The sequence below is a fragment of the Exiguobacterium sp. EF_C8 genome (assembly GCF_054956715.1).
Window position 1 is genome coordinate 371,157 of the sequence record NZ_CM143264.1, and the last position, 108,844, is coordinate 480,000.

General features: G+C 47.8%; 106 protein-coding genes and 6 riboswitches (2 of these 112 only partly in view). Of the genes, 71 read left to right on the forward strand and 35 right to left on the reverse strand.

Annotated features, from left to right (window positions below; translation table 11 throughout):
- The 7 genes from ACY2IG_RS02070 to ACY2IG_RS02100 all read left to right on the forward strand — a co-directional run.
- Nucleotides 1-18 carry the final stretch of a carbohydrate ABC transporter permease gene (locus ACY2IG_RS02070; RefSeq protein ID WP_081780419.1) on the forward strand. It extends 906 nt beyond the left edge of the window, so only the last 18 of its 924 coding nucleotides appear in the window; its start codon lies beyond the left edge, outside the window; it ends in the stop codon at nucleotides 16-18.
- A gap of 22 nt (nucleotides 19-40) precedes the next feature.
- A complete protein-coding gene (locus ACY2IG_RS02075) occupies nucleotides 41-1,387 on the forward strand; it encodes a GH1 family beta-glucosidase (RefSeq protein ID WP_290774494.1) in 1,347 nt (448 codons plus the stop codon).
- Between the two features lie 167 nt (nucleotides 1,388-1,554).
- On the forward strand, nucleotides 1,555-1,692 hold the full coding sequence (locus tag ACY2IG_RS02080; protein ID WP_462618305.1) for a hypothetical protein: 138 nt from the start codon (nucleotides 1,555-1,557) through the stop codon (nucleotides 1,690-1,692).
- Nucleotides 1,693-1,749: 57 nt separating this feature from the next.
- Complete coding sequence (locus tag ACY2IG_RS02085; RefSeq protein ID WP_462618306.1) at nucleotides 1,750-2,028, forward strand: hypothetical protein; 279 nt, start codon at nucleotides 1,750-1,752, stop codon at nucleotides 2,026-2,028.
- Between the two features lie 114 nt (nucleotides 2,029-2,142).
- Nucleotides 2,143-2,661 carry an RNA polymerase sigma factor gene (locus ACY2IG_RS02090; RefSeq protein WP_462618307.1) on the forward strand — a complete coding sequence of 173 codons (519 nt, stop codon included), beginning with the start codon at nucleotides 2,143-2,145 and terminating at the stop codon, nucleotides 2,659-2,661.
- Entirely contained in the window at nucleotides 2,645-3,499 is an 855-nt protein-coding gene (gene rsiV / locus ACY2IG_RS02095; protein ID WP_462618308.1) for an anti-sigma-V factor RsiV, read from the forward strand. The genes ACY2IG_RS02090 and rsiV overlap by 17 nt, the downstream gene beginning before the upstream one ends.
- A gap of 114 nt (nucleotides 3,500-3,613) precedes the next feature.
- A complete protein-coding gene (locus tag ACY2IG_RS02100; RefSeq protein ID WP_029343294.1) occupies nucleotides 3,614-3,910 on the forward strand; it encodes an excalibur calcium-binding domain-containing protein in 297 nt (98 codons plus the stop codon).
- Nucleotides 3,911-3,948: 38 nt separating this feature from the next.
- On the opposite strand, the gene ACY2IG_RS02105 is transcribed toward ACY2IG_RS02100, so the two are convergent.
- Nucleotides 3,949-4,272 (reverse strand): thioredoxin family protein, encoded by a 324-nt coding sequence (locus ACY2IG_RS02105; protein ID WP_023466923.1) that lies wholly within the window; start codon nucleotides 4,270-4,272, stop codon nucleotides 3,949-3,951.
- 299 nt (nucleotides 4,273-4,571) lie between these two features.
- Here ACY2IG_RS02105 and ACY2IG_RS02110 point away from each other — a divergent pair, with 299 nt between their 5' ends.
- The gene (locus ACY2IG_RS02110; protein ID WP_053452503.1) at nucleotides 4,572-5,441 is read left to right on the forward strand and encodes a cation diffusion facilitator family transporter; all 870 of its coding nucleotides are present in this window, start codon (nucleotides 4,572-4,574) and stop codon (nucleotides 5,439-5,441) included.
- 44 nt (nucleotides 5,442-5,485) lie between these two features.
- On the opposite strand, the gene ACY2IG_RS02115 is transcribed toward ACY2IG_RS02110, so the two are convergent.
- Entirely contained in the window at nucleotides 5,486-5,827 is a 342-nt protein-coding gene (locus ACY2IG_RS02115) for an ASCH domain-containing protein (RefSeq protein ID WP_329469955.1), read from the reverse strand.
- Between the two features lie 155 nt (nucleotides 5,828-5,982).
- Between ACY2IG_RS02115 and ACY2IG_RS02120 the strand changes: the two genes are divergently transcribed.
- From ACY2IG_RS02120 to ACY2IG_RS02145, 6 genes are all read left to right on the forward strand, one after another.
- Nucleotides 5,983-6,468 carry a MarR family winged helix-turn-helix transcriptional regulator gene (locus ACY2IG_RS02120; protein WP_329469956.1) on the forward strand — a complete coding sequence of 162 codons (486 nt, stop codon included), beginning with the start codon at nucleotides 5,983-5,985 and terminating at the stop codon, nucleotides 6,466-6,468.
- On the forward strand, nucleotides 6,461-8,185 hold the full coding sequence (locus tag ACY2IG_RS02125) for an ABC transporter ATP-binding protein (protein WP_329469957.1): 1,725 nt from the start codon (nucleotides 6,461-6,463) through the stop codon (nucleotides 8,183-8,185). The genes ACY2IG_RS02120 and ACY2IG_RS02125 overlap by 8 nt, the downstream gene beginning before the upstream one ends.
- Nucleotides 8,182-10,038, forward strand: coding sequence for an ABC transporter ATP-binding protein (locus tag ACY2IG_RS02130; RefSeq protein ID WP_035411164.1), 1,857 nt, complete (start codon nucleotides 8,182-8,184; stop codon nucleotides 10,036-10,038). Before ACY2IG_RS02125 ends, ACY2IG_RS02130 begins: the two co-directional genes overlap by 4 nt.
- Before the next feature lie 217 nt (nucleotides 10,039-10,255).
- Complete coding sequence (locus ACY2IG_RS02135) at nucleotides 10,256-12,079, forward strand: mechanosensitive ion channel (RefSeq protein WP_035411161.1); 1,824 nt, start codon at nucleotides 10,256-10,258, stop codon at nucleotides 12,077-12,079.
- 217 nt (nucleotides 12,080-12,296) lie between these two features.
- Nucleotides 12,297-13,682, forward strand: coding sequence for an amino acid permease (locus tag ACY2IG_RS02140; protein WP_035411158.1), 1,386 nt, complete (start codon nucleotides 12,297-12,299; stop codon nucleotides 13,680-13,682).
- Between the two features lie 90 nt (nucleotides 13,683-13,772).
- Nucleotides 13,773-14,552 (forward strand): GNAT family N-acetyltransferase, encoded by a 780-nt coding sequence (locus ACY2IG_RS02145; RefSeq protein ID WP_462618309.1) that lies wholly within the window; start codon nucleotides 13,773-13,775, stop codon nucleotides 14,550-14,552.
- 18 nt (nucleotides 14,553-14,570) lie between these two features.
- Here the strand turns inward: ACY2IG_RS02145 and ACY2IG_RS02150 are convergent, their stop codons facing one another.
- Together ACY2IG_RS02150 and ACY2IG_RS02155 are read right to left on the reverse strand one after the other, a co-directional pair.
- A complete protein-coding gene (locus tag ACY2IG_RS02150) occupies nucleotides 14,571-15,017 on the reverse strand; it encodes an NUDIX hydrolase (RefSeq protein WP_290755854.1) in 447 nt (148 codons plus the stop codon).
- Nucleotides 15,014-16,042, reverse strand: a complete 1,029-nt coding sequence (locus ACY2IG_RS02155; protein WP_462618710.1) for a nitric oxide synthase oxygenase — start codon at nucleotides 16,040-16,042, stop codon at nucleotides 15,014-15,016. The genes ACY2IG_RS02150 and ACY2IG_RS02155 overlap by 4 nt, the downstream gene beginning before the upstream one ends.
- Before the next feature lie 253 nt (nucleotides 16,043-16,295).
- Between ACY2IG_RS02155 and ACY2IG_RS02160 the strand changes: the two genes are divergently transcribed.
- From ACY2IG_RS02160 to ACY2IG_RS02180, 5 genes are all read left to right on the forward strand, one after another.
- Nucleotides 16,296-17,153 (forward strand): YihY/virulence factor BrkB family protein, encoded by an 858-nt coding sequence (locus ACY2IG_RS02160; protein ID WP_035411153.1) that lies wholly within the window; start codon nucleotides 16,296-16,298, stop codon nucleotides 17,151-17,153.
- Nucleotides 17,154-17,360: 207 nt separating this feature from the next.
- Nucleotides 17,361-18,461 carry a peptide-methionine (R)-S-oxide reductase MsrB gene (gene msrB, locus ACY2IG_RS02165; RefSeq protein WP_329469962.1) on the forward strand — a complete coding sequence of 367 codons (1,101 nt, stop codon included), beginning with the start codon at nucleotides 17,361-17,363 and terminating at the stop codon, nucleotides 18,459-18,461.
- 143 nt (nucleotides 18,462-18,604) lie between these two features.
- Nucleotides 18,605-21,505: a S8 family peptidase gene (locus ACY2IG_RS02170; protein WP_462618310.1), complete on the forward strand. Its 2,901-nt coding sequence runs from the start codon at nucleotides 18,605-18,607 to the stop codon at nucleotides 21,503-21,505.
- A 145-nt stretch (nucleotides 21,506-21,650) separates the two neighbouring features.
- Nucleotides 21,651-24,221 carry a HAMP domain-containing sensor histidine kinase gene (locus ACY2IG_RS02175; RefSeq protein ID WP_462618311.1) on the forward strand — a complete coding sequence of 857 codons (2,571 nt, stop codon included), beginning with the start codon at nucleotides 21,651-21,653 and terminating at the stop codon, nucleotides 24,219-24,221.
- Between the two features lie 199 nt (nucleotides 24,222-24,420).
- Nucleotides 24,421-25,959 carry a diguanylate cyclase domain-containing protein gene (locus tag ACY2IG_RS02180; protein ID WP_462618312.1) on the forward strand — a complete coding sequence of 513 codons (1,539 nt, stop codon included), beginning with the start codon at nucleotides 24,421-24,423 and terminating at the stop codon, nucleotides 25,957-25,959.
- 76 nt (nucleotides 25,960-26,035) lie between these two features.
- Here ACY2IG_RS02180 and ACY2IG_RS02185 read toward each other — a convergent pair whose 3' ends face one another.
- Nucleotides 26,036-26,674 carry a FusB/FusC family EF-G-binding protein gene (locus ACY2IG_RS02185; protein ID WP_035411141.1) on the reverse strand — a complete coding sequence of 213 codons (639 nt, stop codon included), beginning with the start codon at nucleotides 26,672-26,674 and terminating at the stop codon, nucleotides 26,036-26,038.
- A 123-nt stretch (nucleotides 26,675-26,797) separates the two neighbouring features.
- Between ACY2IG_RS02185 and ACY2IG_RS02190 the strand changes: the two genes are divergently transcribed.
- From ACY2IG_RS02190 to ACY2IG_RS02200, 3 genes are all read left to right on the forward strand, one after another.
- Nucleotides 26,798-27,532: a hypothetical protein gene (locus ACY2IG_RS02190; protein ID WP_035411138.1), complete on the forward strand. Its 735-nt coding sequence runs from the start codon at nucleotides 26,798-26,800 to the stop codon at nucleotides 27,530-27,532.
- 64 nt (nucleotides 27,533-27,596) lie between these two features.
- Nucleotides 27,597-28,046 carry a general stress protein gene (locus ACY2IG_RS02195; protein WP_035411135.1) on the forward strand — a complete coding sequence of 150 codons (450 nt, stop codon included), beginning with the start codon at nucleotides 27,597-27,599 and terminating at the stop codon, nucleotides 28,044-28,046.
- A gap of 28 nt (nucleotides 28,047-28,074) precedes the next feature.
- Complete coding sequence (locus tag ACY2IG_RS02200) at nucleotides 28,075-28,524, forward strand: universal stress protein (RefSeq protein ID WP_462618313.1); 450 nt, start codon at nucleotides 28,075-28,077, stop codon at nucleotides 28,522-28,524.
- 40 nt (nucleotides 28,525-28,564) lie between these two features.
- Here the strand turns inward: ACY2IG_RS02200 and ACY2IG_RS02205 are convergent, their stop codons facing one another.
- The gene (locus tag ACY2IG_RS02205) at nucleotides 28,565-28,756 is read right to left on the reverse strand and encodes a hypothetical protein (RefSeq protein ID WP_035411129.1); all 192 of its coding nucleotides are present in this window, start codon (nucleotides 28,754-28,756) and stop codon (nucleotides 28,565-28,567) included.
- 134 nt (nucleotides 28,757-28,890) lie between these two features.
- Here ACY2IG_RS02205 and ACY2IG_RS02210 point away from each other — a divergent pair, with 134 nt between their 5' ends.
- The 15 genes from ACY2IG_RS02210 (at nucleotide 28,891) to ACY2IG_RS02280 (ending at nucleotide 47,987) form a co-directional block, all read left to right on the forward strand.
- The gene (locus ACY2IG_RS02210; RefSeq protein ID WP_035411126.1) at nucleotides 28,891-29,334 is read left to right on the forward strand and encodes a MarR family winged helix-turn-helix transcriptional regulator; all 444 of its coding nucleotides are present in this window, start codon (nucleotides 28,891-28,893) and stop codon (nucleotides 29,332-29,334) included.
- Between the two features lie 31 nt (nucleotides 29,335-29,365).
- Nucleotides 29,366-32,032: an MMPL family transporter gene (locus ACY2IG_RS02215; protein ID WP_462618314.1), complete on the forward strand. Its 2,667-nt coding sequence runs from the start codon at nucleotides 29,366-29,368 to the stop codon at nucleotides 32,030-32,032.
- 84 nt (nucleotides 32,033-32,116) lie between these two features.
- Nucleotides 32,117-32,965: an MBL fold metallo-hydrolase gene (locus tag ACY2IG_RS02220; protein WP_462618315.1), complete on the forward strand. Its 849-nt coding sequence runs from the start codon at nucleotides 32,117-32,119 to the stop codon at nucleotides 32,963-32,965.
- 313 nt (nucleotides 32,966-33,278) lie between these two features.
- Nucleotides 33,279-33,983: a hypothetical protein gene (locus ACY2IG_RS02225; protein WP_035411117.1), complete on the forward strand. Its 705-nt coding sequence runs from the start codon at nucleotides 33,279-33,281 to the stop codon at nucleotides 33,981-33,983.
- 110 nt (nucleotides 33,984-34,093) lie between these two features.
- Nucleotides 34,094-35,254 (forward strand): ROK family transcriptional regulator, encoded by a 1,161-nt coding sequence (locus tag ACY2IG_RS02230; RefSeq protein ID WP_056063838.1) that lies wholly within the window; start codon nucleotides 34,094-34,096, stop codon nucleotides 35,252-35,254.
- A 222-nt stretch (nucleotides 35,255-35,476) separates the two neighbouring features.
- Nucleotides 35,477-35,959 (forward strand): hypothetical protein, encoded by a 483-nt coding sequence (locus ACY2IG_RS02235; RefSeq protein WP_035411111.1) that lies wholly within the window; start codon nucleotides 35,477-35,479, stop codon nucleotides 35,957-35,959.
- A 29-nt stretch (nucleotides 35,960-35,988) separates the two neighbouring features.
- Nucleotides 35,989-37,299 carry an ABC transporter substrate-binding protein gene (locus tag ACY2IG_RS02240; RefSeq protein ID WP_056063835.1) on the forward strand — a complete coding sequence of 437 codons (1,311 nt, stop codon included), beginning with the start codon at nucleotides 35,989-35,991 and terminating at the stop codon, nucleotides 37,297-37,299.
- Nucleotides 37,300-37,371: 72 nt separating this feature from the next.
- Nucleotides 37,372-38,334 carry a carbohydrate ABC transporter permease gene (locus ACY2IG_RS02245; protein WP_035411105.1) on the forward strand — a complete coding sequence of 321 codons (963 nt, stop codon included), beginning with the start codon at nucleotides 37,372-37,374 and terminating at the stop codon, nucleotides 38,332-38,334.
- Between the two features lie 13 nt (nucleotides 38,335-38,347).
- A complete protein-coding gene (locus ACY2IG_RS02250) occupies nucleotides 38,348-39,133 on the forward strand; it encodes a carbohydrate ABC transporter permease (protein WP_035411101.1) in 786 nt (261 codons plus the stop codon).
- Between the two features lie 25 nt (nucleotides 39,134-39,158).
- A complete protein-coding gene (locus ACY2IG_RS02255) occupies nucleotides 39,159-41,153 on the forward strand; it encodes a beta-galactosidase (RefSeq protein WP_035411097.1) in 1,995 nt (664 codons plus the stop codon).
- A gap of 14 nt (nucleotides 41,154-41,167) precedes the next feature.
- Nucleotides 41,168-43,291 carry an alpha-galactosidase gene (locus ACY2IG_RS02260; protein WP_462618316.1) on the forward strand — a complete coding sequence of 708 codons (2,124 nt, stop codon included), beginning with the start codon at nucleotides 41,168-41,170 and terminating at the stop codon, nucleotides 43,289-43,291.
- Nucleotides 43,288-44,460, forward strand: a complete 1,173-nt coding sequence (locus tag ACY2IG_RS02265) for a galactokinase (protein ID WP_462618317.1) — start codon at nucleotides 43,288-43,290, stop codon at nucleotides 44,458-44,460. The genes ACY2IG_RS02260 and ACY2IG_RS02265 overlap by 4 nt, the downstream gene beginning before the upstream one ends.
- Nucleotides 44,461-45,459 carry a UDP-glucose 4-epimerase GalE gene (galE, locus tag ACY2IG_RS02270; protein ID WP_462618318.1) on the forward strand — a complete coding sequence of 333 codons (999 nt, stop codon included), beginning with the start codon at nucleotides 44,461-44,463 and terminating at the stop codon, nucleotides 45,457-45,459.
- A 30-nt stretch (nucleotides 45,460-45,489) separates the two neighbouring features.
- Nucleotides 45,490-46,986, forward strand: coding sequence for a UDP-glucose--hexose-1-phosphate uridylyltransferase (locus ACY2IG_RS02275; RefSeq protein ID WP_290774451.1), 1,497 nt, complete (start codon nucleotides 45,490-45,492; stop codon nucleotides 46,984-46,986).
- Nucleotides 46,983-47,987 (forward strand): aldose epimerase family protein, encoded by a 1,005-nt coding sequence (locus ACY2IG_RS02280; protein WP_462618319.1) that lies wholly within the window; start codon nucleotides 46,983-46,985, stop codon nucleotides 47,985-47,987. The genes ACY2IG_RS02275 and ACY2IG_RS02280 overlap by 4 nt, the downstream gene beginning before the upstream one ends.
- A gap of 80 nt (nucleotides 47,988-48,067) precedes the next feature.
- Here ACY2IG_RS02280 and ACY2IG_RS02285 read toward each other — a convergent pair whose 3' ends face one another.
- The 7 genes from ACY2IG_RS02285 to ACY2IG_RS02315 form a co-directional block, all read right to left on the reverse strand.
- On the reverse strand, nucleotides 48,068-48,547 hold the full coding sequence (locus tag ACY2IG_RS02285) for a methylated-DNA--[protein]-cysteine S-methyltransferase (protein ID WP_462618320.1): 480 nt from the start codon (nucleotides 48,545-48,547) through the stop codon (nucleotides 48,068-48,070).
- Nucleotides 48,548-48,650: 103 nt separating this feature from the next.
- Nucleotides 48,651-50,048, reverse strand: coding sequence for a dihydrolipoyl dehydrogenase family protein (locus tag ACY2IG_RS02290; protein ID WP_308102155.1), 1,398 nt, complete (start codon nucleotides 50,046-50,048; stop codon nucleotides 48,651-48,653).
- A gap of 1 nt (nucleotide 50,049) precedes the next feature.
- A complete protein-coding gene (locus ACY2IG_RS02295; protein ID WP_308102154.1) occupies nucleotides 50,050-51,270 on the reverse strand; it encodes a dihydrolipoamide acetyltransferase family protein in 1,221 nt (406 codons plus the stop codon).
- Nucleotides 51,271-51,283: 13 nt separating this feature from the next.
- Nucleotides 51,284-52,282, reverse strand: coding sequence for an alpha-ketoacid dehydrogenase subunit beta (locus tag ACY2IG_RS02300; protein WP_056063806.1), 999 nt, complete (start codon nucleotides 52,280-52,282; stop codon nucleotides 51,284-51,286).
- Between the two features lies 1 nt (nucleotide 52,283).
- Nucleotides 52,284-53,333 carry a pyruvate dehydrogenase (acetyl-transferring) E1 component subunit alpha gene (pdhA, locus tag ACY2IG_RS02305; protein WP_308102153.1) on the reverse strand — a complete coding sequence of 350 codons (1,050 nt, stop codon included), beginning with the start codon at nucleotides 53,331-53,333 and terminating at the stop codon, nucleotides 52,284-52,286.
- A 13-nt stretch (nucleotides 53,334-53,346) separates the two neighbouring features.
- A complete protein-coding gene (locus ACY2IG_RS02310) occupies nucleotides 53,347-54,489 on the reverse strand; it encodes a Glu/Leu/Phe/Val family dehydrogenase (protein WP_035411065.1) in 1,143 nt (380 codons plus the stop codon).
- Between the two features lie 37 nt (nucleotides 54,490-54,526).
- Complete coding sequence (locus tag ACY2IG_RS02315) at nucleotides 54,527-54,928, reverse strand: thioesterase family protein (RefSeq protein WP_462618321.1); 402 nt, start codon at nucleotides 54,926-54,928, stop codon at nucleotides 54,527-54,529.
- A 376-nt stretch (nucleotides 54,929-55,304) separates the two neighbouring features.
- Here ACY2IG_RS02315 and ACY2IG_RS02320 point away from each other — a divergent pair, with 376 nt between their 5' ends.
- The 12 genes from ACY2IG_RS02320 (at nucleotide 55,305) to paaX (ending at nucleotide 65,700) form a co-directional block, all read left to right on the forward strand.
- The gene (locus tag ACY2IG_RS02320) at nucleotides 55,305-56,582 is read left to right on the forward strand and encodes a phenylacetate--CoA ligase family protein (protein WP_462618322.1); all 1,278 of its coding nucleotides are present in this window, start codon (nucleotides 55,305-55,307) and stop codon (nucleotides 56,580-56,582) included.
- An 18-nt stretch (nucleotides 56,583-56,600) separates the two neighbouring features.
- Nucleotides 56,601-57,572: a 1,2-phenylacetyl-CoA epoxidase subunit PaaA gene (paaA, locus tag ACY2IG_RS02325; protein ID WP_035411059.1), complete on the forward strand. Its 972-nt coding sequence runs from the start codon at nucleotides 56,601-56,603 to the stop codon at nucleotides 57,570-57,572.
- Between the two features lie 14 nt (nucleotides 57,573-57,586).
- Nucleotides 57,587-57,931 carry a 1,2-phenylacetyl-CoA epoxidase subunit PaaB gene (paaB, locus tag ACY2IG_RS02330; RefSeq protein WP_023466991.1) on the forward strand — a complete coding sequence of 115 codons (345 nt, stop codon included), beginning with the start codon at nucleotides 57,587-57,589 and terminating at the stop codon, nucleotides 57,929-57,931.
- The gene (gene paaC, locus ACY2IG_RS02335; protein ID WP_056063799.1) at nucleotides 57,928-58,713 is read left to right on the forward strand and encodes a 1,2-phenylacetyl-CoA epoxidase subunit PaaC; all 786 of its coding nucleotides are present in this window, start codon (nucleotides 57,928-57,930) and stop codon (nucleotides 58,711-58,713) included. The genes paaB and paaC overlap by 4 nt, the downstream gene beginning before the upstream one ends.
- A 14-nt stretch (nucleotides 58,714-58,727) precedes the next feature.
- Nucleotides 58,728-59,222, forward strand: a complete 495-nt coding sequence (gene paaD, locus ACY2IG_RS02340) for a 1,2-phenylacetyl-CoA epoxidase subunit PaaD (protein WP_462618323.1) — start codon at nucleotides 58,728-58,730, stop codon at nucleotides 59,220-59,222.
- 15 nt (nucleotides 59,223-59,237) lie between these two features.
- Nucleotides 59,238-59,561 carry an EthD family reductase gene (locus ACY2IG_RS02345; RefSeq protein ID WP_308102149.1) on the forward strand — a complete coding sequence of 108 codons (324 nt, stop codon included), beginning with the start codon at nucleotides 59,238-59,240 and terminating at the stop codon, nucleotides 59,559-59,561.
- Nucleotides 59,539-60,318, forward strand: a complete 780-nt coding sequence (locus tag ACY2IG_RS02350; protein WP_290782616.1) for an enoyl-CoA hydratase/isomerase family protein — start codon at nucleotides 59,539-59,541, stop codon at nucleotides 60,316-60,318. The genes ACY2IG_RS02345 and ACY2IG_RS02350 overlap by 23 nt, the downstream gene beginning before the upstream one ends.
- Before the next feature lie 5 nt (nucleotides 60,319-60,323).
- A complete protein-coding gene (locus ACY2IG_RS02355; protein ID WP_058703594.1) occupies nucleotides 60,324-61,832 on the forward strand; it encodes an aldehyde dehydrogenase family protein in 1,509 nt (502 codons plus the stop codon).
- 74 nt (nucleotides 61,833-61,906) lie between these two features.
- Nucleotides 61,907-62,773 carry a 3-hydroxyacyl-CoA dehydrogenase gene (locus tag ACY2IG_RS02360; RefSeq protein ID WP_462618324.1) on the forward strand — a complete coding sequence of 289 codons (867 nt, stop codon included), beginning with the start codon at nucleotides 61,907-61,909 and terminating at the stop codon, nucleotides 62,771-62,773.
- On the forward strand, nucleotides 62,770-63,978 hold the full coding sequence (locus tag ACY2IG_RS02365) for an acetyl-CoA C-acyltransferase (protein WP_462618325.1): 1,209 nt from the start codon (nucleotides 62,770-62,772) through the stop codon (nucleotides 63,976-63,978). Before ACY2IG_RS02360 ends, ACY2IG_RS02365 begins: the two co-directional genes overlap by 4 nt.
- A complete protein-coding gene (locus ACY2IG_RS02370) occupies nucleotides 63,975-64,742 on the forward strand; it encodes an enoyl-CoA hydratase-related protein (RefSeq protein WP_462618326.1) in 768 nt (255 codons plus the stop codon). The genes ACY2IG_RS02365 and ACY2IG_RS02370 overlap by 4 nt, the downstream gene beginning before the upstream one ends.
- Before the next feature lie 73 nt (nucleotides 64,743-64,815).
- A complete protein-coding gene (gene paaX, locus ACY2IG_RS02375) occupies nucleotides 64,816-65,700 on the forward strand; it encodes a phenylacetic acid degradation operon negative regulatory protein PaaX (RefSeq protein ID WP_462618327.1) in 885 nt (294 codons plus the stop codon).
- A 46-nt stretch (nucleotides 65,701-65,746) separates the two neighbouring features.
- On the opposite strand, the gene ACY2IG_RS02380 is transcribed toward paaX, so the two are convergent.
- On the reverse strand, nucleotides 65,747-66,286 hold the full coding sequence (locus ACY2IG_RS02380; protein ID WP_308102143.1) for a gamma carbonic anhydrase family protein: 540 nt from the start codon (nucleotides 66,284-66,286) through the stop codon (nucleotides 65,747-65,749).
- A gap of 91 nt (nucleotides 66,287-66,377) precedes the next feature.
- Here ACY2IG_RS02380 and ACY2IG_RS02385 point away from each other — a divergent pair, with 91 nt between their 5' ends.
- The 4 genes from ACY2IG_RS02385 to ACY2IG_RS02400 all read left to right on the forward strand — a co-directional run bounded on the left by ACY2IG_RS02385 (nucleotide 66,378) and on the right by ACY2IG_RS02400 (nucleotide 69,060).
- Nucleotides 66,378-67,316, forward strand: a complete 939-nt coding sequence (locus ACY2IG_RS02385) for an NAD(P)H-dependent flavin oxidoreductase (protein WP_462618328.1) — start codon at nucleotides 66,378-66,380, stop codon at nucleotides 67,314-67,316.
- A 136-nt stretch (nucleotides 67,317-67,452) separates the two neighbouring features.
- Entirely contained in the window at nucleotides 67,453-67,881 is a 429-nt protein-coding gene (locus tag ACY2IG_RS02390; protein WP_035411027.1) for a DMT family transporter, read from the forward strand.
- Between the two features lie 15 nt (nucleotides 67,882-67,896).
- Nucleotides 67,897-68,565, forward strand: a complete 669-nt coding sequence (locus tag ACY2IG_RS02395) for a Crp/Fnr family transcriptional regulator (RefSeq protein ID WP_462618329.1) — start codon at nucleotides 67,897-67,899, stop codon at nucleotides 68,563-68,565.
- Nucleotides 68,566-68,577: 12 nt separating this feature from the next.
- Entirely contained in the window at nucleotides 68,578-69,060 is a 483-nt protein-coding gene (locus ACY2IG_RS02400; protein ID WP_023467007.1) for a DMT family transporter, read from the forward strand.
- A gap of 55 nt (nucleotides 69,061-69,115) precedes the next feature.
- Here the strand turns inward: ACY2IG_RS02400 and ACY2IG_RS02405 are convergent, their stop codons facing one another.
- The 4 genes from ACY2IG_RS02405 to ACY2IG_RS02420 form a co-directional block, all read right to left on the reverse strand.
- Entirely contained in the window at nucleotides 69,116-70,336 is a 1,221-nt protein-coding gene (locus tag ACY2IG_RS02405; RefSeq protein ID WP_462618330.1) for an MFS transporter, read from the reverse strand.
- A gap of 14 nt (nucleotides 70,337-70,350) precedes the next feature.
- Nucleotides 70,351-70,950 (reverse strand): ArsR family transcriptional regulator, encoded by a 600-nt coding sequence (locus tag ACY2IG_RS02410; protein ID WP_462618331.1) that lies wholly within the window; start codon nucleotides 70,948-70,950, stop codon nucleotides 70,351-70,353.
- A 228-nt stretch (nucleotides 70,951-71,178) separates the two neighbouring features.
- Nucleotides 71,179-71,709 carry a peptide-methionine (S)-S-oxide reductase MsrA gene (gene msrA, locus ACY2IG_RS02415; protein WP_462618332.1) on the reverse strand — a complete coding sequence of 177 codons (531 nt, stop codon included), beginning with the start codon at nucleotides 71,707-71,709 and terminating at the stop codon, nucleotides 71,179-71,181.
- Between the two features lie 94 nt (nucleotides 71,710-71,803).
- A riboswitch (SAM riboswitch) is annotated at nucleotides 71,804-71,907 on the reverse strand.
- 62 nt (nucleotides 71,908-71,969) lie between these two features.
- Nucleotides 71,970-73,148 carry a M20 metallopeptidase family protein gene (locus ACY2IG_RS02420; protein WP_462618333.1) on the reverse strand — a complete coding sequence of 393 codons (1,179 nt, stop codon included), beginning with the start codon at nucleotides 73,146-73,148 and terminating at the stop codon, nucleotides 71,970-71,972.
- Between the two features lie 77 nt (nucleotides 73,149-73,225).
- On the opposite strand from ACY2IG_RS02420, the gene ACY2IG_RS02425 reads away from it, so the two are divergent.
- Nucleotides 73,226-73,519, forward strand: a complete 294-nt coding sequence (locus tag ACY2IG_RS02425; protein WP_035411012.1) for a putative quinol monooxygenase — start codon at nucleotides 73,226-73,228, stop codon at nucleotides 73,517-73,519.
- A 55-nt stretch (nucleotides 73,520-73,574) separates the two neighbouring features.
- On the opposite strand, the gene ACY2IG_RS02430 is transcribed toward ACY2IG_RS02425, so the two are convergent.
- Both ACY2IG_RS02430 and ACY2IG_RS02435 read right to left on the reverse strand, forming a co-directional pair.
- Nucleotides 73,575-76,130 (reverse strand): SH3 domain-containing protein, encoded by a 2,556-nt coding sequence (locus tag ACY2IG_RS02430; protein ID WP_462618334.1) that lies wholly within the window; start codon nucleotides 76,128-76,130, stop codon nucleotides 73,575-73,577.
- A gap of 141 nt (nucleotides 76,131-76,271) precedes the next feature.
- Nucleotides 76,272-76,826, reverse strand: coding sequence for a GNAT family N-acetyltransferase (locus ACY2IG_RS02435; RefSeq protein WP_035411009.1), 555 nt, complete (start codon nucleotides 76,824-76,826; stop codon nucleotides 76,272-76,274).
- A gap of 269 nt (nucleotides 76,827-77,095) precedes the next feature.
- Between ACY2IG_RS02435 and ACY2IG_RS02440 the strand changes: the two genes are divergently transcribed.
- The 3 genes from ACY2IG_RS02440 to ACY2IG_RS02450 all read left to right on the forward strand — a co-directional run bounded on the left by ACY2IG_RS02440 (nucleotide 77,096) and on the right by ACY2IG_RS02450 (nucleotide 78,611).
- Complete coding sequence (locus ACY2IG_RS02440; protein WP_035411006.1) at nucleotides 77,096-77,425, forward strand: DMT family transporter; 330 nt, start codon at nucleotides 77,096-77,098, stop codon at nucleotides 77,423-77,425.
- A complete protein-coding gene (locus tag ACY2IG_RS02445) occupies nucleotides 77,422-77,739 on the forward strand; it encodes a DMT family transporter (RefSeq protein WP_035411003.1) in 318 nt (105 codons plus the stop codon). The genes ACY2IG_RS02440 and ACY2IG_RS02445 overlap by 4 nt, the downstream gene beginning before the upstream one ends.
- 128 nt (nucleotides 77,740-77,867) lie before the next feature.
- Entirely contained in the window at nucleotides 77,868-78,611 is a 744-nt protein-coding gene (locus tag ACY2IG_RS02450) for a general stress protein (protein WP_056063752.1), read from the forward strand.
- Between the two features lie 111 nt (nucleotides 78,612-78,722).
- Here ACY2IG_RS02450 and ACY2IG_RS02455 read toward each other — a convergent pair whose 3' ends face one another.
- Nucleotides 78,723-79,538: an aldo/keto reductase gene (locus ACY2IG_RS02455; protein ID WP_056063749.1), complete on the reverse strand. Its 816-nt coding sequence runs from the start codon at nucleotides 79,536-79,538 to the stop codon at nucleotides 78,723-78,725.
- A 132-nt stretch (nucleotides 79,539-79,670) separates the two neighbouring features.
- Between ACY2IG_RS02455 and ACY2IG_RS02460 the strand changes: the two genes are divergently transcribed.
- Nucleotides 79,671-80,696, forward strand: coding sequence for an iron-containing alcohol dehydrogenase family protein (locus tag ACY2IG_RS02460; RefSeq protein ID WP_308102135.1), 1,026 nt, complete (start codon nucleotides 79,671-79,673; stop codon nucleotides 80,694-80,696).
- A 46-nt stretch (nucleotides 80,697-80,742) separates the two neighbouring features.
- Here the strand turns inward: ACY2IG_RS02460 and ACY2IG_RS02465 are convergent, their stop codons facing one another.
- From ACY2IG_RS02465 to ACY2IG_RS02500, 8 genes are all read right to left on the reverse strand, one after another.
- Nucleotides 80,743-81,705 carry an EAL domain-containing protein gene (locus tag ACY2IG_RS02465; protein ID WP_290747937.1) on the reverse strand — a complete coding sequence of 321 codons (963 nt, stop codon included), beginning with the start codon at nucleotides 81,703-81,705 and terminating at the stop codon, nucleotides 80,743-80,745.
- 176 nt (nucleotides 81,706-81,881) lie between these two features.
- On the reverse strand, nucleotides 81,882-82,145 hold the full coding sequence (locus tag ACY2IG_RS02470; protein WP_035410989.1) for a DUF1294 domain-containing protein: 264 nt from the start codon (nucleotides 82,143-82,145) through the stop codon (nucleotides 81,882-81,884).
- 17 nt (nucleotides 82,146-82,162) lie between these two features.
- A complete protein-coding gene (locus ACY2IG_RS02475) occupies nucleotides 82,163-82,903 on the reverse strand; it encodes a TPM domain-containing protein (RefSeq protein ID WP_035410986.1) in 741 nt (246 codons plus the stop codon).
- A complete protein-coding gene (locus ACY2IG_RS02480) occupies nucleotides 82,900-83,493 on the reverse strand; it encodes a LemA family protein (protein ID WP_029340715.1) in 594 nt (197 codons plus the stop codon). The genes ACY2IG_RS02475 and ACY2IG_RS02480 overlap by 4 nt, the downstream gene beginning before the upstream one ends.
- Nucleotides 83,494-83,601: 108 nt before the next feature.
- Nucleotides 83,602-84,438 carry an undecaprenyl-diphosphate phosphatase gene (locus ACY2IG_RS02485; RefSeq protein ID WP_035410984.1) on the reverse strand — a complete coding sequence of 279 codons (837 nt, stop codon included), beginning with the start codon at nucleotides 84,436-84,438 and terminating at the stop codon, nucleotides 83,602-83,604.
- A gap of 331 nt (nucleotides 84,439-84,769) precedes the next feature.
- Nucleotides 84,770-85,582 carry a ZIP family metal transporter gene (locus tag ACY2IG_RS02490; RefSeq protein WP_023467025.1) on the reverse strand — a complete coding sequence of 271 codons (813 nt, stop codon included), beginning with the start codon at nucleotides 85,580-85,582 and terminating at the stop codon, nucleotides 84,770-84,772.
- Nucleotides 85,583-85,633: 51 nt separating this feature from the next.
- On the reverse strand, nucleotides 85,634-85,963 hold the full coding sequence (locus ACY2IG_RS02495; protein ID WP_035410981.1) for a YolD-like family protein: 330 nt from the start codon (nucleotides 85,961-85,963) through the stop codon (nucleotides 85,634-85,636).
- Nucleotides 85,947-87,269 (reverse strand): Y-family DNA polymerase, encoded by a 1,323-nt coding sequence (locus ACY2IG_RS02500; RefSeq protein WP_035410978.1) that lies wholly within the window; start codon nucleotides 87,267-87,269, stop codon nucleotides 85,947-85,949. Before ACY2IG_RS02500 ends, ACY2IG_RS02495 begins: the two co-directional genes overlap by 17 nt.
- 176 nt (nucleotides 87,270-87,445) lie before the next feature.
- Between ACY2IG_RS02500 and ACY2IG_RS02505 the strand changes: the two genes are divergently transcribed.
- Nucleotides 87,446-88,084: a pentapeptide repeat-containing protein gene (locus ACY2IG_RS02505; RefSeq protein ID WP_035410976.1), complete on the forward strand. Its 639-nt coding sequence runs from the start codon at nucleotides 87,446-87,448 to the stop codon at nucleotides 88,082-88,084.
- A gap of 48 nt (nucleotides 88,085-88,132) precedes the next feature.
- Here ACY2IG_RS02505 and ACY2IG_RS02510 read toward each other — a convergent pair whose 3' ends face one another.
- The 6 genes from ACY2IG_RS02510 to ACY2IG_RS02535 all read right to left on the reverse strand — a co-directional run bounded on the left by ACY2IG_RS02510 (nucleotide 88,133) and on the right by ACY2IG_RS02535 (nucleotide 92,579).
- The gene (locus ACY2IG_RS02510; protein WP_056063727.1) at nucleotides 88,133-88,888 is read right to left on the reverse strand and encodes an MBL fold metallo-hydrolase; all 756 of its coding nucleotides are present in this window, start codon (nucleotides 88,886-88,888) and stop codon (nucleotides 88,133-88,135) included.
- Nucleotides 88,889-88,948: 60 nt separating this feature from the next.
- On the reverse strand, nucleotides 88,949-89,437 hold the full coding sequence (locus ACY2IG_RS02515; protein ID WP_035410971.1) for an arsinothricin resistance N-acetyltransferase ArsN1 family A: 489 nt from the start codon (nucleotides 89,435-89,437) through the stop codon (nucleotides 88,949-88,951).
- Between the two features lie 125 nt (nucleotides 89,438-89,562).
- Complete coding sequence (locus tag ACY2IG_RS02520; protein ID WP_035410968.1) at nucleotides 89,563-90,099, reverse strand: 1,2-dihydroxy-3-keto-5-methylthiopentene dioxygenase; 537 nt, start codon at nucleotides 90,097-90,099, stop codon at nucleotides 89,563-89,565.
- 16 nt (nucleotides 90,100-90,115) lie between these two features.
- A complete protein-coding gene (locus ACY2IG_RS02525) occupies nucleotides 90,116-90,736 on the reverse strand; it encodes a methylthioribulose 1-phosphate dehydratase (RefSeq protein ID WP_290747921.1) in 621 nt (206 codons plus the stop codon).
- Complete coding sequence (locus ACY2IG_RS02530) at nucleotides 90,733-91,392, reverse strand: 2-hydroxy-3-keto-5-methylthiopentenyl-1-phosphate phosphatase (RefSeq protein ID WP_462618335.1); 660 nt, start codon at nucleotides 91,390-91,392, stop codon at nucleotides 90,733-90,735. The genes ACY2IG_RS02525 and ACY2IG_RS02530 overlap by 4 nt, the downstream gene beginning before the upstream one ends.
- Complete coding sequence (locus tag ACY2IG_RS02535; protein ID WP_462618336.1) at nucleotides 91,389-92,579, reverse strand: 2,3-diketo-5-methylthiopentyl-1-phosphate enolase; 1,191 nt, start codon at nucleotides 92,577-92,579, stop codon at nucleotides 91,389-91,391. Before ACY2IG_RS02535 ends, ACY2IG_RS02530 begins: the two co-directional genes overlap by 4 nt.
- Nucleotides 92,580-92,649: 70 nt before the next feature.
- A riboswitch (SAM riboswitch) is annotated at nucleotides 92,650-92,751 on the reverse strand.
- 205 nt (nucleotides 92,752-92,956) lie between these two features.
- A riboswitch (SAM riboswitch) is annotated at nucleotides 92,957-93,060 on the forward strand.
- A gap of 77 nt (nucleotides 93,061-93,137) precedes the next feature.
- On the opposite strand from ACY2IG_RS02535, the gene mtnK reads away from it, so the two are divergent.
- From mtnK to ACY2IG_RS02595, 12 genes are all read left to right on the forward strand, one after another.
- Nucleotides 93,138-94,304: an S-methyl-5-thioribose kinase gene (gene mtnK, locus ACY2IG_RS02540; protein WP_056063714.1), complete on the forward strand. Its 1,167-nt coding sequence runs from the start codon at nucleotides 93,138-93,140 to the stop codon at nucleotides 94,302-94,304.
- Complete coding sequence (mtnA, locus tag ACY2IG_RS02545) at nucleotides 94,301-95,350, forward strand: S-methyl-5-thioribose-1-phosphate isomerase (RefSeq protein ID WP_462618337.1); 1,050 nt, start codon at nucleotides 94,301-94,303, stop codon at nucleotides 95,348-95,350. Before mtnK ends, mtnA begins: the two co-directional genes overlap by 4 nt.
- Nucleotides 95,351-95,361: 11 nt before the next feature.
- Nucleotides 95,362-96,441, forward strand: coding sequence for a sugar ABC transporter substrate-binding protein (locus tag ACY2IG_RS02550; protein ID WP_290747905.1), 1,080 nt, complete (start codon nucleotides 95,362-95,364; stop codon nucleotides 96,439-96,441).
- Nucleotides 96,438-97,946 carry a sugar ABC transporter ATP-binding protein gene (locus ACY2IG_RS02555; protein ID WP_462618338.1) on the forward strand — a complete coding sequence of 503 codons (1,509 nt, stop codon included), beginning with the start codon at nucleotides 96,438-96,440 and terminating at the stop codon, nucleotides 97,944-97,946. The genes ACY2IG_RS02550 and ACY2IG_RS02555 overlap by 4 nt, the downstream gene beginning before the upstream one ends.
- The gene (locus ACY2IG_RS02560; protein ID WP_462618339.1) at nucleotides 97,943-98,947 is read left to right on the forward strand and encodes an ABC transporter permease; all 1,005 of its coding nucleotides are present in this window, start codon (nucleotides 97,943-97,945) and stop codon (nucleotides 98,945-98,947) included. Before ACY2IG_RS02555 ends, ACY2IG_RS02560 begins: the two co-directional genes overlap by 4 nt.
- A gap of 364 nt (nucleotides 98,948-99,311) precedes the next feature.
- A complete protein-coding gene (locus ACY2IG_RS02565) occupies nucleotides 99,312-100,268 on the forward strand; it encodes an AAA family ATPase (RefSeq protein WP_035410946.1) in 957 nt (318 codons plus the stop codon).
- Nucleotides 100,265-101,347 carry a DUF58 domain-containing protein gene (locus ACY2IG_RS02570; protein ID WP_035410944.1) on the forward strand — a complete coding sequence of 361 codons (1,083 nt, stop codon included), beginning with the start codon at nucleotides 100,265-100,267 and terminating at the stop codon, nucleotides 101,345-101,347. Before ACY2IG_RS02565 ends, ACY2IG_RS02570 begins: the two co-directional genes overlap by 4 nt.
- Nucleotides 101,344-103,416: a transglutaminase TgpA family protein gene (locus ACY2IG_RS02575; protein WP_462618340.1), complete on the forward strand. Its 2,073-nt coding sequence runs from the start codon at nucleotides 101,344-101,346 to the stop codon at nucleotides 103,414-103,416. The genes ACY2IG_RS02570 and ACY2IG_RS02575 overlap by 4 nt, the downstream gene beginning before the upstream one ends.
- Before the next feature lie 40 nt (nucleotides 103,417-103,456).
- Nucleotides 103,457-103,558: riboswitch (purine riboswitch) on the forward strand.
- Between the two features lie 129 nt (nucleotides 103,559-103,687).
- Nucleotides 103,688-105,208 (forward strand): glutamine-hydrolyzing GMP synthase, encoded by a 1,521-nt coding sequence (guaA, locus tag ACY2IG_RS02580; protein WP_051353615.1) that lies wholly within the window; start codon nucleotides 103,688-103,690, stop codon nucleotides 105,206-105,208.
- 390 nt (nucleotides 105,209-105,598) lie between these two features.
- Nucleotides 105,599-105,700, forward strand: a riboswitch (purine riboswitch).
- A gap of 279 nt (nucleotides 105,701-105,979) precedes the next feature.
- Entirely contained in the window at nucleotides 105,980-106,969 is a 990-nt protein-coding gene (locus ACY2IG_RS02585; RefSeq protein ID WP_056063694.1) for a DUF2382 domain-containing protein, read from the forward strand.
- A 183-nt stretch (nucleotides 106,970-107,152) separates the two neighbouring features.
- Nucleotides 107,153-107,254, forward strand: a riboswitch (purine riboswitch).
- Nucleotides 107,255-107,389: 135 nt separating this feature from the next.
- Nucleotides 107,390-108,694: an NCS2 family permease gene (locus ACY2IG_RS02590; protein ID WP_035411623.1), complete on the forward strand. Its 1,305-nt coding sequence runs from the start codon at nucleotides 107,390-107,392 to the stop codon at nucleotides 108,692-108,694.
- An 84-nt stretch (nucleotides 108,695-108,778) separates the two neighbouring features.
- A protein-coding gene (locus ACY2IG_RS02595; protein ID WP_056063692.1) for a proline dehydrogenase family protein crosses the window boundary here: on the forward strand, nucleotides 108,779-108,844 show its 5' portion. Its footprint extends 846 nt past the window's final position; only the first 66 of its 912 coding nucleotides appear in the window; it begins with the start codon at nucleotides 108,779-108,781; its stop codon lies off the right edge, out of view.

The window sequence follows — 108,844 nt, forward strand, 5'->3', positions numbered from 1 at the left end:
GGTGCCGTCAAAGAATAATTCGTCAAAGGAGATGACATACATGAAATTTGCACCAAACTTTGTATTCGGAACAGCCACATCGTCGTATCAAATCGAGGGCGCTTACAACGAAGACGGACGGACGCCTTCCATCTGGGATGCGTTTTGCGCAGAAGATGGCAAGGTCTTCAACTGGCAAAACGGTAACGTCGCTTGTGATCATTACCATCGTTATGAAGAGGACATCGCCCATATTAAGAAGCTTGGCGTCGATACGTATCGCTTCTCGATTGCCTGGCCACGGATTTTTCCGCAAAAAGGAATTTATAATCCTGAAGGCATGGCGTTTTATAAGCAGCTTGCAACACGCTTGCGCGAAGAGGGCATTAAGCCGGCTGTCACACTGTATCATTGGGATTTGCCACTCTGGGCATACGAAGAAGGCGGCTGGGTCAACCGAGAATCGGTCGACTGGTTCCTTGATTTTGCACGGGCATGTTTTACGGAGCTTGACGAAGTCGTCGACTCTTGGATTACGCACAATGAGCCGTGGTGTGCTGGGTTCCTCAGCTATCACATCGGGGAACATGCACCCGGTCATACTGATCTGAACGAAGCCGTTCATGCGGTGCATCATTTGCTCTTATCTCACGGAAAAGCAGTCGAGATGCTGAAGGAAGAGATGAAATCGACGACACCGATCGGCATTACACTCAATCTGGCGCCTAAATATGCAAAGACAAATTCGGTCAATGATCGGTTGGCGATGAATAATGCAGATGGTTATGCGAATCGTTGGTTCCTTGATCCGGTCTTTAAGGGACATTATCCGGTCGACATGATGAATCTTTTCTCAAAATATGTCCATTCGTTTGCTTTCATCCAGGAAGGGGACATGGAAACGATTGCTGTACCGTGTGACTTCCTCGGGATTAATTTCTATAGCCGCAACCTCGTCGAATTCAGCGCAGCAAATGATTTTCTACAAAAAGCTGCGTATTCTGACTACGACAGAACCGCGATGGGATGGGACATTGCACCGAACGCATTTAAGGACTTAATTCGCCGATTGCGGGCGGAATATACAGATTTACCGATCTATATTACAGAAAACGGAGCCGCATTTGACGATGAGCTGATTGAAGGACGGGTCGCCGACCAAAACCGAATCGATTATGTTGCGCAACACTTGCAAGCAATCTCGGATTTGAATGAAGAAGGCATGAATATTGATGGCTACTACTTATGGTCGCTTCTTGACAACTTCGAGTGGAGCTTCGGTTACGAAAAACGCTTCGGAATCCTTTATGTCGATTTCGAGACACAGGAACGAATTTGGAAAGACAGTGCTCATTGGTATGCGAACGTGATCAAGCGACATAAAGCTACGCTTCCCCAAAGCGTATAAGGAAAAAGGCAAGGACGACTCATCGTCCTTGCCTTTTTCCCCGGATTAGATAAAAAAATCAATAGAGATCGGGTGAAAAAATGTGTAAAAGAAAAAGGATTAAAACCCATCATATGGAATGTAAAGTGTAGAAGTGACATCTATTCGTTTTCAGGGGAGGAAACGTCATGCGTCAGAGGGACTTACCGTATCGGTTCATCTTTATTTTAGGTTTACTTGTCATGATCGGAATCAACGGATGGTCCGCCATGCTCCATCCGGACGGAACGATTAACGGATGGCAAAGCATTGCCTCCGTTGTCTAGCTTGTTGGTTTAGTCGGGTCTCTATTCTATATCAAGGAAGATAAAGCGCTTCGACTTATGGTCTGGTATATCCGGATTGGTCTCGTTGCGGCGTTATTCATTTACGGTGTTTCGTTACTTGAAGGCGCGTTTTCTGAGACGATTTGGTTTGATGGACTGGCGAGTGTTCAGTTCATATTCTATTTCCTCTTCGTCATCCCATTGTTTGGATTAAATGCCTGGACGGATGTTCTGTTTGGTGAGTTTTCGTTATACATGAGTGTTCTGTACGGTATCGCCTTGATCACGCTCCACGTAAAGGTCTGGAATGATGCATCACGGCATTTAAATTATTGATTCAAAAAGGTGACCTTGTGTCGCCTTTTTTTGTTGTGTCGTCAACTTTTTTCTCGACTCGCCCGTCTTAATGATGTATACACAGAACGATATCGAAAAAAGGAGCCGCGGCCTATGACCTCTCGCCAAATGAGAAAACGGGAAAAAGCATTCGTCCGTTTTTTAAAGCAATACAAACCGAATCTCTACTGGTTAGCCTACAGTTATATGAAAAATGAACAGGATAGTCTGGATGTCATTCAGGACAGCATCCAAAAAGCGTTGCAATCACTCGACCGACTCGAGGATGATGAACGGATGAAAGCCTGGTTCTATCAGATTTTGACACGAACAGCAATCGATGCAATTCGGAAGCGTCAGCATAGTATCAGTTACGACACGGATCGACTAATTGAACTCGTTGCAACGAAAGAAGATACATATCCGGATGCCGATTTGCGACAAGCACTCGAGGAGTTACCGGTCATGTACCGGGAAGTCGTTATCTTACACTATTTCGAGGATTTGATCTTAAAAGACGTCGCGACGATTTTAGAGCTGAACCTAAGTACGACCAAGTCTCGCCTCTATAAAGGGTTGACCTTACTGAAAATGAAATTGAATGGAGATGATCTAGATGTCAAACAAACTTGATGATCTGAAACAGGCTTACCAACAACCACCGGTCCCAAAAGAACTCGATGAAATGATTGCCCGAGTCGAGCGTCGAACTCGTCCTTCGCGGACGAAGCAATCTGTGTTGATTACAGCGGCCGCCATCACGTTATTCATTGGCGGATTAAATAGTAATGCGTCGTTTGCAGACGCGATGGCGAAGGTGCCGGTCTTCGGTCAACTGACTGAGATCGTGACGATCGATTGGAAAGAGACGAAGACACAACAGTCGGCTGATATTAAAGCACCCCAAGTGACGTTACCGGACAAAGTGCTCGAGCATCAACTGAACAAAAAGTATATCGCGGAAGGACAAGCGTTATATGAAAAGTTCAAACAAGAGACGCACGGACAAGAGGGAGTATTTGCGATCGATAGCCGATACGACATCAAGACGGATACGGACGACCTGTTGTCGATTGGTCGAATCGTCACGGAGACACGGGCAAGTGCATCGGAAAGCGTCCAGTACGATACGATTGATAAGAAGCAACAGCTTGTTCTGACGTTACCATCCTTGTTCAAGAATGACAGATATATCACGACGATCAGTGATTATCTAAAGGAAGAGATGCGTCGGCAAATGAAGGCAGATGAAGGGAAAGTCTACTTTGTCGAAGGAACACCAGATGTACCGGAGAGCGAACAGTTTAAGCGCATTTCCGCGAAGCAAAATTTCTATATTACAACAGACCACAAATTAGTCCTGTCTTTTGATGAGTACAGTATCGCTCCAGGCTATATGGGTATCGTTGAGTTTAAGATTCCGACGTCAATTTTAAAAGACGATCTTGTCAGCTCGTCCTATATTCGTTGATTGTCAGATTTTAAAAATCATTGACGTAAAAATGAAAAAAGGAAACAATTTCTAAAAATGACCTCTTATAATCAAAAGACGAATCGTTGTTTTTTGAAAAAAGGAGGAACCCCTATGAAAAAATGGAGTCGGCTCGTACTCGCAGGTGTCGTTAGTCTCGCCTTGATCCATGTTCCGGCAGCTAGTGAAGCGGCGACGAAAGCCAAAGCCTTTAAGAACTGTACGGAAATGCAGAAGACCTATAAAGGTGGCGTCGCGAAAAAAGCGGGTCTAAAGAATCGAACGGGTTATGACAAGAATGGAAAACCGATCTACAAAGCAACAAAATATAAGGCATACGTGAGTCTTGCGACGTATAACTTAAACACGAAGAGTGACCGGGATAAAGACGGTATCGCGTGTGAACGTTAAAAAAATAACCTGACGCTGCGGCGTCAGGTTATTTTTGCTTAGTTGAAGTTTTGCTTTAAGAATGCTGTGACTTCTTCTGGCGTTTTAGCATTTGCACTGTGCAAATGCGCTAGTTTTTCATTGTTTTTGAAGACGAGTAAGCTTGGGATCCCCATGACATCGTGGTTCGATGCGATTTCAGGGAACTCATCCTTGTCGATCGTATGGATTGGTAAGTGGTCGAACTGGGACTCGACGTCCGGCATGAAATAGTCCATCCGTTTGCAGTCCGGGCACCAGTCTGCTTCAAACTTAATGATGACCGGTGCATCACTTGAAATCAATTCCTTGAATGTTTCTTCACTCTTAATGAATTCTGCCATTGTGAGAACTCCTCCTCTTGGTGTTGTACCTTTAGTCTACCGATTCCCTTCAAAACTTGCACGAATTATGTTCGTCAAAGAGTCTGACAAGTCAAAAAAGTTGGTTGCTCTTTAAGATAATGCTACCGATTTTCTTTAAAAGAGCCACATGACTCAATCAAATTCAGTTTGGTATAGGGAAACATTATTGCGCTTTTGTTAATTACCTAGTTCGAAACAAAATGATTTCTCTAGACCCACTCGATTTCCGACTGGTACGATGAGGTTTGCTAATCGCAGAGAAAGTGGGGGCGACGAGAATGGAACAACAAAAATACGATAATCTAAAACGCGGCGAACGCGGTGCGATGATCAGTATTGCAGCCTATATCTTGTTATCATCTTTAAAATTAATCATTGGTTATACAGCAGATTCCGCCGCACTCCGGGCGGACGGTTTGAACAACGCGACGGACATCATCGCGTCGATTGCCGTCTTAATCGGCTTACGGATCTCACAACGTCCGGCAGATGACGATCACAAGTACGGACACTGGAAAAGTGAGACGATTGCCTCGCTCGTAGCTTCCTTCATCATGATGGCAGTCGGTCTCCAAGTCTTGATCGATACGATCTCGACGTTATTCGAAGGCAAGCAGGAATCGCCTGATGTTCTTGCAGCGTACGTCGGAATTGGTTCAGCTCTCGTGATGTACTTCGTCTATCGTTACAATAAGAAGTTATCCGAGGAGATTGAAAGCAAAGCCGTCATGGCGGCAGCGAAAGATAATCTATCCGATGCTTGGGTCAGTGTCGGGACGACAATCGGGATCGTCGGATCACAGTTCGGCATGCCCTGGCTTGATGTCGTGACAGCGATCATCGTCGGCTTCTTGATCTGTAAGACGGCGTGGGATATCTTCACGGAAGCGTCACACGAACTGACAGATGGCTTTGATGAGAAGAAACTGAAAATGTACGAAGATGTCATTTTCGATCTCGAAGGTGTCAAAGGCATCAAATCGATCAAAGGACGTAACTACGGCAACAATGAAGTCGTTGATGTCGTCATCCTCGTCAACTCCACCTTGAATATCCATCAAGCGCACGATATTGCGACACGTGTTGAGGATACGCTGACGGAAGAATACGGAGTTTATGATATCCATGTTCACGTCGAACCCGAATGAATTCAAAAACGTCTTTTCTACGCTGACTGTAGAAAAGACGTTTTTTATGGCAATAACTCGATATGAAGAGCCAGTGTTCCGTACTGTTGCTCGGCTTCTGGTGAATAGATCGTATACGTAGATGTTACGAGTTCATCGATCGACCAACCGACGCAGTCGATGGATTCCTGTGATACGTGTTCATACAGTGCTTGAAAATCTTGAAATGTCTCCCGTTTCGTCACCTGGACGAGTAGCGTCTCGTTCGTCTCCGTATGCGTGAACTGAATCTGATCACCGACTTGTACTTGTTGGCGTTTCAGATCATTGAGTCGAATTTCGACCGTTTTCAGCCGTTGTTCAATCGAACGAAACGGTACTTCATATAATCCCATCTCATGTCTCATCTATCTCCACTCCTTCTCTACAAAAGCATAGCAAAACTATGTGATTTTTCACATCGCCTTTTCGTTGACAACCAGGAATAATCAGCGTATTTTAATTCATATAAGTAATTGTTCCTTTTGGAACGATTTGAAATGGAACAAGGAGGCGAAACAGGATGGAGCAAACGGAAACGGTTCGTTCAACGGCGATGATGCAGTCGTTTTGGAATGTACAACGACATCTCGTTCGAGCAGCACACCAGACGGCGCAGGAAAACGGACTCAGTTTACCTCAATTTCATAGCTTGATGACGATTGCGCCACGTGGACCGATTTCGCAAAAAGCACTCGCGACACATACGCATTTACCAAAGAGCACACTGAGTCAGTCGATTGAGGGCCTCGTTCAGTCCGGTTGGGTCATTCGGGAGACGAATCCTGAAAATCGACGAGAAGTCGTCCTATCGCTTAGTGATCAAGGACAACAATTCGTGACGGAGATTCAAGAACAAGAGAAGGGAATGCAACGTCAACTCGAACAGGTCCTAAAGACGATTGATCAAGAGGTATTCGAACAGATGCTTGCGACGCATGCTCAGATTGCAGAAGGCATCGGACGTATCTTACAGCCAGAAATGAAAGGAGGATGCTCGGATGATTAAGTTACTCAAACGATTGACGGCGTATAAATGGGCAGTACTCGCGGTGCTCGTCTTGGTTTTCGCACAATCAATGTCTGATCTCTATTTGCCGACACTAATGGCGGACATCATCGATAAAGGCGTCGTTACCGGCGATACCGCGTATATCTGGAAAATTGGTGCCGTCATGCTCGGGATAACCGGTGTCGGGGCGTTAGCTGCCGTTGCCGCCAGTTATTATTCATCGAAGGCGTCGATGGGACTCGGACGGGATATCCGTCGCCAAGTCTTCAACCATGTTGAACGGTTCTCCCTGCAAGAGTTCGACCAAGTCGGAACGGCGTCATTGATCACGCGGACGACGAACGACATCACGCAAGTCCAACAAGTCGTCATCATGATGTTACGGATGGTCGTCAGTGCACCGATCATGTTCATCGGTGGATTGATCATGGCCGTCTCAAAAGATGCCAAACTCTCACTCGTCATCGTCGCGGCGATGCCGGTCCTTGTGATTTCAATCCTGTTGATTTTGTGGAAAGGGGTTCCGTTGTTTGGGAAAGTTCAAAAGCGACTCGACCGTCTGAACCTCGTCTTGCGGGAGAACTTGACCGGGATCCGTGTCATCCGTGCCTTTAACCGGGAACGTGATGAACAAGTGCGATTGACAAAAGCGAACGCGGATTTGACAGAAGTCTCGATCAAGGTCAATAAAATCATGGCGTTCTTGATGCCAGTGATGATGCTCGTCATGAACTTGACGGTCGTCGGTGTCATTTGGTTCGGGGGCATCCGGATCGATAATGGCGGCATGCAGATCGGGGATTTGATGGCGTTCATCCAGTACGTCATGCAAATCATGTTCGCTCTCGTCATGGCTTCAGTCATGTTCGTCATGATTCCGCGGGCAGCCGTCTCGGCGAAACGGATCAATGAAGTCCTCGAGATGACACCAACAATGACAGATGAGGGAACACAAACCGCTGACCGTGAAAAAGGAACGCTCGTCTTTGATCGTGTCACGTTCCGTTACCCAGGAGCTGAGACACCCGTTTTATCCGATATTAGTTTTACGGCACGACCAGGTGAAGTGACGGCTGTGATCGGTGGGACCGGTTCTGGTAAATCAACGCTCGTCAATTTGATTCCCCGTTTTTATGACGTAACAGAAGGGAGCATTCGCGTCAATGGCGTTAATAGCCAGGACGTACCGCAAGAGGAACTGCGGTCGAAAATCGGCTTCGTTCCCCAAAAGGCGTTACTGTTCACAGGTACGATTGCCGAAAACATTCGTTTCGGGAAAGAGGACGCGATAGATGAAGAGGTCGCGCATGCAGCGCACATCGCGCAAGCGACGGACTTTATCGAACGGATGCCGGATGGTTACAATGCGCGGATCGAACAAGGCGGATCGAACGTCTCTGGTGGGCAAAAACAACGCTTGTCGATTGCTCGGGCCCTCGTTCGTCGACCAGATCTATATGTCTTTGATGACAGTTTTTCAGCGCTCGACTTCAAGACCGATGCGGCTCTTCGGAAAGCGTTACGGGAAGAAACACGCGAAGCGACGGTCTTGATCGTTGCTCAACGTGTCAGTACCGTCATCGATGCCGATCAAATCATCGTCCTTGATGAAGGGAAAGTCGCTGGAATCGGCACGCACGACGAGTTGTTTGCGAGCAACGCCGTCTATCAGGAAATCGTTAAGTCACAACTATCAGAGGAGGAAATCGCATGAGTGAGAAGAAACGACCTGCCGGCGGTCCTCCGCCTGGTGGTCCCGGTGGCGGAAATATGATGATGCTTGGTGAAAAACCAAAGGATTTCAAAGCAACGTTCCGACGCCTGCTTCGGTATCTGCGTCCGCGTCGGACGGCACTGATCGGTGTCTTTTTAGCAGCGATCCTCAGTACAGTCTTCATGATTGCCGGTCCGAAAATCATGGGAACGGCGATCACGGAATTGTTTGAAGGTGCGTATGCGAAATTCCAAGGTGTACCAGGAGCAGAAATTGATTTCACGAAAATCGGACAGATCCTCTTGTGGCTCGCTGGACTTTATATCATCAGTAGTCTGTTCAATTACTTGCAACAGTATTTGATGTCGGGCATCGCTCAAAAAACAGTCTACGATTTACGTGAGGACGTCAATCATAAACTCGAACGCTTGCCATTAAAATACTATGATGGTCGTCCGAACGGGGAGACACTCAGCCGCGTGACGAACGACATCGATACGATCGGGAGTACGTTACAACAAAGTGTGACTTCATTCATCACGTCGATCGTGACAATCGTCGGGATTTTAATCATGATGCTGACGATTAGTCCATTGTTAACACTGATTTCACTTGTCTCGTTGCCGGTCTCGATTTTTGCGATTCGTCCGATTTTGAAACGATCCCAAAAATACTTTGCCGATCAACAACGGACACTCGGTCAGTTGAACGGACACGTCGAAGAGATGTATACCGGACACTCTGTCGTCAAGGCGTTCGGACATGAACGCAAAGCGGTCGAGCAGTTCGATGCCGTCAACGAGGAGTTGTATGAAGCAGGACGTAAAGCACAGTTCATCTCCGGGATCATCATGCCGATGATGATGTTCATCGGGAATATCAGTTACGTTCTGATCAGTATCGTCGGCGGGATTCTCGTCACGCAACGGGCGATCTCGATCGGGGATATCCAAGCGTTCATCACCTATACACGCCAGTTCACGCAACCAATCACACAAACGGCGAACATCGCGAACATCGTCCAATCGACGGTCGCAGCAGCGGAACGTGTCTTCGAATTACTGGACGAAGAAGAAGAGATCAAGGAAGTGACGACGCATCGTCTTGCGCAGGCTGAAGGAGCCGTTGCATTCGAACACGTTGATTTTGGTTACGGAAACGATCTCTTGATCGAGGATATGAACATTGATGTCGCACCGGGACAAACCGTCGCGATCGTTGGACCGACGGGTGCCGGTAAGACGACGATGATCAATCTATTGATGCGCTTTTATGAATTAAACGGCGGGACGATTCGAATTGACGGTATCGATACCCGTGAGATGTCACGCGAAGACTTACGGACGACGTTCGGTATGGTCTTACAAGATACGTGGCTCTTCAACGGTACGATCCGAGACAATCTTGCTTACGGTAAAAATGGAGCAACCGAAGAAGAGATTGTCGCGGCAGCGAAGACCGCACATGCTGATCATTTCATCCGGACATTGCCGGACGGGTATGATACCGTCTTGAATGAGGAAGCTTCGAACATCTCGCAAGGTCAGAAACAGTTGTTGACGATTGCTCGGGCAGTTCTTGCCGATCCTCCGATCATGATCCTTGATGAAGCGACTTCTAGTGTGGATACACGGACGGAGGTCTTCATCCAGCAAGCAATGCGACGGTTGATGGAAGGACGGACGAGTTTCGTCATTGCTCACCGTCTGTCGACGATCAAAGATGCTGATTTGATTCTCGTCATGAATCAAGGGCGTGTCATCGAACAAGGTACTCATAAGGAATTACTCGAGGCAGATGGATTTTATGCGGATCTGTACAACAGCCAATTCTCTGAAAAAGAAGTCGTATGATATAAGGCAGTGTCGTCATGTAGACGATGCTGCTTTTTTTTAGAAACGATTATTGTAAATGTGTATTTTCACATACCGTAGTTATCCAATTTCTTGTAGGAAAAACAAGAAACGCCACATTCTGGTACAGGTAAGGGTTTAACAAATCCTTTAGCTGGGGAAATTAAAGAAGTGTTAGAAATATATAATTTTATCTTAGGTGAAGGAGTGTGAAAAGATGAATAACATTTGGAACGGAACGTCGTTGAACTTGAACGGCATTCTCGGATCACTTGGCAACTTGCTTGGAGCGATCATCGTCTTTTTAATTGGATGGCTCATTGCTAAGCTGATTGCGAACGGGATTCAAAAAGCGTTAGAGAAATCTGGAGTCGTCAACAAGTTATCGCCTCAAAAAGAAGGAGCGCCACCAAAGAAGAAAAAGTGGACACCTGAAAAAATTATCGGGACTGTCGTCTTTTGGGTTCTCATGGTCTTCGTCCTGATCTTGGTCTTCAATATCCTTAATCTGAACATCATTGCGGGACCACTTGCGGATACGATGAGTACATTGCTCGCGGCAATCCCAAATATCCTGAAAGCAGCCCTCATCCTCCTCTTGGCATATGTCATCGCGGTCGTTCTCCGCATGATCATCGTCAAAGCAGGTACGAAGCTGATGGCGAACGACAAAGTACGTTCGAACAAGATGCTTCAAGGTCAGACAGATCTTTCAGCTTATCCAAAAATCGCAGGGGAGATCGTCTTCTACCTCGTCTTGCTTCTGTTCCTACCAGGTGTACTTGGTGCGTTGAACATTGAGAGTGTCTCACAACCGTTTAGCCAATTGTTATCGTCATTCCTTGGATTCATTCCACGCTTGATTGCTGCGGCAGCCATCTTCTTCGTTGGCTTCCTCGTAGCGAAAATCGTCCGCGATATCGTGACGAATTTCCTTCATGCTGTTGGAACGGATAAATTTGCATCTCGCTTCAATCTTGGGTCAAATGATCAAAAAGATTCGAAATCACTGTCGTCGATTCTTGGAACAGTCGTCTTCATCTTGATTCTGATTCCAATCACGATTTCAGCACTTGATCAATTAAATATTAAAGGAATTACAGGACCAGCGATCAACATGTTGAACGATGTCCTAGGTATGATTCCGAATATCATTGTCGGTGTCGTTCTGATTCTTGTCGGTCTTTATGTCGGACGTTTCATCAAGAAATTCGTTACGGATCTCCTGTCACGTCTTGGATTCAACAATCTAACACGTCACTTGAAAATCGGGACGTGGGATGCGAACCAAGCGTCTACATCACCAGCTTCCATCGTTGGTGCACTCGTTGAGATCGTCATCGTCGTTCTCTTCGTCGTCGAAGCCTTCAATTTGATTGGTCTTGATTTCATGGTCGACCTCGGTCGTGCCGTCCTTGCTTTCTTGCCAAGCGTCTTGACAGCGATCATCATTCTCGCGATCGGTATCATCGTCAGCAACCTTGTCAAACGTACGATGGACAGCCTGTTCGGTAACTCTGAACTGAAAGTCCTCTCAATCGTTGCGAAGTATGCGATTCTTGCACTTGCTGTCTTCATGGCACTTGATCAATTGGGTGTTGCGGATACAATCGTCAACTCAGCCTTCATCTTGATCCTTGGAGCACTTGCGCTTGCTTTCGGTCTTGCCTTTGGTCTCGGTGGACGTGATAATGCATCGCGTTACCTCGATCGTTTGCAAAAGAAAGCAGAGAACACGGAAGTCGATACATCGAATCTTCCAAGTAAGTCTGCATCGACTTCTTCTTCACCAAGTTTGAAAGATGCAGCAAAAGGTGCTGCGTCACAAGCAGCGGATGATGTCACACCAGATCGTGCACCACGTTCAGCGCGTTCATCTTCAACAGATGAAACGACACATGGTACACCAAAAGGTGCGTTGCCAGAAAATGATTTAGCACAACAAGATGATTATCCGATTGACCCAAATGATCATAAAGGGCCAAACCTCGATCATCCTAACAATCGTCCAAACCTCGATCACCCTAATGATCGTCCGTAATGAGAGTACGCCCTTTCCTCTAACTTTAGGGGAAAGGGCGTTTTTGCGTTGATGCATCAAAGCGTTGTCGTATTTTCACAAAAGTGGTTTGACCACTTTGTGAAAAAATACAGAAAAAAAGACTTATCGAACCTGACATCGTTTGTTATGATTAGAAAGTCAATTACCTCAATGATTTGAATATTCAGAAAAAAGAGAAAAGTTCGGAGGATGAAACATGAGTTTGCTTCGCAAGAAAGATGTCAGTGTAATGATGGATATGAAACAACATTCCAAACTGGCACGTCATTTATCAGGGTTTGACCTTATTTTACTTGGAATCGGTGCCATCATTGGAACCGGAATTTTCGTTCTAACAGGAACGGGTGCTCTTTATGCTGGACCAGCTTTACCGATCTCATTCATTATTTCTGCAGTCGTCTGTGCACTCGCAGCCCTTTGTTATGCTGAATTCTCGTCGATGATTCCTGTTTCAGGTAGTGTATATACGTATACATACGCAACGATCGGGGAACTTGTCGCCTGGATCATCGGGTGGTGTTTGATCTTAGAATATGGACTCGCTTCAAGTGCCGTTGCAACTGGCTGGTCAGGATATTTCCAGTCGCTCTTAGCAGGTTTCGGCGTCCATTTACCGACGGCTTTAACAGCTGCGCCAGGAGCTGTACCGGGAAGCGAGACATTCTTTAACTTACCGGCATTCTTGATTTTAATGGTCATCACGCTCTTGCTTTCGCTTGGCATTAAAGAAACAAAACGCGTCAACAATGTCATGGTACTCGTCAAAGTTGCCGTCGTTGTTCTTTTCATCGTCGTCGGGATTTGGTATGTCGAACCAGGCAACTATAAACCATTTGCTCCGTTTGGTATGAGTGGGATCCTACAAGCTTCGGCGATTGCCTTCTTTGCGTACCTTGGGTTCGATGCGGTTACATCAGCGGCAGAAGAAGTCAAAAACCCAGGACGTAACTTACCAATCGGAATCTTGGGATCGCTTGCGATCGTTACCGTTCTATACGTCGTCGTTTCGGCTATCATGGTCGGAATCGTTCCATTCAAACAGTTCGAGGGTGTCGATAGTCCCGTATCGCTTGCGTTAAAAGTCGCAGGTCAAGACTGGGTTGCTGGATTTGTTGACTTGGGTGCCATCGTTGGTATGACGACGGTCATCCTTGTTATGACATTTGGTCTTATTCGTCTCTTGTTCGCGATGAGCCGTGACGGACTTTTACCGAAAGTCTTCTCGGATGTTAATGAAAAATCACACACACCGGTCAAAGCGACATGGATTCTCGGAACAATCGCTGGTTTGATTGCTGGATTCGTGCCACTCGGTACACTTGCTGAATTGATCAACATCGGGACACTGGCAGCATTCGCGCTCATCTCAATCGCAGTCATCATTCTGCGCCGGACGCGTCCTGATTTGAAGCGTGCCTTTAAAGTTCCGTTCGTACCAGTCTTACCGATTCTATCAGTCCTCGCTTGTATCATGTTGATGGTCAACTTACAGAAATTCACATGGATTGCCTTCTTCGTTTGGACAGCAATCGGACTGCTTGTTTACTTTGGTTACGGACGTAGCCGTTCTAAAATTCAATAAGTAGGGCACCCTTGGCGACAAGGGTGTTTTTGTGTGCAGGAAATCGCAAGAAAGATAGCGAAACTGCTCAGTGGAAAAGGAGGTTTTTCGATGATTCATATTCAACGCGCGCCTGACTTAAAAACAGCATATCAAACGATGCAGGATGGATTTCAAGATTATCTGATTCCGCTGCACTTATCAGAAGCAGAGTTTCAGAAGCGAATTCTCGAGCGAGACGGAAACCAGTTGGAACATTCGTTTATTGCCTACCATGGAGAAAAACCGGTTGGTCTTTGGCTGAACGGTTGGAAGGAAATCGATGGTCAACGCATCATGCGATGTGGAGGGCTGGGCATTTCACCGCAGTATCGACGACTTGGCATTGCAAAAGCCTTGTACCAAGCGCAACTGAGCCACGCTAAGGAAATCGGAATGGATGAACTGATGCTTGAAGTCATTCAAGGGAACGATCCGGCGATTCGATTGTATCAATCGCTTCACTACAAGATTGTTGGAGAAATTGGATATTTTCATTTAACCGATGAACATCAAAAATCCGCTTTGCCAGCGATCGAAGAAACAGAGTTCTTAAAACAGTATCGTGGACAAGGAGAATACATCTGGCAACAAGATCCTCATGTCATGCAACGCTTGCAGGCGAATTATTATCAACTCGAGGAAAGTGTCGTCGCTGTAGCGGAGGCTGCTTTATTGTCGGTCGTCGGTCCAACAGAACATAAAGCAAGGCATGCGACAGAAGTCGTCCGCCATTTACCGGGAACGACCTATCATTATCAATCGACAGATGTACAAGTGTGGGAAGCATTACTTTCTGAAGGATGGATACAACGGGATTTGAAGCAATACATCATGCGTCAGTCACTATAAGAAAAACGCCGCTATCCTTCAGCGGCGTTTTTTGTAGTCTTCAATCATTCGAGCGTGAGAACCGACCAAGTGATCGGGTAAGTCGTCTAGCGAAACGAACTGAAGTTTGATGCTTTCGTCACTTTGCTTTAACGTTCCGATCGGATGTTCACCGATATAGGCGAGAGTGACGCTTTGAAAGACGTCTCCGTTCGCTAAAATCGTCACGTATTGCGGACCGGAGTAGACATCGAGTAACGTCAATCGTTCGACTTCCAGTCCAGTCTCTTCGAGGAGTTCCCGACGAGCGGTCTCTTCCGGTGATTCCGCCCATTCCATTAATCCACCTGGCAAACCGAAGCGAGCTTGTGCTTCGTTCCGTTGTTCCAGCAGAATGTGTTCATGTTGCACGACGAGGACAACGGAACCGACGAGAATGACCGGATCGTGACCGATTTTTCGACGTAACTGTTCGACATAATTCATTTCAATACTCCTTGTTGAAACGGACAACCCGTCACAGGCGCTGTCTGTGTTGGTTTTGGAAAGAAGTTCGGTCGTTTGATTTCTGGGTCGTAATCTTTATGGAACATATGCGTCGTTGCACCACTCATCGGTGGTACGAGCCAGGACCATTCCCCGGTGACATCGCGACCGCATGCCGCTTCATTTTTTTCGAAACGAGCGAACTGTTTCGCAGCGGTATGGTGATCGACGATCGTAACACCAGCGCGTTCAAAAGATTCGAGTACGGCGACGTTCAGTTCGACGAGCGCTCGGTCTTTCCAGAGTGAACGTTCACGCGATGTGTTCAGACCGAGTTGCGTCGCGACGAGCGGCAACAGATCGTAACGATCCGTATCGGCGAGGTTACGAGCGCCGATTTCTGTTCCCATATACCAACCGTTGAACGGGGCACACGGATAAACAATACCGCCAATCTCAAGCTGCATATCAGCAATCATCGGTACGGCATACCAGCGGACTTCGCGACCATCAAACAGGTCATAGTCAGGATGTGTGATGCTGACTTCGAGCACGAGCTCGTCTGGAATCGGATGCAGACTACGTTGTCCATCGAGTTCAATCAAGAGAGGAAGGATGTCAAACGGTGTTTTTGCCCCTGTCCAGCCAAGTGCTTCACATTGTCGTGTCAGTTGGACAGAAGCCGGATCGCCGATGATTCCTGTTGCAGTCTCATAACCAGCGTAGCGAATCAGTTGGTGATTATGCAGCCGCACACGTGTCGGATGAAAAATCGTGATCGTCGAGCGAATTCGTCCTTCATTCGTCGCGAACTGGATATGCTCAAATAACGCGTCGCGGACCGCTTCGACGGTCAACGCATCCCGCGCGTCAAAGACATGAAGTTGCTCCCAAAAGAGGCGTCCCACACATCGGTTACTGTTGCGCCAAGCGAGCTTAGCACCGAACGCGAGCTCGGAAGCCGTCTGTTCATATGTTCCTGTCATTTGAATCGAACGGATGACTTCTTGCTGACGTCCGGACATTTCGGGGTATTGCTCTATATAAGAAGTAAAGAAGCGTTCTGCTTCGGATTGAATGAATGGGTCCACGAATCGAAATCCTTTCTGAAAAACAAGCACGATACAATCTCTGTTCCTAGTGTACCCCGCGAAGAAACGAAGCGCCAAACTTGAATGATGTATAAGGTTGTTATAAGTTCAAAAGACTCCCAAAAGTTTAAAGAAGTTATGAAATGGGGGATAGTGTAGAGAATGAGTTGAAAGTGAGGAAATTTGTATGTCTTTAATCAAACCTGTATTTGCCCGTTTTTTTGGTGAAGCCTTTTTTGATAAATCGGCTCAGCTCGCCTATTATCTGATGTTGTCCTTATTCCCATTCTTATTATTTGTGGTTGGGATCGTCTCGTTCTTACCGTTTACGTCGGAAAACGTGCTGGATTTGATTCGACCATTTGCTCCAGCAGAAACGTACGACTTGATTCAGCGGAACGTCGTCGGAATCTTTGATCAAGGCGGCTTTAAGCTTGCCTCGATCAGTTTCATCGCCGCTTTTTGGCTTGCTTCGATGTCGGTCCAGTCACTTGTCCGCTCGCTAAATGATGCGCTCGAAGTGACACGGAAAGCACCGTTTTGGCGCGGGCTGTTGCAAGACTTCGCCTTTACAATCGGGATGATGATCATCTTACCGATTTCATTGATTGTTCCGATTTCAGAGAAACTAACACGACGTTTCATCAATCATTTTTCAATCGTTGCTGATTTCGTAACGAACTACTCATGGATTTGGTTCTTATTCCGCTGGGGACTCGGGACATTGTTCTTACTTGTCTTTTTCATTTTATTATATCGGATCTTACCGAGTGTCCATTTGACGGTTCGTCAGGTACTTCCCGGGGCAATTTTCGCGACGATTGCTTGGCAAGTCGTTTCGGAATTCTTCTCTTACTACGCTGAATTTGGGAGTTACGACCGTCTTTACGGTCAGCTTGCCGGAATCATCGTCTTGATGACATGGTTCTATTTATCGGCTGTTGTTTTGATGTTAGGGGGACTGATGAATGCGGAACGCATGCGTCAGAAAAAAGAAGCAAAAATCATGAAGCCGCAAAAAATCAAAGAAGAAAGCGTGCGTTAATCATTTTGAACACACAAAAGCAGCTGACGATGTGTCAGCTGCTTTTTATTAAAAACATATATATTAGTAGGATCATAGGAAGAGATAAATGAATGTGCTTCATTTAAGCACATGCTACGACAAGCCAGCAACAGCGCGGTACAGTTAAATAAAATAACATCCAATAAACGTCACGTAACGTAAGCTAAATAAAGGAGGCGAAGGGAGATGAAGAAACGAATGTGGACAGTTTTATCCGTCATTGGTCTCATCGTCGTCATGGTCGGGGGATACTTCGTGTTCCAGCAACAGCAGGCAAAATCAAGTGGTAGTAAGAAATTGAGTTATCAACCGGAAGAGACGGCAATCTTAGCTGGAGGATGCTTCTGGTGTATGGAGCCACCGTTTGAGGAGTTAAAAGGAGTTAAATCGGTCATTTCCGGTTACACGGGCGGTGATGTCGAAAATCCGACATACAATCAAGTATCGGCGGAGACGACAGGGCATCGGGAAGCGGTGTTAATCACGTTTGACCCAAACGTCATCTCATATAAACAATTACTCGATGTCTACTGGCGTCAGATTGACCCGACAGATGCAAACGGTCAGTTCGTCGACCAAGGGGAATCGTACACGACAGCGATTTTCTACACGAATGAAACACAAAAAGAAATTGCAACGCAATCGAAACAGGATTTAGAGAAACAAAAGGTTTTTGATGAAAAAATCGTCACACCATTGATTGCAGCAGGTCCTTTTTACGAAGCGGAGGCATACCATCAGGATTATTATTTAACGAATGAGAAAAAATATAAGTTTTATCGGGCAGCTTCTGGACGCGATGACTTTATCAATCGCTACTGGAACGATCAACCAAAACTTAACCTTCCAACGTATCCAAAATTATCAGACGCGGAAATTAAAAAGAAACTAACCGCAATCCAGTACGAGGTGACACAAGAAGATGGGACAGAGCCGGCATTTGATAATCCGTATCATGACTTAAAGGCAGACGGGATCTACGTCGATCTCATTTCTGGTGAACCACTGTTTTCATCAAACGATAAATATGACTCGAAGACAGGATGGCCAAGCTTTACGAAACCACTTGAGCCGGGGAATATCATTGAGAAAAGTGATTTCTCAATCGGCATGAAACGGATGGAAGTCCGGAGTCGACATGGGAATGCACACCTCGGACACGTCTTCTCGGATGGTCCGAAACCGACCGGACTTCGGTATTGTATGAACTCGGCTGCTTTACGTTTCATTCCGAAAGAGGAATTGAAACAAGAAGGATACAGCGAATATGTAGCAGATTTTAAATAATCATTAAAGGCATTCAATGCGTGTGAGCATTGAGTGCCTTTCCTTTCAAAATTGTAAGATACATCCATAAAATAAATATCCATTTTATCCATATCCTGTTTATAATCAAGGTAAAGTACGTCCATTTTGAAGGAGGAACATCTGTGAAGAAACTGATGATTTGGGTCATGCTGAGCTGTCTGATTTTGACGCTTGGAGTAGGACCTACGACAGCAAAGGCGGAGACTGCCCTTGCTAAAGCAACGCTTTTGAAAGCAGGTCAAGAGACGACGCTTGAAACAGGAACGGAAGAAAAAAATACATATTGGTACCGCGTCAATCATGAAGCGGGTGTAGAAAAAACTGCCTCTCACTTCGAGTTATCAATCGATACGGATCAACCTGTTCAAGTAACAGCTTATCCGAGCGAAGCGATGGCTGCAGAAGACGATACGTTTGATCGTTACCGGACAGAAGCAGAGCCAAATGAAAAAACACCGACAAAACTAGCTGTTCCATACGCATGGGATGGACCGTATTATGTCAAAGTAGAATATTACCCGAACATCGAAGAAGGGAAGACGACAAAAGCAGCGCACGCTAAACTAACGTATAACAACGTCAAATTGCCGGTTGAGTATGAACCGATCAATGATATCAGCTGTATGGCAGAAGAAGCGCTCAAACAAACAAAAGAAGAAAAACCGATGCTTGCGCTCATGCACTCAATCCAAAAGCAAGTATTGAGCCAATCGGATGCAGGCCGTGCTTTAACATCGCTTTACTACAAAGCGTCGCCTTATGTCGTCAAAACACTTTTATTTAACAAAGATAAGCGTCAACAAGCATACGAAGATTTAAAAACATTGAAACCAGCGATGGAATCTATTGTACGTGGAGTTGACTATACTCTCAAATCGGAAGATCAAGAAGCGATTGATCGTCTTTATAAATTATCACGTGACGCATCTCCTGCTGTGATCGCCGAAGAAATTGATGAGTATGCAACAAATATGAATATTTCTAAGATGGGTGGGACAACGTTAAGTAAAACGTTTAAAACACTTAAAATGGATCTCCAATGGAAAGAAAGTACACGTTACATCGTCAAATTAAAACCAGGTAAGATGAACCGCTCGATGAAGATTGCGGGTGTTCAGGCAAATGATGTAGAACGTTTATCCCTTGGCAATGCGGGAGACTTCGTCATCGTGACGGAAGATCCAACTGTTAAAGGTCAATCAGCGGCAGCATTAAAACAATCACTCAATCGTTCTTCAGCCGTTGAGTACGTTGAGAAAGTTCAGACGTACCGTGCGACAAGTGATATCAACTTCGACTACCAGTGGGCCGTCAATAAAAAGACTGCTTTTGAGCAATTTGATAACGTTGGGATCGGCTTTGAAGCATTCCAACAACGTTTTGAAACGAAAAAATTAGCTCCTGTTAAGATTGCAGTCATCGATACAGGTGTTGATTATCGTTTGAAGGACTTACAAGGCAAAGTTGATATCGCAAACGAAAAGAACTACGTTTCTGTTAATGGAGACGGGGACGCAATTGATGACAATGGTCACGGGACACACGTGGCAGGTGTCATCGCAGCAACGATGAACAACGATTATGGTATCCAGGGAATCCATCAATCGGCACAAATCTTGCCGGTTAAAGTCTTGAATGCGAACGGTGAAGGGGAAACAGACGCCATCGCACTCGGGATTAAATATGCAGTTGATCATGATGCAAAAGTCATCAATATGAGTCTTGGTGGCGGTGAGAGCCGGACGATGGCTTATATGATGAAATATGCAGCAGATCATGGTGTTACGGTCGTAGCTGCTTCAGGAAATGACTACGACATGATGGTCGGTTACCCAGCGAACTCGGAATACGCGATTTCTGTCGGAGCGACGAACCCTCTCGGAATGGTCGCGGATTATTCAAACTATGGTGTTGGACTTGATGTCGTAGCGCCAGGATCAAAAGTGGCTAGTTTGATTCCAGACGGTAACACGGTGTACATGGATGGAACAAGTATGGCTTCGCCACATGTTGCCGCAGTAGCGGGTATCTTGAAATCACTAAATTCGAAACTGACACCAGCGCAAATCGAACAAATCTTGCGTAAGAGTGCAGAACCGCTTGCGTTTGAAAATCCGAATGACTGGTATGAATTTGAAGATGAGGACGAAGATGGTGAGAAAATCGAGCCTGAGTTCCCAGCTTACGTCAGTCCAGTCGCTGGCTACGGGAAAGTTAGTATTCCACGTGCGATCTCCCAGTTGAACTTGAACGGGAACGTCAATGATGTCTACGATAACCAACTAGTTGTTTCTGGAGCAGTTAAGACAGGGACGAAAGTTGAAGTTTGGGCAACGGTCGTAACAAAAGATAAGAATGGTAAAGAAACAACAACGAATAAAAAGTTAGCTGCAACAACGGCTCAAGCAGGAAAATACAGCGTCAAGATTCCGCGTCAAAACCAAAAAACAGTTCTGACGGTTCGCTATGCGAATGGATTAGACGTCACATCGGAACGGACAGAAGTCCTTCCTGGAAAAGCACCAAAAGCTCCAAAAGTGAAACCAGTTCTTGCCGGTGCGACAAAAATGACAGGTACAGCTCTTGCGGGCGGTACGATTACAGTCAAAGATGCGAAACGAAAGAAAATTGCAACAGCGAAAGTCGATGCAAAAGGTAAGTTTAGCGCGAAGTTACCAAAGCAAGTTGGTGGTTCAAGCTTGATCGTTACGGTGACGGATATTGCAAAACGAACAAGTAAACCGACGATCGTAAAAGTCTTACCAGCACCAAAGGCACCAAAAGTGAAATCGGTCTATGCCGGTCAAACGAAAGTAACCGGAACAGCTGAAAAGAAATTGAGTGTCTACGTAAAAGATGCGAAGAAAAAAGTCATCGGAAAAGGAACGGTTTCTTCAAAAGGAAACTATTCCGTCAAAATTCCGAAGCAAAAAGCAAAGGCGAAACTGTCGGTTTACGTTAAGAATACACGCGGACAAGTGAGTCCTGTAACGTCTGTGACAGTGAAAAAAGCGAAAAAATAAGAGTATAAAAAGACCTTTTTTCGGGTACATTCCGAGAAAAGGTCTTTTTTTGTACATCTTAGCTGTTGCTTCGAAAGCGTTTCTATTATATTAAAAGAAACAAATGAAAAAGCATCATTCAATGAATGATGAGGAGGATACATTCATGATGAATTGGATTCGGCGACGAATCGGTCGGCAGTTGCTGACGGTTTTTTATGCGGTACTGATCGTAGTATCGATTACTTCGTTCTTTGTCTATGACTACATGGAAGGGCGAATTGAAACGTCTAAACAAAATTTAGAAACGATCAGTGAACAAAATCGCCGAGCCAACGATTTATGGGACAATTGGCAAACGGTTCAGTTCGGTTTACGAGGGTTTGTCATCTTTGGAGACCAGGATCGGTTTGACGAGGTTCAAGCACTTCGAACAGATATTAAAAGTGAGACCGATTGGTTCATGCGAAACGCAAAAACGGATGAAGAAGAAGAATTTGCGGCACAAATGACGAATTTATATGAACTGTACTATGACGCCTTATTTCCGCTGACCCAGTCTTACGTCAATGAAAAAAAGGCGAATCGAATCAACGAGGATTTTTTACAAGGGGACAGTCTATTTTCCTTACCAATCGCGAAACGTCTCGTAGAACAAGGACGATTAAAGCCAACCGCAGACGGTTCAATCGATATTACACCAGATATTGAAAAAGCATCTGCAGCGCTTGACGAATACCGGACGAATTTAAGTCAACAGCAAGAAACCGCTGTCGGGGAATTGCGGAGTGAAGTTGCAAAATCACAATGGATTTGGATCTCAAGTATCGTTGTGCTCGTCGCATTCATTCTCTTATTCGTTCACCCGTTCCTTCGCCGGATGACGCGGCAGTTGTTACGATTAGTAGACGATAATCAAAAACTTGCTCGCAAGGAACCGATTGAAATCGATAAGACGACAGAAAAACGTCCAGACGAAATCGGATTATTACGTGCTTCCTTTAATCGGATGGTCGTGACGATGAATGCTCATACGGATGCGATGCAAGGTAAAAATGAAGAATTGCAAGCGCAAAGTGAGGAATTGCTCGCGCAACAAGAAGAGTTACAGGCGCAACAAGAGGAACTCGAAGAAGCGTATCAAACGACGAAAAAGAATGAGGAAAAGTTGCGATTACGTAGTGAACTAACAGAGGCACTTGCCGTTCGCGAAACTGTCGAATCGTATCCAGCAATCGTTCAAAAGATGATCGATATCACTTCTTCAGAGTACGGTGCTCTATTGCTTTATGAAGAAGGGCAGTTTATGGGTGCAACCACAAACGGCATGACGATGGACTATTTAAAAGATCTCCTGAAAGATGAGATGTCCGTCATCAATCGATCTGTTCGCAAGATGGAATTCGTTCAATCGGAGAAGCGCGTTACACGTGAAAAAGAGCATCCGTATTCCTTTAGTACGTATGAGGTGACGATTCCGGTTCAAGATCCAGAAACGCATGAATTGATTGCTGCCATCTATCTCGTTCGCTACAAATCTGCATATAAAGGACAACAGCTGACGGATATTCGCGAGTTTGCGCAACAAATGACGCTTTCACTTCTACGGACGCGTTCTTATGAAGGGATGCGTCAGGAAAAAGAAAAGACAGAGCAAGTGTTGGACTCAATTCGAGAAGCGATCATTTATCTCGAGGATGGAAATGGAGAGTTATACGTCAACCGTCCATTGTTTGACTTGATTCCAGAACTTCAAACGGAATTCACAGTAGATCGGACGTTACCTTCGAGTGAGTACGTCATTGATGTGATGCGTCAGTTGGTGGATGATGTTGAAGCCTTTAATACGTATCTGGATTTAATTCGTTCCGGTAAGATTTCACCGGACAAAGTCCGATTTGATGTTCGAAACAATACGGCGCATCTAGAAGTCTACGCGGAACGCATTGATGTCGTCGGGGGATGGAAGGGAATCATTCTCGTCTTACGGGATATTACCCGGGAAACAGAAGCCGATCGTCTAAAAACAGAACTTGTCTCGACTGTGTCACATGAATTGCGAACGCCGCTCTCATCGATTTACGGTTTTACAGAGTTGATGCTAAATCGAAAGATCGATGACTCAAAACAGCAGAAGTATCTAGCGACGATCCATAATGAGACAGAACGATTATCGAACCTCGTCACGGACTTCTTAGACGTTCAACGGATGCAGTCGGGTGGACAGTTGTACCAAATGGCACATCTTGATTTGCTCAGCCTAACTGAACAAGTGATGTCCCTGTATGACGCTTCAAGTGAACGACACGATCTTCATTTGCAATTGCTCAGTCCGGACCGTCCGTTCATCTTAGGAGATGAGGACCGAATCAAACAGCTGATGAGCAACTTGATCAATAATGCAATCAAGTATTCTCCGGATGGTGGACGTGTAGATGTCTGGATTGATACGAAAGACGATCAAGCCATCATTGAAGTGAAGGATGAAGGAATTGGGATTCCACGCCACGCATTTACTCATTTATTTGATAAATTCTATCGTGTCGATAATTCCGATACACGTCGAATCGGTGGAACGGGACTCGGCTTATCAATTTGTAAGGAAATCGTCAAAGAACACGAAGGCGTCATCCACGTCGAATCTGAAGTCGGAAAAGGCAGTCGCTTCATCATCGTCTTACCGCTCAGTTTAAGTGAATCGATCGATTCGACAGAAGAGAATCGACGTTCTAGTTAAAGAAAACATGATGTATTTCTGTTAAACCGTGTTCAAACCGCTTAGGTGTGAACACGGTTTTTGCTTACGTTTAAAAAGAGTAATCTTGTCAAAAATATTTTTAATAAAATAAAAAAAGAGTGAATAAACAGCAATCGTGAACCGATATACCTATAGGACAAACGAACTATGGTTAAAAAAGGAAAGGGGGGGATTCGTTATGTATCAGAAATGGTTGGGAGTCGTCATCGGTTGGTTACTCTTTCATATCGGCTGGGTGACGTGCGTTGGAACGGATACATTTATCGGACAAGTCGTCAACAGTCTGTTCACGATCGGTGGTGTGATGATCTCCCTCTATTTGATTTGGCAGGCACAACGACGTCAGACAAGACGCCCTTTTACCTATCGTTTATTTCTTCTTTTATTGTTCGCTAACGCCATGCTTGGATTAGGCGAATGTGGACAGCTTCTATATTTTCTACAAGGACGAACGCGAACGGAACCGTTTGACTGGATCGACTTGATCTTCAGTCTTCAAATCTTGATTTATTTGATCGCTTTTGGCTATTTTCTTCGCAATCGACGACGCGAGGTCAACTTGCGTGTTTTTTTATTCGATGAGTTCATCATTCTAGTCGTTGCAGGGTCGCTCTCATGGCACTATTTAGTGACACCGTATTTAGAAGCGAATACGCTGCTGACGATCGAAACGATTTTATGGCTCCGTTATCCGATCGGCGATTTATTATTACTCGGTGGAATGATTGTCTTGTTTTTTGGTTTGATGAAGCGTGGCAATGGTGGCTCGTTGTTATTAATTTTACTCGCTTTTCATTTTCAGTTACTTGCCGACCTTCTATACGTCGTGCTAGAACGATTTGATTACCCCATCCCTTCGAGTTGGCTCGATCCGTTATGGTTAGCGACTGTCATGATCGTCGGATTAGCAGCTTATCGTTTTGATGCTGAGGAATCATTCGTCAGCTTTGATGTCGCTCGGAAATGGATCGATGTCTTGCGTTTGATTACGCCATACGTATTCTTGTTAATTCTATTCGTGACGATGGCACGGCAAACAATCAGTTGGAATGGTTTGACGATTGGTCTGATGATTGCGATTCCGTTATTAATTTCCCGTCAAATTCGGATCGTCGTTGATAATCAACGACTGCGTGAAAACCTTGAGGCGAAGGTAGAGGAACGAACGGAAGCACTAGCATCTGCCATGGAAGAGATGCGGCACATGGCGTATCACGATGCTTTAACAGGGTTACCGAATCGGTATCTGTTTGCACGATTGTTTCAAGATGCCTTGTACCGAGCGGAAGCGAGTGAAGGACAAGTCGGATTATTCTTTATCGATATCGATCACTTCAAAGAGATTAATGATACGTACGGACATCGTGTCGGAGATCAGCTCATCATCGACGTCACGGCACGCTTACAAAAGAAACTACCGCCTAATACGGTCATTTCGAGACAGGGTGGGGATGAATTCATCGTCTTATTATTTGACGTTGAACAAGAATCAGAAGTCGTGCAGTGTGGAGAACACCTGGTTTCCTTGTTTCAACAGCCGTTTCATCATGGCATCATTCCACTTCCTGTGACGGCAAGTATTGGGGGCGCGATTTATCCTACACATGCAGCCTCTCGATCGGACTTGATCGAGCAGGCAGATCTTGCAATGTACGAAGCAAAACGTCGGGGGAAAAATCAATTTTATATGCATGATTCGACGGTGACGAAGGTATAAATGAAATCATATACTAAAACACGCTCGTATACTGATCCAAACGGACCAGTCATACGAACGTGTTTTTTGATGTATATCATTTCTTTTGCGAACGGGCTAAGAACGTTTCAATAACGTCCGGCTTGGTCACTGCTTGATTACAAGCATCACTATCGATACACATATAATGACCAATCGTTTGATGCTGTTCAGTCGAACGGCGTGTCGTGACAGTTACGAGTGTAATATCACTATACGTATGACAAATCGCACAAATCCCTTTTTGAATCGATGGTAGATAGGTACCTTCTACGCCAATCCATTCACCATTCAAGGGATAGACGAAATATTTTTTCCGATTTCCGGTATCGTTCCAGCTTAAAAACGTCGTGTGTGTCCACTCAAAGGAGTGAAGTGGCGGAACGTGTAGCTTTTTCGTTTTTTTAAAGAGCTGTCGGATTCGTGATTCAGAGATGGTCGGAAATGGTTGGACGAACGGCTCCACACGTGTCAAATACATGAGAAGATCCTGTTCGGATTCAGCGTCACGAATGTTCGTCAACAAGATTTCCTGTTCCGGTGTAAGTACTGGCAATAGATCAAATATCTTTTCAGCGGCACTGTACCGAACAGCATCACGAACATCGGGGTCATGAACGGCTGCGAATTGATGTTGCAGCAGCTCGACTTGATTCCGAATGAAATTGTATTGATGGGGTAGTAAAAATGCGTCCATTCTCGTTCCTCCTTTTCCTTTCATCGTACCGGAATTTGGCAACAGAACAAAGCGACATTTTAGTTTTTCGGACTCCTACAGCGGGAATTAAATAACAGACTGAACGAGGAGGTGAAAAGGGACGTGCAGTATTTAACATTTTTACGCTTGATGAATGTAGGAGCATTCCTCTTTGCAATGCTAGCACGCGTCGTTTGGCAACAGCCGATGACCATTCTTAAGTTACCTCTTGTTCCTGCACCATTCTTTGACGCCATTGCCGGTGTCGTGTTTACGACATTATTAATTTGGTGTATTCGACCGGTACGTGCCTTCCCTGCGGATCGAGAACTGATTGAAGATATCGGAGGGTGGCTTGCATTATCACTCGTGACGCTTGGAATCAGTAGTATGAGTGGCCCCCCTTGGGAACTCGTCTCGACGACGATTTCTTTCATCAGCCTTTGCTTAGTCTATATGAAAATTCAACACCATCCCCGGCGTTCGCCGTGGATGCGCTCTCCAGTTTCAGTGTTGCTTGCCTGGATCAGTACGATGCTATTGATTTTACCATTTCGGATCTTATCGGATTTTCAGTTCACTTCTCTATTCAGTCTTTCCGAACGCCAATGGAGCACGAGTGCGCTCGCACTAGCTGTTATCGGTGGACTCCTGTTCATCGCAATCCATTCAGATTGGGTATTTGGTCTCGCACTCATCTGGTATTTAGCTGGACTATTGTTTAACGAACGTCTCATTCTCTTGCAACAGATTGTAGCGGGAATTGGCATAATGTGTGTTTTACTCCTATGTTATTACGTCTTTCAGAAACGTCAACGTCTTTTTCGACAGCATTCACCTAAGTCTTCTTCGTCCTAGTTATGTTTTAGGTGAATTTGGGGTATATCCCATATAGCTGTTATAAAAGGGGGAGGCGTGCATCATGGGGAAAAAACAATGGATTGGTGTCTATCAGAATGAAACGGATTTAATTCGTAAGATCGAGGATTTACATTTTGCAGGTTATCTAGAAGAGGATCTATATATCGTGTTGCAAGACAAGACTGATATGGCGATGTTACGTGGGCAATCGGCGGCGCAACTCGTCTCTGGAAAACGGACGCTGTTTGAGCGGTTTACAGGCAAACCAGCTTCGGCTGAGGAAATTCAAACTGCTTTTACGGAACTCGGATTGCCGGAGGCAGATATTCGGCAACACGTCTTACGTGTCCAGCAAGGCGATTATGTCCTGTTGGCAGACGAAGCAGGGGCTTCTCGTCCTGCGCCGGAACCAAAAAGTATTCTGGAAACAGAGCCAGAGGGAATCGAAGCGGAACGAAAACTTGATCACGAAAACCGTGCCCTTGAAAATGAAAATGATCGGATGTTGTAAGAGAGTCGTGTGGAAAGGATGAATCTTGATGGAGAGCCAATATCATACGATTTTGGTAGCAATCGACGGATCAGAGACAGCAGATTTAGCATTTGAGAAGGCAGTGAAATTTGCCAAACTTGATCATGCTAAACTCGTCATCGCCCATGTCATCGATATTCAGACGTTTGCTAACGTACGTGCCAATAAACGTTTCATTGATCAAAACGTTACCGAATATGCACAAGAATTGCTCGATCGTTACGAAAAGCGGGCACGAGAAGCAGGTGTCGAGACAGTTGAGCTGATCATCGAAAATGGCTCTCCGAAAACACTGATTCCAAAGGTCATCGCACCACGCGTTGGTGCGGGTCTGATCGTCTGCGGAGCAGTCGGGATGAATGCGATGGAACGAATCATGATTGGGAGTGTTTCTGAAAACATTTCCCGTTATGCAAAATGCGATATCTATATCGTCCGTCCGAAAACCTTGAAGTGACATAAAACAGCACACATCGGCTGATGTGTGCTGTTTTATGTCACGTTAGAAAGTAATAGAAAATGCCTAATAAAATCAGAATGATCGGGAGAAAAATGAAATACATCCAAGACATATTTTTTGCCGAAGTCTTGTGATCGTACTGCTCTTCTGCTGGTTGCTTAGCAATCCGCAACGTAAAGATGAGTCCGACGAGACAAATGACTAATGCGATCCAAAATAAAGTCAACATAAGCATGCTCCTCTCTTCTTTTATCATACAGAAAATGGTCATGTTCTGCAGTGGTGAGTTGTGACAGTTTAAAGTTGACAACGTACTAGTTGAGGGGCTAAACTAACTTCATAAGTTTAGGGGGTAAACTAAAAATGAAAGATAATTTACGTGAAGCAGTCCTCCTGTTCGAAGAAGTCATGATCCATGGAACTGAACGTGTGCTGAAGTCAGTCGAAGCGCCTGTTTGGCAAATGTATTCACCGGAACAACTCCATGTGTTGAAGCTCGTTGGAAAATACGGACCAATCTCATCGGGGCGTCTCGCGGCAGTACAGGGCGTACATAAAAGCGCCATTTCCAATCGGCTGAAAAAGTTGACGGAAAAAGGACTTGTCATCGTCGAACGCCGAGAAGATGATCACCGAACGAAGTACATCTCGTTGACCGAAGCAGGACGATTGGTTGCGACAGAGGCGGAGCAAGAAATCTATACGTATCTCGAAAGTTTGATTGAAGGAAAGGTCGAGGAAGAAGAAATCATCCAGTTCATCGAAACCTTTAAGAAAATCAAAGAGATTCTGCAGTTGAACGTCTAAAGACAGAATAGAAGGAAGAGGAGAATCAGACATGCGACAAATCGTCAAATGGCGCTGGGCAATTCTTGCATTATTGCTCATCGTCACAGTAGCTTTACTATTTACGGCACCAAACTTGGCAAAACAAGCAGAGGACGCAGGGGCGATTCAGCTTGCGAATAACGCTGACTCACAGCGGGCAGCAGATATTTTAGAAAAAGCGGGAGCAAGTGAAGAAACGATCTCTCTTGTTATTCCGCTCAAAGACAAAGTCAGCGATGCTGATCGAAAGTCGATTGGGAAAATCGTTAAAGATTTAGAAGCACTCGATCGTCCGGTCACGGATGTGCTGAATCCGTTTGAAAACAAAGAGACGGAAGGACAGCTCGTCTCAAAAGATCAAAAGACAGTCCTTGTTCCAATCACGGTCGACGGTTCGCAAGAAGAAATCGTCAAACTGGCAAAACAAATTCGGACAGATCTCTTGCCAAAGGATCAAACGATTTATCTAACGGGTGAAGCGTTAATCAACGATGACGTCAATACAAGCTCACAAGAAGGGTTGAAGCGGACGGAACTGATTACCGTCGGGTTGATTTTCGGACTACTTCTGCTCGTCTTCCGTTCCATCGTCACACCGTTCGTACCACTTGTGGCAGTGGGCTTTACGTACCTGATCAGCCAATCACTCGTCGCCTTTTTCGTCGACTGGTTCGGATTCCCGGTATCGAACTATACGCAAATCTTCCTCGTTGCCATCCTGTTTGGGATTGGGACGGATTACTGTATCTTGCTACTGAGCCGGTATAAGGAAGAATTGACGGCAGGACACGATGTCGAGACAGCGATCGTCAACACGTATAAGACAGCAGGGCGTACGTTACTAATCAGTGGTCTTGCTGTTCTTGTCGGTTTCTCAGCGATTGGGTTTGCGGACTTCCCAATCTTCAAATCATCGGTCGCTGTTGCGGTCGGGATTGCCGTCCTCTTACTCGTCTTATTTACACTTGTCCCCTTCTTCATGGCGACACTCAAAGAAAAACTATTCTGGCCGTCAAAGAAGGCAGCGAGTCACCAAGATAGCAAACTGTGGTCACATTATGGTGGGTTATCGATCCGTCGTCCTTTACTTGCGATGATCATCGTTGCGATCGTCACGGTCCCGACACTCTTTACGTACGATGATGACCTCTCGTTTAATACTGTCGATGAGATTGGTGCGAAGTATGATACGGTCAAAGGACTGAATGCGATCTCGGATGGATTTGGAGCAGGTGAGTCGCTCCCGGTCAATGTCATTCTTAAGAGCGACAAAGATTTGATTACAGAAAAGACAGTTCCTTATGCGGAACAGTTGAGTCGTGAGCTCGTGAAAATCGACGGGGTCAAATCGGTTCGTTCGATTTCTCGTCCGACAGGCGAAATCATTAATGACTTCTACGTCGATCGTCAATTAAAACAAGTTGCTTCCGGCATGAAGAAAGCAACCGCTGGTCTTACGGACGTTCAGTCTGGTCTGACGACAGTTGAAGACAATCTCAACGGTATTACAGGACAACTACCGGCAGGAGACTCGGCTTCAGCAGGAGCAAGTCAGTTGCAACAAGCAGCAGACGGACTTGGACAGATCAACCAACAGTTGACGCTCGTCGGTCAAGGTCTGCAATCGACTCAAAATATCCCGCAAACCATTGGGACATTAAATGCCTTGTCTGGTCAATTGAGCCAAGTTCAATCTGGCATCAGTCAAGCAGCAAGTGGAATAGCCTCACAAGGAGCACAAGCCGGTCAACTTGGAAGTGGGCTGACACAACTTGCGGATGGTGTTGGTCAAGCAAACACAGGGCTTGCGAAAATTAGTAATGGTCTAGATGACATCTCGAATTTGTTAACCGAGATGGGACAAGCGACATCGATCCGTGGGACAGGTGTGTTCGTACCAAAAGATACGTTATCGGACAAGGCCTTTAAACCAGCAATTGACCGTTACGCGATTGATCAGCAAACCGGATTGAAGTTTGAAGTCATCCTCGAAGATGATCCGTATTCACCAGAAGCGATTCAAACCGTCGCTGCAATCAAAAAGACGACAGCGAATACGATTAAAGGGACACCGTTTGAAGACAGCACTGTCGCATATGGCGGGATTTCAAGCGTCAACAGTGACTTGAATGATACGTCGAAAGCCGATTTCAAACGAACAGTGACCGTCATGTTGATCAGTCTCTTTGTGATTTTAGCGATCATGTTCCGTTCGTTGATCATGCCATTGTTCATGATTGGTTCGTTATTGCTGACGTATTATACGTCGATGTCGATCGCTGAGCTGATCTTCGTCAACGGTCTTGGATATGACGGCATCAGTTGGGCTGTTCCGTTCTTCGGATTCGTCATGTTGATTGCCCTTGGTATCGATTATTCGATCTTCCTACTCGATCGTTTCCGCGAAGAGACGATCAAGGGACTCGATACGAAGGAAGCGATGTTCCTGTCGATGAAAAAGATGGGATCTGTCATCATCACGGCAGCGATCATTCTTGCAGGAACCTTCGGAGCGATGATGCCGTCTGGTGTCTTGAGTCTCGTTCAAATCGCGACGATCGTCATCACAGGTCTACTTTTGTATGGATTAATCGTCTTACCACTCTTGATTCCAGCGATTACAGTTTCGTTTGGTAAAGGGGTCTGGTGGCCGTTTCGATCAAATGCCAAAAAATAAGAACTAATCAAACCGGATTCGTCTTCTAGATGAATCCGGTTTTTTCATGACGTATACTAAGAGCAGAGTATAAGGAGGTAGAACATGCAATACTTCAAACAACTGACTTCACGGATTTGGTATCAGACACCGGTCAGCGAGACGGATCGCCCGATTCTCGCCGTCGTGCGTGGGGAGAAGCATCAATTGATGATTGACGCCGGAAACTCGTCAGCCCATGCCGCTTTGTTTTTAGAAGAAATGAAAAAACACAATCTTGGATCACCTGACTTATTGGCCCTGACCCACTGGCACTGGGATCATATTTTTGGGATGAAACATCTCCGTCTGCCATCGATGGCAACACAGCAAACAATCACCCGCATGAAAGAGATTCAACCATACGCTTGGACGGATGCAGCGTTACAAGAACGAATGGATCAAGGGATCGAGATTCCGTTTTGTGCGGATGCGATCAAGCTCGAGTTTGGTACGACACGCGATATTGAAGTCGTCTTACCGACGATTGGCTTTACTGGACAATTGGAAATTGACTTAGGTGGCGTGCAGTGCCAACTGATTGAAGTCGAAAATGATCATTCTCCTGGTAGCCTACTCGTCTACATTCCGGAAGAACGCGTCGTGTTCTTAGGAGACGCGATGTATGCGGATATCTTTTCATCGAAGTGGAATTATACGGTCGAACGGACGAAGCGCTTACTCGCAACAATCGATCGTTTAGAAGCCGATTATTATGTCTGGTCGCATGGAGAAGCGATGCCGAAGTCTGAATTTGAAGAAGAGGTCAACATGTTGCGTCGAGCCATTCGTGTAACGGAAGCGACCGGAGGACGACTGAAGGATATGCGGACTTTATATGCAGAAGAGACAGGACGATCGTTGACGGAAGACGAAACCGAAACATTGATTTATTTTGCAAATGGAGTGAAATGACAGATCGTAACAAGGGATAAAACGGAGGGCGTCGAAATAAAAAAGTACTACGAGCTTGTTAAAGGGAGCGGTACTATATGACAAAGCCAAAATTCGAACGGGATGAAACCATCGATCGCGTTTTTTTTGGAAAAGCGGGCATCTTTTCATTTTTGGTTATCGTTGGAGGCATTCTATATCTACTATATGATCTGTACGTACAATGATCGGAACGCATGCGTTCCGATTTTTTGAATTCAGGGGAGTGCACGAAAACCAGATATTGGGTAATAACTTGCGTGAGACTGTTAGTGAAAGTGAGAGGAGATGTCGGATGAAACGAATTCAAATTGCGGATTTTGATCGACGCATGCCATCGATTGAATTGGTCGAAAAGGATGATCACTATGAAGCGATGCTTGTACCGAGTTATGACCATACGTATCCTTCGACACAAATCCGGACGATCCGCTTAGCGGATATCTCCGTCAATCTGTTTGTCACCCCGGAAGAAACACTACTTGTTTCTGCGCTTTTTCATAAACCGGTTCAAGTGACGGATATCGTTTCCTGGATGCAGTTGTATACGATTAGTTTTGCCCAGTCGGATGAGACTGGTTATTTCGTCGAACAAGCGGATGAAATTTTAGAAGTCGTCTTGTATCAGAAACATCCGATCGTCATCGCGACACGTGGTCAAGATCGATTGTATTACGATACGACGGGAGCAATCGAGGTCCGGCGGGCGACGAATGAATCGGTCGGCGAGCGTCCCTTGCTTTATTTGAACGGGGAAGCCTGGTATGGTGTCCCGCGCTTGTCGTTCAATCGAATGAAGGATGAGCTGCACGTCAATGGAACGTTTTTATATGCGGACTATATGGACGCACACCATGGAAAAATCGGTTTCTTTCGCGAGAATGATCCCTCTCTACCAATCGTTTTGCTCGTCGGTCAGGCAATCGTTGAGATCGAACTGACCGAGAATCCGGACGGTTCACGCGTCCTGATTTTAGAACAACCATATGACGAAGCATGAAAGTGCACAAAAACCGTTCAGCAGATGAACGGTTTTTAAGTGAGACCGTGAAATCCCTTACAAAATATGCGAAGATAGTAAAGAGACAGACCAAAGGGGTTGATGGGGACATGGCGAAAGAAACACCGCGTAATTCTAAATGGATGCGTTCCTATAATCGGGCACTCGTCTTGCGACTGATTCGGATGCATCAACCGATTTCGCGGGTTGAGTTAGCACAACGGACGAACTTAACGAAGCCGACGGTATCGAACATCGTCAGTGAATTGATTGCAGAACAACTCGTGACGGAGCGAGAGCTTGGGATATCAAATGGGGGACGAAAACCGATCATGCTCGAACTCGTCGCAACAGAGCAATACGTCATCGGCATCGATGCGACAAGTCACCAATTCATCGGAGTCGTCGCGGATTTAAGTGGTAATACGATTCATGAGTCCGAAGCCGTGGGACGTTTTGAGACGAATGAAGAATTGATTGAAGCGATTGGTCGATTATGCGAGACCTTGATTGCACAGACACAAGGACGGGGAACGATTCACGGTATCGGGATCTCCGTCCACGGGATGGTCAATCCGGAGACAGGTGTCATCTTGTTTGCACCACGTTTCCACCTGCATGACGTTGAGTTGAAGGTACAACTTGAAGCACGCTTTGACTATCCTGTCTTCATCGAAAACGATGTTCGAGCACTCGCTTCGTTTGAGCTATTATTCGGTGAAGGTGTTGGGGTCGAACAATTCTTTTATCTCTATGCCGGGGAAGGCATCGGGGGTGCTTATGTGCTCGATGGACAGCTTGTCGACGGACAACATCATATTACGGGAGAGGTCGGACATATGCGTCTTGATCTCGATGGACCGATTTGTTCGTGTGGGAACAGAGGATGCCTAGAAGCATTAGCAGGCGAAAAAGCATTGTTACGGGATTATGCTGTCGTGGATCCGCAAGTCATGACGATTGCTGATTTGCGCAAACGGTTAAACGAACGCGATGAACAAGCAGTTCGTACATATGAACGGGCGGGGGAATATATCGGAATCGGTGTCTTGAATACGATTCATCTCCTGAATCCACGCCGGATTTTACTTGGGGGACCGATGTTTGAGCTCGCACCCACGATCGTTGATCAAATCAAGGAACGGGTCGAGCACACGGCGTTGACCGCTGCTTCACGTGAAACCGATGTCAAGATGGTTCCGTGGGGTGAAAAACAAGGAGCACTCAGTGCGGCTGCCCTTGCGACAAATAGTTTATTTCAAACGATTTAATGAACCGATTCCGTGTCTTGCAAACTAGCAAGACACGGAATCGGTTTTGTTATTCAAAAAATAATTTATTGAAACCGTTTACAAGTTAAAAACCAATGTGCTATAGTCGATATAAAGTTAGATAATAAATTTAATTTACTAAGTTCATGGTCAACTAAGTGGAGGTGGATGCAGGTTAGCAGGGGCTAATCAAGCTGAAGCAGGAAAGGGAGGCATCGCGCAATGGAACCACACGATCCATGGGTTTCGTACCGTGAAGCTTTCGGGCGTTACGGAGCAATCCGCGGTTTTTATTTTCATCGGTCAACGCAACAGATGACAGAACAGGGTCCAGGCGATGTCCCGACAGACGAGCAGGATATCGTGCTCGTCCGACCACGACGTGACGGTGTGTTTCAATTCCGGATGTCATCGGTACAAGGGGTCCTGACGATCCGTTCATCCGAGCTACACATTCGAAAAAATGAGAGCGGATACATTGAATTACGCGCACTCATGCAACACATGCGCTCTGCCGGTTGTTTGACGCTGGGTGGAGAGTTATATCTCTTCGTCCGACCGGACGTCGATACGCTGGCATACCGTCTTCGATTGATCGCCCGTGTATTGATTCAGCTACAGGGAATGCCGATTCAGACGAAGGTGATCGAAGAATGGTGCCGACAAGCACTAATCGAAGGGGAACACGCTAGACGATACGCTTGACTACTTACACATAAAAGGGGAGCTCTTACATGAAATTCAAAAAAACGAAACTTGTTGCTGCAGCATCAGTCCTAACATTATCCGCATTCCTCGCCGCTTGTGGTGGCGAAGACGAGCAACAAACGAAAACAAAAGACGGTAAGACGATCGTCACATGGTGGGGCTGGGCACCGCAACCAGAAGCGGGGAAAACTGTCGTTGATGCTTTCAATAAATCACAAGATAAATACGTCGTTCAATTCAAACGATACAGTGAAGACTACGAAAAACAATTACAGGTCGCGATGCTGTCAGGTAAAGGCCCAGACATCATCGGTCTGAAAGAACCGATGATTCAGCAGTACAAGGATCGCGTCGTACCGGTCGATTCGTACATGGATAAAGCAGCAGGTAAAGGATGGAAAGATAAGTTCGTTGAGCTCGGAATCGAACAAACAACGATTGACGGCAAACAATATGCAGTTCCAATTGGTTTCACAGGTCAAGCGTACTTGATGTACAACAAGACGATGCTTGATAAATACGGTGTGACACCACCGAAGAACTACAAAGAAACAGTCAGCGCAGTCAAGAAGATTAAAGACTCAGGCGATAAAGTCATCCCACTCATGCTCGGAGCAAAAGATGCATGGATTGACATCGATGTCTACAACGTCCTCAGCCACCAGGTCGCACCAGGTTACATTCAAAAAGTCCTCTCGGGTCAAGCAAAATGGACAGACGACGAAATGGTTAAAACAGCACAAGTCTGGCAAGATCTCTTCAAAGATAAAGTTTTCCAAGAAGGAGCGCTTGGTCTAGCGACATACAATGACGGGATGAACCAATTCTTTGATAAAAAAGCAGCGATGTGGGTCATCGGTTCATGGGAAGCACACTCGATGACAACAGCTGAGAAAAAAGACAAATGGAAAATCAAAGATGAACTCGGATTCGTTCCACTCCCGAACTTAGTAGGTGGAACAGAGCAACCGGTCATCGCATCGATCGATATGGCACTTGGTGTCAATAAAGAGTCGAAACAACAAGAAGGTGCAGCAGAGTTCATCGCCTTCATGAGTCAAGGAAAAGGACAAGAAGTCTACATGGGTGAGTTTGAAATGGCACCTGGTATCAAGGATGTCAAAGTCGATTCAGACGCTGCCTTCACATCTGAAGGCGAAAAAGAATCGTACAAGATGTTAAACGACACATTAGCAAAAGCGGTTGCTAGCCGTGGTATCCGAGATACGAAATTAAACGATATCCTCGGTAAGGAACTTCAAAACATCGCGACAGGACAAGATCCGAAAGAATCATTACAACGCGTTCAAGACGCAGCGGATCAATCAGCGAAATAAGACTCGACAGTGAAGTGGTACGCCTGCGTGCCACTTCCTGATTTTTGGACTTGAGGAAAGTGGGGAATCGATATGCAGACAGAGCGACAGGAATTGCCGATTAAACCAAAAGCAGAACCGCTCCAGCCGGTGGCGACACGCCCGCCCGCACCGAAGAAGAAAAAGAACATGAAGCGAAACATGGTCGGATGGGCCTTCGTTGCTCCGATCGTCTTGTTCGTCGTCAGCTTCATCTATTATGGGATTTTCTATAATGCCTATAACTCGTTCTTCTCGTGGGACGGGATTTCGTTTGACAAAGTATTCGTCGGACTCGACAACTATGCTGAGATGTTCCAAGATCCGGACTTCTATCTCTCGCTGAAGAACACATTCATCTTCACGATTTTGACCGTTTCGATTCAAGCTGGTATCGGTCTCGTCTTGGCGTACTTCCTGCATACACCGGGACCATTGCGGACGGCGATGAAGTCGGTCTTCTTCTTCCCGGTCGTCTTGAGTCCTGTCGTACTCGGTGCGGCATTCTCACAAATTTATGATTTCCAGTTTGGTTACATCAATGAGTTCCTCCGTGCGATTGGTCTCGGTAGCCTCGAGCAGAACTGGCTTGGTGATCCGGACATCGCGCTTTATTCCGTCATTGCGATCAACATCTTCCAGTGGACTGGTTCTTCGATGGTCATGTACTACATGGCAATGTTGACGATTGAGAAGGAAATCTTCGAAGCAGCAAAAATCGATGGAGCTGGATTCTTCCGGACACTGTGGAGCATCGTCTTCCCGAACTTGAAAGGAACGACGTTCACTCTGTCGATTCTCGGAGTTATCGGTGGTCTGAAGACGTTTGACTTAGTCTGGATCACGACAGCTGGTGGACCAGGATCGTCGACGGAGTTCATTTCGACATACCTATTCCGAAAATCGATGTTACAACAGGAAGTTGGTTTCTCGAGTGCTGTTGCCATCATCCTACTGACGATCGCCTTGCTGATCACGTACTTCCAATTGCGTGTACAAAAGAAAATGGATAACTAAGGAGGAACGACCCATGGATGTAGAATCTAAAAAAAGCCGCTGGATGATTAACCTCGTATTGGCGCTTGCGTCAATCGTCTGGTTATTCCCAATTTTCGTCATGTTCAAAGAGAGTCTTCGCGTCAATGGATTCGATAACTATATTGCGACATTGCAAAACCCGAACTTCCCGACATTCGTCTTCAACAGTTTCTTTGTCGCTTTCTTCATGATCATCATCTCGATCACGATTTTGGCGTTCGCAGCGTTCGCTTTCTCGAAGCTTGAGTTTGCTGGAAAACGTCTTTTGTTCAACATGGTCCTTGCTGGACTCATGTTACCGGTCGCTTCGATGATCGTACCCTTGTTCTTCACGCTTCGTTCATTTGACGGGCTGAACAACCACTGGGGACTGATCGGAGCGGAAGTTGCCTTCTTCTTACCATTCGGTCTGATGCTTATCAAAGGATACTTTGATGAATTGCCAAACGAATTGATGGAAGCAGCGTATATCGATGGTGCGACGATTCTTGAAGTCTTCTTCAAAGTCATGCTACCGCTCGCAAAACCAGCGCTCGCAACAGCTTTAATCTATGCGTTCCTTAACTCATGGAACGAGTACTTGATGGTTCTTACGTTCATGACCGACCCTGCTTATCAGACAGTCACGATGGCACCAAGTTTCTTCAAGGATGCGCTTGGCGGGGACCCAGGGAAAATCTACGCTTCACTTGTTTTGATCAGTTTACCGACGATGATCTTCTATATCTTCTTCCAACGTTTCTTCCAAAAAGGGATGACGGCGGGTGCAGTAAAATAATTGTTTTTGCGTAAGGGGGAGCACAATGTATTTAGGAGTCGATTATTATCCAGAACAAACACCACGAGCACTATGGGAGGAAGACTTCCGACTGATGAAGGAACTTGGTGTCAACGTCGTTCGTCTCGCAGAATTCGCTTGGTCGATGATGGAGCCGGAAGAAGGCGTCTATGACTTTAGTTTTTGGGATGACGTCATCGAACGTTTGAGTGCGGAAGGATTCGATATCGTACTCGGGACACCAACCGCGACACCACCTGCGTGGTTGTGTACGAAGTATCCAGAAATCTTACCGGTCGATGAGAACGGTGTGACGATCAGCTTTGGTGCTCGTCGCCATTATACGGTCCACAGTGAAACGTACCAACGACTATCCGTCAAGATCACGGAAGAGATGGCGAAACGATACGGTCAACATCCTCGTGTTATCGGGTGGCAAACGGATAATGAATATGGGCATGAGAAATCGGATCGTTCTTACGGTGATGTCGACCGCGCTGCTTTTCAGCGCTGGTTAGAGAACCGTTACGGAACGCTTGATGCTTTGAACGAAGCATGGGGAACCGTCTTCTGGAGTCAGACGTACACGGCGTGGGATCAAATCCCGGTACCGCGTAAAGTCTATCAGGAACATAACCCATCCCTGCTCGTCGACTTCGATCGTTTTTGTGCCGACGGCTATACGTACTACAACAAATTACAAGTCGATGTCTTACGTCGCTACATCCCAGAGAACGTCTTCATCACGCACAACCTCGTCTACAGTGACATGGCGGTCAATCAACAGCAAATGGCGCAAGATCTCGATTACGTCGCGTTCGATAACTACCCGGTCTGGGGTGGACTACCGGAGCCGAACCGGTTCGAGAAGATGGCAAGCGATCATGATCTTTGCCGCTCTTCGAAGCAAGGAAAAGGCTTCTGGGTCATGGAACAGTTGAGTGGCGCACAAGGCTGGAGTAAAATCGGTTACTTGCCACGACCAGGGCATATTCGTCTCTGGACGTATCAAGCAGTCGCGCGGGGAGCAGAAGCGATCGTCTACTTCCGATTCCGGGCTGCTCATTTTGGAACAGAGGAATTCTGTCACGGCATCATCGATCATGATGGAAAACCGAAACGGAAATTCGAAGAAGTGAAACAGATCATGACGGAACTGAATACGTATGGCGATGAAATCAATGCGAGCCGTTACGACGCGAAGGTTGGTGTCTATTTCGATCAAGAAAACGTCTGGGCGTGGACGCATCAGCCGCACAGTGATGCGTTTGATTTTCGGACGGAGTTCGTCCGCTTCTATGGCGGAGCAGTTCGTCAACAAGTCGCAACCGACATCGTCTTCCCAGGTGATGATCTATCTCGTTATAAACTGATCATCGTTCCACTCTATTTCTTGACGAATCCTACGTTCGATGACGCCTTGATTGCGTACATGGAACAAGGAGGTCACGTCATCTTCACGTACCGGACAGGTGTCAAAGATGCACGGAATCATGTCGTACCGACGACGTTACCGGGTAAATTCGCACCGTATGCGGGTATTGAAATCGACGAATATGAGTCACTCCAATCGGTTCAGCAACATAAGGTGGCAGGTATCGGCGAGATGGCAGGACAATCCTCAACAGCGCGCCTCTGGTGTGATCTCATCACACCAACGACAGCAGAGACACTTGCTGTCTATGAAGATACGTTCTATGAGGGTGTAGCGGCTGTGACGCGCAATGCCTATAAAGGAATGATTACCTACATCGGCTCATCGATTGATGATGCGATGATTGATACAATTTACCGTCAAGCGTTCACAGAGGCTGGCATCGAGATGATCGATGCTCCGGATCAAGTTGAAATCATTCGTCGTCACGGCGAACAACGCGATTTCCTCTTCTTGATGAACCATGACACGAAAGAAGCACGGGACGTCACGCTCGACGGAACATACCAAGCATTGACAAAGGAAAAGACATATCGTGGAACGGTCCGACTCGCACCACTCGAGACACTGATTCTGACGACGTAAGGAGGAAGAGAACCATGGCAATCTTTGAAGTAGCAGGACGTCGTTTCGTCGTCGAGGGGAAACGGGTCGCTCACGTCGTGACAGTCGGTGCGAACGGGAAGCTGATTCACACCTATTTCGGTGCCAAGTTACCGTACCGGGATGATTATGAAGCGTTACCGAGTCCGGTCGTCGCACACAGTTCGTTTGAATCACCAGACGGCGTTGCGACGTATGATTTCGTACCATTCGGCGAGATGTTGTACACGGAGCCAACTTTGAAATCGGAACGAGAGGACGGACAACGGATTCACCAGTTCCAGTTTGAACGCTCCGAGCAGACAGAAACGAAACTGACATTGTGGCTTTTTGATCCGTTGCAGGAGATGCGTGTCGGAGTGCAATATGAACTGTTTGCCGATTACGACATCATCGGTCGTTCGATTGTCGTCGAAAATACAGGACGATTACCTGTTCGTTTAACAGCAGCCCAGTCCTTCGCGATGGGACGTTGGCATCAACCGAATTTAAAACTGCATCACTTCGCTGGGGTGTGGACAGGTGAGTTCAAGAAACAGATCACACCGGTGACACCAGGACGCCAGACGATTGAAAGTCGGCGCGGGGTGACGAGTCATCAAGCGAATCCTTGGTTCGCACTCGAACAGGATGCAACAGAAGATGGCGGTGAAGTCGTTTACGGACATTTTGCTTATTCCGGCAACTGGGCGATTCACGTCGAACAAGATGCGTTCGGTTTCGTTCAGCTATCGGGTGGCATGAATCCGTTTGATTTCAGTTGGAAACTATCACATCATCAACAGTTGACCACACCGACGTTCTACATCGGGTATGCGGATGGTTTCGCAGATATGAGCGCCCATGCGCATGCGTTCCAACGTGATGTCATCATGCCGCGTGCGACTGATCGTCCAGTTCTCTATAACTCATGGGAAGCGACCTATTTCGATGTGACGGAATCTGGTCAACGTGAACTCGTCGATCTTGCAGCAGGAATCGGCTGTGAACTGTTTGTCGTCGATGACGGTTGGTTCGGTGAACGCCATTCCGATCAAGCGGGACTCGGGGACTGGCACGTCAATCGGGAAAAGTTTCCGAACGGTCTAGAGCCTTTGATCTCATATGTGAAACAACAAGGCTTACAGTTCGGGCTATGGGTCGAACCGGAGATGGTCAACCCGGATTCTGATCTATACCGGGCGCATCCGGATTGGATTTATCATGCACGGGATGCGGTTCGGACGACGTCACGGAATCAATACGTCTTAAATCTAGGATTACCAGAAGTTGAGCAATTCATTCTCGAGATGATGGATGACTTGCTGACGCGTCACGCGATCGACTACATCAAATGGGACATGAACCGTGCCTTCTCGGAACCGGGTGTTCCAAAAGACCAGACGGATCGCCAACAGGAATTATGGAAACGTCACGTCGATGCATTGTACCGGATCTTTGATGAATTGCGTCGCTTGCATCCGGCGGTCGACTTCGAAGCCTGTGCCGGTGGTGGCGGACGAATTGATCTCGGGATCCTCGCACGGACGGAGCAAGTCTGGACAAGTGATAACACGGATCCACTCGATCGCTTACAAATTCAGCATGACTTCTCTTACGCTTATAACGCGAAGATGATGAGCTGCTGGGTAACGGACGGACCGAACTGGTTAAATGGACGCAACGTGCCACTTGCGACACGCTTCGTCTCCTCGATGCAAGGAACGCTCGGGATCGGTGGTAACTTAAGCGAGTGGTCGACGGATGAGTTAGCGGAAGCAAAAGGCTGGATCGAGACCTATCAAGCGATTCGTCCGACAATCCAACGCGGCATCCAGTACCGTCTTTCATCCTTCACACAACAGACACCAAGCGTCATGCAGTATACATCGGAAGAAGAAACAGTCTTGCTCGCAATCGCGCCACTTCGGCAATACGGAATACATCAGTATCACTTCAAGCTAAAAGGACTCGACCCAACAATGCGCTACCAAGTCGAGGACCGGACGTCAAGCGGTGCCTACTTGATGCAACAAGGCTTGACGTTCTCATACACGACGGATTATGAAGCCCGCTGTCTGCGGATTCAGCCGGTCCATCGTGCGCTCTCACTACTCGAATCAAAGGAGACGATCGTATGACAGACCAGACGTTAGAAGCACAATTTGAACAGCGGTTTGGCTCACCGTCGACGCATCGCTTTTTTGCCCCGGGTCGGATCAATTTAATCGGTGAGCATACGGATTACAATGGCGGTCACGTCTTTCCGTGCGCGTTAACGTTCGGTACACACGCGATCGCGCGAAAACGAGACGATCAACGTTTCCGCTTCTACTCGCTGAATTTTGAGCAGGACGGCATCATCGAAGTCGCACTCGAAGAACTGGCGTATGACGCGACGCACGGTTGGGCGAACTATGCGAAGGGTATGGTTTCAGTCTTACAGGAAGCAGGGTACCGAATCGATTCAGGATGTGACATCCTGATTCAAGGTGACATCCCGAACGGAGCCGGTCTTTCGTCATCCGCTTCACTTGAACTCGTCATCGGAGTCTTGCTCGATCGATTGTATGGATTAGACATTCCACGTCTTGATCTCGTCCGCTTTGGTCAACAGGTCGAAAACCGTTATATCGGCGTCAATAGTGGTATCATGGATCAATTTGCGATCGGTATGGGGAAAGCGGGAGCGGGATTGTTGCTCGATTGTGAAACGCTCGACTATACGTATGCTCCACTCGATTTGACGGGGTATACGATCATCATCATGAATACGAACAAACGCCGTGAACTGGCAGATTCGAAATATAATGAACGCCGGGCGGAATGTGAGGCAGCACTCGCTTATCTCAATCAGTTCACATCACGGGAAACGCTTGGACAATGGACGACGTCAGAATTCACGAAAGTCGCATGGGAAGACGAAATCTTGATGCGTCGTGCCCGACACGCGATTTCAGAAAATGAACGAACACTTCAAGCACTAGCGGCACTCGAAGCGGGAGAACTGAAGGCGTTCGGTCAGTTGATGAATGCTTCACACGTCTCGTTACGGGAAGATTATGAAGTGACAGGGATTGAACTCGATACACTCGTCGAAGCCGCTTGGGAGCAACCGGGCGTGCTCGGCGCACGGATGACAGGTGCTGGTTTTGGTGGCTGTGCGATTGCGATCGTTGAAGACGAGGCAGTCGACGCGTTCAAACAAGCTGTCGGCGAACAATATGAAGCAAGGATCGGTTACCCAGCGACGTTCTATACGGCGACGGTCGGTGACGGAGCACGTGAAATCGAACGGGAGGTCATCTAAATGGCAACTTTAGTCGTAGGTGGAGCTGGTTATATCGGCTCCCATGCTGTCTATCAATTGATTGATGCCGGAAAGGATGTCGTCGTCATCGACCATCTGCAGTCCGGTCACCGTGAAGCGGTTCATCCGCGGGCACGTCTATATGAAGGAGACATACGCGATCGTGCTTTTCTCGATCGCGTCTTTACGGAAGAGACGATTGAGCAGGTCATCCATTTCGCTGCTTTTTCACTCGTTGGCGATTCGATGACAGAACCATTACGCTACTTTGATAACAACGTTTACGGGACACAAGTGTTGCTCGAAGCGATGATTGCCCATGACATTAAACAGATCGTCTTTTCTTCGACGGCAGCCACATACGGTGAACAGGAGCAGATGCCGATTCTCGAAACAGCAGAAACGCGTCCGACGAATGCCTATGGTGAGACGAAGTTGATGATGGAGAAGATGATGCGATGGTCTGAACAAGCATATGGCTTACGTTATGTCGCATTACGTTACTTCAACGTTGCGGGTGCGCGCGTAACAGGAGAAATCGGGGAAGATCATACGCCGGAAACCCATCTGATCCCACTCGTCCTCGAAGTTGCCAACCGGCAACGGTCAGAAATTTCGATCTATGGCGATGATTATCCAACGCCTGACGGTACCTGTATTCGTGATTACATCCATGTCGAGGACTTGATCGACGCCCATATGCGAGCACTTGATTATTTGGCTGATGGAAACGAGAGTACGGTCTTTAACCTCGGTTCAAGCCAAGGGTTTTCCGTTCGGGAAATCATTGAAGCAGCCCGTCGCGTGACGGGACATCCGATTCCAGAACGGATCATTGAACGTCGTGCAGGGGATCCGAGTATCTTAATCGCCGGATCTGCCAAAGCAAAAGAAGTTCTCGGCTGGACACCACAACGTACCGACATCGAAACGATCATCCGTGATGCTTGGAATTGGCATGCGCACAATCCAGAAGGGTACCGGACGAGCGTTCGTTAATAGAGAGACAGAATGAGGAGAGTGACGGCGATGAATGAACTCATCCAACAGTTAGTAGCGCAAGCGATCCAGAAACGCTTGATTGAACCGGAAGATGCGATCTACGCCCGGAACCGGATTCTAGCGCGAATCGGTCAAGCCGATTTTGAAGAACAGGCAGACGTACCATCTCGCCCAATTCCCGATATTTTGGACGACATGATTGAAGTGTTGATCGTAAGTGGGCAGTTGCCGGCGCGTCTTGAAGACAAAGAGCAGTTCGCAGCAGATGTGATGGACATTTTCGTTGCCCGTCCATCTGACGTGACGGCGGCATTCCGCCGTCTGTACGCTGAATCACCGGTAGCGGCAACAGATTACTTCTATCAACTGAGCCAAGCGAGTAACTACATCCAAACGAAGCGGATCGCTAAAAATAAACGCTATCAAGCGGATACGGCTTACGGGACGATCGATGTCACGATCAACTTATCGAAGCCGGAAAAAGATCCGCGTGAAATCGCAGCAGCTCGGACAGAGGCACCAACGGCGTCGAACTATCCAACCTGTCTGTTGTGCGTCGAAAATGTCGGCTACGCGGGTCGTGCGAATCATCCGGCCCGTGCGAATCACCGGGTTGTTCCGCTGACACTGATGGAAGAATCGTGGGCACTGCAATACTCACCATACGTCTACTACAATGAACATAGCATCATCCTGTCGCAGGAACATCGTGACATGGTCATCAATCGGGATGCCTTTGCACGTCTGATTGCCTTCGTTGAGCAGTTTCCACATTACTTCGCTGGTTCGAACGCTGACCTGCCGATTGTTGGTGGATCGATCCTGACGCATGATCATTATCAGGGCGGACGCTATACGTTTGCGATGGACCGAGCAAAAACTTTAACATCCTTTACGTTCCCGGATCAGCCGACAGTCACTGGGGAGACATTACACTGGCCACTGAGTGTGTTGCGTCTGAAGAGTAAAGATGCGTCGGCATTACTCAATGCTGCGACGACCGTCTATGAGACATGGTTGACGTACACGGATGAGAGTCAAGAGATTCGTTCACATACTGGTGAGACGCGACACAATACAGTGACGCCGATCGCCCGTCAACGTGATGGACAATTCGAGCTCGATCTCGTCTTACGGAACAACCGGACGTCAGCAGAACATCCGGACGGTATTTTCCATACGCATGCCGATATTCACCACATCAAGCGAGAAAATATCGGTTTGATCGAAGTGATGGGACTGGCAGTCTTACCGGCACGCCTGCTTCAAGAGTTGCAACAGGTCGAACAGTTCATCACAGGTGAAGTCGACGAAGTAGCTGTCGCTCATGCTGACTGGGCGCAAGAACTAAAACAAGCGTATGTCGGACAACATGTCACGACATACGTCGAGCAAGCGGTCGCTGCGAAATTCGTACGTGGTCTCGAAGACTGTGGCGTCTTTAAACAGACAGAGGAAGGTCAGGCGGCGTTCGGGCGATTCGTTCAACTCGTGACGCGCCAACCAGTGGAGGAACAACGATGACACGACTACTTGAGAAAGAGTTGATTCGACATACATTACGTCAGGAAGGCATCGAAGTGACACTCTGGAACTATGGCGGCATTATTCAGGACATCCGGACGATTGATCGGGATGGTCATTTGGAAAGCGTCGTCTTAGGTCTAGAGACGGTGAAAGACTATCAACAACACTCGCCGTACTTCGGGGCAATCGTCGGACGCGTTGCTGGTCGAATCGGACAGGCACGTTTCGAAGTAGAGGGAAAAGTCTATCCGCTCGTCGCAAATGACGGGGCGAATCATCTGCATGGTGGAATTCACGGATTTGATCAAGCGTGGTTTGATGTCATCGAAGCGACGGATACATTATTCCATTTGTGCTTAAAAAGTCCAAACGGAGAAGAAGGTTATCCGGGAACAGTTACACTTGATGTGTTTTATCGACTAAAAGATACGACATTGACACTTGAGATGTCGGCGGTGACGGATCAGACGACACCACTCAATCTGACGAATCATACGTATTTCAATCTATCTGGAAATGCAAAGCGAGATGTGTTAGATCATGTCTTGACGTTACCAAGCGACTGCTACTTACCGGTCCAGCCAGACGGCTTACCGACAGGGGAACAACGGGATGTCTCCGGAACCCCGTTTGATTTCCGGAACGGTCAGTCGATTCGTGACGGGATTACGCTTGAGCATCCCGAGACGATTGCTGTTGGAAACGGCTACGATCATCCCTTCGTGTTGCGGGATGACACACTTCGACTTGAAGATCCGGTGTCCGGTCGTTTCGTCGACGTGACAACGAATCAGCCGGCGGTCGTGCTCTATACCGGAACGCAACTACTGACCGATTATACGGTTCACGGTGTTCCTGCTCGACCATCACTTGGTTTATGCCTTGAAACACAAGTCCATCCGAATGTAGTCCATGAACCCGATTTTCCATCAATCTTGTTGTCACCAGGTGAGACCTATCACTGGAAAACAGCTTATCGTTTTAGTGTAGTATCTTGAAATAAGCCCCGCTTCCCGTGTCCAATTGGACAGGGAAGCGGGGCTTATTTGTGGTAGAACAGGGAAGGAAAAGTCTCAATTCACAGACGTTGCTCGAGCGCGAGTAGCGTCCGCTTCATATTCAGTCCACCATGATAGCCGAGCAAATCGCCTTTTTTGCCGATAATCCGGTGACACGGGATCGCAAGCAGTAATCGATTTTTGCCGATTGCCGTGCCAATCGCGCGAGTCGCGTTCGGTCGGAAAAGACGTTCCGCGATATCGGAGTAGGTGGCGGTTTGACCGTACGGTACCGCACGTAGAGCATGCCAGACTTCAAGTTGAAACGGGGTACCGACTGGTGCGATTGGAAAGGAGAGTGTCGCCGACTGCTGATTCAAGTAGGCCAGCAGTTGCTCCGTATATGGAGCAAGCGCGGTATCAGAAGCAATCCGATCGGCTCGCGGGAAGTGTTTCCGCGACCAGTCGTCGAATAAATCCTCCGGTTCATCCCAAGCACCGACATAACAGAGACCATCCGCTGTAGCGGCGACCGGAAACGTATAGTTGTTCCATTGCATGCGAGTGAAGTACAGTTCCATGACCATGTTTTCCTTTCTACATACACGAAATGAAGTGACGCATCCCCAAGAAGTGATTTTTGCGCAGAGACACCTCTTTTGATTACGCGCGCGAACCGATCTGTTGCCGCGGTGGAAGGTGGATCGATTGACTGAATAAGGCTTCCATCGATTCCGTCAATGCTTCGCTTCGACTAGGGTGTGCCATGACAGGGAAGAGGAGATCTTCTCGTTTCGCTGTCAGTTCCAGTGCTTGGGTGAATTGACCGACGAGACGATGAGCATCGTCACCGATCATATGAATACCAAGGATCAGTGATGTCTGTTCGTCAGTGATGACCTTGACGAACCCACTGCCCCCTTCAATCGTCGTCGTTCCGTTTGCATTTAGTGGGAACTGTCCACTCTGAACAGTATGTCCGACTTCACGGGCTTCCTGTTCCGTCATCCCGACCGAAGCAATCGGAGGAAACGTTCGCAGAACGGTCGGATAATACGGTGTCGTCGGATCGACGTCTTGACCGGACAGGTGAGCTGCGGTCCGCTTCGCTTCGTGAATCGCACGAGTGGCGAACTGTGGACCCGGGGTCACATCACCGATCGCGTAAATATGCGGTTGATTGGTTTGTCCGTATGCGTCGACGGGGATCGTCCCGTCTTCTGCAAGCGTCACGCCGATCCGTTCGAGACCGAGCGTCAAACTGTTCGGAATCCGGGCGAGGGATTGGAACAGATAGGCGCCATGATAGGTGACTTCTTCACCGTTTTTCATGACCGTGACGGTCGCGTCTACTGAAGCATCGATCTGTGTCACGACATCCGACACGAGACGGATTTTTTGTTTTTTGAATGTCCGCTTCAGTTCCTTTTCAACGCTTGGTTCAAGCGACAATTGATCGGCAAACAACGTCACCTCTGTACCGAGAGCATGGAAACAGGCTGCGGCTTCAAGTGCTAATGTGTCGGAGCCAATGATCAATAAGCTGGTTGGTAACTGCTCGAGTTGATAAAGCTGTTCGGCATTCAGTCGGCACGATTCCTCGTGCTGGATGCTGTGACTACCGGTCGCGATGATGACATCTTGGAATCGATACGTATCGAACTGATGTCCCGACTCAACACCGATCCGGTCCTCTGACAGGAAGGAAGCTGCACCAGAAATATGCTCGATTTGATTCGCCTGACAGAGGGCGGCGACACCTTGACGTAATTGCTGCACGACACGATTGCGGTAAGCATTCAGTTTACTGAAGTCATGGACAGTAGGGGTGGTGAATCCAAGGTCTTCAAGATGAGGCAAGCGTAACATTTCTTCTGCCGCATGCGCATAAACCTTGGACGGGATACAGCCTCGGTTCAAACAAAGTCCACCGAGTTCAGCTTGTTCAATCAATGTCACCTTACGACCGCCTTGCGCAGCACGGATCGCTGCCGTGTAACCTGCGGGACCCCCACCGATGATCAGGAGATCCCGTTCTTGTGTAAGTTCGCCAACAACCATGTTAGATCAACTCCAAAAGTAGGGTAGTCGGATGTTCAATCAGTGAAACGAATCGATTTGTAAAGGCAACGGCCGTTGCCCCGTCTGCGACGCGATGATCGAACGACATCGACAAATTCATCATCGAGCGGACGACGATTTGATCGTCTTCATCGACACAGGCTCGTTTTTTCGTCTTGTGGAAGGCAATCAATGCCGTTTCCGGATAGTTGATGATTGGTGTAGCCCCCGTACTGCCCAGTGGACCCACATTGCTCATCGTAAAGGTACTTGGCTTTAAGTCCGCTGCACGTAAGGCACCGTTTTGAGCACGTTGTTGCAACGAAATCAGTTGATCATGCAATTCCGTCAGTGAGAGCCGATCGGCATGACGGATGACTGGCACCATTAACCCGTCTGGTGTCTCGGTTGCCATGCCAAAGTGGAAATCCTGCTCTAATCGAATACATTCATTCGCTTCATCGAGTTTGGCATGGAAGACGGGATAGTCTTTTAAGGCAACGATCAAGGCTTTGATGAAGAAAGCATTGATGTTGATATTTCGTCCAGCGGTTTTCCATTCTGCGCGTAGTGCGAGCAAGCGCGTCATGTCAACTTCTTCAAAGTGGGTGACGTGCGGAATCGTGTACAGCGACTGGGTCATCTTTTTCGCGATTTGCTTACGAATGCCGCGGAACGGAATCGTTTCCGGTGGCGTTTGTTGTTGCGTGACCTCCTCCTCGACGACGGATGGAACCGTCTCCTGTGGAGCAACTGCAGCATTGACGAAGCGAAGGACATCGTCCTCTGAAACTCGACCTGATGGATCCGAAGCCGTCACAGCTTCGATATCAATCCCGTGGTCACGAGCAAGTTTTCGTGTATACGGTGTCGCTAGGACACGTTTTGATGGAGATGCTTGAGCAGGTGGGGCCGCGACAGCGACAGGCGCTGGTTCAGATACGCGCGACACTTCAGGTTTTACCGCGACCGGCACTTCAGAAGCGTTACTTGCTTCGATGTGCAACAACGTCGTACCGACTTGCACCGTCTGACCGACCGGAATGATGATCTCCTTGACGATTCCGGAGACAGGAGCCGGTAGTTCAGCGACCATCTTATCGGTCGCAACCTCAACGACCGGTTGATCGGTCGTGACGTGGTCCCCGACTTGAACGAGATAATGCGCGATTTCACCTTCCGTCATACCTTCCCCGACATCATGTAACTTGACTTCGATCATGGAACTCAGCTCCTTAAAACTCGACCGTACGCTGAATCGTCGCAAGGACTCGTTCCGGCGTCGGAATGTAATGGTCTTCGAGGGCGAACAGTGGAACCGGAACATCAAAACCTGTCACACGGGCAATTGGTGCCCGTAAATAAAGAAACGCCGTATCGTTGATCAACGTGACGAGATCATTCCCGAGACCACCCATCGCTGCGGCTTCATGCACGATGACGGCACGACCGGTCTTTTGAACGGAAGCAGCGATTGTGTCCCGGTCAAGCGGATAGAGCGTCCGTAAGTCGAGGACTTCGCAAGAGATACCGCGTTCCTGTGCAGCCATCGCTGCCTTGTGAGCCACTTGGACCATTGCCCCCCAAGCGATCAACGTCACGTCCGTCCCTTCACTGACGCAGCGCGCTTTTCCGATCTCGACGGTATAGGACTCGCTCGGTACGACTTCCTTAAATGAACGGTAACTACGCATCGACTCGAGGAACAACACGGGATCTGGATCTTCAATCGCAGCAATCAATAACCCTTTTGCGTCGTACGGTGTCGCGGGACAGACGACCTTGAGACCGGGCATTGATGTAAAGAGCGCCTCCGTACTATCGGAATGGATTTCCGGTGCCCGGATGCCGGCACCATAAGGCGCACGAATGACCATCGGCACACTATAGCGTCCCATCGTTCGCATCCGGATACGAGAGACATGGGTCATGATTTGTTCATAGGCAGGGTAGATGAAGCCGAGAAATTGAATCTCGACGATCGGTTTAAAGCCATTGATGGCAAGACCGATCGATGTACCGACGATGCCGGCTTCACTGAGCGGTGTATCAACGATCCGGTCTTCACCGAACTCTTCTTGTAAGCCGTCCGTCGCTCGGAAGACGCCACCGTTTTTTCCGACATCTTCTCCAAGAACGAGTGTCGTCTCATCCTCCGACAATTTTGTCCGCAGGGCATCCGTGACAGCTTGAACGAGTGTCATCTCTGTTTGACGATTGATTGGTGTTGCCATCTCATTTCCCCCTTGCTAGCAAATACGCTTCTTTTTGTTGCTGGACATCAACCGGTAAAGTCGCGTACGTATAATCGAACAAGTCATTGATGTCTGGCGCCTTGAATTGCTCCATCGCAGCTACTGCCGCTTCGACTTCTGTTTGATGCCGTTCCTGCAGCTGTTGCATCCATGTTTCGTCAAAATAGCCTTGGTGTTTTAAGAAGTGTTCGAGTCGATCGAGCGGATCAACTCGGTCGCGCGAGCGTGCTTGATCCCGGTATTTTGTTGGATCATCTGCTGTCGTATGGGCACCAAATCGCCACGTGACGGCTTCGATCAATGTTGGTCCACCACCAGAACGGGCACGTTCAACGGCTGCTTGCATCGTAAAATAGACGGCAAAGGCATCGTTTCCATCAATCCGAACACTTGGCATCCCGTAGGCAATCGCTTTTTGCGCGATCGTCTCAGAATGCATCTGTTTTTCGATCGGAACAGAGATCGCGAACTGATTGTTTTGGTTAAACAGGATGACTGGTGCTTGGAAGACGCTTGCAAAGTTCATTCCTTCATGGAAATCCCCTTCAGACGTCGCTCCGTCACCAAAGTAGGCGACCGCGACGTTCGTCGTGCCTTTTCGTTTTTCCGCCCATGCGGCACCGACGGCATGCGGAATTTGCGTTGCAATCGGCACAGCAGGAGGAAAGATGTGTTTCTCAGACGGGACGCAACCTTCAACACGACCGTTCCAGTAGAGGAGTGTCCGCACCATGTCGGCACCGAACGTCAACGTTGCGCCGTGATCCCGATACGTCGGGAACAACCAGTCTTGATCGGACAACGCGAGTGCACTACCGACTTGCGCTGCCTCTTGTCCTTCGAACGGTGCATAAGTGCCGAGGCGCCCTTGGCGTTGTAAGTTAATCGCCTTCCGGTCGAACGTCCGGATCCGGTGCATCTGTTCATATAGGGTGAGGGCAAGCTCTTTTGTCAGATCGTGTTCTTTTGAGGCGTCGATGATACGACCTTCTTCATCGATAATGCGTTGAATCGGAAAATGTTGCTCCATGTCAGTCCCTCCTTCAGTGGTTACGGATATCCCATTTTGGTTTTGTCGTGTTCGTGAAGATGTTGTTGTGTTTCGCCCGAATCTGCATCCGTTTTTCACACATCCGGTTCGCCGCTTCGACCGTCGTGATGTTCTCTGCTTGCGACTCTTTGAAGACTTCGAGAACTGCGTCATAGATGTGACGCGTTTTTAGGAGAACCCGTTCGTGATTTGCTCCATACAGTTCGTCTGCCACTTGGATCAGCCCACCACCATTGACGATATAGTCTGGAGCATATAAGATGCCACGATCCATCAAGACGTGAGCAAGTTGTTCTTCCGCGAGTTGGTTGTTCGCCGAACCACAGATGGCTTTGCACGGTAAGAGCGCGATGTTTTGAGCGTGAATGACACCACCGTATGCACACGGGACAAAAATATCAGCATCCGTCAGATGAATTTCATGAGGCGAGACGACGCGAACCGTGCCAGGCGCCATTTCAGCTTGGGTTACGATTGCTGCTAGTGCCGCTTCATTGACGTCAGAGACATAAATCGTCGCCCCGGCGAGCAACAGTTGTTCGGCGACCTTAAAGCCGACTTTTCCGAGTCCTTGGATCGCGTAGGTTGCCCGACTTAATTCATCTGAACCGAATAACGTCTCGATCGTCGCCCGCAGTCCATAGACGACACCTTCAGCCGTTGGAATCGATGAATCACCACTACCACCAAATGCTTCCGGAATGCCGACGATCCGTGATGTTTCTCGGCTAGCATGAACGAAATCATCCATCGTCGTGCCCATGTCCGTTCCGGTGTAGAACCGACCACCGAGCGAATCGACGAAGCGACCGAAGGCACGGAAAAGCTCTGGTGATTTATCCGTCGCTGGATTACCGATGATGACGGCTTTACCACCACCAAAATCAACATCAGCGGCAGCGCATTTGTACGTCATACCGCGCGACAAACGCAGCACATCGTCAAGTGCTTCATCAACAGAAGCATAAGGCGCCATGCGGCATCCACCGAGAGCAGGACCGAGCGTCGTATCATGAATGGCGATGATGGCTTGTAACCCCGAGACAGGGTCGTTGCAAAAGACGACTTGTTCGTGACCAGCGATTTTTTCCATGATCGAGAGCGTTGGATTCGTAGATGGGTTTAACATGTTCATAGTAGAGGCCTCCTCTATCAAATATAAGTAAGCGCTTTCATTTTGTCGGAACATTATTTTGTAATTTTTCTTGAATCCGGCTTTTTTCTAAAATGAATTGTGTGACTTCCCCTGTACCGATGATCGTTTGTCCGTCTCGGACTTTAATGCTCGCGTCAACGCGACGTGAGGTCATCGACGTTACTGTCGCAGTTATGATCAATCGTGCTCCTTCCGCTGCCATACCAAGATGCTTCAGTGAAACTGCACCCCCAACACCTTCTTCACCAGCTTCTAGGTAAGGCAAGATCAGTTGACGTGCTGCCCATTCCATGTGATAAACCATCGAAACGGTGGAGTATGCTGGATGAACGAGCTGACCTTCGAATCGTGCAAACATATCTTCCGAGACGACCGCTTGAATCTCTGCTGTATCCCCGACAGCTAACCCTAGTTTCATCGTGATCCCCTTTCACAACACCGCATCTTTATTCAACCAAGTGGTCTTACCAAAAATAGTATAACACTTGTCACACGATATTTTATCAACCCGTTACAAAATGAGCAAATCATTTCAAAAATATTTTCCAAAAAAAGACTGTCTATCATGAAATCTCTTGTTTAATGTTGATTAATTTATCGATAAGTGCGTTGAAGTGATAAAGTAAGAATCGTTTGGGAGCATTTAACAAGTGCGTTGAAGTGATAAAGTAAGAATCGTTTGGGAGCATTTAACAAAACAAGATTGACAACATTGTGAACGTATCGTACGTTAAACATATAACTAAAAAAAAACGACCGTTTTATTATTGTATACATGATGAGGAGGTGCAGATATGTACGATCAACATCACGAAACGATGGATGCTCAAACGCGGGAGCAGCTACAGATGGAGCGATTGCGCCAAACGATGGAACACATCACGCGCGTCCCGTTCTATCAAGAACGTCTGCAGACCTTACAGATGACGGCGAACGATTTTCAAACGATCGAGGATCTACGAAAGTTTCCCTTCACACGTAAACAGGATTTACGCGATCATTATCCGTTCGGACTATTTGCCGTCGAACGAGAACAGGTCACCCGGATTCATGCCTCGTCTGGAACGAGCGGTAAACCGACCGTCGTCGGATATACGCAAGAAGATTTAGATGACTGGGCCGGTGCCGTGGCACGCAGTTTAGTCTTAGCCGGTGGATCACCAGCTGATTTGCTGCACAATGCGTATGGTTACGGATTGTTCACAGGTGGTCTCGGGCTTCATGCAGGAGCAGAGAAACTAGGCATGACGATTTTACCGATTTCCGGTGGCAACACGGATCGCCAAATCACATTGATCGAGGATTTCCGACCGGACGGAATCTGTGGTACGCCTTCGTATATTTTACGCTTGGCAGAACGCATGATTGAACGTGGTATCGATCCGCGGAAAACAAGTATGCGTTATGGCATCTTTGGGGCCGAGCCCTGGTCTGAGGAGATTCGGCAGACACTCGAACAGACCTTTGATCTGCAGGCATTCGATATCTATGGACTCAGCGAAATCATGGGACCGGGTGTCGCAATGGAGTGTCAAGAGCAGGCAGGTCTGCATATCGTGGATGACTTATTCATTACGGAAGTCGTCGATCCCGTTACGGGGGAACCGTTACCAGATGGCATGGTCGGGGAACTCGTTTTTACAAGCTTGAAAAAGAAAGCGCTTCCAATCATTCGATACCGGACAGGCGACTTAGCTTCGATCACACGTAAAGTGTGCGCTTGTGGTCGGACGACGACACGAATGTCACGTGTCAAAGGGCGGACGGACGACATGCTGATTATCCGAGGGGTCAACGTCTTTCCGTCAGAAATCGAGCGGGTCTTGCTCCAACAACCGGACGTGACGCCACATTATCAAATCCATCTCGTACGTAAAGCCGGACTCGATGCCGTTGAGCTACATATCGAATTCGAAAATATCTCAGAACGACAAATGCATTCGATATGTGACGCCATCAAGTCGGAATGTCTCATTTCCATTGATCTCGTCTGTCACCCGCATCAAGGGTTACCACGATCGGAAGGGAAAGCCGTCCGGGTCGTTGATCGACGCTCGACATCACTCGTCTGATTCAAAGGAGGAACTAGCATGTATGATGCAACACAACTGTTCGAACCCGTCCAACTGACGGAAGACGAAAAATTAGCACGCTTCAAGGAACGAATCGAGCAAGGTGAAAAGATCGAAGCCGATGACTGGATGCCTGCCTTTTACCGAGACACACTGATTAAACTGATTTCGATGCACGGTATCAGTGAAATCATGGGTGCACTTCCGGAAAAAGAATGGGTTCCAAAAGCACCATCGCTTCGACGAAAACTTGGCATCATGGCGAAGGTCCAGGATGAAATGGGGCACGGGCAATTGTTGCTTCGTGTCGTTGAGGATTTGATGAAGCCGTATGGCAAGACACGTGGGGATTTGATGGATGATTTATTTACGGGACGATTGAAATTTCACAACGTCTTCCACATGCCGACACGGTCATGGGCCGATGCCGGAATGATTGGTTGGCTTGTCGATGGGGCGGCAATTATCACGCAGACGAACATGCTCGGCGCTTCGTACGGACCGTACGCGCGTGCCTTGCAACGGATCTGTGCAGAGGAAGTCTTCCACGCACAACATGGGGAGTCAATCATCATGGCACTCGCAGAAGGAACACCGGAACAGCGGGCAATGATTCAAGAATCACTGGATGAGTGGTGGGAATCCTTGTTGATGTTCTTTGGACCAGCCTCGAAAGAGACGACCGGGACATCGAAACAGGACGTGACGATCGCTTATAAGATTCGGACGAAAACGAATGAAGAGCTCCGGCAAAACTTCTTTACAAAGTACGTGCCGCGGATTCGTTCGCTCGGACTCGTCATTCCAGACCCGACGTTACGTTTTGATGAAGAGACAGGGCAATGGGAATACGCACAGCCGGACTGGACGAAATTCAAGACGATCATCCAAGGTGGAGGACCGCGTTCGAAAGAGCGACTAGATCTGCGCCGGACATCTTATGAGAATAATGCTTGGGTACGGGATGCACTCGCTGAAACGAAGGCATGAGAGGGGAAGGTACGATGAACGAGACGTTCTATCACGAATTCGAAGTCTTTAGCAAACGGACGCCGAACGCGGCGTTCACGCATCAATTCAGTTTACTTGCTCCAAATAAAGAGATGGCGTTACTGATGGCACAAGAAAACTTCATGCGCCGGGAACCAGTCGTCGATATCTGGGTCGTCAAACGTGAAGATATCCGTGGTTTGTCACCCGATGAAAAGCAGATGCTCCAACGCCTTGATAATAAGGACTACCGGACGACTAAAGGATATGGCTACTTGAAGAAAAAATGGCGGCATTACGAGCAACAGATGCTCGATGAAAAAGAGATCATGTCTTGGCAAGGAGGCGATTCGAAATGACGGAACAAGAACGGACGGCACTCGCCTCCTTACTGTATCAACTCGCAGATGATGACTTCCTCTATGCGTATCGTGGTTCGGAATGGCTCGGGCTTGCACCGCATATCGAAGAGGACGTCGCTTCATCCTCAATCGCGCAAGATTCGATGGGGCACGCGGCGATGTATTACCAACTCCTTGAGGAACTTGGTGAAGGGAATGCCGATGCGTTAGCCCACGTCCGCTTGGCACATGAACGGAAGAACTCGATTCTTGTCGAACGTGTCAATGGACCCGGCTACTATATGGAAAAACCCGAATATGACTGGGCATTCGCTGTCGTCCGGAACTATTGCTATACGGTCGCGAAAAAGATCCGGATTGATGCGTTGAAATCGAGCAGTTACGAGCCACTCGCTGCTGCTGCCGTTAAGATCAATATGGAGTTGTACTATCATTTGCTGCACTGGCAAACATGGTTCACCCAGCTCTACCAATCGACGGAGACAGCTCGCCAGAAGATGGACGCAGCCCTAGAAAAAGTCCTCTATGACTTCGGCGACATGTTCGATTATGGCGAACACGGTCAACTGATCGAAGAGATGCGGTTGATTGAAGGGCAAGGGATTTTACTTGATCGTTGGTATCAGACGATCACACCGTTACTCGTCGAATTGAACGTGACCCTCCCAGAAATGCAGATGACACGCAATGGACGAGACGGCGATCACACGGAAGACTTGAATGACGCACTCGCGACACTCGGAGAAGTCTATCTGATCGATCAAACGGCAACGTGGTGAAAGGAGAGGGAAGCATGACGACGACACTTCAACATGCGATCCGTGAAGCCCTGAACGGGGTGAAGGATCCAGAAATCGATAGCGTCAGCATTTTAGATCTTGGCATGGTCGAGACGATGGACGCGGAAGCGACGGCGCATGGCTACACGGTGCACGTCACGCTTCTCCCGACGTTTCTCGGTTGTCCGGCGCTTGAAATCATAAAAAAAAATACCGAAGCTGCCTTGCAGGTGATTCCGAGCGTCGAACAGGTCGATGTCCAGTTCCGGTTTGATCCACCGTGGACGTCAGACCGGATCACAGAACAAGGGATGCAAGGATTAAAAGCATTCGGCATCGCACCCCCTCGATTCGAACAAGGAAAGTGGGAGATTGACTGTCCGTATTGTGGATCAACGTATGTGACGATGGAAAACTTATTCGGACCGACGGCATGTCGAAGTATTCTCTACTGTAAATCGTGTAAAAATCCATTCGAGGCGATGAAACCCGTCTCTACTCTCATGTGAAGGAAGGTAATCAAGATGGCAAAATTAATCGCATTGTACAAACACCCGGAAAACAAGGAAGCATTCGATCAGCATTACTTTGAAGTCCATGGTCCGCTAACAGCAAAAATTCCAGGACTACAAGAAATGAACGTCACAAAAATCGTTGGTTCACCAATGGGTGGAGACGGAAAGTACTACTTAATGTGCGAGATGGTCTATGAAAGTCAGGAAGCGATGCAAGCTGGCATGCGTTCTATTGAAGGAAAAGCGTCAGGGAAAGACTTGATGAGCTTTGCGGGGGATCTCGTCACATTGATGATTGGTGAAGATGTCCATGCCGACACAACAGTACGTTAAGACAGAAACGGTTGGTCGAATCGGTCGAATTCGGCTCGACCGGACGGCACGATACAATGCGCTGAACCGGACGATGGTCCGCGAAATCGTCGAGGCGATGGAGATATTTGATCGTGACGATCGGGTGACGGTCATCGTCTTGACGGGAAACGGAAAGTCGTTTTCAGCAGGTGCTGATATCGAGGAGATGCTCGAAGCGACACCGATCTCGATGGAACTCCTCGATCCATTCGCGGACTGGGACCGGATCAGCCGAATCAAAAAGCCGATCATTGCAGGTGTCCATGGTTTCGTCCTTGGCGGCGGTTTCGAACTCGCACTTGCTTGTGATTTAATCTACGCCGATCCTGCGACACAGTTCGGTTTTCCAGAAGTCGGACTCGGCGTCATGCCGGGAGCAGGCGGGACGCAACGTTTGACGAAATGCATCGGTCGGACGCGGGCGCTCGAATGGCTCTTCACGGGTGACCGGATGCAGGCAGACGAAGCAGAACGACTTGGCATCATCAATCGAGTGACGATGGACGTTGAAGCGACGGTGCTTGCGATGGCAGAGCGGTTATCGAACCAGCCGAGCATGGCGTTACGACTGATCAAGGACGCAGCAAACAAAGCCGTCGATTTGTCGTTACAAGATGGCATGGAGCACGAACGCCGGAACTTCTATCTGTTGTTCGCAACAGCCGATCAAACAGAAGGTATGCAAGCTTTTCTCGAAAAACGCCCACCGATTTTCAATCAACAGGAACAGGAGTGAATACAATGTCGACAGTACATGAAAAAACACTTGAAATGAAACGGTCCGTCTATCATTTGCTCATTAACGGCGAACAAGTCGAAGGTGCAACAGGCGAGACATTTAAAACATATAATCCGGCAACAGGTGAAGTGATTGCAGAAGTTGCAAAAGCGTCGAAGGAAGACGCTGATCGTGCCGTTCAAGCCGCACGGGATGCGTTTGATCACGGGAAGTGGAAGATGTGGCCAGTCGGACGCCGCGCGCAAATCTTAAATAAGATTGCGAGCATCATGCGTTCCCGCTTCAACGAAATCGTCGAACTTGAGATTCTCGATACAGGGAAATCACTAGCAGCGGCGCAAGGACAAGTCACGCAAGCGATTGAAGACTTTGAGTTCTACGCAGGTGCGATCGTCGGTCACCGCGGTGTCGTCAATAACGTGCCGGGACAATTCCATAACTACACAGAAAAAGAAGCGGTCGGTGTTTGTGCGCAAATCATCCCGTGGAACTATCCGTTGATGATGGCAGCTTGGAAAGTCGCACCAGCAATCGCAGTCGGTTGTTCGGTCGTCGTCAAACCAGCGACGTTGACTCCGTTGACAGCGATCATTCTTGGTGAGATTTGTCTAGAAGCTGGTGTACCAGCGGGTGTCGTCAACGTCATTCCGGGATCTGGACGCGAGATCGGTAACCATCTCGTCGAGCATCCTCACGTCGATAAAGTCGCCTTCACGGGCTCGACGCCAGTCGGTAAAGACATCATGGGACGTGCGTCCGAGACGTTAAAACGAGTCACACTCGAACTCGGTGGAAAATCACCGAACATCGTTTTTGAAGATGCAGACGTGACAGCAGCCGTTGATGGTTCGTTGTTCGGAATCTTCTATAACAGCGGTCAATCGTGTGAAGCACGCTCGCGTTTGTATGTTCACGAAGAGATTTACGACGCGTTCATGGAGCAATTCGTCGCGAAGACAAAACAACTCGTTCTCGGCAATCCATTTGATAAAGGGACACACGTCGGAGCGATCATCGACCAACAACAAGTCGATGTCATCGATGGATACGTCCAGTCAGCGAAAGCAGACGGAGCGACAATCGTCACAGGTGGTCATGCGACAGCACCAGAAGGATACGAAAAAGGCTTCTGGTACGCACCAACGATCATCACGGACGTCACGCACGAGATGAAAGCGGTCAATGAAGAAATCTTCGGACCGGTCGTCGTCGTCATGCCGTTCAAAGATGAAAAAGAAGCGATTCGTTTAGCGAACGACACATCGTTTGGACTCGGATCAGCGGTTTGGACAAAAGACGGTGCAAAAGCGACGCGCGTTGCCAACCAAATCAAAGCCGGTATCGTCATGGTCAACTGTCCGTTTTCTGCTTTCCCAGGTACACCGTTTGGTGGGTATAAACAATCAGGATTCGGTCGTGAACTCTGTATCGAAACACTTGATCTGTACACAGAAACGAAGAGTATCTTGTCGTATTACGGCAGTCGTCCACTCAATCCGTTCGGACTATAAGCAAGAGGGAAGGCTGGAGTTCCGTCGGGAAGTCCAGCCTTTTTTAACAGCACAGGGGATAAGGGGGAAATCAGATGGTAGAACAAATCGTTGTCGTCGGATCCGGCGTCATGGGACGTGGCATTGCGTACGTTGCCGCACACCGTGGATTTCAGGTGACACTCGTTGATATTAAAGAAGCGTATGTCGAAAGTGCCTATCAAGAACTCGAACGCATCGCGGAGAAAGGCATCGCGCGGGGGAAAATGTCCGCGAGTGAAGTCGAGGGACTGTTCGATCGATTAAGTTTGTCGACGGATTTAGCAACAGCTGCACAACAAGCGGATCTCGTCATTGAGGCGGTACCGGAACAATTCAGCATCAAACAGCAAGTCTTTGAAACGTTAGAAGCGAATGCACGTCCGGACTGTTACTTTGCGACGAACACGTCGACGATGAGTCCGACGGAAATTGCCTCTTTTACGAACCGGGCGGACCGGGTCATGGCGATGCATTTCTTCAATCCGGTTCATTTGATGCCACTGATCGAGCTCGTTCGTGGTCTTGAGACGTCGGATGAGACGGTTGCTGCCTTAGAGCAAGTGGCGCGTCAAATGCAGAAGGAAACGGTCGTCATCCGTGAGTTTCCCGGTTTTGTGACTTCACGGATCAGTGCGCTCGTCGGAAACGAAGCGTTTTATATGTTGCAAGAAGGGCTTGGAACACCGGAAGAGATCGATAAAGCAATCAAACTCGGCTTGAATTATCCGATGGGACCCTTTGAACTGGGTGACTTGGTCGGACTCGATACTCGACTCCACAACTTAAAGTATCTCCATGAGAAACTCGGTGAAAAATACCGTCCGGCACCACTGCTTGAACAGTATGTCAAAGCCGGTCGACTCGGTCGTAAAACAGGTCGTGGGGTTTACGACTACACGAATCGTGAGGTGACGTCATGAAACGGGTCGCCATCATCGATGCCGTTCGGACACCGATCGGTCGCTATAACGGCGCGTTGCGTCAAGTTCGCCCGGATGATTTAGGGGCACGTGTCATCGAAGCGTTGCTGAAGCGCAATCCACAAGTCGATCCGAAGACGATCGAGGAAGTCATTTTCGGCAATGCGAATCAGGCGGGGGAAGATAACCGGAACGTCGCCCGGATGTCGGGACTACTAGCTGGTCTACCGGTCGAAGTAGCCGGTACGACGATCAATCGTTTATGTGGATCAGGACTCGACGCCGTCATCGCGGCGGCGCGCGGAATTGCCTTAGGTGAAGGTGACATCTATATCGCTGGTGGGACGGAAAGCATGACGCGTGCACCGTTCGTTCTCGCGAAGCCGGATCAGGCCAACCCACGTGGCAATCAGACGATGTACGATACGACGATTGGTTGGCGCTTCGTCAATAATCGTTTAGCAGATCAATACGGAACGGATTCGATGCCGGAAACAGCTGAGAACGTCGCCCGTCAGTACGGAATCTCGCGCGAAGCACAGGACGACTTTGCGTTCGAAAGCCAACAACGCGCAAAACGAGCGATCGAGGCAGAGCACTTCACGGACGAACTGGTTGCGGTCACACAAACGGACCGGAAAGGTAACGTCAGCGTCTTCGACCGCGATGAACATCCTCGTCCTGAGACGACACGTGAGAAACTGGCGACACTTCGTCCGTTATTCCCGAACGGTACCGTGACGGCGGGGAATGCATCTGGTGTCAACGACGGTGCGTCGGCGTTGTTATTGATGAGTGAAGAAAAAGCAAACGAACTCGGTTTGACGCCGCTTGGGTATTACCGAGCGAGTGCGACGGCAGGGGTCGAACCTGCCATCATGGGGATCGGACCGATCGACGCGACGAAAAAAGTCCTCCGACGGGCAGGGTTGACGGTCGAACAGCTCGATCAAATCGAGTTGAACGAAGCGTTTGCGGCTCAAAGTCTTGCCTGTATCGAAGCACTTGGTTTACCAAGCGAAAAAGTCAACGTCAACGGCGGTGCGATTGCCTTCGGTCATCCACTTGGTGCAAGTGGGGCGCGGATTTTGACGACATTATTGCATGAGATGCGCCGGACGAACCGGACGTATGGTCTCGCGACGATGTGTGTCGGAGTCGGACAGGGTATCGCACTCGTCGTCGATCGGGAGGGGCTCGTATGATTCACTTAGAACGAGAAGGCTATATCGCAATCGTTCGGATTGATCGTCCAGAACGTTTGAACTGTCTCGATTATCCGACGCTTGTCGCTTTGCAAGAACAAGTCGATGCGTTATCGGTCGACCCGGAAGCGCGGGTCGTCCTGTTTACGGGAACGGGGAAAGCATTTAGCGCCGGCGCCGATTTAAAAGAACGCGTGCATTTAAACGAAGAAGAAGTCCGGCGCAATGTCCTGGCGATTCGCAACGTCTTCACCTCGATCGCACAATTACCACAACCGACGATCGCTGCCGTCAATGGTCACGCGCTCGGTGGTGGATTTGAATGGATTCTCGCCTGTGATTTCCGCTTTCTCGTCGAGGATGCACTCGTCGGGTTGACAGAGACTAGCTTCGGGATCATTCCCGGGGCTGGCGGAACACAACGCTTACCACGGTTGATCGGGGAGACACGAGCAAAGGAATTGATCTTCACAGCGAAAAAAATCGATGCGATGACAGCAGAACGTTACGGACTCGCGACAGCCGTCGTCGCCCGGGAAGCGTTGATGACGACCTGTCTTGAGTTTGCCAATCAGATGTTACAGAACGGTCCGATCGCCTTGCGCCAAGCGAAACGAGCAATTGATCAAGGACGGGATGTCTCACTCGAGAAAGGACTGCAGCTCGAGACGGAAGCTTATGAAGTCGTCATTCCAACCGCCGATCGTCAGGAAGCGCTACAAGCCTTCGCTGAAAAACGACCACCACGCTTTGAAGGAAGATGAGGATGGTCGACGTTTGAAATAACCCGTATACTAACGATACACACTATGAACGACTGAAGAGAGAGTGAATACCATGAGTGCGAACACCCAATCAATGATCTTTACGATTTACGGGGATTATATCCGTCATTACGGCAATCAAATCTGGGTCGGGAGTTTAATTCGACTCGTCAAAGAGTTCGGACATAACGAACAAGCCGTTCGGGTCGCAGTATCCCGGATGGTCAAACAAGGCTGGCTCGTCTCCGAGAAGCAGGGGAGTAAAAGCTTCTATTCGTTGACGCCGCGTGGGGTGGAACGGATGGAAGAAGCAGCGCGCCGGATCTACAGATCAACACCGCACGACTGGGACGGGAAGTGGCGGACGCTGATGTACACGATTCCGGAGGATAAACGCCAAATTCGCGATGAGCTCCGTAAAGAACTGACGTGGAGTGGGTTTGGCAACTTATCAAACGGGGTCTGGATTTCGCCGAATCCGCTTGAAAAAGAGGCGGAACGATTGATTGAAGCGTACGAAATCGAAGAGTATGTCGATTTCTTCGTCGGTGAATACCACGGTCCAAAGCAAGACCAATCCCTTGTTGAGCGCGCTTTTCCACTCGAGGAATTGCAGGAACGTTACGAAACTTTCATCACGGATTATAGCCGGCAATACATCGTCCATCAGAGTCAGATCCAACTAGGAGAAATGACGGATGAGCAGTGTTTCGTCGAACGGACGATGCTCGTACATGAGTACCGAAAATTCCTCTTCACGGATCCGGGACTCCCGCAAGAACTATTACCGGATGCTTGGAGCGGACACCATGCGGCACTGTTGTTCGAGCAATATTACCGTCTGCTTGCGCAACCAGCGAGCCGGTTCTTTGAATCAATCTTTGAAGAGACACACGATGTGTCACAACGTAGCGCTTCGTATGATGCAACAGAACACCCGCTGTTTGCGGAACGATGATATATAAAAAAGTGGGACGGATCACGCGATCCGCCCCGCATTCGTGTCATTCAGATGTGTTTTGTTCGGTTGATCCTGCGAGAATGTTTCGGAAAGCGTAACCTTTATCGACATAGGAATCAATCGACTCCTGAATCATCGCGAGGTCCGCTTCCGTCAGTTCACGCACGACTTTACCCGGTGAGCCGATGATCAGCGAACGGGGTGGGAAGACTTTTCCTGATGGAATCAACGTGTTCGCCCCGATGATGCATTCTTCACCAACATCTGCGTGATCAAGAACGGTCGCGCCCATTCCGACGATCGAACGACGTCCGATTTTACAGCCGTGTAAAATCGCGTTATGTCCGACCGTCACTTCATCCTCGATGACGACAGGTGCGCCTTCGTACAGATGAATCGTTGCGTTGTCTTGGATACTGCAGCGTTTGCCGATTGTAATCGGTCCTTCGTCACCGCGTAAGACAGCGTTGAACCAGATGGTAGACTCGGAACCGATCGTGACGTCTCCAATCAGATAAGCGCCAGGAGCAATGAATACATCGGATGCTACGTTCGGATGAATCGATTGATACGGAATCTTCATAACAGAACGACCTCATTTCTAGGATAAGATGAACTACTATTCATTCCCTGTCAGTATATCATGCGGTGGGAGTCGAGAACGGAGGAAAGATATGTTTCCGATTTGTGAGCTATTCAACATTCGTTATCCATTGATCCAAGGAGGGATGGGTAACATTAGTCATGCAGCACTCACGGCAGCGGTGTCGAATGCCGGAGGACTCGGAACGCTTGGGTGCGGTACGTTGTCGGTCGATGAAGTAGCGTCTCGGATTCAGGAGACACGAACCCTGACGGAGCAACCATTTGCCTTGAACATCGCGATTCGTGTATCTCCTTATACGGAAGCACTGATCGATCTCGCGATTGCAGAAAAGATTCCGGTCGTCTCTTTGTCGGCAGGAAATCCGACACCATACATAGAGCGACTACAAGCCGCTGGCATCAAAACGATTGCGGTCGTCGCCTCGGTCAAACAGGCAGTAAAGGCAGAACAGGCAGGCGCTGATGTACTCGTAGCAGAAGGGGTTGAAGCGGCAGGTATCAATTCCCCGCTTGAACTGACGACCCTCACTTTGATTCCGCAGCTTGTCGACCGGGTCAAGATTCCAGTTCTTGCAGCGGGTGGGGTTGGCGATGGGCGTGGGCTAGCAGCTGTCCTGTTGCTTGGTGCTGCCGGCGTCCAGCTCGGAACACGGTTGATCGCGACGGAAGATGCGAAGGTCCACCCAGTTTATAAATCGCGCTTAACGGATGCGACAGATACCGATACACGCATCATCGGGCGCTCCGTTGGATTTGTCCGACGTGTCCTTGATGGTCCTTACGTCGAACAGCTCACAGCCAAGACACCTGCTGCTTTTCTCGATCAGACGAATGAGTCGTATCATATTACAGGCGCTCTTGAAGGCGATGAAGAGAAAGGATATGTCAACGCTGGACTGGTTGCCGGTTTGATTCGTGATGTGCCAACGGTTGCTGAGTTGTTTACGCGCATGATGGAGGAAGCAGAGGAACAGCTGAAGCGGACGACTGCTCGTTTTGCGACATGAACATACAATGATGACCCGTAAACCCGCTTGTGGAAAGCGGGTTTTTTCATGTTTTTTTGAAAATGGGACATTTGTCCTTTTCAAGTGAGGCACGAATAAGGTCTACTCTAGTGTAGAGATTAAAGGAGGAGATGACGTGCAAGGAGTCGTGTTTGCTTTGATGAGCGGTCTGTTCATCGCCCTGCAAGGTATATTCAATGCGCGCCTTGCGACAGGCGTCGGACCGTGGTTATCCGTATTGATCGTCCACTTTGTTGGTCTGATGGGTTGTTTAGTCATTTATAGCTTCGTACGAGATCGGAAAATCGGCGGATTCCGTCAGTTACCGTGGATTTATGCGAGCGGTGGTTTGATTGGCGTGCTAGTCGTCGTAACGGAACTCACAGCGATCCAAAAACTCGGGATGACATGGGCGATGTGTTTGTTACTCGTCGCGCAGATTTTATGTGCCTTTCTGATTGATTTAAAAGGATGGTTCGGTGTCTTAAAAAAACAAGGAAATCGTGGTCAGTGGGTTGGTGTGGGTCTCATGCTTGCAGGAGTTGCGATTTTCTCACTTGCCTAAAGGGAGGGAACGAACATGGAAACCGTCATCCAACAATATGGACTGGATACGATTTTAACGGAAGAGACGCGCGCTTGGTTGCGTGAAGAAACCTTCCGAAAAGGAGAACTCCTCTGTACGACCGGTGCGACAATCGACCGGATGTACTTCATCGTCGCAGGCAAGGTCAAGATTTCTGCTGCTTCGTCAGAAGGGAAACAACGGATTTTACGATTCAAAACACCACTGACAGTGATTGGTGACGCCGAGTTCATCAATGAACGAGAAGTGTTGAATACAGTTGAGGCGGTGACCGATGTCGAGGTGTTGAGCGTACCGTATGCGATTTTACGCGAGCACAATACAACGAACGTCTTTCTGCAATTTTTACTACGAACAATTACAGCGAAGTGGTATGCCGACTCGAAATCAGCGTCGCACCATGTATTGTATACAGTTGAAGAGCGATTTGCAGGGTATTTGTTGTCGATCGCTTCTGAAGCCAGTGACAGTTTATTTTATCAGGAGATGCGGACGTCGAACCTGCATGACGTTGCTGACTGGCTTGGAACAAGTTATCGCCATCTCAACCGGATCATCACGAAATTATCTGAAGAAGAGATTCTCGTTCGACGACGCGGGAAAATCATCATCGTCGATCTGGAGCGGATTCGCGAGAAGGCGAACGGCAACAGCTATGAGTAGGGAGGAACGAACATGGTAATAGGCATCGTGTGTGCCGTATTGGCAGGGATGCTAATCAGTTTACAGACGGTATTGAATGCTAGGATGAGTGACGCGTTTGGCGCTTGGGCGACGACGACGCTGGTCTTCTTTGTCGGTTTCGTCGGAGCAAGTGTCACGTATGTTCTGTTTCGTGGTGGAACAATCGGACAGATTCAAAACGTATCGCCACTCTATTGGTTTGGTGGACTTGTCGGTGTCGGCGTCGTTTTTTGTGTCATGCGTGGGATTCAGTTACTTGGTCCGTCCGTCGCGATCTCTGTCGTTCTGATTTCGCAGTTAAGCTTTGCTCTCGCTGTCGATACGTTCGGCTGGTTCGGTTTACCACAAATTGATTTATCATTCGGTCAGCTCGTCGGTCTCGCCGTCATGGTATGTGGGATCTTCGTTTTGAAGCGGTATCAAGTCGTAGCGCCGGAACAACAGGCAAAGGATCAGATAGAACGTGTTTCGTAATAACCGAATACAGAACGAGGACGGTGGCATTCCATTCCACTGTCTTTTTTTTTGATTAGTTTTCGACCTGGATCATGCGTTTTCTGAAGTAGAGTGAGAGGACAAGGATAAGAAGACCACAGTACAACATGATCGTCGTGATTGAAACATGAAACGACAGTAGAAAAGAGAGAAGCGCATAAGATAATGGAACGAGACCGTTTGACGCGGCATTCACGACACTCATGACACGTCCCATCGTCTGTTCCGCACACTGAGACTGGATGAACGTAATGAAGCGAATATTGATGATGGAAGAAAGGACACCAAGTGATAACAGGATGATCAGGTACAACAAAATCTGCTGGGCTTGACTAAGCAGGAAGAAAAGCAAACCTAAGGCGCCAATTAATCGGACCGATGAGGTAAGCCCATTTGCTTTCGTCTGCGCAAAACCACTCCAGAGCGCCCCTCCGAGCATTCCCATTTGATAAGCCCCTTGCATATAACTTAAATCCATCGCATCTCCTTGGAGCACATCATGAACGAGTAAGGGGATTCCGAGTAAGAGTGGTCCAAAGAAAAAGAAATTGACACAGATGACAAGAAAAAGTGTCTGCTTGAGTTGCTGAAGGTGAAAGACGTAATGTAGCCCTTCTTTTAGTTCAAAGAGAGCTGAATGCTGAAGCGATCGCTTGATCTTAGATTCGCGAATACCATACGTGAAAAGGAGCGTCAGACAGAGTGTGCCGAAAATCACGAGAAAGACGTGCGAGTAAGAAGAATAGCTGAGGATGACTCCACCAAGAATCGGACCTGAAAAGAGGGCGATTTGATTAGATGTCTGAATCAGTGAATTGGCTTTAGTGAGTTGTTCTTTAGGAACGAGTGTAGGCAGTAAGGAAGCATTCGCCGGCGAAAAGAATGCATCCACACTACCGAATAGAAAGGCGAATCCTAAAATCGTCAGCAATGTAAGCTGATCGGTATGAAGTAATGCGAGAAGACAGAGAATGAAACTGATCCGTAAAGCGCTCGAGATGCGCATGATCGTCGAACGTTTATAGCGATCGGATAGGACGCCACCGAATAACATGAGAAAAATACGGGGTAACAAGGTGGCCATGAGGACGAATCCAAGATATGACGCCTGGTTTAGTGTATGGATGACATACCATTGTTCAACAAACAGATAGGTTGATAGGGAGAGGGCAGAGCACATACCGGACCCCCATAAAAATAAAAAAGATCGATTTTTAAACAGCGATGGTTGCGTATCCATTTCAACAGGCAGCATATGGCACCTCCGGTTTAGACGTCGTCATTCTCAAATAGTGGTTCATCAATTGCAAAGGCAGTCGTCATGATATAGAAGTGTTTTTTATCTTCTTCGTCTAGTGAAGGGGACCGTGTGAACTCGTCCAATAGAGCACGATATTTGGTAGCAAATTGCCGAAAATTGGCTTCAGACATCGTCAGTTCCTTTTGAAGCGATAAGCTCATCCAGTCTTCAACGTTTGAAGACACAGGAGAAAAAGCAGTAGTTGGAGCGGTGAGGACGCGTGTCTTTGCTCGGTCCAATACCTCAAGATACGACTGCCGGGTCGCTTCATTCGTCTCGACGAAGTTCAGTAGATGATCGGCAGGAATGTAGCCTCGAGCAATCGCTTGATAGTATTTCAATAGATTGCCGCCTTGTTCTTCTGTTCGAACGAGGCGAATCAAGTCATGCTTTTCAAGTTCCCGTACGTGATAAAGGACCTTTGCGCGCGATAACGTTAGCAAGTGGGCCAACTGATGCACCGTATGCGGTTTTTCAACGAGAAACATGAGGATTTTTGTTCGTAACGGATCACTGATCACTTTTAACTGTTCATAGTTCTCTAATATGTGAATCGCTTTTTGTTCCATTCAATCATCTCCTTTTTAACCGGTTAATTTTTATTAACCGTAAAGCAAAAGCTTCTTTTTGTAAACGATTACAAATTTATGTAAGGGTAACGACAAAAGATAAAGCAGTTGGTTTACATACAAAAAACTGACTTCATTGACATCTCGATCCTCCACCTTCTACTAGAAAGTATAGGAAAAAGGAGATGTTTGAAATCAGTCTCAGCTACTATATGTGGTTCGAGGCAGTTAGACCGTCGTCGTATCTTTCCATTCCTGTTCGATGAAAGCATCACGGCCAGAAGCAACACGATCTTTTTTATAGTGTTCTGGATTTTTCTTATGGAAGTCTTGGTGGTACTCTTCCGCTGGATAAAATTCAGAAGCGGCATCAATCCGCGTCACGATTGGCTGTTTGAAACGGTTGCTTGCAGCAAGAGCGTCACGAGAAGTAATCGCAGCTTCATGCTGCGCATCCGTATGATAGAAGATTGCTGGCGCGTACTGCGTACCGCGATCTTGGAATTGACCTTCTGCATCCGTCGGATCCGTTTGGGGCCAGTAGAGTTCAAGTAAACGCTCGTACGGGAACAGGCTCGGATCAAACGTGATTTGGACGACCTCGAGGTGTCCCGTCGTTCCTGTTTTGACTTGCTCGTATGTCGGGTTATCGACGTGTCCGCCCATGTAACCTGATACGATTCCCTCGATTCCTGGTAATTCTTCAAATGGTGTCACCATGCACCAAAAACATCCACCTGCAAATGTTGCTTTTTCCATCTGTCTCTTCCTCTCCGTGGGAAATCCCCATTGTATGTCTGACAGCGAGAAAACGAAAACGACTCCTTCGCTTGGTTGCAAAAGGAGTCGCCGCTTTTTATCAACCAAAGCTTTCGCTTTGCTGGTCGTAGCACCTTGCTATGCGCAGGTTGCTGGGACGTCATCGATCCAGATCTCTCGGTCCACTCTTGATAAGGGTATATGAAGTTGATGTCATTCGTTATCATTGTTGTGATGATACCATTCACACAGAAATAAAGTCAATCCTTAGGTTTCAAGGCACGTAAAACCGTCGCTCCGAGTGTCTTCGCACCTATCAACAACGCTTGTTCATTGATCTCGTACTGTGGATGGTGCTGCGGATAGTTGACGCGACCGTCCGTATAGCCAGAGCCGGTAAAGAAATAACTACCCGGGACGTGTGTTAAGTAATGTGCGAAGTCGTCCGCCGCCATCATTGGTGTGAGTGCCCGGACGGATGCTTCCGGTAAGAAAGCAGCAGCTTCCTGAACGAGTTTTGTCTCATCCGGGTGATTCCAGAGCGCCGGGTAACCAGTCGTGAAGTCAATCGAATACGAAGCACCGATGCCGGCACACGTCGTCTTAGCGACAAGATCGACTTCTTGCCGGAGCTGATGCCGAAGTGTCTCATTGAACGTTCGGATTTCCCCGACAATGCGTGCCTCACCCGTAACGATATTTGGTGCTGTTCCTGCATGGAAAGAACCGATTGCGAGAACAGCCGGCTCAAACGGATCAACCCGTCGACTAACGAGATGCTGTAAGTTGCAGACGAGTTGCGCTCCAGCGACGAGAGCATCTTTTGTTTTATGCGGTGCCTGGGCATGACCACCTTGACCATGGACGATGATTTCGAATTCGTCGATCGCACACAATGTATGTCCTTCCCGGAACCCGATCGTGCCAACCGGTAAATCATTTTCGAGATGTGTCGCGAAAATTGCATCGACCCCTTCGAGGACGCCGGCTTCGATCATTTGGATTGCTCCACCGGGAAAGACCTCTTCTCCATGCTGGTGGATGATCCGAATCGTTCCTTGCAATTGATCGCGTAACGGATAGAGTGTAGCAGCAAGGGCCATCACGATCGCCGTATGACCATCGTGTCCACATGCATGCATGACACCGGGATGGATCGACCGGAAGGCAAGCGTCGTCTCTTCTTGAAGTGGTAAAGCATCAAAATCGGCACGGACCGCAATCGTCGGACCAGGCTGTTTGCCTTCGATCGTCGCGACGACACCACGACCTCCGACGGCTGTTTGATGAGGAATGCCCTGTTCTGCGTAAAAGGCGGCAATCCGTTCTGGTGTGCGGACTTCCTGGAAAGAGAGTTCCGGGTGTCGATGAAAATCGCGACGTAACGCGATCATTGTCGGTTCGAATTGTTCGAGTGCTTCAAAAAGTTGAGTTTGCATGTTCAAGCTCCTTTAACGTGTGTCTTTTCGCGAAAATGGGTACAGATACAGGTAATCACGAAAGGGGATAATGTAACATGGGAGAAATCGTCGTCAATGCTGTACTTACAATCAAAGCTGGACTTGCGGATCAAGTCTTCCCGATTTTACAAACGGTTTATCATGCTTCACAAAAAGAAGAAGGATGCTTACGTTATTCCTTGCACCAATCGATCGAGGATGAGCATCAATTCATGTTGTATGAAGTGTATCGGGACGAAGAAGCGCTTGAAGCGCATATCGCATCCGACCACTATAAAGCCTACCGTGAACAGATCGAATTATACTTGATGGACCGACAAGTGGCGAAATACGTCGAGATGACTTTCTGACGTGTTGCGATAAGAAGAGACGAACCCGTCGAAACCGACGGATTCGTCTTTTTTATTACATCGATTTAAAGCCGAGGAAATGCTCCTGCCAACGCGGTTCATAGATTGAATTGATTTGCAGCTGTGAACCACCCGCATGGATGAAGTGTTCGTTATCAAGCATGATTCCAATATGCGATGGACCGTCTGTATAGGTGTTCTGGAAGAAGACGATATCTGAGCGTTTACCACTTGAGATGCTCGTCCGGCGATTCGTGAAGAACGCACCATACCAGTAGCCACGAACGTTCGTCCGACCACCGTATTTTCCAGCTTGGTTCGTCGCATAGTGAATCAGTCCGGAACAGTCGAAGCCACCGTTTACGGCATCTTGCGAACCCCATGTGTAGGGTGTTCCGATATGCTGGACGGCTGCTTGGATCAGCTTTTCACCACGCGTATTATTCTTTTTGACGACTCGTTTATCCGACGTGATCGTCACGGCGGATACCGGAAGATAGACAGGTGTCCAACCTGATTGGATGACATAGAAATTTCCGACCCGGTGACGCGGATAGACGCGTTTGCCTTGTTCAACAAGTCCACTGCCTTTTGGGCTCGTCGGACTTGCGAAAAAGGATGTCGTCTGTTTGACGGTATAGATTTTCGCCCGGTCGATCGCTTTTTGTGCCAGGCTCATATCGGGTTTACTCGTGCTGATATAAGGGTTGAGGACATAACCGGTTTGACCACTGACTAAGCGGACTTGCCAAAAGTCATCATCAATCGATTTCAAACCGACTAATTTCGTCCCTTTCTTCAAATAAGCGGCCGGACGACTGTAAGCGACGTCGGCAGAGAAGAGGGGAGTTTGATCTAGATGAACATAAAACGTCGTCCCTTTTTTTGCTTTTGCCATCGGTTTGTTCAGTCCGATACGACTCGAATCGACGAAACCAAAGGTATTTTTGTATTTGACACGTGTATAATAACCGCTTTTTCCGTAGATCGAGATCGAGACACCTTTTTTTAATGTACCGATTTTTTTACCCGACAGTTTTGCCTGCGACCGGATGACGACGTCGTCTTCTGTCACGTAACGTTGACCAGAGACATCATACAGATCCGGCTTTTTCGTGACGAGATCCGTCGTCTTGACGTAACCGTAGATCGATCCTTTTTTCAAGCGTGTGTAACTACCGCTCGTTCCGTAAATCGTCAATTGATCAGCCCGTTTAACAGTATAGACTGTTTTACTGCTCGTCGAAGCCGACGTATAAACAGACAGGTTGCGTTTCGCGTATCGTGTCCCGGTTGATGCATAGACTTTTCCAGTACCGAGATCAGCTGTCTTGACGTAAGCATGAATCCCGCGGAAGTTGATTCGACTATAGGCACCGTTCGTCCCGTAAACGGTCAGTAAAGTATTCGTTTGATGTTGCTTTAAGATAGGACTTGAAGATTTGGCATCCGAATAGATGGGTGTAGCGCGCTGAACATAGAGGCGTGCGGTCTTCGGATAGTACTTTAGTGTCCCAAGATGTGCCGTCAACACATAGGCGTAATCGTCGTTTCGTTTGATTCGTGTAAACGAACCCTCGATTCCGTACGTCTGAAGCGAGGTATTTACAGAAATCGATTGAAGGACTTTCCCTTTCGTAGTCGCAGTAGCATAGACTGTCGTCTGCTGTTGGACGTAACGCACCCCTGTTTCCGGATGGTTCACGATTGGCGTATCTGCTAAATCAGTCGTCAATACGAAAGCGTAACCCGTTTTAGTCGCCACACGCGTAAAAGTACCCGTCGTACCAAACGTTTCGAATGCTTGATTTTGAACGATGGCTGTCTTTGTACTCGTCGTCTTCGGCTCAACGAAAAGTGAAGTTGTTCGTTTAATATAACGCAGTCCTGTTTCCGGATAATTTTCGACCGGCGCATCTGCTAAATCAGTCGTCAATACGAAGGCATAACCTGTTTCAGTCGCCACGCGCGTAAAGGTACCTACCGTACCGAATGTCTCGAATGATTGATTTTGAGTGACGGCTGTCTTCGTACTCGTCGTCTTCGGCTCAACGAAAAGGGAAGTTGCTCGTTTGACGTACTGTGTTCCAACCAATTTCGGAAGTTGCTCGAGTTGTGTCGTAGGTACGTAGACGTATTGCTCTTTCCATTTCAGGCGTGTGAACGTGTCAAAAGTGCCGTATGTATCGATTCGCTGATAAGCGGGAAGTGTCGTCACGACGGTGGAGTCAAAAGGTGAAGCGACTAATGAGAGTGGACTTTTCGAAGTCAACGTTGCTTGTTTTTGGAAGACAGGCGCTGTTTGCGTTAACGCACTTGTTGCGACATAAGCAATTCCTTCTTGCCAACTGACACGAGTGAAGTCACCGTCCGTATCGAGCGTCTTGAATGTCATTCCTGCTGGTAGTTGTTGGATGACAGCGGTAGAGTCAGCTGTTTGTAGCAATGCGGTATTCTCTTTCAAATAAGCCGTTCCTGTCGTTTCTGTGACTGTTTGTACTTCTGCCGTCGGTTGAGCAGGTGGCGATTCAGCGAAAGCAGGTGCGGGTAGAACCGAGCTCAACATCAATGTTGCAGCGAGTCCAGCAACATGAGCAGTCCATTTTTTCATCAAGAGGTTCACTCCAATTCTTAAAATTTGTCATTAGGAATAGTGTAGCATGCGCTTGTTTAAAAATTGATGAAAATCAAAAAAATAGGAGATTGGGCATAAAAAAACGGTATGCCGAAGCACACCGTTTGAAGTCATATTTTAGTCATCGTCCTCATGATCGACTTGCCATTCCCAGTCGAGCATGCCGTAAATTAAAGAGTCGCGCCAGTGGTCTTCTAAATAGACCGTCTCGCGAAGCTGTCCTTCCTTTGTCATACCGACTTTTTGTAAGACACGTTCAGAAGCGACGTTCCGTGGATCACATGTCGCTGTGATTCGGTGTAATTCTAGTTTTTCAAAACCGAATTGAAGAAGGAAAGAGGCAATTGACGTCGCGTACCCATTTCCCCATTCATCGGGTGAGAGGACATATCCGATTTCGGCGATTTTATGTTCCACGTCTGTAATGACGAGTTCACCGGCACCGATGACGACGTCACTTGGAAATGTCACGGCAAAGACATAACGACGTCTTGGTGTCTCGAGTTCACTTTCTAGTGCATCGTGCAGGAATTGTTTCGTATCGGTCTCGGAATTCGGTCCCCACGACTGAAATTGGCTGACGATGGGTTGTGACGCATAGGCGTGGACCGCTTCTACGTCTTCCGGTGTAAAACGACGAATCCGAAGTTGGTCATTGATTTTATAACGCATGCAGCATCCTCCTCTTTCAGATGAAGTCACTTTAATTCTATTAGACAAATCGAAGACGAATTCCTGTTTGACACGGGAAAAAGGGCGTGCTAGGGTGGACGTATCGAATGAAATAGGCAGTATCCTCTAGGGTTCCGTACGGCTGGACCGAGGGAGGAACATGGACGTTTGTCCATGCAACGGAGGGATAAAAGCCCGGGAGTAAAGCGAATCGTCTCGCTTGCTCCCGGGCTTTTTCATTTGAAATCATCTATTAGGAGGCAATTACTATGGCAAAGTATTGGATCGGGATCATTATCGCAGCGTGTTTTGAAGTCGGTTGGGTCATCGGGTTAAAACATGCGGCAACACCATTCGAATGGGGAGCGACAGTCATCTGTATCATCGTTAGCTTCACCGTATTGATTAAAGCAAGTAACCATTTACCGGTCGGAACGGTCTATGCTGTCTTCGTTGGTCTCGGGACGGCAGGGACGGTCTTGACGGACATCGTGTTGTTCGATCAAGCGGCTTCCGTGATGAAATTAGCATTGATCGCTGTCTTACTCGTTGGCGTCATCGGTCTAAAATTAGTCAGTGGAGAGGAGAAATCAGCATGAGTTGGGTGTATTTAGTCATTGCCGGAATCTTTGAGATGTTTGGTGTCGTCTTGATCAATACATTTAATCAAAATAAGAATGCGAAGAATCTACTGTTGATGGGAACAGGGTTCGGACTCAGTTTTCTATTCTTGACGCTTGCAATGAATGGCTTACCGATGGGAACAGCGTACGCGGTCTGGACAGGAATTGGAGCAGCGGGCGGAGCGATTCTCAGCATGGTGCTTTATAACGAATCAAAAGACTGGAAACGGCTCGTCTGTATCGGTCTTGTCTTAAGTGCGACGATCGGTTTAAAACTTGTCGGCGAATGACCGTTTACATGTCAAACAGATGACGTTTTAACGGAACGCATATTTTTTGGCATATTTTAATGCAAAAGAGGAAATACTCCTTATAGAAGCCACGCATGACAAATCGTGTTAATAAGGGGAGAACATCCATGAAAACGAAACAATATATCGGAACGTTCTATTCAGAAGACGAATTGATCTCAAAAATGGACGAACTACACATTCAAGGACATCGGGAAGAAGACTTTTACGTGATCGTCAAGGAGAAGTCGAATATCGCACTCGTCCGTAGCCAGATGGACGCAGAAATCGCGACAACAAAACCGTCTTGGATGGACCGGATTCGTGGGAACAAAGGTCGTGATCAAGAAGTCGATGATCTGTTCGAGTCACTTGATCTATCAGATAATGAAATCGAACAACGAAAAACGGAAGTCGAAGGTGGGGGCTTTGTTCTGTTACTTGAAGTCCAAGACATCCAGTTCGATCCACATTTAAATACAGACAACACACATCCTGATGTAAAAGTCCGTTATGGTAGTGGAGAAGAAACGCATACGTCATCAGACGCTAATTCTAACGCACAGCTTGGCTCAGGTAATTCGCTTGACGTTGATAAGGATTCAAAGGAAGAGCACGCGGAGATTGATTTGCATCGCGCAGGTACCGATAAGATGCCGCAAGACGAGCAAGCAATCGATCATTCGAAAAAGCTCGATGGAAACCGAGAACCGAATATTGCGATGCGTCGGGATGATGATTTCCGGCGTCCAGAAACAGAATACGAGGAAAAAGAACAGGATGCAACGCAAGACGGTGAAGAACATCGTCAATCCAAACATCAATCGAATGACATTGCCAAGCAAGACCATGGAAATAATTTAGACCGCTAAAATAATAGAATGGAATCACACGTCAGGGTCATAATCGAAGAAGGTACCTTTCGGATAAAATCTGAAAAGTACCTTCTTTTTGTATGGAGATAAAACGAGAATCGTCTCGTTTTATTTATCATCCGGATTTGATCCTGTACGCACATTAGCGTTCAATTGATCAATCGCTTGCATATCAGTGTCTGACAAGCTGAAGTCGAAGACATCGAGATTTTCGCGAATCCGGCTTGGTGTGACGGATTTCGGAATCGCGACGATGTCATGTTGCAAGTGCCAACGGAGAACGACTTGAGCAGGTGTTTTCTGATGACGGTCGGCGATATCGACGATGACCGGATGCGTCAACGCATCGCGTCCTTTCATCAACGGACTCCATGCTTCGACGACGATACCTTGCTTGCGGCAAAAGTCTCGAATCGCTTCTTGGCTAAGAAACGGATGGAGTTCAATCTGATTGACGGCAGGAACAACCGATCCTTCGGCTAAAATTCGTTCCAAGTGAGGAATATGGAAGTTCGAGACACCGATGGCACGCGTCTTCCCTTCTGCATAGAGATGCTCGAGCGCTCGCCATGTCTCGACATAGCGATCTTCTTTAGGCATTGGCCAATGAATCAGATACAAATCAACATAATCAACGCCGAGCTTTTGCAGACTCGTCTCAAAAGCGGCAAGTGTCTCTTCATAGCCATGATCGGAATTCCAGACTTTCGTCGTCAGAAAGATCTCTTCCCGGGGAATACCCGAGTCACGCAGAGCACGACCGACGCCTTCTTCGTTCTCATAAATCATCGCCGTATCGATTGAGCGATACCCGGCGCGAAGCGCTTCGCTGACCGCTTCATATACTTCTTCTTCCGGTACTTTAAAAACACCATATCCGAGTTGGGGCATGCTGATACCGTTATTTAACGTGATCTGTTGCATCGATTCATCGACTCCTTTATAGTAAATTCTTTTCTTGTCTAGTGTACGCGCTCCTCCTATAAAAATCGAATGATTGCCGAAGCGCGTTCTTTTGCGTATACTGAGCGATAACAAATATTAGGAGGCGATTCTGTGATTCGACAAGCTGTTTTACAATACATACATGAGGAACACGCACTCGATCAACTCGAAGAAATAATAGGTAACCGTTCGGCAGTCTTGATTCATGGACGTCAAGCCTACGAAGCAGCTGCTTTTGCTTTACCGGATGTTCCCCGCTTTTTATTTGAAGGACATTGTACGGATCAACAGGTGGCATTCTTCAAACAAGTATGTGCTCCGTATGATGTGATTCTCGCACTCGGAGGTGGGAGTGTCATCGATACGGCAAAACAGGTCGCGTTTCAATTACAACGTCCTGTCATCGTCATTCCGACGATTGTCTCGAACTGTGCGCCGTGGACTCCACTCAGTGTCATGTATAACGAACAGGGACAGTATATTCGATTTGACACGTTTCCTGTCGTGATTGAAGCTCTTTTACTCGATCATCGTATCATCGCAACGAGTCCGTATGATTATTTTGTCGCCGGACTCGTCGATACGCTAGCAAAATGGTATGAAGCACGTGCCTTGAGTGGGTCTACAGCAAGCGATCCCGTCATCGAGACGGCACTCCGGACAGCTGAGCGATGCAAGGACCTCATTTTGTCGACGAATGTGACAGAAAAACGTTTTCGTGAATATCCAGCTGAAATCCAATACCTCGTCGAGACCGTCATTCCATTAGCCGGAAGCATTGGAGGTTTTGGTGATGCGGCGACACGCGGTGCAATCGGACACGCGGTACATAACGCATTATCTCCTTATCCAGAAACTCATGCGTTCTTACATGGGAGTAAGGTCGGTTACGGGTTACTCGTCCAAGAGAAGCTGCTCGGACATGATGATGATTATATAGAGTTGCGTGACTACCTTCTTGCACAAGAGCAGCCAACGACACTCACTGATTTCGGAGTTTCGCTCAACATTGTCGAAGCACTTGCTTTTCAAACATCGAAAGAGGAGCTGTGCCGTCTGTTGCGTCCAATCGTATCAGTAGAACAACTAGTCGATGCCATCACACAGAACGAGACAGTTTCCGTTTCGACTTCTTAACCTAAAAATACGCACATGTTCCGTCAGACGGTCCATGTGCGTATTTTTATTGTGCTTTCGCCAAATGAGCGTAAGGAGTGGGACGACCGAGTAGGTATCCTTGACCAAGATCAAAGCCGAGTTCGCGGCAAAAATCGAGTTCTTCTTGACGTTCGATGCCTTCAGCTAAGATTTGAATCCCCATTTCTCGCGTTAGATAACGGGCTTTTCGTAAGAACGCTTCGTTCTCTGAGTTCGTATCGCAGTGATCGATGAAGGAACGATCGATCTTAATATAATCCGGTTGAAGCAAGGACAACATATCAAGTGTTGAGAAACCAGCGCCGACATCGTCTAGTGCCACTTGAATGCCTTGCTTTTTATACTGTTCGAAGACGTGTTTCAAATGGTTGACGTCTTCAATTTTTTCCGTTTCGACGACTTCGAAGACAAGCCGACTTGGATCAACTTGATAACGCTCAACGATTTCAAACGTATGGCGCAGGCAGTACTCCGGATTATAGATCGTCGAAGGGAGAAAGTTGATGAACGTTTTTGTTGTGCCACCGATATGATGTGTCGCGCGAATCGCTTCTTCGCGCGCCCGTTGATCAAGCCGAGAATGAAGCCCCATCTTCGATGCTGTTGAGAATAGGACACCTGGTGAGATAGGAGTGTTGTCATCTGCTGCTCGCAGTAATGCTTCATTCGCAACGAGTACATTTTGTTGAATATCATAAATCGGTTGCAAATGGCTCGTCATGACACCGTGTTGGATAAAATCAATTGCTGACCGATGCTTTAGTTGTTCTAGAAGTGCTGAAGCTAGAATGGGTGCTGTCACATAACGCGATTGTGTGGCGCGACAGGATACCGAATAATCCGCTACACGCAAGAGCGATGTTAGTAACTGTTCGAGTTGTTCGAACGATTGATAGGAATAGATTTCTGGTGTTGGTGATTGGATATGGAGTGCTCCAGCTTCGACGAAACGGATTGATGTCGTACATTCGGCGCAAGGATGCCACATAAAAGATGTCCACCTCTCGATACATCAAAAGATGTATTTATTAAATTGGTTAAACTCTTTACCCTGAGAGAAAAAGAAATTAAACCTATTTTTCATAATCATTGACCTCATATAAAAAAGAGAAGGGAACGACGGATGCATTTCCGTACGTTCTCTTCTCTATCGGTCACATGATTTCATTGTGAAGTGTAAAATATCCAGAAAGCGAGATGCAACACAGCTGCAAGTGGCACCAACCATTGAAATTTCGCTTTCCGTGTCTTGTGCCGGACTGTATACATACCGATCCAAGAACCAAGCGCACCACCGAGAAAAGCAATCGTCAATAGTGTCGCTTCCGGTGTCCGGTAAGCATGTTGTCGTGCTCGACGTTTATCCTGCCACATCGAGCCAAATCCGATGAGTGTCAGGAGGATGTAATAGCCTAAGATAATCCTCATGAAAACCGACTCCTTTTCTAACGTTCGGCACCACCGCCGCCGGAACTTCCGCCACCACCACGACTACCGCCGTTTCCACCACCGCCACCGCGCATGATTGCGGAAAAAATGTTCAAAATTGCAAAGAAGAACATACCGCCAGTGAACTTCATATCGAGGAACAATAAGATCAGTAATCCGGCACCGATCAGAATCTTCGTCCACAGCGGAAGCCCACCATCATTTTGAGATTTCGGAGGGTCTTGCGACTCAAGCGACTGATCTTTTGAAATGACACTGACTACAGCTTTGTATGTTTCGCTTGCTGCTTTTCCATACTGACCATTCTCTTTATAAGGAACCGCGTATTGATCGAGGATACGACCGGCCGTGATATCGGTCAGAACCCCTTCGAGTTTATAACCGACCTCGATCCGAAATTGGCGATTCTTTTCGTTCGGAGCGACGACGACGAGTACACCATTGTCTTTTCCTTTTTGACCGATTCCTTGTCGCCGGAATGTTTCATTGGCGTAAGAACTTAAGTCCTGTCCTTTTAGATCGGGAACCGTCTTCAGCACGACTTGCGCCGTCGTGTACTGTTCGAGTTCCTGACCGAGTTGCGCGAGTTCGGCTTCTTCCGACGGTGTGAGCAACTGAGCATCATCTTGAATGAAAAAGGCTGCTCCCGTTCGTTCTGAAACGGCACTAGCCGTCGGAACGAAGAGGAAGAAGACGAGGAACGCGCTCAACAGAAGTCGCGTCCACCGCCGAATCATTTCGAATCACTGTTAAAGTCGACAGTCGGATTTTCTCGGTCGCTGTCTGAAATTTCGTAATACGGCTTTTTCTCAAATCCGAATGCAGAGGCATAGAGTGCTGTTGGGAAGCTCCGACGTTTTTTGTTATAAAGCGTCACGGCATCGTTGTAATCCTTGCGGGCGATCCCGAGACGATTTTCTGTTCCTTCCAGCGTATCCATCAATGATTGGAATCGTTCGCTTGATTTTAGTTCCGGATAAGTGGTTTGCAAAGCAATCAATCCACGAAGCGAAGACGTGACTTGTTGATCGGCTTCAATCCGTTGTTCGGTTGACGCGGCGCGCGCAAGACCAGCTTGAGCTTCAGCGACTTTGCCGTATACTTTTTCTTCTTGACCCGCGACACCTTTGACCGTTTCGACGAGGTTCGGAATTAAATCCGCACGACGCTTGATCTGGTTATCGACTTGCGACCATTTATTCGATACATCTTCTTCTACATTGACGAGGCTGTTGTATTGGCCGATTGCTAAAAACGCAATCACGACGACGACAACGACTCCGATGATTAATGGGAGTTTTGATCGACTCCGACTTCTGCGTGCCATATGGCGTTCACTCCTTTAAGTATGTCTCATCCCTATATACCCTTAACCGAATGAATTAGTTTCAAAAAAAATAAAAAACCGTCAGCTAAAATAGCTAACGGTTAGAATTTACATGTAGACGATGACAGCAAGAACAGCTGCTAAGACAAGACGGTAGATCGCGAACGGGACGAGTTTGATCTTGTTGATCAGCTTCAAGAAGAAACGAATCGATAAGAGGGCAAACACGAACGATGCGATAAATCCGACGGCATAGAAACCGAAATCACTCGCATGAATGTTATCCCAGTTCTTAACGAGTGAGAGGAAACTGGCACCGAACATGATCGGTACGGCCATGATGAACGTGAAGTCAGCTGCCGTCCGGTGATTCATGCCGAGGAAGACCCCTCCTGAAATCGTTGAACCAGAACGGGAGAAGCCAGGCCAAAGGGAAATACATTGGAACAGACCGACGAATGCTGCTTGGCGATATGTAATCTGATCAAGCGATGTCGTTTTCGGTTCCTTTGGTCCGAGTTTGTCGGCTGCAATCATCAAGAGGGCACCGACCGCAAGACCGATGATGACTGTTTCAATCGAGAAGAGGTTCTCATCGATGAAGTCTTCGAATAACAATCCGAGAATAGCAGCAGGTAATAGACCGATCAAAACGTGACGTAGTTTTAACTTGTGTGTACCTGTCGCATCGTGTTCTCCTTCAATTTTATACAGACCAATCAAACTGAAGAGACGTTTCCAAAAGACGACGATGACCGCAAGGATTGATCCGAGCTGGATGACGACCTTAAAGGTGTTCGCTGAGTATTTACCGAGAAATTCGGTTGTTTGTAACCACATGTCATCAACGATGATCATATGACCTGTTGAAGAGACAGGTGCGAATTCCGTCATTCCTTCGACGAAACCGAGTAAAAGAGCTTTCAAGAGTTCAATGATATGCATGGTAATCTCCTTCTATAATGATGTGCTATGTAAAAACATATCATGTTTTATTCTTGTGAGATAGAACCAATCGGAATATCGGGCGCAGGTCTGAGGGAACGTGACCAATCTGATCCGTGAAGACGCACTTCGATCATAGAAAGCAAGAGAGACGAAATACTTAGGACAGCAACGCAAACTTCAAGACGAAGTTTGTGTGTAGGACGGCATCTTGAATAAAATCCTCCGCTTATCACACAAGGTCAGGACAACTTCAAATTGAATAATGATTTGAATGGGAATAGATAAACGAGCAGTGGAGGATTCAATCCACTGCTCGTTGCTTTTGAGCTCAACCTAAAGCGACATCGAGAATCATCATGACCGTGAAACCGACCATTAGACCAAGTGTCGCTAAATCGGATCCGTTCTCTGCTTGTGATTCCGGAATCAATTCTTCGACGACGACGAAAATCATCGCACCAGCAGCAAACGATAACGCATATGGTAGAAGTGGTTGAACGAAGAAGACAGCCGCCGCACCGACCATCGCGGCAATCGGTTCAACGATTGCTGACAATTGACCGTAATGAAAGGCACGCCGGCGCGACATCCCTTCACCGCGTAACGGAATCGATAACGCAGCACCTTCGGGCATGTTTTGAATGCCAATCCCGAGTGCGAGTGTCAAAGCCCCGGCGACGGTCGCTCCGTCCATATTCAAGGCAGCGGCACCAAAAGCGACACCGATCGCAAGACCTTCCGGAATGTTATGCAACGTGATCGCAAGAAACAGCAACGTCGTTTTCTTAAGTCCTGTTGAAGGACCTTCAGCTGTTTCAAGTGGTGCGGATAAGTGCAAATGCGGTGTGACGAAGTCAAGGAGACGGACGAAAAATCCACCCGCAAGGAATCCAATTGCAGCAGGAATCCACGCGATGCCACCGTCCTGCTCCGTGAATTCGATCGCTGGGGCGAGCAAAGACCAGAATGAAGCGGCGATCATGACACCGGCTGCAAAACCAAGCATCATGTTCATGACGCGTTTTTCAATCGTTGTAAAGACGAAAACGAGTGCCGCACCAAGTGCGGTTAATCCCCAAGTCATCATACCGGCAAGTAATGCTTGCACGACGACGGGGAGGGAAGTGAACCAATCCAACATGACTATTCCTTCTTTCCGGGCACGATTTGAAGCGGCTATCTGTATGAAAGCTTACCCGTTTTCGATCCGAACGATTCGTGTGAAGGAGATTTCTACTGCAACACGACCACGCAGAAAGAGAACAGAACGTTCAGGCTCTAGCCGTTCAACAAAACCGACGACCGTCACGTAGCTACTTTCCTTATAATACGTGATTTCGAGTTCGTTTCCTTCTATTAAAGCCTCTTGAAGTAGAAAGTGCCACGATTCTTGCAGTTGTTCATCGATTTCAGGCAAGTCGATCTGATGCATTTGGACATAATACTCCCGGAGCAATTGCAAGTGCTCCGGCATGAGAAAAGGGATCCACTTTAAATTCCCTCGATCACGATACGCTGTCATGAAGATCACCTCCTGGATGACCGCCAACGAAACGAAGCCGCCGTTTGGCGACGCTCGTATCGAGAAACGAGACAGCGAGACGAATCGTTCCTTTCCCGTAGCGGAGGTTAACGATGTCCATTGCTTTTAATAACCGCCGCCGCTTCCAGAGTCGCGTATTATCCTCGAACAAGGATAACTGTAAGGTGCCTTGATCGGCAGTTAGATGTCCCACTGCGACAGATAAAAAACGAACGGGTTCCCCGTCAAGCCAATTCGGTTCGAATAATTGTAAGACATGACGCAGAATGATTCGCTCATCGGATGTCGGATAAGGCAACCGGACTTGACGCGAGAAGCCACTTCGGACGACGTTTCGAGAATAGCGGACACCGATATGAACAGTCCAACCAACTTGATTCGAAAAGCGGCAACGTGCCGCAACATCCTGCACGAGTTCGTTGAGCACATTCCGGATACGTTCGAATTGATAATAGTCCTGCATCAAGGTCACACCGTGTCCAATCGTCCGTTGAGGGGCTTTCTCGAACAAATGGCGAGGGGCAAGCAGTGTCGGTGACGCGTCAAGACCCCAAGCGTGGTGCCATAGTTCGGCGCCGATGACACCGAAGCGTTCATGTAACTCTTCGACTGGGCGCATGGCAAGGTCACCAATCGTTTCAATCCCCATCATCTGCAGATGTTGTTCCATGCGGTGTCCGACTCCCCACATCTTCCGAATCGGAAAATCATGGAGACGTCGTGCGACATCAGCGTATCCACATTGTGCGATGCCTTCTTTTTTCCCGATTAAGTCAAGCGTCAGTTTCGCGATGACGTTATTTGGACCAATCCCGATGCGGACGTGAATGCCGGTCTGCTTCAGAATCGCTTCTTGAATCTTTTTGGCAGCTTGCAGATCGGAACCAAACAGGCGATCGGTTCCAGTCATGTCAATGAAACTTTCGTCAATCGAATAGACACGAATCGCTTCAGGTGGGGCAAATTGATGCAGGACATCTAAAACACGAATCGACGTTTTCATATAAGCGAGCATGCGCGGTTCGACGAGTTGAATCGTACGACGAATGGCGTAGGGTAATTGCTCGATTTCGTACAGTCGACCGGCTGTCTTGATTCCAAGCGCTTTTAAGGCGGGAGTAGCGGCGAGAATGACGGATCCGCTTCGTTTTAAATCGGAGACGACCGCAAGACGTGTCGTTAAGGGAGGGAGATTGCGATACTGGCATTCACAGCTGGCGTAGAAGGAAACACTGTCAACACAAAAAATACGTTTATTCTGTGGTAAAACGACGGAAGGAAACATTTGAATCACTCCTTTACATAAAAGAACATATGTTCTTATTTTGATTTTCTTTGACTATAGCATGGTCTCAAAGTGTCTCAAAATAAAAAACTGTTGAAAAAAGAGGGAATTCGAACGATTGACCCTTATGCAAAAGGAGTTTGATACACTAAAGGAGAGAAAAAGGGGGAATTTCTATGAAAGAGATCGTTATCCGTTTACCAGAATTACCGAAAACGCTTCAAGCAGAGACGTTCGATCAAGTCGAAATCGACGATCCATATCTGAAAGGAGCACGTTATGAAAAGGAGTCGATGCCTGTCGAACTGACGGAGCGTATCGATGCCTATCAAGTATGTTTTCAAAATGTCTCGTTCGCGAACCTCACCTTTGACCGCGGTTCGTTCGAAGATATTCGTTTCGAGCAATGTGACTTAACAGGATGTCACTTCCAAGAAACCCGTTTTCACCGCGTGTCTTTCGTCGGATGCCGGATGACGGGTGTTCAGTTTGAAGATTGTACGCTTGATCATCTGACGATCGAAGAAGGACTCGCAGACTATGCCCAGTTCATTCGTAGTACTGTCCGTCATCAGCATTGGAGTGAAACGACGATGAAAGAAGCACAGTTCTTCGAAGTGAAACCGACCCATTGGAAACTCGAAGCGGTCCGGCTTACTGATAGCCAATGGATTGAAACACCATTAAAAGGTCTTGATCTCCGGCAGACGGAACTCTCTGGTATCACAATCGATCCGCGATTTTTACCGGGCGCAGTCATTACGGAAGAACAAGCAGTCGCCTTCGCTCGATTATTAGGATTGGTCATTCCATGAAAAAAGTCTCTTTTCGATGAATTTCGAAAAGAGACTTTTGATTTGTTCTTAAAATGACATCGTTTCGCCATCTTCCGGAATGAGGAAATGGGCAGAGAGGTGGAAAGCAGCTAAAAAGTCAGCAATCATGTCGCGCCGTAGGAGACAGTGATTGACGGACTCGAGGTGCGAGACGATGATCGTTGCTTCCGCTGCTGCTTCGTGTACGGCAAGGAGATCACGCTGCGACATCGTGATCGGTTCTCCCGTCAGAAACTGGGCAGCCCCACTGTTGACGACGATGATATCTGGTGTATGTTGTTCAATCGCATGCGCGACCTCGTCACACCAGATCGTATCACCTGCGATATAAAGCGTCGGTTCGTCCGGATGCGTGAGGACGAGTCCGGAGACATGTCCCATTCGTTCACCGATTTCACCGACACCATGCTGTCCACCTGTTCGATGGACCTGGATATCACCGATCGTCACACCGGAATCGAAGGAAGAGACGTTCGTGAAGCCGGCTTCTCGGATTTGCCGTGCGTCTTCTTCTTGCTGCGCATAGAATGGCAAATGCTTGGGTAGAAATTGTTTTGCAGCATCATCGAAATGATCCGCGTGCAGATGCGTGACGAAGACAGCGTCAGGATCGAGCAGTGTCTTAACATCGACCGGTAAGTCGACGAGTGGATTGGCGACGGCATTCGGCGTTTGACCGAAAGGAGGTAAACTGCCTTTTTCGCCGAGAAACGGATCGATTAGTAAAACTTGATTGGCATACGTGACGACAAGCGTCGCATTACGAATTTGTTGAATATCCATTAGGTTCATCCTCTCTCAATGACTCGGATTGATTATTCCCTGTCTGGCATTCAATGAATCCTATCGTAAGCGTTTCTCCATCGCCATGACATCGACGTAGTCGCCGTTCAAGCGACCTTGTTCCTTAAATGTCCCAACAATCCGGAATCCGGAACGGATGTAGAGCTTTTGTCCGATTTTATTGAACGGGAAGGTAAAGAGAATCAGCTTATGCATCTGATGATCGCGCGCATGTTGTTCGGCAGTTTCTAACAACTGTGTCCCGATCCCTTGTCCGCGATGTGTTCGAGTAATGTAGACGGAAATCTCACCAACTGTCGCATAGACAGGACGCGGGTTATACGGATCAAGAGAAATGAAGCCGAGGACACCTGTCTCATCTTCTGCGACATATCCAGCGTAGCGATGCGTACGCTCTGCATACCACTGGGTCATGAACGATAAATCTTTTCGATCCGTCTCAAGCGTTGCGATTCGGTCTTCGATGCCTTCATTATAAATGGATAGAACGGCGGGTAAATCATGTTCCGTTACAGGACGAATATGCATGTTGCTCACTCCCCAATCGCTTTTCCCTCATTATATCTGTTACGTGTCGATGTAGTGATATGTTTGTGAGATAAGAAAAAGCGCCGATTCTCCTTATATAGAAGAAATCAACGCTTTTGTCGTTCTTAAGAGACCGTGGATGTCTCGTTCTCGTAAATTGGAACCCACCCATCTGTCGTGACGAAAATTCGAACAGCGACGACTTTCCGATCCTCTTGGAGCGTAAAGTAGTGGCGTGTATTGACAGGAACAGAAATCAAATCACCAGGATTGAGTTCGATGTTATAGTAGCCGACTTCTTCGTCTTTGATCGCGAAGACGCCGTGACCGCTTACGATGAAACGGACTTCATCATCCGTGTGATGATGTTCTTTCTGGAAGTTGACGAGCAACTCGTCAAGGTTCGGTGTCGTATCCGAAAGTGAAATGATATCAGCTGTCTGATATCCACGACGTTCTGATACGTCTTTGATTTCTGGAGCGAACGTATCGAGAATCGTTTGTTTGTCGGCATCCGTCAGTGTGAAGTTCTCAACGAGAGGTGCTGGTAGTTTTGAGACGTCCCATTGTTCGTAAAGAACGCCGCGCGATGCGAGGAAGTCAGCGACTTCCGTTTGATCCGTATACCGTGTGTTTGTTTCTTGGAATAAGACTGTTGCCATGAGATGATTCCTCCTTTTAATAGATAGATTGACGGCATGATTGCAACGTCAACGTATAGTTGAATAAAAACTCGAAGGCTTCGAGGTGTTTCTTTGCTTCAAAGGCGGTCGGTGCCCAGACCGTGATTCCGTGATTGCGAATCAGGACGGCACCGCTGTCCGCTGTGACATATGGCGCAAAAGCAGCAGCGAGTGTCGGGATGTCCGCGTGATTCGGAATGATCGGCACCGTGACCGTCGCATCTTCTTCCCAGTGACCGAGTGCCTTGATGATTTCTTGACCGGAGAAGGTGATACTTCCCTGATCGCCATATAACTCCGAAATCACATTGTTCGCAATCGTATGGACATGCAGGGAACATCCGGCGTTCGTTCGGTTGAACACTTCGACATGGAGCAATGTCTCAGCAGAAGGGCGCCCGGATTGCTCGCCGATCAATTGACCGGTCGCATCGACATGAACGAAGTCGTCAGGAGTCGTCTGCCGCTTATCTTTCCCACTTGCCGTCACAAGAAATTCAATCGGAATACCGGACGTCCGAATGGCGAGGTTACCACTCGTACCAGGGAACCAATCGCGCGCTGCAAGTTCTTGTTTGATGGCGCGTAGTTCTTCATAGCGTCGCATGAATGTCATATCGTCACCTCCGATCGTGCTAAATCATGAACGATATCGTGGAACGTCTCAAAAGGTGTATAGGCGATATCATTTTCTTCACACAACGTGATCAGATAATCACGGGCATAGACACGATCCGCTTGTTTTGCGAGTTCGAAGTCCGTCACTGAGTCACCGATGACGATGATGACGTCATCGTCTTTGCATAATGTACGGGCAACGGATGTTTTACAACAGCCGCATCCCTTCGTGCAATGGGCATCGCAGGCGTGTGGCCAATCGATGTGGACGAATGGACCACTGAAATCGGCAATGTTACAGTAAATCTGCTCTTGCTCGAGGAACGGTGCTAAGATCGGTTCGACGAAAAAGTCCATTCCACCGCTAACAATCGAAAAATGGATTCCTTGACGACGACTGTACTGAAGCAACTCCGAAAATCCTTCGCGAATGACGGCGCGCTCCATCAAGAAATCAAGATAGTCCGCTTTACCGTCGGACGGCAGAAGCGCGAACATCTGCCCGACACCACTTTGGATCGATAACGTCCGGTCGAGCACGCCACGTTTCAACGGTTCGAAGTCATTCACTGGCACAAATACCTCCATGAGTGCAATGATGTTATCCTGCATCGTTACGGTACCGTCGAAGTCACAAAGAATTCGTAAGGTCATGACTTGATCCCCCAAGCGTCAAGCGCGACTCGTAATTCTTCATGTCGTGACGCAGCATTCGATAGGGATTCATTTGCGAGTGCCGCATCAAGTGCTTGACGAAAAGCGATAACACCAGCCGCAGCACCTTGTGGATGACCATGTACGCCACCACCAGCGTTGATGACGGAATCGATCCCGAAGTCGCGTACGAGTTGAGCGACGAGTCCTGGGTGAATACCGGCTGAAGGGACAGGGAAAATCGTTTTCGTCTGACCGAGGCGAGTCGCTTCGACCGCGATGCCGCGGGCGACGTCCTTCGGAAGAGCGACATTGCCGTAAGGTGACGGGAATAGCGTTAAATCTGCACCAGCAACGCGCGGTAATGTGCCAAGTAAGACAGGCGCTGCAACACCGTGGTTCGGGCTGGCAATCAATGCACCGCTGTAAGCCGGATGATTGAAAATGGGAACGTTGATCTCCGGATCACTTGCCAATTCACGTAAGACGTCGAGTCCGTATGTGAAGGTATTCAACAAGAAAGCAGTTGCTCCAGCGTCAATCAATCGTTTGGCTTGATCCTTGAGCGTAAAGACGGGACCACTAAGTGTGATCGCATACAACGCACGTTTACCGGTCCGGTGGAAATGAGCATCGATAACCTCACGTCCGATCCGTGCCCGATCAATCGTTGGTGTCAACGGATTGTCATATAGGATCTCATCGTCCTTGACGAGATCGATCCCACCAGCAAGTTGTCCTTCGAGTTGATCACGAAGGAACGATAAATCGCGTCCGATGACCCCTTTGAAGATGCTCATTAACAGTGGACGATCTTCGACACCAATCAAGGAACGAACCCCTTCGATCCCGAACTTCGCACCTGGAAAATCCGACGTGAATGTATCGGGTAGTAGCAATTCTGTTAATTTGATTTCACCGTCGAGTGAGAGTTTTCCGAAGACGGTCGTTAAGATCGCAGAAAAGTCGCGCGATACATTGTGTTCCGGGTAACGAATCGTGATATAGCCTTTACCGTCGCGCTCTTCCGTATGTACGACTTCTCCTTTGAACGAGGCGAGTTGTTGTTGCTCAAGATGATTCAGCTCCGTCCAGGAACCAACCGTCAGACCAAGCGCGAGTTGTTCGGCACGTTGCTCCAGTCGATCGCGGGCGGTCAATTGATAAGTAGCTGTGATGTAAGCCATGTCTTTCCTCCTTCAATAAAAAAATGGTCTCTCGTCAGCGACAAGAGACCATGAATGATTCGAACGTGGACTCTTATCTGTCAGCTTAGTAGCTGCAAGAATTAGCACCGTGCCAAAAGGTCGGTTGCTGCGACATCGTAGGGCTTGTCCCTCCGTCTGCTCTTGATAAGAATTGGATGAAATTGTGAAATCTAATTGCAATTTTTACATGAGAGTCACGACTTGTCAAACTATTTTTAGAAAATTTATTTTTTTGAAAATACTCTTTCTATAGATGGCATGAAAACGATGTCCATTTCTCCCTGATTTTAGTTTGACAGCAGGGAAGAGGATTGCGTAAGATTCAAATCAATATCACACACGACAACTACATACGACTCTTATCGCGAGTTGGCAGAGGGAATTGGCCCGATGACGCCGCAGCAACCGACCACTTGGCACGGTGCTACATCCAACAGACGTTTCGTCTGAGAGATAAGAGGACGCAGTGACTTTCCTGCGCCTCTTTTCGATGACGAAAAGAGGCGCTTTTTCGTGTATCACACAGGGGGAACTGAGATGACATACAAAGCATTTACAGAACAGGACGCGATCGAACGGGTCCGCTCACTAGGACTGATCGGCGACGGAGCCGTCGAAGCAGAAGAGATTGGCGACGGCAATCTCAACCTTGTCTTTCGAATTCGAGAAGGTGAACATCGATTGATTCTAAAACAAGCACTCCCGTACGCGAAAGTCGTCGGTGAGAGCTGGCCACTATCACTCGAGCGGGCGTGGATCGAGCAATCCGCACTCCGTGAATTCGCCCGGCATGCCGTGCCGTTCGTACCGCGTGTTTTTCATGCTAGTCACGACGAGGCGTATACGGTCATGGAAGATCTTTCACATCTGACAATCGTTCGAAGCGGTTTACTCGCAGGTGAACAGTATCCGTTGCTTGCGGAACATATTGGTTCTTATCTCGCTCGGACTTTATTCCATACATCGGACTTTGCGCTTGGTCCGGTTGAAAAAAAACGTGTCGCCCGAACGTACTACAATCCGGACTTGTGCGACATCACGGAAAAATTAATCTTCACGGATCCGTTCCATGACGCGGAGACGAACGAGATTGAAGCCGGGCTTGAAGAAGAGGTGGCACGTCTATGGGCGGACGATGAGTTGAAACGCGAAGTCGCAAAACTCGAAGCGCTTTTCATCACGAAAGGAGATGCGTTGCTACACGGCGATCTACATACAGGAAGCATCTTTGCTTCGGCAACGGAAACGAAAGTCATCGATCCAGAATTCGCCTTTTATGGTCCATTCGGATTTGATGTCGGACAGTTCATCGCCCACTTATTCTTTGCAGCATACCCGGATTATTCAGCACTTCGTGATGCCCGGATTCGCGACATCGATACGTTCTGGCTGACGTTCGCTTCGACGTTCCGCGCCTTATGGGAACGCGAAGCCGTCGAACCATTCCGGACATCGGGACTCGTCGACGATGTACTGAGCACGATCTTGCAGGATGCCCTTGGCTTTGCCGGTTGCGAACTGATTCGTCGGACGATCGGACTCGCACCAGTCGCTGATTTAGAAACGATTAGTTCTATGACGGAACGACTAGAACGAAAACAACATGCTTTACGTTTAGGATCGGCGTTAATCAAACGTCGGACCGAATGCCGGACATTTGATGATTTACGAAACTTCGACGTAACGGAGGAACTTAGCCGATGAGTACATTCGTTCAAAGTATTCGTTATGAAGATCGTGTCTTGACGATTCTCGATCAGACACGTCTACCGCAGGAAGAACACTATGAAGTCATTACCGATCTTGCACAAGCGGTCGAAGCGATTAAACAACTGCGCGTCCGAGGGGCGCCTGCGATCAGTTTATTTGGCGGATTCGTACTCGTTCAAGAGGCGTACCGGTTTGAAGCAGAACTGTCGATCTATAAGCAGACTTTGCTTGAGACATCAGCGACGTTACTCGCGACACGACCGACGGCTGTTAACTTACGAAATGTCCTTGATCAATTGAATCCAATCATTCAAGACGGGACGTCGGTAGAAGAGATCCGCGAACGGCTCGAGCAGCGGACGATTGCCTTATACGATCAGGATGCGCAGACGTCACGTCAAATCGGGATTCATGCACTTGAATTGTTCCAGTCAGGTAACCGGATCCTAACGATCTGTAATGCTGGATCGATTGCGACCGCTGCTTATGGAACAGCACTTGCGCCGTTCTATATCGCAAAAGAACGCGGCATTGAATTATCTGTTTTTGCGAGTGAGACGCGACCATTACTGCAGGGAGCACGACTGACGACATGGGAGCTACAACGTGCCGGCATCGATGTCACGCTAATTACAGATAACATGGTCGCCCATACGCTGAAAGAAAAACAGATCGATGCAATCATCGTCGGGGCGGACCGGATTACACGCAACGGAGATACGGCGAATAAGATCGGAACGTTCCAACTAGCATTACTCGCTCAAGCTTTCGGTATCCCGTTTTACGTCGCAGCACCGCTCTCGACGTTTGATTTCTCACTTGTTTCCGGAGACGCGATCGAAATTGAAGAACGTGATCCGCAGGAAGTGACGACTGTCCAAGGTGTTGCGACAGCACCAGAAGGAGTTACTGTCTTCAACCCGGCCTTTGATGTCACACCACACACCTTAATCACGGGCATCATCACCGAACTTGGTGTCATCACGCAACCGAATGAAGAAACGATTGAACAATTAACAGGGCTTCAACCCCTCGGATAAGGAGATATGTCATGAAAAAACTAGCTTACGCCGTCCTAGCACCGGCACTGTTACTAGCAGCTTGTGCGAATGGAGAAGCCACGACGAAAGTCGTCAAGGATGTACCAAAAGGAGTTCAATCGGACGTCAAGATCGCCGTCATCCGTAACCTCGCATCGGACGACCATACGAAGCAATTCCTTGATGGCGCACGAAGTGAAGGAGAAGCGCTCGGCTTTAAAGTCAGCACGTTCATTTCGGAAGGTAACGATGTCAAGTTCAAGGAACTGGTCGCGCAGGCGATTCAGCAAGATTATGATGGGCTCATCATTTCGCACGGTAAGGAAGACTATGCCTATGACATGATCAAACCAGCAGTCGATAAAGGACTGAAGGTCGTGACGTTCGATACGGTCACGAAGAAAAAAGGGGCATCTCTACAAGACGTGACGGAAACGTTCCAAAACGATCATCAACTTGCGAAGCTATCACTCGATGAAGTGACGAAGGTGACGGACAAAAAGCCGGTCCGTGTCATCAAACTCTGGTTCGGACCAGGTTTTGCCCCGCTCGATCGTCGTCAAGAAATCTATAAGACGTACGAAGCAGACGGCAAAATCAAAACGCTTGAGACGGTTGGACCGACGAACTTCCAAGATGTCCAAGGGGATATCGCGACAAAGATGAATGCCATTCTCGCGAAATACCCGAAAGGAAGCGTTGATGCCGTTTGGGGAGCATGGGACGAAGTCGCAAAAGGCGCTTACAAATCGCTCAAGGATAATAAACGTCAAGAAATCCCATTGATCTCGATCGATGTCTCAAATCAGGACATCAACCTGATGCGTGAGAAAGGCAGCAACTGGGTTTCGACGAGTGCGGTGGATCCGTTCTTGATTGGACAAACGGACATGCGACTACTGGCTAAGAAAATCGCCGGAGAGAAGACGCCGGATAGCTTTGATCTCGATGCGAAACTCGTTGAGCAGAAAGCATTGAAGCAGGACACAACGATGTATAATCTCGATACGATCATCAAAGGTTGGAGTACGTCGGATAAATTCAATGAGCCGTGGATGGACCGGTTGCGTGACGTCCATAAAAAACAATGACGTCTATCAATCATCACCTGGAGATGACTGGGATTTCACTTGCGTTTCCGGGAGTCCAGGCACTCAAGCAAGTCTCCTTTGAGGTGAAGTCTGGTGAAATTCATGCGCTTGTCGGTGCGAATGGTGCCGGTAAGTCGACGCTGATGAAAGTCTTATCCGGAGCGGAAACAGCGGATGAAGGCATCATCCGTCTTGACGGAAAAGAGCTGTCAATTCAATCTCCGCGTGATGCAAAACGAATCGGGATCGATCTCGTCCAACAAGAGGTTGATGTGGCACTTGTCCCGTATTTGACGGTTGCTGAGAATATCTGTCTCGATCTGTTGACGGACGGAACAATGACGGGTTTGGTATCCCAACGCCGTTACATACAGCGTGCAAAAGAAGCGTTAGCGACATTACAGGCGGATATTTCCGTCAAGACACGTGTCGAAGAATTACGTCTTGCTGAAAAGCAACTCGTATTGGTTGCACGCGCCCTCGTTCAAAAACGTCGTTTTTTAATTTTGGATGAACCGACGGCACCTCTCAGTCAGGCGGAAACAAGCCATCTCTTTTCAGTCGTGCGTCGTTTAGCGGAACGAGGACTTGGGATCATTTTCATTTCCCACCGTCTACAAGAATTGTATGACATTTGCGACTCCATCTCGGTCATGCGCGACGGTCAACTCATCTCGCGACATCTTTTGACAGACATCACGAAGGAAGCTGTCGTTGAGCAGATGCTCGGGCGTAAGCTTACGTCTGTCGCGAAAACGTCACGGGTCAATGCGACGAACGTACTGACGGTCGAGAGTGCCACGAATGCGGACGTCCACGACATCTCCATGACGGTTCAAGCAGGGGAAGTCGTTGGTATCGCAGGTCTTGTCGGTGCCGGTAAAACGGAATTATGCAAAGCATTATTCGGTGATCGCCCGTTTCAGGAAGGGGAGGTTCGTATAGGTGGAAAAGCCCATCGCCTTCGCAATCCACAAGCTGCGATTCAAGCGGGAATTGGTCTCGTTCCGGAAGAACGGCGAAAAGAAGGAATTCTTGTTGCCGATTCTGTCGCAGAAAACCTGACAGCAGCGGCAGCTCATGATTTCGTCAACCGCTGGGGGCTGATGGATCGTCGCAAAGAAGCAGATCAGGCATCGCAATGGGTCAAGGAGCTGGGCATTAAAGTGGCAGACGTGAAACAGGAAGTAGGTCAACTATCCGGTGGGAATCAACAAAAAGTCGCCATCGGAAAATGGTTACTGACCGATGTTTCTGTACTCGTCTTGGACGAACCGACAAAAGGTGTTGACGTCGGAGCCAAACAAGATATCTATCGTCTGATTGACGGACTCGCGCAACAACAAAAAGGGATCCTTTACGCGACGAGTGAATGGGATGAACTTTTGACCGTCACGGACCGAATCTACGTCATGTTCGATGGACGGATCGTCCATGAAACGAAGACGGCGGATACATCAGAAGAAACCTTGTTGTGGTATGCGACAGGAGGAGGGCAACGATGAATGAGGCAGTATCAAAACAAACGAACCGAGGGAAGGGTTTACGTCCTGTCCTCGGATTCTTGAACGACTGGGGGATCGTCCTCGCGATCCTTGCCCTCGTCCTGTTTTTTGCGACGACGGCTCCAACATTCCTACAAGGGACGAATTTGATTAATATTTTGCGAAGTATCTCCATCGTGACGATTATCGCGATCGGCTTGACGGTTTCTTTGACGGTCAATGGATTTGATTTATCGGTCGGGTCGACCGCGACGCTTGCGAGTTCTTTCGTCGTCTCGTTCTTCGTCTGGTACAGTCTACCGCTCGGTGTCTCGATTGGTTTAGCACTTCTCTTATCTCTTAGCGTTGCTCTGGTGAACATCTTACTCATCGTCTGGTTTAAGATTCCGGATTTGTTTGCGACGCTTGCAACGATGTTCATCGTCGAAGGTGTCGCAATGACGTATACCGGTGGTGGTTCAATCAGTGCCGGAATGCCGCGCCTGGACGGTACACCAACAGTCGGCACGATTCCGGAGGCTTTCGCGAAAATCAGCCAGGCGCCTTGGATCATCGTCATCATGCTCGTCGTCGTCGCTGTGACACACGTCTTCTTAAGCCATACGCGACACGGTCGTTTTCTCTATATCATCGGTGGGAATCCGGAAGCCGCACGACTGACAGGAATTCGTGTCAACCGCTACCGGGCACTCGCGTATCTGATTGCTGGGTTACTTGCGGCAATCGGTGGGATTTTGCTTGCGTCACAAGTCGGATCGTCGCAAATCAACGCCGGGTCCGGTTACTTGATGCCAGCGGTCGCAGCTGCCTTCATCGGCTCGTCGTTCGCAGGGCAAGGAAAACCGAATGCCCTTGGCACACTCGTCGGGGCTTGTCTCGTCGGGATTCTTGAAAATGGTCTTGTCATGTTGTCTGTTCCATACTATTCGTTGAATATCATCAAAGGGCTGGTCCTTGCGGTCGCACTCGCGACGACCTATGCGCGGTATCGGAAAAAATAATTAAAATTCGACGTTTCATTTATAACATATTCGGTAATATTCAATATATGAAAGGATGGTGATGCACATGAATGATTACCAATGTAGAGGGAACGATCGCATGTCGCTTCTGAAAGAAGAGGATCACCGGACTTGACGAACGTTGTCCATTGACACGGAAGTATTCGTGTTTTACGTGCAACTGCACGGTTCAAGAACGGATCACGGCATGTGTTCGTTCCTGAAACAAATAAGGGGAAACGCTACGGCGTTCCCCCTTTTTCACGTGCTTGAAACTGCTCGTATTTCTTTAAAAGTATAGCGGAATATGAGATGATATAAAAAGTCAGAAAATTCAACTACTACGAGAGCAAGGGGCCTGACAATGCGAACATACACTAAGGAGATTCAAGCGATTATCGACAACGTAGAGAAAGTTATCATCGGTAAGGAAGATGTCATCACACAATCATTGGCAGCATTACTAGCGGGCGGTCACGTCCTATTAGAAGACGTACCGGGAGTCGGGAAGACGATGCTCGTCCGTGCGTTCAGCCGATCGATCGGGTTGACCTTCAAACGTGTTCAGTTCACACCAGACCTACTTCCGTCAGATTTGACGGGTGTATCGATGTATAATCAGAAAACAAGCCAGTTCGAATATAGACCGGGTCCTTTAATGGGAAACATCGTCTTAGCCGATGAGATCAACCGAACATCACCAAAAACTCAATCTGCCTTACTCGAGGGAATGGCGGAAGCGAACGTCACCGTCGATGGTGAGATTCATACGCTTCCGAATCCCTTTTTCGTCATGGCGACACAAAACCCGATTGAACATGAAGGAACGTATCCGTTACCAGAAGCACAACTCGACCGTTTTCTCGTCAAAGTCAAAATGGGTTATCCTGATTTCCAGCAAGAAATGAAGTTGCTCACGCGTTTTGAACGGGATGAACCAATCGAAACACTCGAAGCTGTGATTGGTCGCGAGCAATTGCTCCAGATGAAAGAAGACGTCAAGAACGTCCATGTCTCACAGCCTGTCAAAAAATATATCGTCCATCTCGTTCAAGCGACACGGACGAATGGGTCACTCTACCTCGGCGCGAGTCCTCGTTCTTCGATCGCCTTGATGAAGGTCGCGCAAGCGTGGGCGTACATGGAAGGACGCAGTTTCGTTTTGCCGGATGATGTTAAACATCTCTTGATTCCAGTCCTGTCACACCGCCTGATTTTGACAGCGGATGCGCGTTATCACGGTCAATCGTCGGAACGGATTTTAGAACAGATCAAAAAAGAGGTTGCTGTACCGATCCAACAAGACGTGGAGTCCCTATGACGAAGTGGCAAATTGGTTGGCGTTACGCTGTATTACTTTTGACGACGGCAGCCTTATGGGCATATGCGCGCGTTGATGGCGGAAATGTCGCTTCCTTGCTGTTTTACGTCATGGCTGGTCTGACCGTCTACTGGACGCTCTTCCTCGTTTGGCCCGTCACGCAGGCACTTGCGACGCGCGAAGTATCGAACAAGATGCTCGTTGCTGGAACCGATATCCCGGTTTCCTTACGGGTTCGTCGACGTTTTCCGTTTCTCGTCGGAGCCGTCGAAGTGACGGAGGTGATTCCGAACGAACTCAGTGAAGAAAAACTCGATATCAGCCGTCCACTCCGAGCCCATTACCGGAAGACGGAGCAAATCGATTACACGATACCATCGATTCGTCGAGGGGTGTATCAGATTCCAGGCTGTATCGTCGAAATCACGGATCCATTCGGGTTATTCAAGCGGAAGCGGATGTTTCCGGTCGAGACGTATCTTGCGATTGAACCAGCGCGCCTTGCCGTTCAGCTTCCCCATGAGGAAGACCGTGGCGATGGGGGGATCTCACCGGTGTCACTTGATCTTCGCCAGTCGTCCTTTACCGTCGTCGGGGTCCGGGAATACGTCAGTGGGGATCGGATGAATCAGATTGACTGGAAAGCGACAGCGAAACGCCAAGGGTTGATGACGAAGACGTTCGAACGAGAGCAAGAACGGGAGACGACGATCGTCTTTGATGAGGGAACGGAGGCGGGTGAAGCCTTCGAACGTGTCATCTCGATGCTCGCAGAAACGACGGATCAGTTGAACAAACGACGACTGAGCTATCGGATCCATCTCGTCGGGCATGCCGTTCAATCATTGTCGTTACCACTTGAAGGAGCGAAACTGACGCATTACCTGATGACGGCGCAACCGAGTCGGACGCGGACGTTCATCGAGTCATGGGAATACTCGTCTAAGGCGCTTCGATTGAGCGGGAACGTCCTCTTCATCACACCGGATCTTGAATCGAACAATGAACTATGGATTTCGAAGATTAATCAAGAAGCCACCGTTCATGTCTATACACCAGAACGGAGGGGAGTGCGATGATACGACGATTAATCTGGAACGCCATCGCAGCAGCCCTTTTGACTTGTTTCATGCCACCACTTCTCGAACTGACGACATTCGAGCATCTCTGGTCCTTCTTACCGATGCTGTTCCTGCCTTTACTGTTATCGCATCTCGCACGACGTTACTTCTTACTTGGCAGTCTCGCGGGGCTACTATTGTCGTTCTACTTGATTTTGACACCGGGTTCCGCACCGTGGGGAATTTTTACGGAAATCAGCTCGGATATTCGAAGTGTCATCAATGGTGAATTACCGGGACGACCAGCCTTTGCGCTGTCGATTGGTTTGATCAGTTTCTTGATCGCTTATCTCGCGCGCCGGACGTTCCCGAATCGTGGGTTCGTCTTCGGACTTGCCTTCGGAGTCATCGGGTTCATCGCCTATTGCGATACCTGGACGGATTACTCGGGAGAGACGTTCATTCTTTATCCGATCATCTTGTCTTTGGTATTGCTGTATGCGACGGAGGTCAATGAACGACCGCGTGCTTCCTACGTACGCCCACTGAGCGCATTATTCATCATGGGAGCTGTCATCGTCGCTGCTGTCCAAAGTCCTGTCATCAATGCGACATGGCAAGACAGTTGGTACGATTTGACGTCGGGTCTTGAAGGGGAAGGAGAGCCGACAAATGCGATTCAAAAGGTCGGATACGGTAACAACGATGAGCAACTTGGAGGACCATTCCAGATGGACGACCGAGAAGTCTTCCAAGTCGAAAGTGAAGGAAACCGCTACTGGCGAGTCGAGACGAAAGACATCTATACTGGTAAAGGCTGGGTCTTATCGAAGTCAAACCCTGAAATCGATGGACGTGGTTTTTTCTCGACCTTCGGTACAGAGGTCAAGACCCGCGAAGAGACAGCAACATTTGAAATGGCGCGTGAATTACCATTCGTGCCATATAATGGTGACAATGTACGGGTCGAAGTGAATCAACAACGACAAAATGTGTTGGTTGACCCCGAGAATCAAAAAATTTCGTATCTCGACGAGACGGATCGTCAACGGAACTATCGAATCGACTATTCGTACCCACTCTTTACGGAAGAACAGCTCCAGACAGATGAACCCGTCAATTTATCGGATAGAGAAACAGAACGGTATCTCCAACTGCCGGAAGGTTTACCACAACGAGTTCGTGATTTAGCGGAACAAATCGTCGAGGGTGAGGAGACACCATGGGACAAAGCACGGGCGATTGAAAATTATTTCGAAGAAGAAAACTTTGAATACAATACAGAAGATGTTGCTGTACCGAAAGAAAATCAGGATTACGTCGATCAGTTCCTGTTCGAGACGAAACTCGGATACTGTGATAACTTCTCGACATCAGCCACTGTATTACTTCGGGCAGCTGGGTTACCCGCACGCTGGGTGAAAGGATTCACGGGGGGCGAATCCGACGTCATCGGAGCTGCCGTGACGAGTTATACAGTACGCAATAAAAATGCCCATTCGTGGGTCGAAGTTTACATTGAAGGACCAGGCTGGGTACCGCTTGAACCGACAGTCAGTTTCGATGGAGCAGGACAATACACGATCGATCGGGAAACGAATAACGAGACGGAACAAGCAAATCCGCAACGTGAGACAGAAGATAATACGGAGACAACGACGCCAAATCGTCCTCAAGAAAATCTTCTCGATGAAGAACAGACGACTAGCGCCGGACAGACGGAGCAGAAGTCAATTCCATTTTGGCCAATCTTCCTGACGGCACTTGCTCTCTTGTTCCTCTACTTGTTCCGAAAACCGATTATTCGGACGCTTGCGATTCTCTTCTTCCGGAGACAGATTGAACGACCGGAAGGATTCCGACGGATGTATCGGTATCTCTTGCGGCGTCTTGATAAAAAAGGATTCCATTATCAAGATGGTCGGACGCTTGCGGAACTTGCTCACGAAGTCGATGGGTACTACGAGACGTACGCGATGCGACCGTTGACGGATGCTTACGAGCGGATGGTTTATGGTGGAGAATCATTATCAGTCGAGAAAAAACGTGAATATTTCGAAAATATCATTCGTCATGTAGAGGGTTGATATTTACGAAACGATACAGGTACAATGGGAACAACGTAAATCACACACATGCAATCTCCTTTGTATATACTCGCGAATATGGCGCGAGAGTCTCTACCGGGTCACCTTAAACGACCTGACTATGAAGGAGCAGACCCTTCGTATACATTTTTTTGTGAAGCGGCCTGCTCTTTTTCCATTTTATCCATGGGCGAAGAGTGGGCTTTTTTCATAGGGTACGCATGAAATCAGAAAGGCGGGAACAGATTTGGAAGCACATTTGGACCAGGAAATGATTCTCGTCCTCGATTTTGGAGGACAGTACAATCAATTGATCACACGTCGTATTCGGGACCTTGGTGTCTACAGTGAATTGCATTCGCATAAAATCACTGCAGCTGAAGTAAAAGAAATCGCACCTGCTGGTATCATCTTCTCGGGTGGTCCACGTAGCGTCTACGCGGAGGATGCGTACCGGTGTGACCCGGAAATCTTCGACCTCGGTATTCCAATCTTCGGAATCTGTTACGGCATGCAGCTCATGTCACAACATTTCGGCGGAACAGTGGAACGTGCGGGACATCGTGAATATGGAAAAGCCACATTGACGTTACAAGACCCGTCACCGATGTATGCGAACTTACCGCTAGAACAAACGGTCTGGATGAGTCACAGTGACCTCGTCACATCTGTGCCAAACGGATTCGTCGTTGATGGGACGAACGTGTCATGTCCAATCGCTTCGATCAAGAACGAAGAGTTGAAAATGTATGGTGTGCAGTATCACCCAGAAGTAAACCATACGGTCTTCGGAAAAGAATTGCTCAAGAACTTCCTCTTTGAAGTCTGTAAATGTGCAGGCGACTGGTCAATGGAGAACTTCATCGAAATCGAAGTAGCGAAGATCCAAGAACAAGTCGGCGATAAAAAAGTTCTTTGTGCCCTTTCAGGTGGTGTCGACTCGTCTGTCGTCGCAGCCTTGATCCACAAGGCAATCGGTGATCAATTGACATGTATGTTCGTCGATCACGGTTTACTGCGTAAGGGAGAAGCGGAAAGCGTCATGAAGACATTCGCGGATCACTTCCACATGAACGTCATCAAGATTGATGCTCAGGATCGTTTCCTCGATAAACTCCGTGGTATTTCGGATCCGGAGCAAAAACGTAAAATCATCGGCAACGAGTTCGTCTACGTCTTCGATGAAGAAGCTTCGAAGCTGACGGATATGGACTTCCTTGCCCAAGGTACGCTCTACACGGATATCATTGAGAGTGGTACGGATACGGCACAAACAATCAAATCACACCACAACGTCGGTGGATTGCCAGAAGACATGCAGTTTGAATTGATCGAACCGATCAACACGTTGTTCAAGGATGAAGTCCGTGAACTTGGGAAAGAACTTGGCCTTTCTGATGAAATCGTCTGGCGTCAGCCGTTCCCAGGACCAGGTCTCGGGATTCGTGTCCTTGGTGAAATCACAGATGAGAAACTCGAAATCGTTCGCGAATCTGATTTCATTCTTCGTGATGAGATTAAAAAAGCTGGACTCGAGCGCGAAATCTGGCAGTACTTCACAGTCCTTCCTCCAATCCGTTCGGTTGGTGTCATGGGCGATGAGCGGACATACGACTATGCTGTCGGAATCCGCGCTGTTACGTCAATTGACGGGATGACTTCAGACTGGGCACGGATCCCATGGGACGTGCTTGAGAAGATCTCGGTTCGAATCGTCAACGAAGTCCAGAACGTCAACCGCGTCCTGTACGATGTGACGTCGAAACCACCGTCAACGATTGAGTGGGAATAAGGACTAGACTTGCTGAGAAAATTCGTCTCACGAAGCCTGTCCTACCAATGTGTTAAAGGGGATAGGTGAAATGAAGTCTGTTTCACCTTCAACAATTCGATTTCAAAATGAAGCTCTCTTTTGTTCACATTATTTGTGAATGGAAGTGAGCTTTTTTCGTAACCAATCGCATCGAACTGTTGGATGACATTAGACAAAATCAATTTATTCGAGAGATTCAATTAAGATGTATCGAGATATTTTGTTAGTTTTTACTGGAATATATAATAAATCATTAAACGGATAGGATGCACGCTCTCATAATAGATTGGGCATGAGCTGAAGTCGATCGACTAGATTATGGTTTAGTCATAAATTTGACCATGCTATGATGTGGCTGTGTTTGTTTTTCATATCAATAAAAAATATTATCGTATAATTCCGGGGACAGGGTTTGAAAGACTTTACAGGAACACCGTAATGATTTCTACTATGGCGCACATACAACATCGTACCTTTATTGAAACGGCTTTTACTTCTTAGGTAAGGGTCTTTTCTTGTTGCGTAGCATGACTAAAACGTTTTAAACAGGAAAAATTTTAATAATGAACATGCTCTAGTAAACAGGATCAATACATTCCAAAAAGCCTTCAATAATTAAAAAAGATGTACAAAAAAATCAGGTTTAATCAGAAAAAAAGTAGGGGAAATTCAAACTGTTGGCATATAAGATTGATTTTCAAGAGCTAATTATTATTTTTTGTGGCATTTATTAAAAAGGAGGAAGAGATCATGACGAGAAAAGAAGATACATTTATCCAAGTATTTAATACCCAAGCGGAAGTACTGAGTAAAGTAAACGAATTGAAAGCGCAGGGATATGACGAAAGAGATATGTATGTCGTGGCTCAAGATAAACATTCCTTCTCCATGGTAGAGAATCAGACAAACGTCAATGTAGATACTGCCGGTGAACAAGAGCACCAAGGATTTATGGGGAAATTCATGGCTGCCTTTTCAGACGACTCTTCTACGGAAGCATTCCGCGGAATGGGCTTATCGCATGATGAATCAGAAGAATACCGTCGTCAGGTAGAAAGTGGCAAGCTGGTTTTATATGTAGACAGCGACTATGGCGATTCTTACGAAAAGCATAGTCAAAGCTACAACCAAACTTCTGGAGTAAACGATAATCAATATGATCGCACGGGAGTCGAAGCAAATCGGGCTCACAACGACCATCTCTCTGATAACGGCTCTCTTTCCCGCACAGATCGAGACCAAGGCTACGACAACACTTTAAGTGCAGACCGAAGCCAAGACTATGACGATACTCCAGGGGTCGATCGGTCTGGCGTTACTGAAACGAACAGTGATACAGAAGAAGAACGCCTTCGCCTGCATGAAGAACGGTTAAATGTAGATAAAGAAAGAGTGCAAACAGGGGAGGTAAACGTCAGTAAACACGTAGTCGAAGATCAACAATCGATCGAGGTGCCGGTAGAGAGGGAAGAAGTTTATGTGGAACGACGTAAAGTGGATCATAATGCGTCGGGAACAGATGCTTTTGTAGATGAGAACGACTCCATTCACGTACCGCTTTCAGAAGAAAAGGTAGTAGTATCAAAAGAAGATGTAGTCTCTGAAGAAATTGTTGTTGGAAAACGTAAAGTGCGAGATACAGAAACTGTATCTGAAACGGTACGACGCGAGGAAGCAGATATTGATGAAGGTACGGATACGAGAACGGACGTAGACCGTGACGATCATAAACGACTGTAATGGACCAAACTAAGAGGGAGATGGCGATCAGCTATCTCCTTTTTTACTGCAAATTAAAGACAACTCAAAAATAACGCTTACAAAACCGAACGTTCGGATAAAATAAGTGGTTAAATTTCGTTTTTATGGTTGACCCATGAATTTGACCGTGCTACGATGTGTCTGTTCTTATTTTTCATACCACTAAAAAAACATAAATAATGCCGTATAATTCTGGGGATAGGGCCCGGAAGTCTCTACAGGAACACCGTAAAGGTTCCTACTACGGCGCACATGCAACATCGTGCGCTTATTGAAACGGCTTTTACCGCTTAGGTAAGGGCCGTTTTTCGTTTTCAAGGAGACGGCTTATTTGGAAGGAAGGCAATCATGAGCACACAATTGAAACAGCCACACCAACCGAAAGCAAAAGAAAATGCGATTGCGCGTTTCTTTGATTTCAATGGGCTTGGTACGAACATGCGTACAGAGTTCATCGCCGGCATGACGACGTTCTTCGCGATGGCGTACATCTTATTCGTCAACCCGAACACATTAGCAGAGGCAGGCATGGATGCGGGAGCGGTATTCGGTGCTACAGCGCTCGTCGCAATCATCGGTTCCATCACAATGGGAGTATTTGCGAATTATCCAATTGCGCTTGCACCGGGTATGGGTTTAAACGCCTTCTTCGCATATAGTGTCGTCATTGGCATGGGTATTCCATGGCAAACTGCACTTTCGGGCGTTCTCGTCTCAGGTCTCGTCTTCATGGTATTAACGGCTTCAGGCATTCGTGAAGTGATCATCAATGCGATTCCAGAGCCGTTGAAAATGGCAGTCGCAGCAGGTATCGGTTTGTTCATCGCCTTTATCGGCTTGAAAACAGGTGGTTTAGTTGTTGCCAACGAAGCAACACTTGTTTCGCTCGGTGACCTAAGCAAGGGAACAACACTTCTCGCAGTATTCGGTCTTGTCGTATCAGCTGTCTTGATGACACGCGGTGTCAAAGGCGCGATTTTCTTCGGAATGATTATAACAGCCATTGCCGGAATGATTTTCGGATTAATTCCAGTTCCGACTAGTTTTGGTGAAATCGTTTCAGCACCACCAAGTATTGCACCGACCTTCGGACAGGCATTTCTTCACTTTAATGAAATCTTCACGGTCCAAATGATGATTGTCATCCTGACTTTCTTCTTCGTTGATTTCTTTGATACAGCGGGCACGTTGGTTGCGGTAGCAAACCAAGCGGGTCTAATTAAAGAAAATAAAGTACCACGCGCAGGTCGCGCATTAATCGCTGACTCAACAGCAACCGTAGCCGGTTCGATTCTCGGAACATCGACGACGGTTTCATACGTTGAATCCAGTGCTGGAGTCGCAGCAGGCGGTCGTTCAGGGATGACAGCCATCGTTACAGCATTGTTCTTCGGTCTCGCTTTATTCTTCTCACCGTTACTCGCGATCATCACTGCGCCGGTCACAGCACCCGCATTGATCATCGTCGGTGTATTGATGGCAGCTTCATTGCTGCAAATCGATTGGAAAAAATTCGAGTATGCGGTTCCGGCTTTCTTGACCGTCATCATGATGCCATTAACGTATTCGATCGCAACAGGGATTGCATTCGGTTTCCTCTTCTACCCGGTCACGATGATCGCAAAAGGACGAGCAAAGGACGTACACCCAATCATGTACGTATTATCACTTGGATTCCTCGGTTACTTCATCTGGTTGCACTAATTCAAACTGCGTCTTTCTTCTATATAGAAGAAAGACGTTTTTTTGTTAGGGAGAGGGTAAGGGAGAAGAGAGAGGGTGATTCAGATGTTACAGAAGATTACTGGACCTGTATTCGAGTACTTGGCCGAGAATAAGTTACTTATTCAATTC

What these genes read in the sequence shown, in the direction of transcription:
- ACY2IG_RS02345 (WP_308102149.1), top strand. Translation starts at nt 59,238, where the DNA reads ATGGCAAAATTAATCGCATTGTACAAACACCCGGAAAACAAGGAAGCA.
- msrB (WP_329469962.1), top strand. Translation starts at nt 17,361, where the DNA reads ATGAAGAAACGAATGTGGACAGTTTTATCCGTCATTGGTCTCATCGTC.
- ACY2IG_RS02175 (WP_462618311.1), top strand. Translation starts at nt 21,651, where the DNA reads ATGATGAATTGGATTCGGCGACGAATCGGTCGGCAGTTGCTGACGGTT.
- ACY2IG_RS02295 (WP_308102154.1), bottom strand. Translation starts at nt 51,270, where the DNA reads ATGATCGAAGTCAAGTTACATGATGTCGGGGAAGGTATGACGGAAGGT.
- ACY2IG_RS02150 (WP_290755854.1), bottom strand. Translation starts at nt 15,017, where the DNA reads ATGAATTATGTCGAACAGTTACGTCGAAAAATCGGTCACGATCCGGTC.
- ACY2IG_RS02180 (WP_462618312.1), top strand. Translation starts at nt 24,421, where the DNA reads ATGTATCAGAAATGGTTGGGAGTCGTCATCGGTTGGTTACTCTTTCAT.
- ACY2IG_RS02535 (WP_462618336.1), bottom strand. Translation starts at nt 92,579, where the DNA reads ATGGCTTACATCACAGCTACTTATCAATTGACCGCCCGCGATCGACTG.
- ACY2IG_RS02275 (WP_290774451.1), top strand. Translation starts at nt 45,490, where the DNA reads ATGAATGAACTCATCCAACAGTTAGTAGCGCAAGCGATCCAGAAACGC.
- ACY2IG_RS02260 (WP_462618316.1), top strand. Translation starts at nt 41,168, where the DNA reads ATGGCAATCTTTGAAGTAGCAGGACGTCGTTTCGTCGTCGAGGGGAAA.
- mtnK (WP_056063714.1), top strand. Translation starts at nt 93,138, where the DNA reads ATGACATACAAAGCATTTACAGAACAGGACGCGATCGAACGGGTCCGC.
- ACY2IG_RS02475 (WP_035410986.1), bottom strand. Translation starts at nt 82,903, where the DNA reads ATGATTCGGCGGTGGACGCGACTTCTGTTGAGCGCGTTCCTCGTCTTC.
- ACY2IG_RS02290 (WP_308102155.1), bottom strand. Translation starts at nt 50,048, where the DNA reads ATGGTTGTTGGCGAACTTACACAAGAACGGGATCTCCTGATCATCGGT.
- ACY2IG_RS02400 (WP_023467007.1), top strand. Translation starts at nt 68,578, where the DNA reads ATGGTAATAGGCATCGTGTGTGCCGTATTGGCAGGGATGCTAATCAGT.
- ACY2IG_RS02130 (WP_035411164.1), top strand. Translation starts at nt 8,182, where the DNA reads ATGAGTGAGAAGAAACGACCTGCCGGCGGTCCTCCGCCTGGTGGTCCC.
- ACY2IG_RS02440 (WP_035411006.1), top strand. Translation starts at nt 77,096, where the DNA reads ATGGCAAAGTATTGGATCGGGATCATTATCGCAGCGTGTTTTGAAGTC.
- ACY2IG_RS02115 (WP_329469955.1), bottom strand. Translation starts at nt 5,827, where the DNA reads ATGAGACATGAGATGGGATTATATGAAGTACCGTTTCGTTCGATTGAA.
- ACY2IG_RS02320 (WP_462618322.1), top strand. Translation starts at nt 55,305, where the DNA reads ATGTACGATCAACATCACGAAACGATGGATGCTCAAACGCGGGAGCAG.
- ACY2IG_RS02565 (WP_035410946.1), top strand. Translation starts at nt 99,312, where the DNA reads ATGCGAACATACACTAAGGAGATTCAAGCGATTATCGACAACGTAGAG.
- ACY2IG_RS02495 (WP_035410981.1), bottom strand. Translation starts at nt 85,963, where the DNA reads ATGACAGCGTATCGTGATCGAGGGAATTTAAAGTGGATCCCTTTTCTC.
- ACY2IG_RS02120 (WP_329469956.1), top strand. Translation starts at nt 5,983, where the DNA reads ATGGAGCAAACGGAAACGGTTCGTTCAACGGCGATGATGCAGTCGTTT.
- rsiV (WP_462618308.1), top strand. Translation starts at nt 2,645, where the DNA reads ATGTCAAACAAACTTGATGATCTGAAACAGGCTTACCAACAACCACCG.
- ACY2IG_RS02445 (WP_035411003.1), top strand. Translation starts at nt 77,422, where the DNA reads ATGAGTTGGGTGTATTTAGTCATTGCCGGAATCTTTGAGATGTTTGGT.
- ACY2IG_RS02085 (WP_462618306.1), top strand. Translation starts at nt 1,750, where the DNA reads ATGGTCTGGTATATCCGGATTGGTCTCGTTGCGGCGTTATTCATTTAC.
- ACY2IG_RS02145 (WP_462618309.1), top strand. Translation starts at nt 13,773, where the DNA reads ATGATTCATATTCAACGCGCGCCTGACTTAAAAACAGCATATCAAACG.
- ACY2IG_RS02135 (WP_035411161.1), top strand. Translation starts at nt 10,256, where the DNA reads ATGAATAACATTTGGAACGGAACGTCGTTGAACTTGAACGGCATTCTC.
- mtnA (WP_462618337.1), top strand. Translation starts at nt 94,301, where the DNA reads ATGAGTACATTCGTTCAAAGTATTCGTTATGAAGATCGTGTCTTGACG.
- ACY2IG_RS02505 (WP_035410976.1), top strand. Translation starts at nt 87,446, where the DNA reads ATGAAAGAGATCGTTATCCGTTTACCAGAATTACCGAAAACGCTTCAA.
- ACY2IG_RS02140 (WP_035411158.1), top strand. Translation starts at nt 12,297, where the DNA reads ATGAGTTTGCTTCGCAAGAAAGATGTCAGTGTAATGATGGATATGAAA.
- ACY2IG_RS02455 (WP_056063749.1), bottom strand. Translation starts at nt 79,538, where the DNA reads ATGCAACAGATCACGTTAAATAACGGTATCAGCATGCCCCAACTCGGA.
- ACY2IG_RS02370 (WP_462618326.1), top strand. Translation starts at nt 63,975, where the DNA reads ATGATTCACTTAGAACGAGAAGGCTATATCGCAATCGTTCGGATTGAT.
- ACY2IG_RS02315 (WP_462618321.1), bottom strand. Translation starts at nt 54,928, where the DNA reads ATGAAACTAGGGTTAGCTGTCGGGGATACAGCAGAGATTCAAGCGGTC.
- ACY2IG_RS02160 (WP_035411153.1), top strand. Translation starts at nt 16,296, where the DNA reads ATGTCTTTAATCAAACCTGTATTTGCCCGTTTTTTTGGTGAAGCCTTT.
- ACY2IG_RS02365 (WP_462618325.1), top strand. Translation starts at nt 62,770, where the DNA reads ATGAAACGGGTCGCCATCATCGATGCCGTTCGGACACCGATCGGTCGC.
- ACY2IG_RS02230 (WP_056063838.1), top strand. Translation starts at nt 34,094, where the DNA reads ATGGCGAAAGAAACACCGCGTAATTCTAAATGGATGCGTTCCTATAAT.
- ACY2IG_RS02280 (WP_462618319.1), top strand. Translation starts at nt 46,983, where the DNA reads ATGACACGACTACTTGAGAAAGAGTTGATTCGACATACATTACGTCAG.
- ACY2IG_RS02075 (WP_290774494.1), top strand. Translation starts at nt 41, where the DNA reads ATGAAATTTGCACCAAACTTTGTATTCGGAACAGCCACATCGTCGTAT.
- ACY2IG_RS02420 (WP_462618333.1), bottom strand. Translation starts at nt 73,148, where the DNA reads ATGCAAACTCAACTTTTTGAAGCACTCGAACAATTCGAACCGACAATG.
- ACY2IG_RS02585 (WP_056063694.1), top strand. Translation starts at nt 105,980, where the DNA reads ATGACGAGAAAAGAAGATACATTTATCCAAGTATTTAATACCCAAGCG.
- ACY2IG_RS02450 (WP_056063752.1), top strand. Translation starts at nt 77,868, where the DNA reads ATGAAAACGAAACAATATATCGGAACGTTCTATTCAGAAGACGAATTG.
- ACY2IG_RS02195 (WP_035411135.1), top strand. Translation starts at nt 27,597, where the DNA reads ATGGGGAAAAAACAATGGATTGGTGTCTATCAGAATGAAACGGATTTA.
- paaD (WP_462618323.1), top strand. Translation starts at nt 58,728, where the DNA reads ATGACGACGACACTTCAACATGCGATCCGTGAAGCCCTGAACGGGGTG.
- ACY2IG_RS02575 (WP_462618340.1), top strand. Translation starts at nt 101,344, where the DNA reads ATGATACGACGATTAATCTGGAACGCCATCGCAGCAGCCCTTTTGACT.
- ACY2IG_RS02395 (WP_462618329.1), top strand. Translation starts at nt 67,897, where the DNA reads ATGGAAACCGTCATCCAACAATATGGACTGGATACGATTTTAACGGAA.
- ACY2IG_RS02155 (WP_462618710.1), bottom strand. Translation starts at nt 16,042, where the DNA reads ATGTCCGGACGTCAGCAAGAAGTCATCCGTTCGATTCAAATGACAGGA.
- ACY2IG_RS02560 (WP_462618339.1), top strand. Translation starts at nt 97,943, where the DNA reads ATGAATGAGGCAGTATCAAAACAAACGAACCGAGGGAAGGGTTTACGT.
- msrA (WP_462618332.1), bottom strand. Translation starts at nt 71,709, where the DNA reads ATGGAAAAAGCAACATTTGCAGGTGGATGTTTTTGGTGCATGGTGACA.
- ACY2IG_RS02380 (WP_308102143.1), bottom strand. Translation starts at nt 66,286, where the DNA reads ATGAAGATTCCGTATCAATCGATTCATCCGAACGTAGCATCCGATGTA.
- ACY2IG_RS02500 (WP_035410978.1), bottom strand. Translation starts at nt 87,269, where the DNA reads ATGTTTCCTTCCGTCGTTTTACCACAGAATAAACGTATTTTTTGTGTT.
- paaX (WP_462618327.1), top strand. Translation starts at nt 64,816, where the DNA reads ATGAGTGCGAACACCCAATCAATGATCTTTACGATTTACGGGGATTAT.
- ACY2IG_RS02220 (WP_462618315.1), top strand. Translation starts at nt 32,117, where the DNA reads ATGCAATACTTCAAACAACTGACTTCACGGATTTGGTATCAGACACCG.
- ACY2IG_RS02205 (WP_035411129.1), bottom strand. Translation starts at nt 28,756, where the DNA reads ATGTTGACTTTATTTTGGATCGCATTAGTCATTTGTCTCGTCGGACTC.
- ACY2IG_RS02430 (WP_462618334.1), bottom strand. Translation starts at nt 76,130, where the DNA reads ATGAAAAAATGGACTGCTCATGTTGCTGGACTCGCTGCAACATTGATG.
- ACY2IG_RS02240 (WP_056063835.1), top strand. Translation starts at nt 35,989, where the DNA reads ATGAAATTCAAAAAAACGAAACTTGTTGCTGCAGCATCAGTCCTAACA.
- ACY2IG_RS02360 (WP_462618324.1), top strand. Translation starts at nt 61,907, where the DNA reads ATGGTAGAACAAATCGTTGTCGTCGGATCCGGCGTCATGGGACGTGGC.
- paaB (WP_023466991.1), top strand. Translation starts at nt 57,587, where the DNA reads ATGAACGAGACGTTCTATCACGAATTCGAAGTCTTTAGCAAACGGACG.
- ACY2IG_RS02435 (WP_035411009.1), bottom strand. Translation starts at nt 76,826, where the DNA reads ATGCGTTATAAAATCAATGACCAACTTCGGATTCGTCGTTTTACACCG.
- paaA (WP_035411059.1), top strand. Translation starts at nt 56,601, where the DNA reads ATGTATGATGCAACACAACTGTTCGAACCCGTCCAACTGACGGAAGAC.
- ACY2IG_RS02110 (WP_053452503.1), top strand. Translation starts at nt 4,572, where the DNA reads ATGGAACAACAAAAATACGATAATCTAAAACGCGGCGAACGCGGTGCG.
- ACY2IG_RS02225 (WP_035411117.1), top strand. Translation starts at nt 33,279, where the DNA reads ATGAAACGAATTCAAATTGCGGATTTTGATCGACGCATGCCATCGATT.
- ACY2IG_RS02405 (WP_462618330.1), bottom strand. Translation starts at nt 70,336, where the DNA reads ATGCTGCCTGTTGAAATGGATACGCAACCATCGCTGTTTAAAAATCGA.
- ACY2IG_RS02250 (WP_035411101.1), top strand. Translation starts at nt 38,348, where the DNA reads ATGGATGTAGAATCTAAAAAAAGCCGCTGGATGATTAACCTCGTATTG.
- ACY2IG_RS02310 (WP_035411065.1), bottom strand. Translation starts at nt 54,489, where the DNA reads ATGAACATGTTAAACCCATCTACGAATCCAACGCTCTCGATCATGGAA.
- ACY2IG_RS02215 (WP_462618314.1), top strand. Translation starts at nt 29,366, where the DNA reads ATGCGACAAATCGTCAAATGGCGCTGGGCAATTCTTGCATTATTGCTC.
- ACY2IG_RS02100 (WP_029343294.1), top strand. Translation starts at nt 3,614, where the DNA reads ATGAAAAAATGGAGTCGGCTCGTACTCGCAGGTGTCGTTAGTCTCGCC.
- ACY2IG_RS02285 (WP_462618320.1), bottom strand. Translation starts at nt 48,547, where the DNA reads ATGCAATGGAACAACTATACGTTTCCGGTCGCCGCTACAGCGGATGGT.
- ACY2IG_RS02555 (WP_462618338.1), top strand. Translation starts at nt 96,438, where the DNA reads ATGACGTCTATCAATCATCACCTGGAGATGACTGGGATTTCACTTGCG.
- paaC (WP_056063799.1), top strand. Translation starts at nt 57,928, where the DNA reads ATGACGGAACAAGAACGGACGGCACTCGCCTCCTTACTGTATCAACTC.
- ACY2IG_RS02235 (WP_035411111.1), top strand. Translation starts at nt 35,477, where the DNA reads ATGGAACCACACGATCCATGGGTTTCGTACCGTGAAGCTTTCGGGCGT.
- ACY2IG_RS02570 (WP_035410944.1), top strand. Translation starts at nt 100,265, where the DNA reads ATGACGAAGTGGCAAATTGGTTGGCGTTACGCTGTATTACTTTTGACG.
- ACY2IG_RS02490 (WP_023467025.1), bottom strand. Translation starts at nt 85,582, where the DNA reads ATGTTGGATTGGTTCACTTCCCTCCCCGTCGTCGTGCAAGCATTACTT.
- ACY2IG_RS02425 (WP_035411012.1), top strand. Translation starts at nt 73,226, where the DNA reads ATGGGAGAAATCGTCGTCAATGCTGTACTTACAATCAAAGCTGGACTT.
- ACY2IG_RS02465 (WP_290747937.1), bottom strand. Translation starts at nt 81,705, where the DNA reads ATGTGGCATCCTTGCGCCGAATGTACGACATCAATCCGTTTCGTCGAA.
- ACY2IG_RS02410 (WP_462618331.1), bottom strand. Translation starts at nt 70,950, where the DNA reads ATGGAACAAAAAGCGATTCACATATTAGAGAACTATGAACAGTTAAAA.
- ACY2IG_RS02245 (WP_035411105.1), top strand. Translation starts at nt 37,372, where the DNA reads ATGCAGACAGAGCGACAGGAATTGCCGATTAAACCAAAAGCAGAACCG.
- ACY2IG_RS02520 (WP_035410968.1), bottom strand. Translation starts at nt 90,099, where the DNA reads ATGGCAACAGTCTTATTCCAAGAAACAAACACACGGTATACGGATCAA.
- ACY2IG_RS02105 (WP_023466923.1), bottom strand. Translation starts at nt 4,272, where the DNA reads ATGGCAGAATTCATTAAGAGTGAAGAAACATTCAAGGAATTGATTTCA.
- ACY2IG_RS02200 (WP_462618313.1), top strand. Translation starts at nt 28,075, where the DNA reads ATGGAGAGCCAATATCATACGATTTTGGTAGCAATCGACGGATCAGAG.
- ACY2IG_RS02185 (WP_035411141.1), bottom strand. Translation starts at nt 26,674, where the DNA reads ATGGACGCATTTTTACTACCCCATCAATACAATTTCATTCGGAATCAA.
- galE (WP_462618318.1), top strand. Translation starts at nt 44,461, where the DNA reads ATGGCAACTTTAGTCGTAGGTGGAGCTGGTTATATCGGCTCCCATGCT.
- ACY2IG_RS02485 (WP_035410984.1), bottom strand. Translation starts at nt 84,438, where the DNA reads ATGCATATCATTGAACTCTTGAAAGCTCTTTTACTCGGTTTCGTCGAA.
- ACY2IG_RS02550 (WP_290747905.1), top strand. Translation starts at nt 95,362, where the DNA reads ATGAAAAAACTAGCTTACGCCGTCCTAGCACCGGCACTGTTACTAGCA.
- ACY2IG_RS02125 (WP_329469957.1), top strand. Translation starts at nt 6,461, where the DNA reads ATGATTAAGTTACTCAAACGATTGACGGCGTATAAATGGGCAGTACTC.
- ACY2IG_RS02510 (WP_056063727.1), bottom strand. Translation starts at nt 88,888, where the DNA reads ATGGATATTCAACAAATTCGTAATGCGACGCTTGTCGTCACGTATGCC.
- ACY2IG_RS02090 (WP_462618307.1), top strand. Translation starts at nt 2,143, where the DNA reads ATGACCTCTCGCCAAATGAGAAAACGGGAAAAAGCATTCGTCCGTTTT.
- guaA (WP_051353615.1), top strand. Translation starts at nt 103,688, where the DNA reads ATGATTCTCGTCCTCGATTTTGGAGGACAGTACAATCAATTGATCACA.
- ACY2IG_RS02525 (WP_290747921.1), bottom strand. Translation starts at nt 90,736, where the DNA reads ATGACATTCATGCGACGCTATGAAGAACTACGCGCCATCAAACAAGAA.
- ACY2IG_RS02355 (WP_058703594.1), top strand. Translation starts at nt 60,324, where the DNA reads ATGTCGACAGTACATGAAAAAACACTTGAAATGAAACGGTCCGTCTAT.
- ACY2IG_RS02515 (WP_035410971.1), bottom strand. Translation starts at nt 89,437, where the DNA reads ATGCATATTCGTCCTGTAACGGAACATGATTTACCCGCCGTTCTATCC.
- ACY2IG_RS02080 (WP_462618305.1), top strand. Translation starts at nt 1,555, where the DNA reads ATGCGTCAGAGGGACTTACCGTATCGGTTCATCTTTATTTTAGGTTTA.
- ACY2IG_RS02385 (WP_462618328.1), top strand. Translation starts at nt 66,378, where the DNA reads ATGTTTCCGATTTGTGAGCTATTCAACATTCGTTATCCATTGATCCAA.
- ACY2IG_RS02470 (WP_035410989.1), bottom strand. Translation starts at nt 82,145, where the DNA reads ATGAGGATTATCTTAGGCTATTACATCCTCCTGACACTCATCGGATTT.
- pdhA (WP_308102153.1), bottom strand. Translation starts at nt 53,333, where the DNA reads ATGGAGCAACATTTTCCGATTCAACGCATTATCGATGAAGAAGGTCGT.
- ACY2IG_RS02480 (WP_029340715.1), bottom strand. Translation starts at nt 83,493, where the DNA reads ATGGCACGCAGAAGTCGGAGTCGATCAAAACTCCCATTAATCATCGGA.
- ACY2IG_RS02530 (WP_462618335.1), bottom strand. Translation starts at nt 91,392, where the DNA reads ATGACCTTACGAATTCTTTGTGACTTCGACGGTACCGTAACGATGCAG.
- ACY2IG_RS02255 (WP_035411097.1), top strand. Translation starts at nt 39,159, where the DNA reads ATGTATTTAGGAGTCGATTATTATCCAGAACAAACACCACGAGCACTA.
- ACY2IG_RS02350 (WP_290782616.1), top strand. Translation starts at nt 59,539, where the DNA reads ATGCCGACACAACAGTACGTTAAGACAGAAACGGTTGGTCGAATCGGT.
- ACY2IG_RS02265 (WP_462618317.1), top strand. Translation starts at nt 43,288, where the DNA reads ATGACAGACCAGACGTTAGAAGCACAATTTGAACAGCGGTTTGGCTCA.
- ACY2IG_RS02300 (WP_056063806.1), bottom strand. Translation starts at nt 52,282, where the DNA reads ATGGCAACACCAATCAATCGTCAAACAGAGATGACACTCGTTCAAGCT.
- ACY2IG_RS02210 (WP_035411126.1), top strand. Translation starts at nt 28,891, where the DNA reads ATGAAAGATAATTTACGTGAAGCAGTCCTCCTGTTCGAAGAAGTCATG.